This window comes from Roseococcus sp. SYP-B2431 (assembly GCF_004336745.1).
GTDB lineage: Bacteria > Pseudomonadota > Alphaproteobacteria > Acetobacterales > Acetobacteraceae > Roseococcus.
The window spans coordinates 1-108721 of sequence record NZ_SJXD01000030.1; the positions used below are offsets into that span (position 1 = coordinate 1).

Annotated in this window: 114 protein-coding genes, 1 tRNA gene and 1 pseudogene (1 of these 116 cut by a window edge); 58 read left to right on the top strand and 58 right to left on the bottom strand. The window is 71.1% G+C overall.

From position 1 onward, the window contains the following. The 3 genes from EJV46_RS21190 to EJV46_RS21200 form a co-directional block, all read right to left on the bottom strand. On the bottom strand, window positions 1–485 hold a 485-nt coding region (locus EJV46_RS21190; RefSeq protein WP_131550728.1), incomplete at its 3' end, for a response regulator. Then, window positions 482–1915, bottom strand: coding sequence for a chemotaxis protein CheW (locus EJV46_RS21195; RefSeq protein WP_131550729.1), 1434 nt, complete (start codon window positions 1913–1915; stop codon window positions 482–484). The genes EJV46_RS21190 and EJV46_RS21195, both read right to left, overlap by 4 nt. A gap of 4 nt (window positions 1916–1919) precedes the next feature. Further along, entirely contained in the window at window positions 1920–3848 is a 1929-nt protein-coding gene (locus EJV46_RS21200; RefSeq protein WP_131550730.1) for a methyl-accepting chemotaxis protein, read from the bottom strand. A gap of 263 nt (window positions 3849–4111) precedes the next feature. Here EJV46_RS21200 and EJV46_RS22965 point away from each other — a divergent pair, with 263 nt between their 5' ends. Beyond that, window positions 4112–4489, top strand: a complete 378-nt coding sequence (locus tag EJV46_RS22965; RefSeq protein ID WP_165585659.1) for a response regulator — start codon at window positions 4112–4114, stop codon at window positions 4487–4489. An 89-nt stretch (window positions 4490–4578) separates the two neighbouring features. Here the strand turns inward: EJV46_RS22965 and gdhA are convergent, their stop codons facing one another. The 12 genes from gdhA to EJV46_RS21260 form a co-directional block, all read right to left on the bottom strand. After that, window positions 4579–5946, bottom strand: a complete 1368-nt coding sequence (gene gdhA / locus EJV46_RS21210) for an NADP-specific glutamate dehydrogenase (protein ID WP_131550732.1) — start codon at window positions 5944–5946, stop codon at window positions 4579–4581. Window positions 5947–6117: 171 nt separating this feature from the next. Continuing rightward, entirely contained in the window at window positions 6118–6264 is a 147-nt protein-coding gene (locus EJV46_RS22970; RefSeq protein ID WP_165585660.1) for a hypothetical protein, read from the bottom strand. A 119-nt stretch (window positions 6265–6383) separates the two neighbouring features. Continuing rightward, complete coding sequence (locus tag EJV46_RS21215; RefSeq protein ID WP_131550733.1) at window positions 6384–6626, bottom strand: DUF2171 domain-containing protein; 243 nt, start codon at window positions 6624–6626, stop codon at window positions 6384–6386. Between the two features lie 132 nt (window positions 6627–6758). Continuing rightward, window positions 6759–7967, bottom strand: a complete 1209-nt coding sequence (locus EJV46_RS21220; RefSeq protein WP_131550734.1) for an alanine--glyoxylate aminotransferase family protein — start codon at window positions 7965–7967, stop codon at window positions 6759–6761. 72 nt (window positions 7968–8039) lie between these two features. Further along, window positions 8040–9029 carry a tripartite tricarboxylate transporter substrate binding protein gene (locus EJV46_RS21225; RefSeq protein ID WP_131550735.1) on the bottom strand — a complete coding sequence of 330 codons (990 nt, stop codon included), beginning with the start codon at window positions 9027–9029 and terminating at the stop codon, window positions 8040–8042. A 129-nt stretch (window positions 9030–9158) separates the two neighbouring features. Continuing rightward, on the bottom strand, window positions 9159–9836 hold the full coding sequence (locus EJV46_RS21230; RefSeq protein WP_131550736.1) for a hypothetical protein: 678 nt from the start codon (window positions 9834–9836) through the stop codon (window positions 9159–9161). 10 nt (window positions 9837–9846) lie between these two features. Further along, window positions 9847–10932 carry a malate/lactate/ureidoglycolate dehydrogenase gene (locus tag EJV46_RS21235; RefSeq protein ID WP_131550737.1) on the bottom strand — a complete coding sequence of 362 codons (1086 nt, stop codon included), beginning with the start codon at window positions 10930–10932 and terminating at the stop codon, window positions 9847–9849. Window positions 10933–10997: 65 nt separating this feature from the next. Then, the gene (locus tag EJV46_RS21240; RefSeq protein ID WP_131550738.1) at window positions 10998–11390 is read right to left on the bottom strand and encodes a hypothetical protein; all 393 of its coding nucleotides are present in this window, start codon (window positions 11388–11390) and stop codon (window positions 10998–11000) included. 176 nt (window positions 11391–11566) lie between these two features. Beyond that, entirely contained in the window at window positions 11567–12655 is a 1089-nt protein-coding gene (locus EJV46_RS21245; RefSeq protein WP_131550739.1) for an ABC transporter ATP-binding protein, read from the bottom strand. Window positions 12656–12725: 70 nt separating this feature from the next. Further along, the gene (locus tag EJV46_RS21250; protein WP_131550740.1) at window positions 12726–13631 is read right to left on the bottom strand and encodes a carbohydrate ABC transporter permease; all 906 of its coding nucleotides are present in this window, start codon (window positions 13629–13631) and stop codon (window positions 12726–12728) included. Next, the gene (locus EJV46_RS21255; protein WP_131550741.1) at window positions 13631–14569 is read right to left on the bottom strand and encodes a carbohydrate ABC transporter permease; all 939 of its coding nucleotides are present in this window, start codon (window positions 14567–14569) and stop codon (window positions 13631–13633) included. Before EJV46_RS21255 ends, EJV46_RS21250 begins: the two co-directional genes overlap by 1 nt. Before the next feature lie 64 nt (window positions 14570–14633). Next, window positions 14634–15926, bottom strand: a complete 1293-nt coding sequence (locus EJV46_RS21260) for an ABC transporter substrate-binding protein (RefSeq protein WP_240782689.1) — start codon at window positions 15924–15926, stop codon at window positions 14634–14636. Between the two features lie 183 nt (window positions 15927–16109). On the opposite strand from EJV46_RS21260, the gene EJV46_RS21265 reads away from it, so the two are divergent. The 3 genes from EJV46_RS21265 to EJV46_RS21275 are packed head-to-tail and all read left to right on the top strand — an operon-like array spanning window position 16110 to window position 17963. After that, a complete protein-coding gene (locus EJV46_RS21265; protein WP_131550743.1) occupies window positions 16110–17216 on the top strand; it encodes an FAD-binding oxidoreductase in 1107 nt (368 codons plus the stop codon). Then, window positions 17213–17500, top strand: coding sequence for a pyridoxal-phosphate dependent enzyme (locus EJV46_RS21270; RefSeq protein WP_240782690.1), 288 nt, complete (start codon window positions 17213–17215; stop codon window positions 17498–17500). Before EJV46_RS21265 ends, EJV46_RS21270 begins: the two co-directional genes overlap by 4 nt. Further along, window positions 17427–17963 (top strand): DUF1345 domain-containing protein, encoded by a 537-nt coding sequence (locus EJV46_RS21275; protein WP_165585661.1) that lies wholly within the window; start codon window positions 17427–17429, stop codon window positions 17961–17963. The genes EJV46_RS21270 and EJV46_RS21275 overlap by 74 nt, the downstream gene beginning before the upstream one ends. Window positions 17964–18020: 57 nt before the next feature. On the opposite strand, the gene EJV46_RS21280 is transcribed toward EJV46_RS21275, so the two are convergent. Beyond that, window positions 18021–18581 (bottom strand): YSC84-related protein, encoded by a 561-nt coding sequence (locus tag EJV46_RS21280; RefSeq protein ID WP_131550745.1) that lies wholly within the window; start codon window positions 18579–18581, stop codon window positions 18021–18023. Between the two features lie 120 nt (window positions 18582–18701). On the opposite strand from EJV46_RS21280, the gene EJV46_RS21285 reads away from it, so the two are divergent. Then, window positions 18702–19340, top strand: a complete 639-nt coding sequence (locus tag EJV46_RS21285) for a glutathione S-transferase family protein (RefSeq protein ID WP_131550746.1) — start codon at window positions 18702–18704, stop codon at window positions 19338–19340. 10 nt (window positions 19341–19350) lie between these two features. Here EJV46_RS21285 and EJV46_RS21290 read toward each other — a convergent pair whose 3' ends face one another. From EJV46_RS21290 to EJV46_RS21300, 3 genes are all read right to left on the bottom strand, one after another. Beyond that, window positions 19351–20385 carry a glycosyltransferase family 4 protein gene (locus tag EJV46_RS21290; RefSeq protein ID WP_131550747.1) on the bottom strand — a complete coding sequence of 345 codons (1035 nt, stop codon included), beginning with the start codon at window positions 20383–20385 and terminating at the stop codon, window positions 19351–19353. Between the two features lie 85 nt (window positions 20386–20470). Next, window positions 20471–21568, bottom strand: a complete 1098-nt coding sequence (locus tag EJV46_RS21295) for a toxic anion resistance protein (protein WP_131550748.1) — start codon at window positions 21566–21568, stop codon at window positions 20471–20473. After that, a complete protein-coding gene (locus EJV46_RS21300) occupies window positions 21565–22443 on the bottom strand; it encodes a hypothetical protein (protein WP_131550749.1) in 879 nt (292 codons plus the stop codon). The genes EJV46_RS21295 and EJV46_RS21300 overlap by 4 nt, the downstream gene beginning before the upstream one ends. Window positions 22444–22664: 221 nt before the next feature. Here EJV46_RS21300 and EJV46_RS21305 point away from each other — a divergent pair, with 221 nt between their 5' ends. Beyond that, window positions 22665–23522: a metallophosphoesterase gene (locus EJV46_RS21305; RefSeq protein WP_131550750.1), complete on the top strand. Its 858-nt coding sequence runs from the start codon at window positions 22665–22667 to the stop codon at window positions 23520–23522. A 15-nt stretch (window positions 23523–23537) separates the two neighbouring features. On the opposite strand, the gene EJV46_RS21310 is transcribed toward EJV46_RS21305, so the two are convergent. The 4 genes from EJV46_RS21310 to EJV46_RS21325 all read right to left on the bottom strand — a co-directional run bounded on the left by EJV46_RS21310 (window position 23538) and on the right by EJV46_RS21325 (window position 26634). Then, window positions 23538–23942, bottom strand: a complete 405-nt coding sequence (locus EJV46_RS21310; RefSeq protein ID WP_131550751.1) for an MAPEG family protein — start codon at window positions 23940–23942, stop codon at window positions 23538–23540. Next, window positions 23939–24691 carry an alpha/beta fold hydrolase gene (locus tag EJV46_RS21315; protein WP_131550752.1) on the bottom strand — a complete coding sequence of 251 codons (753 nt, stop codon included), beginning with the start codon at window positions 24689–24691 and terminating at the stop codon, window positions 23939–23941. Before EJV46_RS21315 ends, EJV46_RS21310 begins: the two co-directional genes overlap by 4 nt. Before the next feature lie 4 nt (window positions 24692–24695). Continuing rightward, window positions 24696–25571, bottom strand: coding sequence for a DMT family transporter (locus EJV46_RS21320; protein WP_131550753.1), 876 nt, complete (start codon window positions 25569–25571; stop codon window positions 24696–24698). 67 nt (window positions 25572–25638) lie between these two features. Then, complete coding sequence (locus EJV46_RS21325) at window positions 25639–26634, bottom strand: NAD(P)H-quinone oxidoreductase (protein WP_131550865.1); 996 nt, start codon at window positions 26632–26634, stop codon at window positions 25639–25641. 145 nt (window positions 26635–26779) lie between these two features. On the opposite strand from EJV46_RS21325, the gene EJV46_RS21330 reads away from it, so the two are divergent. Further along, entirely contained in the window at window positions 26780–27949 is a 1170-nt protein-coding gene (locus EJV46_RS21330; RefSeq protein ID WP_165585662.1) for an ABC transporter substrate-binding protein, read from the top strand. A gap of 45 nt (window positions 27950–27994) precedes the next feature. Here EJV46_RS21330 and denD read toward each other — a convergent pair whose 3' ends face one another. Continuing rightward, window positions 27995–28966, bottom strand: coding sequence for a D-erythronate dehydrogenase (gene denD / locus EJV46_RS21335; RefSeq protein ID WP_131550755.1), 972 nt, complete (start codon window positions 28964–28966; stop codon window positions 27995–27997). Window positions 28967–29012: 46 nt separating this feature from the next. Here denD and EJV46_RS21340 point away from each other — a divergent pair, with 46 nt between their 5' ends. The 6 genes from EJV46_RS21340 to EJV46_RS21365 all read left to right on the top strand — a co-directional run bounded on the left by EJV46_RS21340 (window position 29013) and on the right by EJV46_RS21365 (window position 35549). Beyond that, window positions 29013–30179, top strand: a complete 1167-nt coding sequence (locus tag EJV46_RS21340) for a diaminopropionate ammonia-lyase (RefSeq protein WP_131550756.1) — start codon at window positions 29013–29015, stop codon at window positions 30177–30179. Between the two features lie 74 nt (window positions 30180–30253). Next, window positions 30254–31597 (top strand): sn-glycerol-3-phosphate ABC transporter substrate-binding protein UgpB, encoded by a 1344-nt coding sequence (ugpB, locus tag EJV46_RS21345; RefSeq protein WP_131550757.1) that lies wholly within the window; start codon window positions 30254–30256, stop codon window positions 31595–31597. 85 nt (window positions 31598–31682) lie between these two features. Further along, the gene (ugpA, locus tag EJV46_RS21350; RefSeq protein ID WP_131550758.1) at window positions 31683–32564 is read left to right on the top strand and encodes a sn-glycerol-3-phosphate ABC transporter permease UgpA; all 882 of its coding nucleotides are present in this window, start codon (window positions 31683–31685) and stop codon (window positions 32562–32564) included. Beyond that, window positions 32564–33451: a sn-glycerol-3-phosphate ABC transporter permease UgpE gene (ugpE, locus tag EJV46_RS21355; protein WP_131550759.1), complete on the top strand. Its 888-nt coding sequence runs from the start codon at window positions 32564–32566 to the stop codon at window positions 33449–33451. Before ugpA ends, ugpE begins: the two co-directional genes overlap by 1 nt. After that, window positions 33451–34524: a sn-glycerol-3-phosphate ABC transporter ATP-binding protein UgpC gene (gene ugpC / locus EJV46_RS21360; RefSeq protein ID WP_131550760.1), complete on the top strand. Its 1074-nt coding sequence runs from the start codon at window positions 33451–33453 to the stop codon at window positions 34522–34524. Before ugpE ends, ugpC begins: the two co-directional genes overlap by 1 nt. Window positions 34525–34565: 41 nt before the next feature. Next, a complete protein-coding gene (locus EJV46_RS21365; RefSeq protein WP_131550761.1) occupies window positions 34566–35549 on the top strand; it encodes a tripartite tricarboxylate transporter substrate binding protein in 984 nt (327 codons plus the stop codon). A gap of 33 nt (window positions 35550–35582) precedes the next feature. On the opposite strand, the gene EJV46_RS21370 is transcribed toward EJV46_RS21365, so the two are convergent. From EJV46_RS21370 to EJV46_RS21380, 3 genes are all read right to left on the bottom strand, one after another. Continuing rightward, window positions 35583–36401 (bottom strand): GNAT family N-acetyltransferase, encoded by an 819-nt coding sequence (locus EJV46_RS21370; protein WP_131550762.1) that lies wholly within the window; start codon window positions 36399–36401, stop codon window positions 35583–35585. Then, complete coding sequence (locus EJV46_RS21375) at window positions 36398–36829, bottom strand: Fur family transcriptional regulator (protein WP_131550763.1); 432 nt, start codon at window positions 36827–36829, stop codon at window positions 36398–36400. Before EJV46_RS21375 ends, EJV46_RS21370 begins: the two co-directional genes overlap by 4 nt. Before the next feature lie 77 nt (window positions 36830–36906). Continuing rightward, window positions 36907–37338 carry a MucR family transcriptional regulator gene (locus EJV46_RS21380; protein WP_131550764.1) on the bottom strand — a complete coding sequence of 144 codons (432 nt, stop codon included), beginning with the start codon at window positions 37336–37338 and terminating at the stop codon, window positions 36907–36909. A gap of 121 nt (window positions 37339–37459) precedes the next feature. Between EJV46_RS21380 and EJV46_RS21385 the strand changes: the two genes are divergently transcribed. Beyond that, window positions 37460–37693, top strand: coding sequence for a sulfurtransferase TusA family protein (locus tag EJV46_RS21385; RefSeq protein ID WP_131550765.1), 234 nt, complete (start codon window positions 37460–37462; stop codon window positions 37691–37693). Between the two features lie 27 nt (window positions 37694–37720). Here EJV46_RS21385 and EJV46_RS21390 read toward each other — a convergent pair whose 3' ends face one another. The 5 genes from EJV46_RS21390 to EJV46_RS21410 all read right to left on the bottom strand — a co-directional run bounded on the left by EJV46_RS21390 (window position 37721) and on the right by EJV46_RS21410 (window position 41707). After that, window positions 37721–38152 carry a GNAT family N-acetyltransferase gene (locus EJV46_RS21390; protein ID WP_131550766.1) on the bottom strand — a complete coding sequence of 144 codons (432 nt, stop codon included), beginning with the start codon at window positions 38150–38152 and terminating at the stop codon, window positions 37721–37723. Continuing rightward, window positions 38149–38778: a tRNA (adenosine(37)-N6)-threonylcarbamoyltransferase complex dimerization subunit type 1 TsaB gene (tsaB, locus tag EJV46_RS21395; protein WP_131550767.1), complete on the bottom strand. Its 630-nt coding sequence runs from the start codon at window positions 38776–38778 to the stop codon at window positions 38149–38151. Before tsaB ends, EJV46_RS21390 begins: the two co-directional genes overlap by 4 nt. A gap of 54 nt (window positions 38779–38832) precedes the next feature. Continuing rightward, entirely contained in the window at window positions 38833–39999 is a 1167-nt protein-coding gene (locus EJV46_RS21400) for a hypothetical protein (protein ID WP_131550768.1), read from the bottom strand. 189 nt (window positions 40000–40188) lie between these two features. Beyond that, the gene (locus tag EJV46_RS21405; RefSeq protein ID WP_131550769.1) at window positions 40189–41049 is read right to left on the bottom strand and encodes an ABC transporter permease; all 861 of its coding nucleotides are present in this window, start codon (window positions 41047–41049) and stop codon (window positions 40189–40191) included. Then, window positions 41042–41707 carry a cell division ATP-binding protein FtsE gene (locus EJV46_RS21410; protein ID WP_131550770.1) on the bottom strand — a complete coding sequence of 222 codons (666 nt, stop codon included), beginning with the start codon at window positions 41705–41707 and terminating at the stop codon, window positions 41042–41044. The genes EJV46_RS21405 and EJV46_RS21410 overlap by 8 nt, the downstream gene beginning before the upstream one ends. Window positions 41708–41789: 82 nt before the next feature. On the opposite strand from EJV46_RS21410, the pseudogene EJV46_RS23555 reads away from it, so the two are divergent. The 8 genes and pseudogenes from EJV46_RS23555 to EJV46_RS21445 form a co-directional block, all read left to right on the top strand. Next, window positions 41790–41882 (top strand): annotated as a pseudogene (locus EJV46_RS23555) (zinc-ribbon domain-containing protein); the annotation flags it as partial. 309 nt (window positions 41883–42191) lie between these two features. Continuing rightward, a complete protein-coding gene (locus EJV46_RS23365) occupies window positions 42192–42416 on the top strand; it encodes a hypothetical protein (protein ID WP_240782692.1) in 225 nt (74 codons plus the stop codon). Window positions 42417–42650: 234 nt separating this feature from the next. After that, the gene (locus EJV46_RS21420) at window positions 42651–42893 is read left to right on the top strand and encodes an acyl carrier protein (protein ID WP_131550772.1); all 243 of its coding nucleotides are present in this window, start codon (window positions 42651–42653) and stop codon (window positions 42891–42893) included. A 27-nt stretch (window positions 42894–42920) separates the two neighbouring features. Beyond that, complete coding sequence (fabF, locus tag EJV46_RS21425) at window positions 42921–44201, top strand: beta-ketoacyl-ACP synthase II (protein ID WP_255466129.1); 1281 nt, start codon at window positions 42921–42923, stop codon at window positions 44199–44201. Window positions 44202–44261: 60 nt separating this feature from the next. Next, on the top strand, window positions 44262–45254 hold the full coding sequence (gene mltG, locus EJV46_RS21430) for an endolytic transglycosylase MltG (protein WP_131550773.1): 993 nt from the start codon (window positions 44262–44264) through the stop codon (window positions 45252–45254). Continuing rightward, entirely contained in the window at window positions 45251–45643 is a 393-nt protein-coding gene (locus EJV46_RS21435) for an MAPEG family protein (protein ID WP_131550774.1), read from the top strand. Before mltG ends, EJV46_RS21435 begins: the two co-directional genes overlap by 4 nt. Before the next feature lie 152 nt (window positions 45644–45795). Then, window positions 45796–47169, top strand: coding sequence for an LLM class flavin-dependent oxidoreductase (locus tag EJV46_RS21440; RefSeq protein ID WP_131550775.1), 1374 nt, complete (start codon window positions 45796–45798; stop codon window positions 47167–47169). A gap of 8 nt (window positions 47170–47177) precedes the next feature. Continuing rightward, complete coding sequence (locus tag EJV46_RS21445) at window positions 47178–48161, top strand: tripartite tricarboxylate transporter substrate binding protein (RefSeq protein ID WP_131550776.1); 984 nt, start codon at window positions 47178–47180, stop codon at window positions 48159–48161. A 21-nt stretch (window positions 48162–48182) separates the two neighbouring features. Here the strand turns inward: EJV46_RS21445 and mdoH are convergent, their stop codons facing one another. From mdoH to EJV46_RS21460, 4 genes are all read right to left on the bottom strand, one after another. After that, window positions 48183–50093: a glucans biosynthesis glucosyltransferase MdoH gene (mdoH, locus tag EJV46_RS21450; protein ID WP_131550777.1), complete on the bottom strand. Its 1911-nt coding sequence runs from the start codon at window positions 50091–50093 to the stop codon at window positions 48183–48185. Beyond that, on the bottom strand, window positions 50081–51607 hold the full coding sequence (locus EJV46_RS21455; protein WP_131550778.1) for a glucan biosynthesis protein: 1527 nt from the start codon (window positions 51605–51607) through the stop codon (window positions 50081–50083). The genes mdoH and EJV46_RS21455 overlap by 13 nt, the downstream gene beginning before the upstream one ends. Window positions 51608–51838: 231 nt before the next feature. After that, window positions 51839–52006 (bottom strand): hypothetical protein, encoded by a 168-nt coding sequence (locus EJV46_RS22975; protein ID WP_165585663.1) that lies wholly within the window; start codon window positions 52004–52006, stop codon window positions 51839–51841. Window positions 52007–52037: 31 nt separating this feature from the next. Next, window positions 52038–53081: a sensor histidine kinase gene (locus EJV46_RS21460; RefSeq protein ID WP_165585664.1), complete on the bottom strand. Its 1044-nt coding sequence runs from the start codon at window positions 53079–53081 to the stop codon at window positions 52038–52040. Between the two features lie 119 nt (window positions 53082–53200). Here EJV46_RS21460 and EJV46_RS21465 point away from each other — a divergent pair, with 119 nt between their 5' ends. Beyond that, complete coding sequence (locus EJV46_RS21465) at window positions 53201–53869, top strand: Crp/Fnr family transcriptional regulator (RefSeq protein WP_206020896.1); 669 nt, start codon at window positions 53201–53203, stop codon at window positions 53867–53869. Window positions 53870–53905: 36 nt separating this feature from the next. Here the strand turns inward: EJV46_RS21465 and EJV46_RS21470 are convergent, their stop codons facing one another. Continuing rightward, window positions 53906–55612 carry an AI-2E family transporter gene (locus tag EJV46_RS21470; RefSeq protein ID WP_131550781.1) on the bottom strand — a complete coding sequence of 569 codons (1707 nt, stop codon included), beginning with the start codon at window positions 55610–55612 and terminating at the stop codon, window positions 53906–53908. Window positions 55613–55813: 201 nt separating this feature from the next. Here EJV46_RS21470 and EJV46_RS21475 point away from each other — a divergent pair, with 201 nt between their 5' ends. From EJV46_RS21475 to EJV46_RS21490, 4 genes are all read left to right on the top strand, one after another. Beyond that, window positions 55814–56095 (top strand): hypothetical protein, encoded by a 282-nt coding sequence (locus EJV46_RS21475; protein ID WP_165585665.1) that lies wholly within the window; start codon window positions 55814–55816, stop codon window positions 56093–56095. Then, window positions 56095–56511, top strand: a complete 417-nt coding sequence (locus tag EJV46_RS21480) for a phage holin family protein (protein ID WP_131550783.1) — start codon at window positions 56095–56097, stop codon at window positions 56509–56511. Before EJV46_RS21475 ends, EJV46_RS21480 begins: the two co-directional genes overlap by 1 nt. 90 nt (window positions 56512–56601) lie before the next feature. Continuing rightward, entirely contained in the window at window positions 56602–57174 is a 573-nt protein-coding gene (locus tag EJV46_RS21485; protein ID WP_131550784.1) for a PRC-barrel domain-containing protein, read from the top strand. After that, window positions 57171–58121, top strand: coding sequence for a YihY/virulence factor BrkB family protein (locus tag EJV46_RS21490; protein ID WP_165585666.1), 951 nt, complete (start codon window positions 57171–57173; stop codon window positions 58119–58121). Before EJV46_RS21485 ends, EJV46_RS21490 begins: the two co-directional genes overlap by 4 nt. 32 nt (window positions 58122–58153) lie before the next feature. On the opposite strand, the gene EJV46_RS21495 is transcribed toward EJV46_RS21490, so the two are convergent. Beyond that, the gene (locus EJV46_RS21495) at window positions 58154–58378 is read right to left on the bottom strand and encodes a hypothetical protein (RefSeq protein WP_131550786.1); all 225 of its coding nucleotides are present in this window, start codon (window positions 58376–58378) and stop codon (window positions 58154–58156) included. On the opposite strand from EJV46_RS21495, the gene EJV46_RS21500 reads away from it, so the two are divergent. The 3 genes from EJV46_RS21500 (at window position 58377) to EJV46_RS21510 (ending at window position 60424) form a co-directional block, all read left to right on the top strand. After that, the gene (locus tag EJV46_RS21500; protein ID WP_131550787.1) at window positions 58377–58703 is read left to right on the top strand and encodes a hypothetical protein; all 327 of its coding nucleotides are present in this window, start codon (window positions 58377–58379) and stop codon (window positions 58701–58703) included. The two genes, EJV46_RS21495 and EJV46_RS21500, sit on opposite strands and share 2 nt — an antisense overlap. Window positions 58704–58805: 102 nt before the next feature. Further along, entirely contained in the window at window positions 58806–59657 is an 852-nt protein-coding gene (locus EJV46_RS21505) for a diacylglycerol kinase family protein (protein ID WP_165585667.1), read from the top strand. Beyond that, on the top strand, window positions 59657–60424 hold the full coding sequence (locus tag EJV46_RS21510; protein ID WP_131550789.1) for a metallophosphoesterase: 768 nt from the start codon (window positions 59657–59659) through the stop codon (window positions 60422–60424). The genes EJV46_RS21505 and EJV46_RS21510 overlap by 1 nt, the downstream gene beginning before the upstream one ends. Window positions 60425–60427: 3 nt before the next feature. Here EJV46_RS21510 and EJV46_RS21515 read toward each other — a convergent pair whose 3' ends face one another. The 5 genes from EJV46_RS21515 to EJV46_RS21535 form a co-directional block, all read right to left on the bottom strand. Further along, window positions 60428–62296 (bottom strand): ABC transporter ATP-binding protein/permease, encoded by a 1869-nt coding sequence (locus EJV46_RS21515; RefSeq protein WP_131550790.1) that lies wholly within the window; start codon window positions 62294–62296, stop codon window positions 60428–60430. Next, complete coding sequence (locus tag EJV46_RS21520) at window positions 62293–62943, bottom strand: hypothetical protein (protein WP_131550791.1); 651 nt, start codon at window positions 62941–62943, stop codon at window positions 62293–62295. The genes EJV46_RS21515 and EJV46_RS21520 overlap by 4 nt, the downstream gene beginning before the upstream one ends. Window position 62944: 1 nt before the next feature. Further along, on the bottom strand, window positions 62945–63109 hold the full coding sequence (locus EJV46_RS21525; protein WP_131550792.1) for a DUF1328 domain-containing protein: 165 nt from the start codon (window positions 63107–63109) through the stop codon (window positions 62945–62947). Between the two features lie 98 nt (window positions 63110–63207). Next, a complete protein-coding gene (locus EJV46_RS21530; protein WP_131550793.1) occupies window positions 63208–63405 on the bottom strand; it encodes a CsbD family protein in 198 nt (65 codons plus the stop codon). A gap of 76 nt (window positions 63406–63481) precedes the next feature. Then, window positions 63482–64195: a response regulator gene (locus EJV46_RS21535; protein ID WP_131550794.1), complete on the bottom strand. Its 714-nt coding sequence runs from the start codon at window positions 64193–64195 to the stop codon at window positions 63482–63484. Window positions 64196–64641: 446 nt separating this feature from the next. Between EJV46_RS21535 and EJV46_RS21540 the strand changes: the two genes are divergently transcribed. The 3 genes from EJV46_RS21540 to EJV46_RS21550 all read left to right on the top strand — a co-directional run bounded on the left by EJV46_RS21540 (window position 64642) and on the right by EJV46_RS21550 (window position 66786). After that, entirely contained in the window at window positions 64642–65277 is a 636-nt protein-coding gene (locus EJV46_RS21540; RefSeq protein WP_131550867.1) for a sigma-70 family RNA polymerase sigma factor, read from the top strand. Window positions 65278–65285: 8 nt separating this feature from the next. Further along, window positions 65286–65504, top strand: coding sequence for a hypothetical protein (locus tag EJV46_RS21545; protein ID WP_131550795.1), 219 nt, complete (start codon window positions 65286–65288; stop codon window positions 65502–65504). 235 nt (window positions 65505–65739) lie between these two features. Continuing rightward, window positions 65740–66786: a glycosyltransferase gene (locus EJV46_RS21550; RefSeq protein WP_165585668.1), complete on the top strand. Its 1047-nt coding sequence runs from the start codon at window positions 65740–65742 to the stop codon at window positions 66784–66786. 4 nt (window positions 66787–66790) lie between these two features. Here EJV46_RS21550 and EJV46_RS21555 read toward each other — a convergent pair whose 3' ends face one another. The 5 genes from EJV46_RS21555 to gloB are packed head-to-tail and all read right to left on the bottom strand — an operon-like array spanning window position 66791 to window position 69391. After that, on the bottom strand, window positions 66791–66970 hold the full coding sequence (locus EJV46_RS21555) for a hypothetical protein (RefSeq protein ID WP_131550797.1): 180 nt from the start codon (window positions 66968–66970) through the stop codon (window positions 66791–66793). A 23-nt stretch (window positions 66971–66993) separates the two neighbouring features. Continuing rightward, a complete protein-coding gene (locus tag EJV46_RS21560) occupies window positions 66994–67599 on the bottom strand; it encodes a bifunctional 2-polyprenyl-6-hydroxyphenol methylase/3-demethylubiquinol 3-O-methyltransferase UbiG (protein ID WP_131550798.1) in 606 nt (201 codons plus the stop codon). Further along, a complete protein-coding gene (locus EJV46_RS21565; RefSeq protein WP_131550799.1) occupies window positions 67596–68039 on the bottom strand; it encodes a cupin domain-containing protein in 444 nt (147 codons plus the stop codon). Before EJV46_RS21565 ends, EJV46_RS21560 begins: the two co-directional genes overlap by 4 nt. Beyond that, window positions 68036–68626 (bottom strand): glutathione S-transferase N-terminal domain-containing protein, encoded by a 591-nt coding sequence (locus EJV46_RS21570; RefSeq protein WP_131550800.1) that lies wholly within the window; start codon window positions 68624–68626, stop codon window positions 68036–68038. The genes EJV46_RS21565 and EJV46_RS21570 overlap by 4 nt, the downstream gene beginning before the upstream one ends. 36 nt (window positions 68627–68662) lie before the next feature. Next, window positions 68663–69391, bottom strand: coding sequence for a hydroxyacylglutathione hydrolase (gene gloB / locus EJV46_RS21575; RefSeq protein ID WP_131550801.1), 729 nt, complete (start codon window positions 69389–69391; stop codon window positions 68663–68665). A 47-nt stretch (window positions 69392–69438) separates the two neighbouring features. Here gloB and EJV46_RS21580 point away from each other — a divergent pair, with 47 nt between their 5' ends. Continuing rightward, window positions 69439–70203, top strand: coding sequence for a methyltransferase domain-containing protein (locus tag EJV46_RS21580; protein WP_131550802.1), 765 nt, complete (start codon window positions 69439–69441; stop codon window positions 70201–70203). Here EJV46_RS21580 and rsmI read toward each other — a convergent pair. Then, window positions 70167–71075 (bottom strand): 16S rRNA (cytidine(1402)-2'-O)-methyltransferase, encoded by a 909-nt coding sequence (gene rsmI, locus EJV46_RS21585; RefSeq protein ID WP_131550803.1) that lies wholly within the window; start codon window positions 71073–71075, stop codon window positions 70167–70169. The two genes, EJV46_RS21580 and rsmI, sit on opposite strands and share 37 nt — an antisense overlap. Between rsmI and EJV46_RS21590 the strand changes: the two genes are divergently transcribed. The 9 genes from EJV46_RS21590 (at window position 71057) to EJV46_RS21630 (ending at window position 82001) form a co-directional block, all read left to right on the top strand. After that, the gene (locus EJV46_RS21590; RefSeq protein WP_131550804.1) at window positions 71057–72196 is read left to right on the top strand and encodes a penicillin-binding protein activator; all 1140 of its coding nucleotides are present in this window, start codon (window positions 71057–71059) and stop codon (window positions 72194–72196) included. The two genes, rsmI and EJV46_RS21590, sit on opposite strands and share 19 nt — an antisense overlap. 121 nt (window positions 72197–72317) lie before the next feature. Continuing rightward, complete coding sequence (locus tag EJV46_RS21595) at window positions 72318–73676, top strand: ATP-binding protein (protein ID WP_165585669.1); 1359 nt, start codon at window positions 72318–72320, stop codon at window positions 73674–73676. Between the two features lie 197 nt (window positions 73677–73873). Next, window positions 73874–74833 carry a tripartite tricarboxylate transporter substrate binding protein gene (locus EJV46_RS21600; RefSeq protein WP_131550805.1) on the top strand — a complete coding sequence of 320 codons (960 nt, stop codon included), beginning with the start codon at window positions 73874–73876 and terminating at the stop codon, window positions 74831–74833. Window positions 74834–74900: 67 nt separating this feature from the next. After that, complete coding sequence (locus tag EJV46_RS21605; RefSeq protein ID WP_165585670.1) at window positions 74901–76343, top strand: amidohydrolase family protein; 1443 nt, start codon at window positions 74901–74903, stop codon at window positions 76341–76343. A 233-nt stretch (window positions 76344–76576) separates the two neighbouring features. Further along, window positions 76577–76939 (top strand): hypothetical protein, encoded by a 363-nt coding sequence (locus EJV46_RS21610; protein WP_131550807.1) that lies wholly within the window; start codon window positions 76577–76579, stop codon window positions 76937–76939. 184 nt (window positions 76940–77123) lie between these two features. Further along, complete coding sequence (gene acs, locus EJV46_RS21615; protein ID WP_131550808.1) at window positions 77124–79064, top strand: acetate--CoA ligase; 1941 nt, start codon at window positions 77124–77126, stop codon at window positions 79062–79064. Window positions 79065–79163: 99 nt separating this feature from the next. Continuing rightward, window positions 79164–80138 (top strand): DUF808 domain-containing protein, encoded by a 975-nt coding sequence (locus tag EJV46_RS21620; RefSeq protein WP_131550809.1) that lies wholly within the window; start codon window positions 79164–79166, stop codon window positions 80136–80138. A 151-nt stretch (window positions 80139–80289) separates the two neighbouring features. Next, the gene (locus tag EJV46_RS21625; protein WP_165585671.1) at window positions 80290–80919 is read left to right on the top strand and encodes a glutathione S-transferase family protein; all 630 of its coding nucleotides are present in this window, start codon (window positions 80290–80292) and stop codon (window positions 80917–80919) included. Window positions 80920–81053: 134 nt separating this feature from the next. Continuing rightward, window positions 81054–82001, top strand: a complete 948-nt coding sequence (locus EJV46_RS21630) for a cation diffusion facilitator family transporter (RefSeq protein ID WP_165585672.1) — start codon at window positions 81054–81056, stop codon at window positions 81999–82001. Here EJV46_RS21630 and EJV46_RS21635 read toward each other — a convergent pair. The 5 genes from EJV46_RS21635 to EJV46_RS21655 form a co-directional block, all read right to left on the bottom strand. Beyond that, entirely contained in the window at window positions 81991–83019 is a 1029-nt protein-coding gene (locus EJV46_RS21635) for an amidohydrolase (protein ID WP_131550812.1), read from the bottom strand. The genes EJV46_RS21630 and EJV46_RS21635 overlap by 11 nt on opposite strands. Before the next feature lie 5 nt (window positions 83020–83024). Beyond that, the gene (locus tag EJV46_RS21640) at window positions 83025–84008 is read right to left on the bottom strand and encodes a tripartite tricarboxylate transporter substrate binding protein (RefSeq protein WP_131550813.1); all 984 of its coding nucleotides are present in this window, start codon (window positions 84006–84008) and stop codon (window positions 83025–83027) included. A 110-nt stretch (window positions 84009–84118) separates the two neighbouring features. After that, on the bottom strand, window positions 84119–85450 hold the full coding sequence (locus EJV46_RS21645) for an aspartate aminotransferase family protein (protein ID WP_131550814.1): 1332 nt from the start codon (window positions 85448–85450) through the stop codon (window positions 84119–84121). A gap of 14 nt (window positions 85451–85464) precedes the next feature. Continuing rightward, window positions 85465–86487, bottom strand: a complete 1023-nt coding sequence (locus EJV46_RS21650; RefSeq protein WP_131550815.1) for an amino acid ABC transporter substrate-binding protein — start codon at window positions 86485–86487, stop codon at window positions 85465–85467. Window positions 86488–86737: 250 nt separating this feature from the next. Beyond that, window positions 86738–86813: transfer RNA gene (locus EJV46_RS21655), tRNA-Ala, on the bottom strand. 125 nt (window positions 86814–86938) lie between these two features. Here EJV46_RS21655 and EJV46_RS21660 point away from each other — a divergent pair. The 14 genes from EJV46_RS21660 (at window position 86939) to EJV46_RS21725 (ending at window position 102029) form a co-directional block, all read left to right on the top strand. Next, window positions 86939–87649, top strand: coding sequence for a CoA transferase subunit A (locus EJV46_RS21660; RefSeq protein ID WP_131550816.1), 711 nt, complete (start codon window positions 86939–86941; stop codon window positions 87647–87649). A 143-nt stretch (window positions 87650–87792) separates the two neighbouring features. Then, a complete protein-coding gene (locus EJV46_RS21665; RefSeq protein WP_131550817.1) occupies window positions 87793–88437 on the top strand; it encodes a CoA transferase subunit B in 645 nt (214 codons plus the stop codon). Window positions 88438–88499: 62 nt separating this feature from the next. Then, window positions 88500–89690: a DUF697 domain-containing protein gene (locus EJV46_RS21670; protein WP_131550818.1), complete on the top strand. Its 1191-nt coding sequence runs from the start codon at window positions 88500–88502 to the stop codon at window positions 89688–89690. Between the two features lie 10 nt (window positions 89691–89700). Then, window positions 89701–91209, top strand: a complete 1509-nt coding sequence (locus tag EJV46_RS21675; RefSeq protein ID WP_131550819.1) for a GTPase family protein — start codon at window positions 89701–89703, stop codon at window positions 91207–91209. A 95-nt stretch (window positions 91210–91304) separates the two neighbouring features. Continuing rightward, window positions 91305–91895 (top strand): ATP synthase F1 subunit delta, encoded by a 591-nt coding sequence (gene atpH, locus EJV46_RS21680; protein ID WP_165585673.1) that lies wholly within the window; start codon window positions 91305–91307, stop codon window positions 91893–91895. Window position 91896: 1 nt separating this feature from the next. Further along, the gene (gene atpA / locus EJV46_RS21685) at window positions 91897–93429 is read left to right on the top strand and encodes a F0F1 ATP synthase subunit alpha (RefSeq protein ID WP_131550821.1); all 1533 of its coding nucleotides are present in this window, start codon (window positions 91897–91899) and stop codon (window positions 93427–93429) included. A gap of 33 nt (window positions 93430–93462) precedes the next feature. Continuing rightward, on the top strand, window positions 93463–94350 hold the full coding sequence (locus EJV46_RS21690) for a F0F1 ATP synthase subunit gamma (RefSeq protein ID WP_131550822.1): 888 nt from the start codon (window positions 93463–93465) through the stop codon (window positions 94348–94350). A gap of 27 nt (window positions 94351–94377) precedes the next feature. After that, window positions 94378–95805 (top strand): F0F1 ATP synthase subunit beta, encoded by a 1428-nt coding sequence (atpD, locus tag EJV46_RS21695; protein ID WP_131550823.1) that lies wholly within the window; start codon window positions 94378–94380, stop codon window positions 95803–95805. Window positions 95806–95989: 184 nt separating this feature from the next. Further along, window positions 95990–96400 (top strand): F0F1 ATP synthase subunit epsilon, encoded by a 411-nt coding sequence (locus tag EJV46_RS21700; protein ID WP_131550824.1) that lies wholly within the window; start codon window positions 95990–95992, stop codon window positions 96398–96400. A 105-nt stretch (window positions 96401–96505) separates the two neighbouring features. Then, window positions 96506–97354: an acyl-ACP desaturase gene (locus EJV46_RS21705; RefSeq protein WP_131550825.1), complete on the top strand. Its 849-nt coding sequence runs from the start codon at window positions 96506–96508 to the stop codon at window positions 97352–97354. A 59-nt stretch (window positions 97355–97413) separates the two neighbouring features. Next, entirely contained in the window at window positions 97414–98460 is a 1047-nt protein-coding gene (locus EJV46_RS21710) for an endo-1,4-beta-xylanase (RefSeq protein WP_165585674.1), read from the top strand. Between the two features lie 10 nt (window positions 98461–98470). Then, a complete protein-coding gene (locus EJV46_RS21715; protein ID WP_131550827.1) occupies window positions 98471–99919 on the top strand; it encodes an amidohydrolase family protein in 1449 nt (482 codons plus the stop codon). An 80-nt stretch (window positions 99920–99999) separates the two neighbouring features. Then, the gene (locus tag EJV46_RS21720; RefSeq protein WP_131550828.1) at window positions 100000–100986 is read left to right on the top strand and encodes a tripartite tricarboxylate transporter substrate binding protein; all 987 of its coding nucleotides are present in this window, start codon (window positions 100000–100002) and stop codon (window positions 100984–100986) included. Between the two features lie 56 nt (window positions 100987–101042). After that, window positions 101043–102029, top strand: coding sequence for a tripartite tricarboxylate transporter substrate binding protein (locus EJV46_RS21725; RefSeq protein ID WP_131550829.1), 987 nt, complete (start codon window positions 101043–101045; stop codon window positions 102027–102029). Between the two features lie 33 nt (window positions 102030–102062). Here EJV46_RS21725 and EJV46_RS21730 read toward each other — a convergent pair whose 3' ends face one another. The 4 genes from EJV46_RS21730 to EJV46_RS21745 are packed head-to-tail and all read right to left on the bottom strand — an operon-like array spanning window position 102063 to window position 105626. Then, on the bottom strand, window positions 102063–102782 hold the full coding sequence (locus tag EJV46_RS21730) for an enoyl-CoA hydratase/isomerase family protein (RefSeq protein WP_131550830.1): 720 nt from the start codon (window positions 102780–102782) through the stop codon (window positions 102063–102065). A 2-nt stretch (window positions 102783–102784) separates the two neighbouring features. Continuing rightward, a complete protein-coding gene (locus EJV46_RS21735) occupies window positions 102785–103951 on the bottom strand; it encodes a hypothetical protein (RefSeq protein ID WP_131550831.1) in 1167 nt (388 codons plus the stop codon). Window positions 103952–103971: 20 nt separating this feature from the next. Then, window positions 103972–104385, bottom strand: coding sequence for an OmpA family protein (locus EJV46_RS21740; protein ID WP_165585675.1), 414 nt, complete (start codon window positions 104383–104385; stop codon window positions 103972–103974). A gap of 11 nt (window positions 104386–104396) precedes the next feature. Then, window positions 104397–105626, bottom strand: coding sequence for a cupin domain-containing protein (locus EJV46_RS21745; RefSeq protein WP_131550833.1), 1230 nt, complete (start codon window positions 105624–105626; stop codon window positions 104397–104399). A gap of 97 nt (window positions 105627–105723) precedes the next feature. On the opposite strand from EJV46_RS21745, the gene EJV46_RS21750 reads away from it, so the two are divergent. Then, a protein-coding gene (locus EJV46_RS21750) for an NAD-glutamate dehydrogenase domain-containing protein (RefSeq protein WP_131550834.1) crosses the window boundary here: on the top strand, window positions 105724–108721 show its 5' portion. Its footprint extends 1685 nt past the window's final position; only the first 2998 of its 4683 coding nucleotides appear in the window; its start codon is at window positions 105724–105726; its stop codon lies off the right edge, out of view.

Consider the following 108721-nt stretch of genomic DNA (forward strand, 5'->3'; position numbering starts at 1 on the left):
GGGGGGGGGGGGCGGGGCGCGGCCGGCCGCGCGGCCGGCGCGGCCGCCTGGCGCGCGCGCAGCCGCTCGGCCAGCCGGTGCGAGCGCCGGACGCGGGAGACGGCGGCCGCGCGGACCTTCTCGATCAGGACCGGGGCGATCTCGTCGATGGTCAGCGAGATCGCGCCATCGGGCTTGGGCACCACGTCGAAGGCGCCGAGCTCCAGCGCCTCCAGCGTGGCCTCCGCGCCTTCCGCCGTGAGCGAGGAGACCATCAGGACCGGGCAGGGCCGCTCGACCATGATCCGGTCGAGGCAGGCGAGGCCGCCCATGCGCGGCATCTGCACGTCGAGCGTGACCACGTCCGGGCGGAAGGCGTGAAGCTGGGTCAGCGCCTCCACCCCGTCGCGCGCGAAGGCGAGCTCGAAGCCGCCCGCTTCCTGGAACACGCCGCCGAGCACGCGGCGCATGAGGGCGGAATCGTCGACGATGAGAAGCTTGATCACGAGGCGCGCGAATGCGCCGTGAGATCGCGCAGCAGGTCGGCCTCGGCGCGGTTCAGCAGGGCGGCCGGATCGATCAGCAGGACCACCTCGCCGCTGCGGGCGACCCGCGCCGCACGGTCGAAGATCCGGCCGCCGCCATCGGACATGTCGGGCGCGGGGAGCAGGTCGGCGGCCTCCACCTCCAGGATCTCCGCGGCTCCATCCACCGCGAAGCCGGCCTGCAGCGGGCCAAGCGTGACGATGACCACGCGCCCTCCCGCGGCCTCCTCGCCGGCGACGGCGAAGCGCTGCCGCTGGTCGATGACCGGGATCACCCGGCCGCGCAGGCTCATGACGCCGCGCACATAGGCGGGGGCCTTCGGCAGCCGCGCCAGGGCTTCGGGAAGGCGCACCACCTCGTCCACGGCCACGATGGGCAGGCCGTAGGATTCGCCGCCGAGGCGGATCACCAGGAAACGCTCGCGGCCGGCGGCGGGCGAGAGGCTGGCCATGGTCTCGTCCTTGTCCTGGTCCGTGTCGGCGAGCAAACGCGCGACGCGATCATCCGCCAGCACGCGCTCCGGCGATAAAATCGAGACGAGGCCCCGCCCGTCGGCCAGGCGCAGCACGGCGTCGATCCGCGCCTCGCCCGCCCCCCGGTTGAACAGGTCGGGCGCCGGCCCCACCCGGTCGCGCGGGGCGCGCAGGATGACGTCGACCCGATCCACCACGAGCGCCAGGCGGTGCCGGCCGATCCGCGCGACGACGACGCGCTCGGTGCCGGCCAGCGCCCGGCCCGGCAGGCCGAGCAGCGCGCGCAGCGAAAGGGCCGGCAGCACGGCGCCGCGCAGGGGGAAGACCCCCAGCAGCACCTCTTCCGTCCGTGGCAGCGTGGTCAGGACGGCGGGAAGGTTCACGACCTCGGCAACCGCGCCCAGCGGCAGGGCATAGTCCTGGCCGGCCAGGGTGAAGGCCAGGAAGGCCAGCTCCTTGGCCACCGCGGCGGCCCCGGCCTCGGGACGGGACGGCATGGCGCGGGCCGGGGCGCGGAGGCCGCCGAATCGCTCTCGCAGGGCGGCGTCGAGGTCCAGCCAGCGGGCGCCGTCCTCCTGGTCGAGCAGCAGCCGGCCGTCGCCGGGCCCGGCCCCGTCGTGCCCGACCGCCCGCAGGGCCTCCACGGCATCCACCGCCAGACCGACGGGCGGATCGCGGCGGAGGACCACGACGCGCTCCGCGCCCGCCGGCACGTCCTGCGCGCCCAGCAGGCCGCGCAGCGAGACCACCGGCAGCACCGTGCCGCGCAGATGCATCACCCCGAGCAGCCCGGCCGGGCCGTTCGGGACGCGACTGATCCGAGGGCTCCGGATCACCTCGGCCACGTTGCCCGCCGCGATGGCGACCCGCGTGTCGCCCGCCCGCACGGTCAGCCGATGGGCGCTGGCGGCCGGCACCGCCTCAGCCTTCGGCCGAGCGGTTCAGCTCGTTGGCCAGAAGGGCGATCTCCTCGATGGCGGCGGCGAGGCCCTCGGCGCTCTGCGACTGCTGCCGCGCGGCCGCCGCCGCCTCGGCCGCGGCGCGGCTGGCCTCGTCCGCCACGGCGGCGATCTGGCCGACGCCGGAGAGCACCTGCGAGCTGGCGGCCAGGATGTCCTCGCTGCCGCGCGCGATATCGTCGGCGCCGGCGCGCAGGGAGGCGGTATCGGCCGCCATCAGCTCCATCCGCTCGTCGATGGCGCGGTTCTTCTCCACCTCGGCCCCGGTCAGGGCCGAGAGCTGGTCCACCTCGCGGCGCACCTTGCCGATCTGCGCGGCGATGGTCGTCACCAGCTCCTTGGCGGCCTCGGCGTTCTGCGCGGCGTCGCGCGCCAGGGCACGGATGTCGCCCGAGACGACGGCGAAGCCCCGGCCGGCCTCGCCGGCACGGGCGGCCTCCACCGCGCCGCTGGTGGCCAGCATCGTCGTCTGGACGGCGATCAACGCCAGCCCGTCCACGATCTTGCCGATGGAGCCGGCCTCCCCATCCAGACGCTCGATGATGTCCTGCACGGCCGCGTTCCGTTCCATGGCGGCGCCGACGCCGGCGATGAGCGCGCCCACGGCGTTGCGGCTTTCGGTGATGCGCTCGGCGACCGTGGAGGCCCTGGCGGCGCTGGCCTTGGCGGTGGCGGAGGAGGCGCGCGCGGCCTTCTCGATCTGCGCCATGGCCGAGCCGGCCTGCTGGGTCGCCGCGGCCTGGATCTGGGCGCCGCGGCTGATCTGGTCGACCGCGACGAGGATCTCGCCGGCCGAGCCGGAGAGCTCCTGCACGGTGGCGGAGAGTTCCTCGGCGGCGGCGGACACTTCCTGCACCGCCTGGGCCCCGCCGTCGCCCTTCACCAGGAGCTCCGTCATCTCGGCCAGGGCGGCGGAGGCGGTCTGGCTCTGCTCCAGGGCTTGGCCCTGCTGCTGGACGGCACGCTGCGCCTCCGCGGCGGCGGCGGCCTGCTCCTCCGCCGCGCTGGACACGCTTTCCGCGCCCCGCCGAGTCTCGCCGGCGGCGGTGTCCGCCTCCATGGCGCCGATCAGGATCGCCTGGCTTTCGCCGGCCAGCGCCGTCACCTCGCGCCGGACGGTGCCGAGCGTCTCGTTGACCTGGGCGGCGGCCTTCGCCCCGGCCTCCGCCTCCGTCGCGGCCAGGCGCAGGCGGCCCGCCGCGTCGCGCACCGTGGCGGAGATCCCGCCGGCCAGGGCCTGGATCTCGAGCGAGCGCTTCTCGGCCGTCTGGGCCAGCGCCCGGACCTCGTCCGCGACCACGGCGAAGCCCCGGCCGTCGTCGCCGGCCCGGGCGGCCTCGATGGCCGCGTTCAGGGCGAGGAGATTGGTCTGGTCGGCGATGTCGGCGACGCCCCGGGTGATCTCGCCGATTCGCGCGGCATGAGCTTCCAGCGCGGCGACGACCTCGACGCAGCCCATCTGGCGATGGGCATTGGCGCTCACCGCGCGGACCGAGGCGTCGATCGCCGAGCCCACCTGGCCCAGCAGGGTCTGCATCGCCTCGGTGCGCTGGCGCGAGGCCTCGGCGCGTTCCCGCGCCTGGCCGAAGGAGGCCGTCATCGCCACGACGGCGGCCAGGGATTCATGGGCGGCGCCGGCCGCCTCCTCCGCGCCGCTCGCGATCTGCCCCAGGGCGCGGCGCAGCTGCTCGACGGCGGCCGCCGCCTGGGCGATGCCGCCGGCCAGTTCGAGGCTGGCCGCGGCCATGCGCTCGCCGGCATTCTCCCGGCGCGAGACGGGCCTGCGCACGGCTGCGCGCTTCGCGGGGGCGCTGGCCTGGGGCGGCTCGGGCGTCGCGGACGGGCGCTGTCTCGGTCGGCTCGCGAGCGTCGTCGTCTTCACCAGCGCCATGTCGCTTCCGTCTCTCCGTCTTCCAGTCGCCGGACATCCAAGCATGTTTGGCGGCACGCGCCCATTGGTTGCACCGGGACCGCCGGCGCAAGCCTATGTGTCTGATCAACTCTCCCGATCTGGGAGGGATGGCGCGGCGGCTTGATCGGGCCCGGCCGGTCCGGGATAGACTGCGGCGGGGCCTGAATGCATGGACGCATCGCCATGCGCCGACAGCCTCGTCCGGAGGGTGCCCGGACAACACGCCGCGCTTTGGAGACAGAATGCCAGCCGCCGACCCCACCGCTCCGCGGACGATCCTCTTCGTCGAGGACGAGATCCTCATCGCCATGGTCGCGGGCGAGATGATCGCGGACCTCGGCTACAAGGTGCTGGAGGCGGGTTCCGGTGCCCAGGCGCTGAAGATCCTGGAGAGCGACGCGACCGTCGACCTGCTCATCACGGATTATTCCATGCCGAGGATGACGGGGGCCGAGCTGGTGAAGGCCGCCCGCGGGCTGCGGCCCGGTCTGCCCGTGCTGATCGCGACCGGCTATTCCGAGCTGCCTGAAGGCGGCGGTGCCGGCGTGCCGCGGCTGAACAAGCCGTACCAGCAGGCGCAGCTGAGGGCGGCCATCGAGAAGCTTCTCGGCGCGCCGTAGCGGCCGCGGCCGGCCGGACGCCATGTCGGCGGCGGAGCAGATGAGGCTCCGGCTGCGGCATGACCCCCGGCCAGCAGGATTTGCGGTCGTCAGATGACGCCGTGGGAGCGCATGGCATCCGCCACACGGCTGAAGCCCACGATGTTGGCGCCCAGCACGTAGTTGTCGGCCGCCCCATACTCCTTGGCGGTTTCCGCGCAGGCCCGGTGGATGTCGCGCATGATGTCCGCCAGGCGCTTTTCCGTCGCCTCGAAGGTCCAGGAATCGCGCGAGGCGTTCTGCTGCATCTCCAGGGCGCTGGTGGCGACGCCGCCGGCATTCGCGGCCTTTCCGGGACCGAAGAGCACGCCCCCCTCCTGGAAGACGCGGACCGCTTCCGGCGTCGAGGGCATGTTGGCCCCTTCGGCGACGGCGATCACGCCGTTGCGCAGCAGCAGCTCCGCGTCGCGGCCCGTCAGCTCGTTCTGCGTGGCCGAGGGCATCGCGATGTCGCAGGGGACGGACCAGATCGAGCCCTCGGTGTAGTGATGGGCCGAGCCGCGCTCCTTCACATATTGCGAGATGCGCTCGCGGCGGTTTTCCTTGATGTCCTTGACGAGGGCGAGGTCGATGCCCTCCTCGTCGACGACGTAGCCGCCCGAATCGGACATGGCGATCACCTTGCCGCCGAGCTCATGGATCTTCTCGACCGTGTAGATCGCGACGTTGCCCGAACCGGACACCACCACGCGCTTGCCCTCGATGGCCTCGCGGCGGGTCCGGAGCATCTCCTGCACGAAGTAGCTGGCGCCGTAGCCTGTCGCCTCGGTGCGCACCAGCGATCCGCCCCAGCCCACGCCCTTGCCGGTGAGCACGCCTGCCTCATACCGGTTGGTGATGCGCTTGTACTGGCCGAACATGTAGCCGAGCTCCCGGCCGCCCACGCCCATGTCGCCGGCCGGCACGTCCGTGTACTCGCCGAGGTGGCGGTACAGCTCGGTCATGAAGGACTGGCAGAACCGCATCACCTCGGCCCCGGAACGGCCCTTGGGATCGAAATCCGAACCGCCCTTGCCGCCGCCGATCGGCATGCCGGTGAGCGCGTTCTTGAACATCTGCTCGAAGCCCAGGAACTTGATGATCCCGAGATTCACCGAGGGATGGAATCGAAGGCCGCCCTTATAGGGCCCGAGTGCCGAGTTGTACTGGACCCGGAAGCCTCGGTTTACGTGCGTGCGGCCGGCGTCGTCGGTCCAGGGCACCCGGAAGATGATCTGCCGCTCCGGCTCGCAGATTCGTTCGAGGAGGGCATCGCTGAGGTAGGATGGCTTCTTGGCGACGACGCGGCCGAGGCTCTCGAAGACCTCTTTCGTCGCTTGGTGAAACTCCGCTTCGCCGGGATTCCGACGAAGGATGTCGGCAAATATCGGCTCAAGCTTCTCGTCCAACTTAGTCAAATCACTGGCTCCAGCAATCATTATGCAGTCGAGAGTATCGGCAAGCGCGTAACGCATGGGCGGCCAGGCGATTCCTTGTGGCCTGCCCGGATTCTCGTCGATCGGCGCGAATTTCCGCCGTTTCGGGTCTGACCGCAATACGTCCTCACCCGGGCGGTGCCGGCAGCGCGGGCAGCGCCAGTTCGACGGCAGTCAGCCGAGCGCCATGGCCAGCGCGAAGGCGCCCAGCATCACGATGATGACCGCGATCGGAAGGCCGAGGCGCGGCTTCATGGCCTGTTCACGTGCCGGGGCAGCCGCCGGGATGACCATGCCTGCCGGGCGCGCGAGCAATGGCACGCCCGGCTGCCGCCGGAGCGCGAGCGAGCGCAGCCCGTCAGCTGCGGCAGATCCTGGAGGCGCGATACGGCCCTGCACCACGGCCTCTCAACTCAGCCCCGGAGGGACAACGACGATCCTCAGGCGGCCGGCTGCGCCTGCAGCGACTTCTTCGCCTCGCCCGAATTCACCGTCAGCACGACCTTGCCGTTCTCGACGCCCTTCACCTGGCTGAGCGGCAGGAAATGGTGGTGGCCCTTGCCATGCGGGTCGCTGTCCTTGGTGAGCTTGATCCGGTCGCCCTGCACATGGTCGACCGTGCCGACCGGGTTCCCGCAGGAACCCACGATCTGCATGTGCTCCTTGATGTCCGTGGCGTTCATATCGGTACTCCTTGCAACACCGGCGTCGGAGTGGCGCCGTCGCGAAAGGAACGCCTCGCGGACAGGGAGGTTGCCCCGGCAGGCTTACGGCGGGGTCATGCCACGGGTCACTTCCGTCGTGGGAACAGGAGCTTACGGCCGGGTGAGGCTCTCCATGGCCGCCTGCACGCCGCCCTTGGCGTGCGGCACGCCGGCGAGCCCCAGCGCCATCTCGAGCGAGGCCAGCGTGCCGAGGATCATCGGCTCGTTGAGGTCGCCCAGATGGCCGATGCGGAAGACCTTGCCCGACAGCTTGGCGAGCCCGCCGCCGGTGGAGACGTTGAACTTCTCCAGCGCGATCTTCCGCACGTCCTCGGCATTGATGCCCTCGGGCATCAGCACGGCGGTGACGCTGTCGGAATAGCGCTCGGGATTCTGGCAGAAGAGCTGCGGGCCGCTATTGCCCGACCAGTGCTGCACGCAGGCACGGACCGCCTTGGCGAGCCGGGCATGACGCTTGAAGACGTTCTCGAGCCCTTCCTCCTCGAGCAGCAGGCGCAGCGCCTCCTGCAGCCCGTAGAACAGCGTCACCGGCACGGTGCCGACGAAGCTCTTCTGCTTGCGGGCCAGCATCTCCGTCCAGTCGAAATAGTGGCGCGGATGCGTGCTCGCGCGATGCGCCGCCATGGCCTTCTCGGAGGCGCCGGTGAAGCTGAAGCCGGTCGGCAGCATGAGCCCCTTCTGGCTGCCGCCGACGCAGACATCGACGCCCCAATCGTCCATGCGGAAGTCGTAGCAGCCGAGCGAGCTGATCGTGTCCGCCATCAGCAGCGCCGGGTGCTTCAGCTCGTTCAGGATGGCGCGCACCTGGTCCAGCGGCAGGCGCATGCCGGCGGCCGTCTCGTTGTGGACGCAGCAGACGGCCTTGATCTCGTGGCCCGTGTCGGCGGCCAGCGCCTCGCGGATCGCGGACATCTCCACGCCGCGGCGCCAGTCGCAGGGGAGATGCTTCGTCCTGAAGCCCAGCGTGCCGCACATCTTCATCCAGGAATCGGAGAAGTGGCCGGTCTCGGGGATCAGCACGAGGTCGCCGGGCGACAGCGTGTTGACCAGCGAGGCCTCCCAGGCGCCGTGGCCCGAGGCCGTGTACATGAACAGGTGCTGCTCGGTCTTGATGACCTTCTTCAGCCCGGCGAAGCAGGCGTCGTAGACGGCGACGAAGGCGGGATCGTTGAAGTCGATGCTGGCGCGCGCGGTGGCGAGCAGCACGGAATCGGGAATGTTCGTCGGGCCCGGATTGGCGAAGAAGAGGCGGCCGCGCGCCATGGGGCGCGCGGGAGCCGGGGCTGTATGGCCGTCCATTGTTTCGTGACTTTCCTAGCGACGTTCCGCCCCAGTATCGGGCGGAACGCCGCTCTCTTCAACGCTCCGCTGTCAGCGCTGCAGCCGGACTCCGGTGCGGGCCACCACGTCGCGGTACTTCGCGACCTCCGCGGCCAGGAAGTCCCGCGCACCCTCGGGCGTATTGGCGCCGCTCCAGGCGGAAACGCCGGCGGTGAGCAGGCGTTCGCGGATCGGCGCCTCGGCGACGGTGGCGGCCAGCGCGCGGTTGAGCTGAGCGAGGACGGCCGGCGGGAGGCCGGGCGGGCCGATGATCATGTTCCAGGTGGTCATCTCGAAGCCTGGGATGGCGGCCTCGCCCAGGGTGGGGATGTCGGGGAAGGAGGGGAAGCGCTCGCGGCTCGTGACCGCCAGGCCGCGCACGAGCCCGTCGCGCACCTGGCCGGCCGCGCTCGCGAGCACGGCGATGCCGAACTGGCCTTCGCCCTGGTGGATCGCCGTCAGCATCAGGCCGCCGCTGCGATAGGGCACGTGGGTGAACCTCGCGCCGCCCAGCGCCAGGGCCATCACCTCGACGGCGAGATGCGGGATGGAGCCGACGCCGGAGGTGGCATAGGCGAATTCCTCGGGGCGCGAGGCGCGCAGGCGCTGCGCCACCTCGGTCGCCGTGCGGGCGGGGAAGTTCGGGTTGCTGACGAGGATGAGCGGCGCGGTGCCGACCATGCCGATATGCGTGAAGTCGGCGATCGGGTCGTAGGCCGTGCCGCCCTCGAGCGCCGCCGGCACGATGGCATGCGAGGAGACCTCGATCAGCATGATGGTATGGCCGTCGGGCGCCTGGCGCCGCAGCCAGTCGGAGGCCACGACGCCGGAGGCGCCGGCCCGGTTCTCCACCACCATGCGCCCGTTGGGCGAGAGGTTCTGGGCGAAGCGCTCGGAGATCAGGCGCGACGCGATGTCGGTGCTGCCGCCCGGCGCGAAGCCGGTGACGAGGGTGATGGCGCGTTCCGGATAGGTCTGCGCCGCCGACGGCGAGGCCAGCAGGGCCAGGGACAGCGCGGCGAGCGCCAGGTTGCGAAGCATGGACGATCCTCAACTCTTCTTGTCGCCGAACTAAGCCTCAGCGGAGGGAGGCATGCAAGCCGTTACGGCCGGCAAGCGGAAGCCGGCGCGCGGGGCGGGCCTCCTCGGCGATCTTCGCGGATGCCGGGCCTATTCCGGCACGCGGCCGAAGAGTCCATGATCCAGCGACGCACGATACACCCGCGCCGGGAACTCCGAGGCGCTCGCGGCGCCGCGCAGGGCGGCCACGTCGTCGTCCATCAGCGGCGTGATGGCCGGCAGGTATCGCGGGACCGGCAAGGGCGTCACGGGACGGCCGAGCAGCGTCTCGATCACCTCGTCGGTGATGGGGGCCAGGGCGCCACAGGTCATCTCGAAGCCGCCGAGGCGCATGAGCCGGCCGGCGAAGGCGGTCCCCTCCATGCCCTCGCGCGAGAGCATCCCATCCTCGATGCGCAGCTTCGTGCCGCGCAAGAGGTCCTGGGCCTCGACGCCGCCCTCGCTATGCCCGCCCACCACGCGGAAGAGCGTGAAATGCGCGCGGGAGAGGGCGGCCAGCACGGCGGCCTCCTCGCTGCCCTCCTCGTAGCCGCCGGCCTTGGCCTCGCGGTCGAGCGCGCGCGAATGCCCGCCCATCGGCCCGAAGACGCCGAGGTCGAGCACGAGCTGGAACTGCGCCTCGTTGGCGACCTGCACCTCGTCGTCCTTCCAGCCGAAGCCGAGCGCGCGCGCCTGCGAGGCCGCCGAGACGCGGGGGATGCGCCGCGCGGCGGCGCTCAGGATTCGCTCCCGGATGGCGCGATAGGCTTCGTAGCTGGACGTGCTCACGCGCCCGCGCTCATGGGCCGTTGATGCCGAGCGACGCCGCGGTGTCGAGAATGCCCTGCCAGGCGTCGCGCGCGAGCGGCACGCCCGAGACGGTGCGCGCGGCGCGGCGGTGGTTCTCGGGCTCGCCGGGGACCAGCACCGGCGCGTCGGCCGCGGCCGGCGCGCAGGACTTCACCCAGGCCAGGTAGTCGGCGGCGGCCGCGTGGAAGGCGTCCTCGTCGCCGAAATGCTGGGGCGAGAGGTAGATGGACAGCATGCCGTTGGCGATGCGGCCGCGCTCGGTGATCGGGCCGGAGGTGCCGCCGCCCGTCAGCGCGCCCGCCAGCAGCTCGCACATCAAGGCGAGGCCGGAGCCCTTGTGGTCGCCGAAGGCGCGGATCGCGCCCGTGCCGCCGGCCGCGTTGCGCGGGCCGACCTGATCGTAATCGCCGTAGAGCGTGTGCGGATCGCCCGACATCTCGCCGTCGGCGGTGATGAGCGCATTGCCCGGCAGGGCCTTGCCGCCGTTGGAGGCGACCAGCACCTTGCCCTCGGCCACGAAGGAGGTCGCGAAGTCGAGGATGACCGGGCCGCCCGGCAGCGGCACGCCGATGCTCATCGGCGCCGTCGAGAAGCGCCGCTCCTTGCCGCCGAAGGGCGCCACCAGCACCGAGCCCGCCACGTTCACGAAATGGATGGAGATGAGGCCCTGGGCCGTCGCCATCTCGGCATAGTCGCCGGTGCGGCCGATATGGCCGGCATTGCGCAGGCCGACGATGCAGGAGCCCTTCTCCAGGGCACGCGCGATGCCGAACTCGGTGGCCTGCTGCGCGACGGTCTGGCCGAAGCCGAAATTGCCGTCGAGCAGGGCGAAGGCGCCGCCGTCGCTGATGACGCTGATCTTCTGGCCGGCGACCACGTAGCCCGACTTCTGCCACTGGACGTAGCGCGGCACGCGGTCCACGCCGTGGCTGTCATGGCCGGCGAGATTGGCGCCGACCAGATGGTTGGAGATGCGCGCCGCTTCCACGGCGCTGCAGCCCGAGGCGCTGAAGATCCTGGTGACGAAGCTCTCCAGCTCGTTCACGGGAATGTAGACGTAGTCGGGCTCGGCCATGCGCTTTTCCTCTTCTCGGGAGGAAATTGCCCCTGGCCGGCGGGCGCGTCCAGACCTGCGCCGGCTCAGCTCGTCGGGGTGCAGGCCGTGATGGCGACGCGGAGCGTCGTGCCGGCCAGCGATCCGCCGAAGGGGTAGAGGGTCTGCTGGTCCCTGGTGGAGCTGCCGGCGATCCGGAAGGGCCCCTCGGAGCCGGACTTGCGCTGGCTGTTGCCCTGCAGCTCGATATTTGCCGTGACCGACACGGGCTGCGAGCCGCGGTTGCGGAACACCACATGAATGGAGGCCATCGGGCCGCTGCCGGCGAGGTAGGCGCGGTCCAGGGCCAGCCGGCAGGTCGAGCCCGAGAGGGGCGTGAAGACGAGGTTCTGCCCGCTCCAGCCGGTGGACTGCGCGGCGGCGGGCGGCGCGGCGCCCATGGCGGTGGCCAGCAGCGTGGCGGCGATGAGGTGACGCATGAGATCCTGTCCTGACCTTCTCGTTCCGCCGCGATCCGGCGCGTCGTCAGGATGGCCGGCCGGATGGCATGCATCCATCCGGCTCCGGCGATGGCGGCGATAGGCGGCGCCTTTCGTGCGGCTCATCGCGCGGCCGATGCACCGCTCCGTCGATTCCGCCTCCGCGGATTGGCGCCCTACAGCACCCGGCCCGTCCGCGCGTCGAGCAGGTGCATGTTGTTCATGTCCGCCGTCAGGATCAGCGGGACATTGGGCTCGGCCGCCACGGTGGGCTCCAGCCGGGCGCAGCAGTCCCGGGCCTCGCCCAGGTGGAAATGCGCGAGCGTCTCCATGCCCATCGGCTCGATGACCTCGGGCGTGATGGTGATCTCGGCGCGGTTGGGCAGGCCGGGACGATGGTCGGTCAGGTGCTCGGGCCGGATGCCGAAGAGCAGGTCCAGCCCCGGCGCGCCGGCATAGCGCGCGCGGCGCGCCTCGGGGATGGGCAGCACGGCGCCGCCCGGCAGGTGCACGGCCCCATTCTCGACGCGCGCGGGGAGAAAGTTCATCGCGGGGCTGCCGATGAAGCCGGCCACGAAGCGCGTCGCGGGGCTGTGATAGAGCTCCTGCGGCGGGCCGACCTGCTCGATCACGCCGTGGTTCATCACGACGACGCGATCGGCCAGCGTCATGGCCTCCACCTGGTCGTGCGTCACATAGACGGTGGTGGTGCGGACCGTCTGATGGACCTTCTTGATCTCGGTGCGCATCTGCACGCGCAGCTTCGCGTCGAGGTTCGACAGCGGCTCGTCGAAGAGGAAGACCTTGGGATTGCGCACGATGGCGCGGCCCATCGCCACGCGCTGCCGCTGCCCGCCGGAGAGCGCCTTGGGCTTGCGGTCGAGCAGCGGCGTGATGTCGAGGATGCGCGCGGCCTCGTCCACGCGGCGCTTGATCTCGGCCTTCGGGAACTTCCGCAGGGTCAGGCCGAAGGCCATGTTGTCGAAGACCGACATGTGCGGATAGAGCGCGTAGTTCTGGAAGACCATCGCGATGTCGCGGTCGCGCGGGGGGATGTCGTTCACCACCGTGCCGCCGATCGCGATGTCGCCCGAGGTGATCTCCTCGAGGCCCGCGATCATGCGCAAGGTCGTGGACTTGCCGCAGCCGGAGGGGCCGACGAGCACGACGAACTCATGGTCCGCGATCTCCAGGTCGATGCCCTTCACGGCCTGGACATCGCCCTCGTACATCTTGACGATCTTGCGAAGCGAGACTTGCGCCATAGAGGATTCCCTTGTTGGCCCGGCCGGTTCACGCCATGGCGCCTGCGGCGCCCAGGCGCTCGGACGGGCTTCAGCCCTTGGTGGCGCCGGCGGTGAGGCCGGCGATGTAGTAGTCCATGAGGAAGGCGTAGATGACGACGGGCGGCAGCGCCGCGAGCAGCGCGCCGGCCATGATCTGCCCCCAGGCGAAGGTGTCCGCGCGCACCAGCTGCGAGACGACGCCGATGGTCAGCGGCATCTGGTCCGGCGTGGTGACGAAGGCCGTCGGATAGACGAAGGCCGCCCAGGACACGGTGAAGGCGAAGATGGTCGCCGCGATGATCCCGGGCATGGCGACCGGGATGAAGATCTTCAGCAGCATCTGCGGCCAGGTGGCGCCGTCGATCAGCGCCGCCTCGTCCAGCTCCTTCGGGATGGAGGCGAAGTAGCCGATCATGATCCAGGTGCAGAAGGGCACGGTCAGGGTCGGATAGACCAGCACGAGGCCCCAGATGGAGTTCAGCAGCCCGAGCCCGCCGACGATCTGGTAGAGCGGGATGAAGAGCAGCGTGTCCGGCACCAGATAGGTGAGGAACACGCCCGTCGCGAGGAACTGGCTGCCGAAGAAGCGCATCCGCGCCAGGGCGAAGGCCGCGAGGATCGAGATCACCATGGTGACCAGGACGACCAGGCCCGTGATGACGACGCTGTTCACGAAGAAGCGGAGGAACATCGAGTTGCTGAGCAGCGCGCCGTAATTCTCCAGCGTCGGCTCGCGCACCAGCCAGGGATTGCCCCGCATGTTCGCGATCTCGGCGCTGCCCTTCAGGCTCGTGATGAACATATAGACCGGCGGCGCGAGAAAGATGATCGCGGCCACGGTGAGCGAGGCATAGGCCATCCACAGAGCCCAGCGCCGCTCGCGCGAGAGGCTCCCGGCCTTGCTGTAGATGCCGCTGCCCTTCGCGACGTCGTTGGAGGCGGAGACAGCGGACATCACATCTGTTCCTTGTTCCGACGGGTCACGCCGCGCAGCACGAAGAAGGCGCAGATCGCGAGGATCGGCAGCATGAAGAGGGACACGGCCGCGCCGCGCGGGATGTTCCCGCTCAGGATGCCGACCTGGAAGGCGTAGCTCGCGAAGACATGGGTGAGGTCGCGTGGCCCGCCATTCGTGAGCACGCGCACGATGTCGTAATTCGCGAAGGTCACGATCAGGCTGAACAGCACGGTGATCGAGATGATGTTCGCCATCATCGGCACCGTGACGTAGCGCAGGCGCTGGAAGCTGGAGGCGCCGTCGATCGCCGCGGCCTCGTAGAGCTGCTCCGGGACGCTCTTCAGTGCGGCGAGATACATGATCATGAAGAAGGGCGCGCCGACCCAGACGTTCACGATGATGATCGCGGCCCGCGCCCAGAGCGGCTCGCCGAGCCAGGGCACGGGCGGCGCGCCGACGAGCGAGATCAGGTAGTTGATGGAGCTGTAGGAGGGATCGTACATCCACCACCAGCCCAGCGTGGAGAGCGCCGGCGGGATGACCCAGGGCACCAGCAGCATGCCGCGCCACTTGCGCTGACCCTTGGTCGGGATGTGGTGCAGCATATGCGCCAGCCAGAAACCGATCAGCGCCTTCGCGATGACCGCCGTGATGGCGAAGATGCAGGACTGCCAGACGACGTTCCAGAAGGTGTCGGTGTCGAAGAGGATCTCGAAGTTGCCGAAGCCGATGCTGCGCTCCATCGTGCGGTTCAGCGTCGAGAGATAGATGCCGTAGCTCGCCGGATAGGCGACGAGGCAGACGATCACCAGCAGCAGCGGCAGGGTCATCAGGAAGGCAATGGTCGATCGCCGTCGCGCGAAGCGCTTCAGGCTGCCCGTGCCGGCGGGCACGGAAGCCGGACGCGAATCGGCCGTGAGGGTATCGGCGGACATGGGAAGATCTCCTGCCGTGAAACGAGGATCGGGCGGGGGATCGCTCCCCCGCCCGGATTCCGGCCTAGCCGCGCGCGAAGTTGCGCAGCTCGCGCTCGGCCCAGGTGAGGGCCTGGTCGACCGTCTGGCCGCCCTGCGCGACGCGGGCGATCATCTTGGTGTTGATCGCCTGGCTGTAGGCCTGCACCGCGATCTCCGCCGGGGCCGGCGCGAAGGCGATGTTCTGCTGCGCATTGTGATGCGGCTTCAGCGGGTAGTTGTAGACCACGCCCGTGGGCGGGCCTTCCGTCTCCCAGATCTTGAAGTCGGACATCGTGCCGAAGGGCGGGATGTCGTAGCCGGAGCTGGTCGTGGTCTGCGCCTCGGCCTGCTCGCGCTCGGAGAGGAATTCCAGCAGCCCCTTGGCCGCCGGCTTCGCCCGGCTGAAGCTCCAGATGCCCCAGAAATACGGCAGATAGGGCGTGAAGCGTCCCGCCGGGCCGGCCGGCATGGGGAAGGTCCAGCACTTCTCGGCCACCTGCGGCGCGTCGCGCTTCGCCACCGCCCAGGTCGAGGGCGGGTTGAAGATCAGCGCCGAGCGGCCCGAGATCAGCGCGCGGTTGTTGGACGCATCGTCCCAGGCATAGATGTCGTTGGGCATGAAGCGGCACAGCCGCACGGCATATTCGAGCGCCTGCCGCACCGCCGGATTGCTGCGCACGGTGACGGTGCCGCGCTCGTCGACCATGTTGGCGCCATAGCTGCGGAACAGCGCGCCGACCCAGTCCACCGCATCGGTGAAGCTGCCCATCGGCAGGCCGAAGGGCACCTGCGCCTGGGCGCATTTCTCCGCCGCGATCAGGAAGTTGTCCCAGTTCCACTGATCGACGCCGGGGCCGAGCTGGTTGGCCGCCGGGTACATCGCCTGCACGTCGATGCCGGCATGCTGCTTCAGCAGGTCGAACCGCCCGAGCGACGGCTTGTGCTGGCTGCCGGACACCGCGGGGATCGCGCGCCAGGCGCCCTCGCGCTTGGCGAGGTACTCGCCGATCGGGTTGATCGCCCCGTATTTGGCGACGAGGCGGCCCACCACGTCGTCCACCGGCTCCAGCAGCCGCGCATGGGCCGAGGGCTCCCAGGTCGGGAAGCTCAGGATGTCGTGGCCCGAACGGCTCTGCGCCTGCGCCGCGATGGTCAGCAGGTTCTGGTTGCCGACCGAGGTGATGAAGTCGACCTGGACCTCGACCCGGTTGCGCTGGCCCCATTCGGCGCAGAGGCGCCGGATCACGTCGTTGCCCACGGGCACCCAATGGTCCCAGAAGCCGCAGCGCAAGGAGCCGCCGGTGCCCTGCGCGTGAACCATCGGGGCGGACAGCACGCCTGCTGCGATCACCCCGGCCCCCGAGCGCAACGTATTGCGCCGGGATATCCTGTTCCCTGCCATCTCGAACAACTCCCTGTGTTTTTCAGTGACGGTCTTTGCCGCTGGCCGAGGTTACCCACGGCCCGCAGCCGAGCGCAACCGCTTGCTGCGACGGGTTACCCGCACGAAGATGATCCCATGGACACTCGATTCTTCGACGCGCTGGTGATCGGCGCGGGAATCGCCGGCGCAACCGCCGGCGCGCACCTCTCCCCGACTCACAAGGTCGCCCTGCTGGAGGCCGAGGAGAGCGCCGGCTACCACACCACCGGCCGCTCCGCCGCCATCTGGATCCTCAGCTACGGCAGCGAGGACGCGCAGATTCTGACCGGCGCCTCGCGCCGCTTCCTGGAGAACCCGCCGCCCGGCTTCACCGAGGTGCCGATCGCCCATCCGCGGGCGGTGCTTAATCTTGCGAAGGCGGAGGACCTGGGCGACCTGCAGGACGCCCTGCTGCATGGCCGCACCACCCTGACCCTCGCGCAGGCGCAGGCGCTCGTGCCGGCGCTGAAGATCGGTTCCGTGGCCGGCGCCGCCATCGAATACGACGCCTTCGACATCGACATCGCCGCGCTGCACCAGGGCTTCCTGAAGCAGATCCGCGCGAATGGCGGCGTGCTGGCGCTGCGGAACCGCGTCGGCCGCATCTGGCGGGAGAAGGGCGCCTGGCACGCGGAAGGCGCGGGCGGCGAGGTCTACGCCGCGCCGGTGATCGTGAACGCCGCCGGTGCCTGGGGCGACGTGGTCGCCACGATCGCGGGCGTGACGGCCATCGGCCTGCAGCCCAAGCGCCGCACCGCCCTCATCATCGATCCGGGCGAGTACGACACGGCGGACTGGCCGATGGTCGTGGACGTGAACCACTCCTGGTACGTGCGGCCCGAGGCCCGGCGCAAGCTGATGGTCAGCCCGGCCGACGAGACCGACAGCGCGCCCATGGACGCGCAGCCGGACGAGCTCGACGTCGCCATCGCCATCGACCGCATGCAGCAATGCCTCGACATCCCGGTGACGCGCGTGGAGCACCGCTGGGCCGGGCTGCGCACCTTCACGCCGGATCGCGGGCTGGCGATCGGCGCCTCGGAGCAGGCGGGCTTCTTCTGGTTCTGCGGCCAGGGCGGCTATGGCATCCAGACCGCGCCGGCGGCGGGGCGGCTCCTGGCGCAGCTCATCCGCGGCGAGACGCCCGACGCCGACGTGCTGCCGGCCATCGCGCCCACCGATCCGACGAGGTTCCACACGTGACGCTGCCCGATTTCGGCGATGTCCTGGCCGCGGCCGAGAGGCTCAAGGGCCGCATCCGCCGCACGCCCATGCTGCGCCACCGCGCGCTCGACGCGGCGGCCGGCGGCGTGGTGCTGGTGAAGCCGGAGCCCTTGCAGATCACCGGCAGTTTCAAGCTGCGCGGCGCGACCAACGCCGCGCTGCTGCTCGACGATGCGGCGCGCCGGGGCCATGCCCTGGCGCGAGGCGGCGATGCTGGGCTGGTGCAGCCATGTCGCCGTCTACGCCACGTTGCTCTTCCATGACCTCGGCGATGCCGATCCCGACACCATGCGCGAGCGCGCCCGCCTCCTGGCCGAGGGCCGCGCCGTGGTGCTCACCCTCTCGCTGCTGACGGCGACGGCCTCGCTGCTGGTCGTCGCCATGCTGCTGGCCGGTGGAAAGCAGGAGGTGACCGAACAGGTCATCTCCGTCGCCACGCTCATCTCCGCCTGGTTCTACGTGCATCTGCTCTTCGCGCAGGACTACGCGCACGAGTTCTGGATGAACGGCAACGGCCTCGATTTCCCTGGAGGCGGCGACGAGCCGCCTTTCGGCGAGTTCGTCTACTTCGCCTTCGTGGTCGGCTGCACCTTCCAGGTCAGCGATGCCACCACCAACACGCCCCGCATGCGGCGGATCGTGATGCTGCACGGGCTGGTGGCCTTCTGGTTCAACACGGTGGTCCTGGCCTCGGCGGTGAGCACGATCGCCAGCCTGGGGGGCTGAACGGCGGCGCGCCAACGCCGGGCGGGCGGATGGCTCGCCCGGCGCCGGGGGAGATCCCTAGCTCGGATTGATCCGCGTGATCTTCGTGCCGTTGAGCGCGACGGCCGCCATCAGGCCCTGCTGGCCGAAGGTGATCGCATAGACGGGCTCGCTCAGCGTCGTGGAGGTCGCATTGGCCTGCAGGCCGCGGTCGAGCGCCACGACGGTCGGGCCCGTGCCGATCTCCCAGCCATCGGCGTTCATCAGCGCGCGCAGGGCGTCGTCCGTCATGAAGAACATCGCGAGGCCCGCGGCCTGCGCGCCGGCCAGAAGGCCGAAGGACAGGCCGGCGATGTTGAAATAGCCGGTCGTCGCCTCGCCGCGGATCAGCGCGCCCTCGCCGAACTGGCCGCCCACGATGAAGCCGCCGCTGACGATGCGCGGGAAGACCAGGACCGCCCTGGCACGGCGGAACAGCGGGGCCGCATTTTCCATGCCCCGTAGCCGGACCAGGGCGGCCGAGACCTCGGAGTTGATTTCGGCGCGCGTGGCGGCCTGGGCGCGCCTTGGCGCCAGTACCGGCGCGGCGGCCAGGAACGGAAGCGCGGCCGCGGCGCGCGCAAGCTGACGACGTTGCATGGGAAGGCTCCTGTTGCCCCGGGTGACGATGCCGGGAAAACGCTGCCCATGAGGGATGGTTGCAAGCCCCCTCCGACCGGGGCAAGGCTGTCGCGTCATCTTCACGGGAGCGACAACGACGTGATCCGCATTCTCGGCCGCGCCAACAGCACCAATGTCTGGAAGCCCCTCTGGGTGCTCGAGGAGCTCGGCCTGCCCTATGAGCGCAGCGACGCCGGCATGGAGCACGGCGTGGTGGACACGCCCGAATACCGCGCCCTGAACCCGAACGGGCGCATCCCCTCCCTGCGCCACGGCGAGGTGGAGCTGTGGGAGAGCAACTCCATCTGCCGCTACCTCTGCCTGCTCGCGGGCGACGACGCCAGGGGGCTCTATCCGGCGGAGCCGGGGAAGCGCGCCAGCGTGGACCGCTGGATGGACTGGCAGCTCTCCACCCTCTCCCCCGCCGAGCGCGACCTGTTCTGGACCATGGTCCGCACGCCGGCGGAGAAGCGCGACATGACGGTCGTGCGCAACGCGGTCACGAACAGCGCGAAGTGCTGGGCCATCCTGGAGAGCCGCCTGCGGGATGGGCGCCCCTATATCGACGGCGACACCCTGACGCTCGCCGACATCATCCTCGGCTGCTTCGCGCGGCGCTGGTTCGGCCCCGAAGTCCGCGTGCCCGACATGCCTGAATTCCCCAGCCTCGAAGCCTGGTTCGCGCGGATCGGGGAAAGGCCCGGCTTCCGGAAGTTCGTCGCGCCGAAGCTGTTCTGAACCGCGCCGGCTACCAGGCTTCCCCGAGGCGGCGCATGCGGCGGATCACATAACCCGCCCAGACCAGCTGCACCGCCAGCGCCGGCAGCACGACCAGCGGCTTGTCCGCCGGATCGAGCCCCAGGAAGACGAAGGCCAGCGCCGCGTGGAACAGCGCGAAGCCCCAATGCGCCCCCGCCACCGCGCGCACGGGAACGCCCGTGCGCTGCGCCATCTGGTAGAGGTGCGAGCGGTGCGGCGCGCTCACGCGCTCGCCGGCCAGCGCGCGCCGCGCCAGCGTGAAGCTCGCATCGAAGAGCAGCCCGAAGAGCAGCAGCGGCACGATGAGGAAGCTGACCTGGCTCGCCTCGAAGCCGGCCGCCGCCACGCCCAGCACCGCCAGCATGAAGCCCGCGAACTGGCTGCCCACGTCGCCCATGAAGATCCGCGCCGGATGCCAGTTGAAGGGCAGGAATCCCGCGAATCCGGCCAGCAGGAACATCGCCGCCGCATGCGCGAACCAGCTCTCGTTGAGCGCCGCGATCACCGCTAGCGTGGCGCTCGCGATGACCACGACGCCGGTGACCAGCCCGTCCAGCCCGTCCATGAAGTTCACGGCATTGGTGCAGCCGACGATCCAGAACAGCGTGATCGCGAGCCCGAGGATTCCGAGCTCCACCTCGCCGAGGACCGGCAGCGCCAGGGTCCGCAGCGCGAGCCCGGTGGCCATGGCCACCGCCGCCGCCGCCGCCTGGGCGCCGAGCTTCACGAGGAAGCTGAAATCCTTCAGGTCGTCCGCCAGCGCGATCCCCGCGATCGCGACCGCCGCCAGCACGACCGCGGTGAAGCGCGTCTCGGCGAGGCTGGTGAAGTGATAGAGCACCAGCATGCCGACGATGAAGGCCAGCACCGGCCCGACGCCGCCGCCCTTGGGCGTCGGCCGCGTGTGCGACTTGCGCGCGTCCGGATGGTCGAGGATCGGCCAGGCGATCATCGCCCGCACCGCCGCCGCCGAGACGAGGGCGAGCGGCGCGGCCATCAGCAGGGTGAGCAGATAGGGGGGCATCGGCCCGGCCTATGCAACGGGCCGGCCCGCGCCGCAATCGGCGGCCGCTCCGTTCCGGACTTGTTCTGGATAACGCGGGCCGGGCCTAGCTCCGGCCGGTCGCCGGCACGCTGCCGGACGCGCTCCCCTGCGCCTTCGCCGCCACGAGCGAGCGGCGGATATCCTGCTCGCAGGCGATCAGCTGCGCCTCGGCCGCCCGGCGCTGGGTCTTCGCCTCGTCGGCGATGCGCAGGCTGTCCTCGATGGTGCCCACCAGCGCCGCATTGGCCTGCTTGATCGCCTCGATGTCGAAGCTGCCGCGCTCCAGCTCCTTGCGGGCCTCGGCATTGCCGGTGCGCAGCGTCTCGGCATTGGCGACGAGCAGCTTGTTGGTCAGGTCCGTCGCCTGCTTCACCGCCGCCCCCGCCTCGCGCATGCGGTGGATCGCCAGCGCCTGGGCGAGCTGCTGGCTCCACAACGGCACCGTATTGGCCAGCACCGACTGGATCTTCGAGGAGAGCGCCTTGTCGTTCTCCTGGATCAGCCGGATGGCCGGCAGCGTCTGCATCGCCACCTGCCGGGTGAGGCGCAGGTCGTGCACGCGCCGTTCCAGCTCGTCCCGGGCGGCGCGCGTGTCGCGCAGGGTCTGCGGCGAGAGCGCGTCGCCGCCCTCCTTCGCCGCCGCGGCCTCGAGCGCGGGGATCACCTCCGCATCCGTCTGCTTCAGCACGCGCTCGCCGGCGGCGATGTGGTCGGCCAGGGCGTGGAACCAGTCGAGGGTCGCGACATAGAGCCGCTCCAGCCGCTCCACATCCTCCAGCAGCCTGGTGCGGTGCGTGTCGAGCTTGGCGCCGATGAGGCCGACCTGCTCGCGCACGCCCTCGTAGCGCTGCACGATGGCGGTCGTCTCCGCGCCCGCCTTGGTGAAGATGCGCTGGAAGAAGCCCGGCTTCTCGCCGAGCGTCCCCACGTCGAACCCGCGCAGCGCGGAGAGCATGGCCGAGAGCGTCTGCCCGGCCTCGCCCGTCTCGCGGTTCTGCGCGCCTTCCAGCATGGCGTCGGCCGCGGCCTGCGCGCGGGATTGGGCCGCCGCGCCGAAGCGCAGGATGGTGCCGGGATCCTTGAGCTCGATCGCGGAGGCGAGACGCGCGATCTCCTCCTCGCGGACGGCGGGAGAGGTGGGCTGGACGGGGTTTTCGCTCATGTTCCTTCCTGGCGCAGCCGTTCGGCCAGCACCTTCACCTGGATGTCGAGGGCCTCGCTCTCGGCCGAGCGCAGCTCGCTGCGGAGCTTGCGCGCGGAATCGGCGAGGTCGGTCAGCAGGGCGGGCAGCGTCTCCGGCGGCTCGGCGCCCGCCTCCAGCCGGTCGACGATGCGCGAGAGCCCGTCGAGATGCACGCTGAGGAAGCGTCGCGCGTCATGCAGCCGGGCCGGGCGGGCCTCCAGATCCTCGACGACGCCCTGCATGGCGCCGGCGGCCTCCAGCAGCTGCATGCCGAGCGGCAAATGCGGCGCGGCGCCGGCGATGCGGGCGAGTTGGCCGCGCGGGCCCTCGAGCAGGTCGGGCTTGGCGGGCTCCGCCACCGGCTCGGGGACCGGCTCCGCCACCACCTCGATCTCGGTCTCGGCGAGGTCCTGGGTGAGCAGCCGCGTACCGAACCAGGCACCGAAGCCGAGCGCCGCCGCGATGGGCGGATGCAGCCCAGCGGACATGAAGGCGACGATGCCGGCGGCCACGCCCATCAGCACGGCGCCGCGGCGCGTGTCGCCCTCGGTGCCGCGGGCCATGCGGTTCGCGGCCATCCAGGCCAGGGCCAGGCCGAGGATCGAGCCCGCCAGCCGGTGAGGGCGCCCCAGCACGATCTCGGCGGGAATGTCGAGCATCAGCGGCCAGAGGAAGGCCGGCAGCATCCAGACGCGCCAGCCGAAGACGCGGCGCGGCTGGTCGCCCTCGCGGTTCCAGGGCGACCAGCCGGGCGGCCGGATGCCGCGGCCCTCGCGAAGGCGCTGGCGGAACTCGTCCTTCCGCTGGCGCCATTCCCGCTTCATCGCGCGCTTCTGCTCCCGCCAGACGCCCATCAGCGGAAGAGCGCGATCACGGCGGGCAGCCAGAGGCTGAGGCCGAGCAGCCCGAGGCCGATGGTCCAGCGCAGGGGCGCGGGCCAATGGGGAAGGAGGGGTGTCTTGCCGAACATTCTGGCGAGACATGTTGCCCGGGGAGGGTCACGGTGCAAGGCCCAGGATGCAGGCAACCTCCGCGCCATCACGCGGACATGTTTGGCGTGATATTGCGCTGCGACATGTGGATGCGCCGAAGCCTGATCGCCGCCGGGATCCTGGGCGCCTCCTCGGGGGCCTACGGCTTCGGCTACTCGCCCACCAGCGGGCCCGCCGTCGCGCGCTATGCGCTGACGCCCGCGGGCTGGCCACCGGGGCTGCGCGTGCGGATCGCGGTGCTGGCCGACCTGCATGCCGGGGCGCCGCTGATGACCGCGGAACGGGTGGCGGGGATCGTTGACGCCACCAATGCCCTGACGCCCGACATGGTGCTGCTGCTCGGCGACTACGGGCCGGTGAGCCTGCTGGTGCGGGCGCCCTACCGCCCCGCCGAGATCGCCCCCATCCTCGGACGGCTGCGCGCGCCGCTCGGGCGCTTCTGCGTCTCGGGCAACCATGACTGGTGGGAGGATCCGGAGGTCATGGCCCGTCGCAGCCGGGAGCCGGAATGGCTGCGCCAGCTGCGGATCGCGGGCATCCGGCCGCTCCAGAATGCGGCGACTCGGCTGCCGCAGGGCTTCTGGATCGCCGGGATCGACAGCCAGATCGCCTATCAGTGGAACCGCGGCGCGGACGACCTGCCCGGCGCGCTCGCCGCGATCACCGACGACGCGCCGGTGATCCTGATGGCGCATGAGCCGGACATCTTCGCGACGATGCCCGACCGCGTGGCGCTCACCCTCTGCGGCCATACGCATGGCGGCCAGGTGCGGATCCTCGGCTATTCGCCGCGCGTGCCCTCGCGCTACGGCAATCGCTACGCCTATGGGCTGGTGGAGGAGGGTCGGCGTCGGCTGATCGTCTCGGGCGGGCTCGGCACCTCGAAGATCCCGGTGCGCTTCGGCGTGCCGCCGGAGATCGTGGAGGTTACCCTGGGGTAGGGGCGGCCCGGGCCGTCAGGATCCGGTCGGGGCCCAGAGGCCGAACAGCAGCAGCCCCGCGCCGGCGCCCAGCGCGCCGAAGGTCAGCACCATGCCGAGCTGGCGGAGGATGAGCTTCTCCGGCTCCGGCGAGAGACCCAGCGCGTGCAGCAGGCGCCCGCCCAGCGTCGCCCCGCCCAGGATGTGCAGCAGCCCGGGCGCCAGGTCCCGCGCCTCCAGCAGCAGGAGCAGCAGCAACGCCATCGGCGCGTATTCGACGAAGTTGGCCTGGGCGCGGATGGCGCGCAGCAGCCGCCGGTCCTCGCCAGGGCCGAGATGCGTGCCCGTGGCCCGGCGCCGCAGGCTCACCCGCGCCGAGAGCAGCATCAGCAGCAGCGCCAGCAGGCCGGCATAGAGCGAGGTGACGGGAAAGGCGGTCATGCCAGGAACGGCTCCACCTCGGCCAGGAAGCCGTGCGGATTGTCGGCGTGCAGCCAGTGGCCGGCCTTCTCCACCACGGCGAAGCGCGCCTGCGGGAAGAGCCGGCGGAAGAGCTCGTGGTTGTCGGGCCGGATGTAGCGGCTCTCCGCGCCGGAAAGGATGAGCGCCGGGCCCTCGTAGCGGCCGGATTCGGCAAAGTCCTCGATGGCGGTCATGGAGCCCGCGAGTTCCGCCAGACCGAGCTTCCAGCCCGGCGGCTGCGCGGAAAAGTCCAGCGATTGCAGCAGGAAGGCGCGGATGCCGGCCTCGGGCACGGAGGGCTCCAGCGCCGCGTCGGCCTGCTTGCGGGTCAGCCCTTCCGTCAGGGGAATGGCGCGGATGGCCGCGAGATAGCCGCGCATGGCCGGCGGGTACTTCACCGGCGCGATGTCGGCCACGATCAGCCGCCCGACCATCCCGCCATGCCGCAGGGCCAGCGCCATGGCGACCTTGCCGCCCATGGAGTGGCCGAGCACCGCCGGCGCCCGCAGCCCGCGCGCGGCGATGAGCTCGCAGAGATCGGCCGCCATCTCGGCATAGCCGCCGGGCGCGCGCGGGCTCTCGCCGTGGTTGCGCAGGTCCGGCGCCAGGACATGGTGCCGCTGGGCCAGCCGCTTCTGGATGCCGCCCCAGTTCCGGGCGGCGCCGAAGAGGCCGTGCAGGAGGAGGACCGGGCTGCCCTCGCCCATCTCGATGACGTTCAGCTTCATGGGACTATCCTCTAGCAGCCAGGACGACGCTCAGCAGCACCAGGCTGCCGCCGAGGATGAGATCCCAGCCCAGCGGCTCGCCCAGCCAGACCACGGCCAGGGCGACGCCGAAGACCGGCACCAGCAGGAAGCCGACGGAGGCGAGCACGGCGTTGAGGTGCCGCGCCGCCTCCACATTGGCCCAGGTGCCGATCGGCGCCGCGACCAACCCGATGAAGGCGACGGCCCACAGCGCCGGCCCGCCGACGCCCCCGCCAGCCGAGAAGGGCTCGCGCCAGAGGGCGAGCGGCAGGAGGACGACCAGCGCAGCCACGGCGAAGACCCAGGGCAGCAGCTCGAGGATGGGCCGCGTCGGCGGCCGGAGCCGCGTCACGACGATGGCGATGCTCCAGAACAGGGCCGAGGCCAGCAGCATGCCATGGCCGAGCAGCATGCCCGGCGCCGACCAGTCGATCGCCCAGGGCCCCATCATGACGAGGATGCCGAGCAGGCCGATGCCGGCCGCGGCCCAGCGCAGCGGCGAGACCTTCTCCTTCAGAATCCAGACGGAGAGCGGGACGAGCCAATAGGTCGTGACGTTGCAGAGGATGGCCGTGCGCCCCGCCGGCACCATCGCCAGCGCCATGTGCGAGAGGGCGAAGAAGCCGCCGATCTGCAGCAGCCCGAGGGTCGCGATCACGGGCCAGTCGTGCCGCGGCGGCAGGTGGAGGCGGCCCAGCGCGGCCATCACGGCGCCCGTGGCCACCGCGGCGAGTCCCGCCCGGCCGAAGCCGAACCAGAGCGGCGTGGCGAACTGATAGGCGTGCTTGGTGAGCGGCCAGATCCCGCCGAAGAACACGACCACCAGCAGCAGGAGCTGGAGCGCCCTGCCCTGGCTCATGGCCCGGGGATCCGGGGCCGGGATAAGGCCCGTGGGACAGCGCCGCCGGGCCGGTGGTCCATGCGGGCTAAACCGTCAGCACGATCTTCCCGATGTGCTGGCTGCTCTCCATGAGCTCGTGCGCCCTGACGGCCTCGGCCAGCGGGAAGGTGGCGTGGATGTGCGGGCCGGCCTTGCCCTGCTCCAGCAGCGGCCAGACCTTGGCCCGCAGCGCGTCGGCGATCTCCGCCTTCTGCGCCGTGGTGCGCGGCCGCATGGTGCTGCCGGTCACGTTCAGGCGCTTCACCATGATCGGGCGGAGGTCCGCCTCCGGGACCATGGGGCCGCTCAGGAAGGCGATGATGGAAAGCCGGCCGTCCAGCTTCAGGCAGCGGAGGTTCCGGTTGAAATAGGGCCCGCCCACCATGTCCAGCACCACGTCGACCAGCTTGCCGTCGGTGACGCGCTTCACCTCCTCGAAGAAGTCGTGGCTGCGGTAGTTGATGGCGTGGTCGGCGCCGAACTTGCGCACCGCCTCGCACTTCTCCTCCGAGCCCACGGTGGTAAGGACCTGGCAGCCGAAGGCCTTGGCGAGCTGGATGGCCGTCAGGCCGATGCCCGAGCTGCCGCCGTGGATCAGCACGGTCTCGCCCGGCTTGAGGCTCGCCCCGGCCGCGTGCGGCGTGCCGAAGAGGTTCGCCCAGACAGTGAAGTAGGTCTCCGGGACCGCGGCGGCGCGGATGGCGTCGTAGCCCTTGGGCCAGGGCAGGGTCTGGCTTTGCGGCGCCGTGCAATACTCGGCATAGGCCCCGCCGTTCGTCAGTGCGCAGACCTTGTCGCCGACCTTGAAGCCCGTGACCGAGCCGCCGAGCGCGACCACCTCGCCCGCGCATTCCAGCCCCAGGATGGGGGAGGCGCCGGGCGGCGGCGGATAGCTGCCGGAGCGCTGGGCCACATCGGGCCGGTTCACGCCCGTCGCCTCGACCTTGATGAGCACCTCGTCCGCCGCCGGCGTCGGCACCGGCCCGCTCGCGACGGTCATCACCTCGGGGCCGCCGCCTGCGCCATGGGCGATGTAGGTCATGTTCATGGGCGGTCCCTCCAGATGCGGGCGCAGGTTTCCGCCCGCGCCGGGGGACCGTCAAGAGAGGGGAACGCCGGCCCGCCGCGCATCCGCGACGCCTTTCGGTCATTGCGCGGCGCGCAATTGCGGCGGAAACTGGGCAGAGATGCGCCGCCGCCTCGCCCTTGCCCTGCCGTTCCTGGCTGCCCCTGCGCTTGCGCAGCAGCAGGCGGCCGAGTGGCGCGTCGGCGCGCTCTTCCCGCTGTCGGGCGCCGCCGCCCTGGTCGGCGACGAGGCCGCGCGCGGGCTCGAACTCGCCGTCGAGGAGCGCAACGCGGCCGGCGGCCGCGCCATCCGCCTCATCCGCGCCGATGTCACCGAGCCGGCCCAGGCCCTCGCCGAGGCCCGCCGCCTGATCCAGCAGGAGCGCGCGGGGCTGCTTTTCGGCAGCGTCTCGGCCCCGATCGGCCTGGCCGCCATCCAGGCCGCCGAGTCGCTCGAGACCCCCTTCGTCGAGCTGGCCGCCGCCGCGGACAACCTGACCGAGCGGGGCGCCCGGCACCTGGTGCGGACGGCGCCGCGCGCCGCGGATTACGGCATCCTCGGCGCCGAGGCCCTGACGCGCTTCCTGCCGGGCCATCTCGGCCGGCCGGCCGAGGCGCTGCGGGTCGCGCTGCTGCACGAGAACGGCGGCACCTCCGAGAGCATTGCCCTGGCCCTCGATGCCCGGCTGCGCGAGGCGGGCGTGATGGTGGCCGAACGGCTGCCGCATGGCGCCCGCACCAGCGAGATGGCGGCCATGGTCCACCGCCTGCGCGCCGCGAGCGTCAACGTGCTGATCCACGCGGCCAATGAGGGCGACGCCATCTCGCTCTTCCGGGCGCTGGCGGAGGCGAACTGGCGGCCGGCCGCGGTGATCGGCGCCGGGCTGGCCTGGGGCCTGGCGGACCTGGCGCGCGCCGTCGGGCCCGCGCTGGATTCCGCCTTCGCGCTGGACGTTCCGCCCATCGAGACGGCCGACCGCGTGGCGCATGGGGCGCGCCCCTTCGCGGAGGTCTATCAGCGGCGCTGGGGCACGCCGCCGCGCTCGGGCCTTTCGCTGGCCGCCTATGCCGGGGCGCAGCTCGTGCTGTCCCAGCCGAACCTGGAGCGCGGGCCGCTGCGCGCGGGGCTCGTCGCCATGGATCTTGCCGAGGGAAGCCTGCCGAACGGCTGGGGCTTCCGGATCGACGAGCGGGGCCAGAACACGCGGGCACGGCCGGTGCTGCTGCAATGGCAGGCGGGGAAGCCGGTGGCGGTGTTCCCGGCCGAGATGGCGGCCGCCGCGCCGGTCTAGGTGGCGCCCGGTCGTCCCGCCCGCGCGGATCGTCGCAGGCCTGCCTCACATCCCCCGATCGGCCCGGGTGGCGGCCAGATCGTCCTCGCGGAAAGCGGCCAGGATCGCGGGCACGCCCTCCTGCGGCGCGAAGCCCAGCCGCTTCGCGCGCGTCGCGGCGAATTCGGCGGGCCAGCCGCCCACGATGGCGGCGATCGCCTCGTCCGGCTCGCGCTTCACCAGGGCGCGCTCGGCGGGCGTCAGCGCGGCCAGCATCTCGCCCACGCTCACGGCGAGGCCGGGCGGATTGACGCCGCGATCGATGCCGAGCGGCGCCGCGTCCATGGTCGCGGCATGCATCAGCCAGTCCACGGCCCGGCGGGGCGAGCAGACCCAGACGCGGAACTCGTCGCCCACGGGCAGCGGCGTCTCCAGCCCGAGCAGCGGCTCGCGCAGGATCGCCGAGAAGAAGGAGGAGGCCGCCTTGTTCGGCCGGCCCGGCCGCACGATCACGGTGGGGAGGCGGATGGAGACGAGGTCGAGCATGCCGCGGCGCGAGGCATCGGCCAGCAGCAGCTCGGCCGCCGCCTTCTGGGCACCGTAGGAATTGCCGGGAACCTGGCGGGCGTCGTCGGGCAGCAGGGCGGACTGGCCGCCGCCGAAGCTCGCCACGCTGGAGGTGAAGAGGAGGCGGGGTGGGGCGGAGAGCTTCCGGCAGGCCTCGATGACGGCGAGCGTGCCCTGCAGGTTCACCCGCATGCCGAGGTCGAAATCCGCCTCGGCCGCGGCGCTCACCACGGCGGCGAGGTGCACGACGAGATCGGTCCCGTCCGGGATGGCGCGGGAGACATCGGCGACGCTGGCGACGTCGCCGGCCAGGCAGGTCACCTGGAAAGGCGCTTCCAGCGGCGCCGGCTCGGCGAGGTCGAAGAGCGTCAGCGCCGCGATGGGCCTGCCGCCGAGGCGGCCCTGCTGCGCCAGGCGTTGCGCCAGCTTGCGGCCGAGGAACCCGCCGCCGCCGAGGATCGTGATCTTCATGCCGGCAGATTGCTCCCCGCCGCGTCCGACGCCAAGTTCCCGGCCCATGACCGCATTCCGCCTCGTCCTGAACCGCAACCCCGGCACGCCGGGGATCGTCATCCTGCCGGAGGGCGGCTATCGCCGGGCCCGCGCCGAGATCATGTCCTGGCCGGGATATGCGCCCACCGCACTGCGCCGGCTGGATTTTCCGGGGCCGGCCAGTGTCCGCTACAAGGATGAGGGCACGCGCTTCGGGCTGGGCAGCTTCAAGGCGCTCGGCGGTGCCTATGCGGTGCTGAAGCTGGTCGCGGCCGAGCTGGCGAAGCGCGGTGTGGCGAACAACGCGACCGGCGCGGCGCTGGAAGGGGGGGAGCACCGCGAGGCCGCGCAGCAGATCACCGTCACCTGCGCCACCGACGGCAATCACGGCCGCTCCGTCGCCTGGGGTGCCCAGCGCTTCGGCGCGCGCTGCGTCATCTTCGTGCATCACAACGTCAGCCAGGGCCGGCGCGACGCCATCGCCCGCTACGGCGCCGAGATCCGCGAGGTCACCGGCAATTACGACGACAGCGTCCGCGCCGCGCAGGAGACCGCCCAGGCCGAGGGCTGGTTCGTCATCAGCGACACCTCCTATCCCGGCTACACCGAGCCGCCGCGCGACGTGATGCAGGGCTACCGGCTGATGGCCGAGGAGGCGATCGGCGCCATGCCCGAACCGCCCACCCATGTCTTCGTCCCCGGCGGGGTCGGCGGCGTCGCGGCGGCGGTGGCGGTGCAGCTCCGGGCCATGTGCGGCGCCCAGGGAGGACAAGCCTCCCCGCGCCTGATCATCGCCGAGCCGGAGCGCGCCGCCTGCCTTACCGACAGCCTGGAGGCCGGGGCCTTCACCACCGTCGGCGGCGATCTCGACACCGTCATGGCCGGGCTGGCCTGCGGCGAGCCCTCGCTGCTGGCCTGGCAGGAGCTGGAGCGCAGCGCCTTCGCCTCGATGGCGCTGCCCGACGCGGCGGTTCCCGGGGCCATGCAGGCGCTCGCGGCGCAGGGGATCGAAGCGGGGGAAAGCGCCGTGGCGGGCGTCATCGCCCTGGAGGCCGCATGGAACGATCCGCAAGCGCGCCAGGCCCTCGGCCTGGGCACGGAAAGCCGGATCCTGATCTTCGGCACCGAGGGCGCCACGGACCCCGAGCTCTACGCGCGCATGCTGCGGGCCAATTCCCCTTCACGGAACTGACCTTTTTATGTCACATGGCGGCAATGACGGGGGCTTAGTCGCCGCGCGTCCATAAACTTCCGGGAGTGCCTTTCATGCTGCGTCGTTCCCTCGGCCAGGCCGCCCTCGCTGCTGCCGCCCTTCCTCTCGCCACACCCGCTCTGGCCCAGAGCGGGCCCATCGAGCTTCAGTTCTGGCACGGCCTGCCGCAGCCGCTCGGCGGCCTGCTCGAGAAGCTGGTCGGGGACTTCAATGCCAGCCAGACGGGCGTGAAGATCGCCCCGTCCTTCCGCGGCTCCTATCCGGAGACGATGGTCGCCGCGATCGCCGCCTTCCGCGCCTCTCAGGCGCCGCACATCGTGCAGATGTTCGAGGTCGGCACCGGCACCATGATGGCCGCCGGACGCGCCGTGAAGCCGGTCCATGAGCTGCTGGCCGAGACGGGCGTGCAGATCGACTTCAACGACTTCCTCCCCGGCGTGCGCGGCTACTACGCCGCCGCCGACGGGAAGCAGATGTCGATGCCCTTCAACAGCAGCACCTCGGTCGTCTTCTACAACAAGGACATGTTCCGCCGGGCGAACCTCAACCCCGACCAGTTCCCGGCCACCTGGGAAGGCGTGGAGCAGGCGATGCGCGCGCTGAAGGCCGCCGGCGTCGAGGCGCCGCTGACGACCTCCTGGCCGACCTGGCTGAACCTCGAGCAGTTCAGCGCCATCCACGACATTCCCTTCGCCTCCCTGGCCAACGGCTTCGGTGGCCTCGGCACCGAGCTGCGGATCAGCAACCCGCTGGTCGTGAAGCACATGACCAACCTGCAGGCCTGGGCGCGCGACGGTCTCTACCGCTACGGCGGCCGCGACAACGCGGCGGATGCGCTGTTCCCCTCGGGCCAGGTCGCGATCGCCATGGCCTCCTCCGGCCTGCGCGCGCGCATCACCAACGAGGCGCGGTTCCAGTGGGGCGTGGGTATGCTGCCCTATTATCAGGGCACGGCGAATGCGCCGGGCAACTCGATCATCGGCGGCGCGAGCTTCTGGACGATGAACAAGGGCCCCCGCGACACCCGCTCCGCCGCCGAGTACCGGGGCGTGGCCGAATTCTACAAGTATATCAGCGACACCGAGGTCGGCGCGAAGTGGCACAGGGACACCGGCTACCTGCCGCTGACCCGCGCCATGTTCGAGGCGACGAAGAAGACGGACTTCTACCAGCGCAATCCGGGCGCCGACGTGCCGATCGAGCAGATGCTGCGCGGCACGACGAGCGACAACACGCGCGGCCTGCGCCTCGGCGGGCTGATCGAGATCCGCAACATCATCCAGGAAGAGATGGAGAAGATGCTGCAAGGCCAGCAGACGCCGGAACAGGCCATGGCCGCCGGCACGACGCGCGGCAATGTGGTGCTCCGCAACTTCGAGCGGACGAACCGGGGCTGATCCGGCTGCCGGGCGACCCGAAACTGTTGTCCAACAAGGGCCTCGCATGGCACTGCCATGCGAGGCCGGGCCGCTCGGAGGACCAATGCAGAAGAAGGTGATCTTCAAGGGCGCCGTGCTGCCCTATCTGCTGCTCGCGCCGCAGCTGCTCATCACGGGCATCTTCTTCTTCTGGCCCGCCGGCCAGGCCATCTACCAGTCCTTCCTGCGCGAGGACGCCTTCGGGCTCTCCGTCGAATTCGTGGGCTTCGAGAACTTCCTCGACGTGGTGCGGGACCAGACCTGGCTCGACTCGGCCGGGCGGACGCTCCTCTTCTCCGGTTCCGTGGCCGTGCTGGCGCTGGGCTCGGCGCTGTTCCTCGCGGTCCAGGCCGACAAGCACATCCGCGGCGCTGACGTGTACAAGACGCTGCTGATCTGGCCCTACGCCGTGGCGCCGGCCATCGCGGCGGTGCTGTGGCTCTTCATGTTCCATCCGAATATCGGCCTCTTCGGCCGCATGCTGAACGGCCTCGGCATCCCCTGGGACTACCGGCTGAATGGGAACCAGGCGATGCTCATGGTCATCATGGCCAGCGCCTGGAAGCAGGTGAGCTACAACTTCATCTTCTTCCTCGCCGGGCTGCAGAGCATTCCCAGGGCCGTCCTGGAGGCCGCCGCGATCGATGGCGCCAAGCCCGCGCGGCGCTTCTGGACCATCATCTTCCCGCTGCTCTCGCCGACGGCCTTCTTCCTGTTGGTGGTGAACCTCGTCTACGCTTTCTTCGACACCTTCGGCGTGATCCACAGCCTGACGCATGGCGGCCCCGGCAAGGCGACGGAGACGCTGATCTACCGCGTCTATACCGACGGCGTGATCAACCTGAACCTCGGCTCCAGCTCGGCGCAGAGCGTGATCCTGATGCTGCTGGTCGTGGCGCTGACGGTGATCCAGTTCCGCTACGTCGAGCGGAAGGTGCATTACTGATGTCGGTCACGACCGACGCGACGGCGCTTGCCGAGCGCACCCGCCGCCGGCAATTCCGGGAAAAAATCGTCACCCATGTCTGCCTGCTCGCCGGCATCCTGATCTTCGTCTTCCCGATCTACCTGACGCTGATCGGCTCGACGCATGACGTGAACACCATCGGCCGCGGCGACGTGCCGCTGCTGCCGGGCGCCGAGGCCGTGGCCAACTACACCCAGGCCTGGGGCGCCGGCGGCGGCCGCTACATGGGCACGCCCGCCGGGACGATGCTGGCCAACAGCCTGATCATGGCGCTGTGCATCGCCGTGGGGAAGATCGCGATCTCGCTGACCTCCGCCTATGCCGTGGTCTTCTTCCGCTTTCCCCTGCGGATGGTCTTCTTCTGGCTGATCTTCATCACGCTGATGCTGCCGGTGGAGGTGCGCATCATCCCCACCTTCCAGGTGATGGTGGACCTCGGCCTGACCAACACCATGGCCGGCCTGGTGATCCCGCTGATCGCCAGCGCCACGGCGACGCTGCTGTTCCGGCAGTTCTTCCTCACCATCCCGGACGAATATGTCGAGGCGGCGAAGATCGACGGCGCGGGGCCCATCCGCTTCTTCATCGACGTGGTGCTGCCGCTTTCGCGCACCAACATCGCGGCGCTCTTCGTCATCCTCTTCATCTATGGCTGGAACCAGTATCTCTGGCCGCTGCTGATCGTGAACGACCGCAGCCTGGAGACGGTCGTCGTCGGCCTCACCAAGATGATCGGCACGGGGGACCAGCAGAACGAGTGGAACGTCATCATGGCGACGGCCGTCTTCGCGCTGCTGCCGCCGGTGGCCGTGGTCGTGTTCATGCAGCGATGGTTCGTGAAGGGCCTGACGGAGACCGAGAAGTAATGGCCACGCTGACCCTTCGCGACATCAAGAAGTCCTTCGGCGCCACCCACGTCCTGCACGGCGTCGATCTCGACGTCACCGACGGCGAGATGATCGTCATCGTCGGCGCGTCCGGCTGCGGCAAGTCCACCCTGCTGCGCATCGTCGCGGGGCTGGAGACCGAGACCTCCGGCGAGGTTCTCATCGCCGGCCAGAGCATGAAGGGGCTGGAGCCGGCCGACCGCGACGTCGCCATGGTCTTCCAGAACTACGCGCTCTACCCGCACATGTCGGTCTTCCAGAACATGGCCTACGGGCTGAAGATCCGCGGCCTGCCGAAGGACCAGATCCAGCACCGGGTGGACGAGGCGGCCGGGCTGCTCGGCATCGGCCACCTGCTGCAGCGCAAGCCGCGCGAGCTCTCGGGCGGCCAGCGCCAGCGTGTCGCCATGGGCCGCGCCATCGTGCGCGAGCCCAAGCTCTTCCTCTTCGACGAGCCGCTCTCCAACCTCGACGCCAAGCTGCGCGTGGAGCTGCGGGCGGAGATCCGGCGCCTGCAACGGCGCCTGGGGGTCACCTCCCTCTTCGTCACGCACGACCAGGTGGAGGCGATGACGCTGGGCGACCGGCTCGTGGTGATGAATGCCGGCCGCGCGGCGCAGATCGCGACGCCCATGGAAATCTGGGAGCGGCCGGCCGACACCTATGTCGCGGGCTTCATCGGCAGCCCCTCCATGAACCTGCTTCACGCCACGCTCGAGGCCGGCGGCGCCGCCGCGATCCTCGATGCCGGCGGATTGCGGCTGCCCTTCGCGGATGGCCCCCGCGCGGGCGCCGCCGGGCGAAAGCTCATCATCGGCATCCGGCCGGAGCATCTGCGCCCGGGGCAGGGCGGGCTCGACGTGATGGTCGAGCTCGTCGAGCCGCTCGGCGGCGAGAGCGTGCTGCACGGCAAGCTCGCCGACGGCACGCCCCTCACCGCGCGCCTGCCCGGCGCCCGCTACGAGGACGGCGCGACGCAGCTCGCCCTGCCGACCGAATCGCTCCATGTCTTCGATGGCGAGACCGGCAAGAGGATTGAAGCGGGAGGCTGATCGGGGCACGCTGCCGCCCAACAATCCGGGAGCTACGATCCATGCAACGCCGCCAGGCCCTGGCGCTCGGCGCCCTCGCGCCCTTCGCCGCCGCGCGTTCCCCTCTGGCCCAGACGGCCGCCGACTGGCCCTCGCAGCCCGTCCGCCTCATCGTCCCCTTCGCCGCCGGCGGGCCGACCGACATCCCGGCGCGCCTCGTCGCCGACGAGATGTCGCGCCAGCTTCCCAACCGGATCGTCGTGGAGAACCGCACGGGCTCGGGCATCATCATCGGCACGGACATCGTGGCGAAGGCGCCCAAGGACGGGCTGACGGTGCTCTACAGCACCATCGGCCATGCCGTGGTGCGCGCGCTCTTCCCGCGTGTGACCTTCGACCCGGTGGCGGATTTCGCGCCGGTGGCGCTCGTCGGCAAGGTGCCGATGATCATGATGGTCAACAAGGATTTCCCGGCCCGCACGCTGCCGGAGTTCATCGCCCTGATCCGCGCCAATCCCGGCAAGTACGACTATGCCAGCAGCGGCAATGGCGGCGCCGTGCACCTGGCGACCGAGCTCTTCCTGCACATGGCGGGCGGGCTTCGGATGAACCACATCGCCTTCCGCGGCAGCGCGCCCGCCATGCCCGACCTGCTCGCCGGCCGCATCCCGATGCTGATCGACGTCGCCGCCGGCGCCATCCCGATCATCCAGCGCGGCGACCTGCGGCCACTGGCCATCTCCACGCGCGAGCGCAGCTCCCTGGTGCCCGACGTGCCCACCTTCATCGAGGGCGGCGTGGCGGACTACGAGGCCTATACCTGGCACATGCTCCTGGTGCCCTCGGGCACGCCCGTGCCGGTCATCAACGCGATCAACGCGGCGGCGAACCGCGCGCTGGAGGTGGAGGCGGTGCGCAACCGGCTCACCGAGATGACGGTCGAGGTCGTGCGCGGCAGCACGCCGGCCAGCGCCGCGGCCTTCCTGGCGGCCGAGATCGCGAAGTGGGAGCCGGTGATCGCGGCGGCGGGCATCAAGGTGGATTGAGGGACGGCCTCTCCTGGGAGGCGCCGCGCAGGATCAGGCCTGCGCGCCCGCCGCTTCCCAGCCGGCCTTGCGCTCGTAGTGCTTGTAGTACTTGTCCGTCACCTGATCGGTCATCACGACGATGGCGACGTCGGTGGTGTTGAACTGCGCGTCCAGCACGGCACCGTCGCCCACGAAGCCGCCGAGCCGCAGATAGCCCTTGATGAGGGGCGGCAGCGCCAGCAGCGCCGCCTTCGCGTCGTAGCTGCCGCGGGGCAGCCGGTCCATCGCGATGTAGCGCGATTCCAGCGCGCGGGGGCAAAGGTGCGGCGGCGCCTGGTGGTGGTGGGCGAGATAGGACAGCGCCTCCGCATTGGCATCGGGGTCGATGCCCTGCAGGCTGGCGCAGCCGAACATCAGCGCGATCTTGTGGTTGAACACATAGGCGGCGATGCCCTGCCACAGCAGCTGCAGCGTGCCCCGCGTGCGATAGGCGATGTCGGTGCAGGAGCGGCCGAGCTCCAGGATCCCGCCGGGATAGTTCAGGATATTGGTGATGTCGTATTCGTCGGCCGAGTAGAACTGGCCGATCTGCTCGGCGGCCTGGCGGCGGATGAGCCGGTAGGTGCCGACGACGCTTTCCGGCCCCTCGCCCCGGTCGTGGTCGACCACGAGCAGATGGTCGGCGACCACGTCATAGGCGTCGACGTCGAGCTTGCTGGCGAGCGTCTCGGCATCCGGATGGGCGCCCATTTCCTCGTAGAAGACCCGGTAGCGCAGGGCCTGGGCGGCGGTGACCTCCCAGTCCTGGTCCGCGACGCGGACGCCGAGATTTCCGGAGCGAAGCTCCGCGAAAGGCTGCGGCCCGCTCATTTGCGCCGGGGCGCCCGCGTGCCGGCCGGTTCCGCCGTCGAGGGGGTCGCCTTGCGCCCGAAGATCTCGAGGCGCAGCTGCACGAGGTCGAAGCCCAGCCGCGCGGCGATCTTCTGGGCGAGCGCATCGTGCTCGGAGTCCTGGAATTCGATCACGCTGCCGGTGTCCACGTCGATCAGGTGGTGATGGATGCCGCGATCGGCAGGGTCGAAGCGCGCCCGGCCGCCGCCAAAGTCGCGGCGCTCCAGGATGCCCTTCTCCTCGAGGAGGCGGACGGTGCGGTAGACCGTCGCCACCGAGACCCGGCTGTCGAGAGCCACGGCCCGGCGGTAGAGCTCCTCCACGTCGGGGTGGTCCTCGCTCTCGGAGAGGACGCGCGCGATGAGCCTGCGCTGGCCTGTCATCTTCAGGCCGCGCTCGATGCACATGCGCTCGATGCGGGACGCCGCTTCGAGAATGGTCCGGCTCCCCTTGCCTGCCGCTTCGTCACATTGCCGTGACGCCCTTAGCTCTTAGCAGGCTGATCGCTCTTGCGCGACTGGGTACCGAGACCGATCTGCTTGGCCAGCGACGAGCGGTGCTTGGCGTAGTTCGGCGCGACCATCGGGTAGTCGGGCGGCAGGCCCCACTTGTCGCGGTACTGGTCCGGCGTCATCCCATAGGAAGTCTGCAAATGCCGCTTGAGCATCTTGAGCTTCTTGCCGTCCTCCAGGCAGATCAGGTAGTCCGGCGTGATCGACTTCTTGACCGGCACGGCGGGCGCCTTCTTCTCGGCCTCGATGCGGGCCGGGACGGAGCCAAGCGAGGAAAGCGTGCGGTGGACTTCCACGATCAGACCGGAAAGATCGTTCACGGAGACCGGATTGTTCGACACATGAGCCGAGACGATTTCCGCGGTCAGCCCCAACAGATCGCCGACGGAAGAACTGTCTGACATAGCTTTTGTTCCTATCCACTAGAAGAGCGCCAGGGTCTACAGGGTTTGACCGCGGTTCCGCAAGACGGATCGGCGTGCAGGATCCGAGCATTGGGCCGATCCGTAACCGGAAGTGGGAATTATGACGGTGTTGCAACTGGTCGATGTTTCTACGGACACTTGCCCCATGACCTTCGTCCGGGCGCGGCTTCGGCTGGACCGGATGCTGGCGGGCGAAATCCTGGAAATCCGCTTCAAGGGCGACGAGCCGCGCCAGAACCTGCATCGAAGCCTGGCCGAGCAGGGACATGCCATCCTGCTCATGGAGTTCGAGGAGGATAAGACCGGAAGGCTGCTGGTCAGGAAAGGCGGCTGAATTCGCCGCTTCTTCCCGGTACTTGGCTCAGCCCGACAGGCAGCGCCGCATCGCCAGGGCATGGGAACCGGGCGCGTAGTAGTCCCGCCGCAGACCGATCCTGGCAAAGCCCGCGGCGGCGTAGAGACCGATGGCCGCCGCGTTCGCCTCGGCCACTTCGAGGAACATCGCCTTCGCCCCGGCGGCGGCCACCCTTGCGAGCGCGGCCCTCACCAGCGCCGCGCCGAGGCCGCCGCGCCGCGCCGCCGGCGCCACCGCGAGCGTCAGGATCTCCGCCTCGTCGAGCGTCTGGCGTGCGAGAATGAAGCCCGCCTCGCCGGCGCGCAGCGCGAAGGTGCCGTCCAGCGCCAGCAGGGCCGCAAGGGTTTCCGCATCCCAGGCCGAGCCGGGCGGAAAGCAGGTGGCATGGAGGGCCGCGAGCAGGGCGGCATCCTCCGGTCCGGCGCCGACCAGCTTCATGTCGTCGCGGGCGGCTCGACATAGGCGGGCTCGACCGCGCGCGGCGGCAGGCCGCCGGACAGACGGCGCCGGGCCACGGCGGCCAGGGCGAGCGCCCCGATCTGCCGCGCGTCGCCGAGCGCCACGGGCCAGCCCCGCGCGGCCATGCGCGCCGCCGCGCGGGGCGCGCCGTCGCCGACGAGCCGGATGAGCGCGTCAGGCCGCGGGAGATCTGCTTCGGCCACGGCCTCCGGCCCTCCCCGCGCCGCGCCTTCGGTGCCGAAGCGCTCCAGGAAGAGCTGGCCGCGGCGATTCTCCGTCACGGCCCAGGCCGGGACGCCAGGCCCGGGGCCACCCGGCTCGGCCGCCAGGGCTTCGCCCGTCGTCACCGCCACGAGAGGGATGCCGCGCGCCGCGGCGATGCCCTGGGCCAGGGCGATGGCGCTGCGCAGGCCGGTGAAGCTGCCGGGGCCTACGCCCACGGCGACGGCGTCCAGCGGGCCTTCCAGCACCGCCTCGGCCAGGGGCGGCAGGGCGGAAGCCTGCCCATGCGCCCCCTCCGCGACGCGCTCGGCGCGGAGCGTGCCGTCCTCCACCAGGGCGGCCAGACAGCGGGAAAGGGCGGCATCGAGGACGAGCAGGCGCATCCTTCCGCTTCGCACCGAACGCGGAGTCCCGGCAAGGGCGAGGAGCCGGCACCGCTAAGGGGCGAAGTCGTGGCCTCGCGCCCGCAGGAACCGCACCATCTCTAGGTTCGCGTCCCATCCGCCCGTGGAGGGGAAGGGCTTGGGTTGGTCGGGGGCCTCCTCGAGGGTGGCCATGTATCGGACGATGCTGCCCGTATAGGCGTGATAGCCGGGCCCGTGCGCGGTGAACCCATCCCACCAGCCGAGGACCTGCAGCGATGCGATGGCGATGGAGCCGGCCCGCAGGGCGGACCGCACCCCGCCGGCCGACAGCGCCGGAGCCCAGGGCAGGGCCAGCGAGGCCAGGACGGCCGGCATCGCATAGATCAGGTGCCAGTTTCCCAGATAGGAGCGCGACATCGCGACCGCCAGGACGGCCATCACGCTCGTGGCGAAGACGGCGATCGGGAAGGCGACGGACCGCAGGCCGCCGCCGGCATGGGCGCGCCACAGGGAGGCGACGAACAGGAGTCCCATCGCCGCGCCCAGGATCGAGCGGAGCTCGACGGTGAAGTCGGTCATCCCGATAGGCGAGCCCAGGACGACGGCGCCGAGCGCGGTGAACACATAGGCGATGTTGCGGGACAGCTGAAGGATGGCCGGGGGCCCGCCGCTGGCCCAGAGGGCCGCCGCGGCGAATTGCACGAGCAGGACCGCGGCGAGGGCCAGCTTCGTGCCCAGCGCCCGATCCGAGAGCCAGACGACGATCCCGGCGCCCGCAAAGGCGAAGGCGGCTCCGGCCGAGCTGAGACAGCCGAGCCAGATCAGGCCGAAGGCAAGTGCCAGGGACCAAGGCTCCGCCAGCCGTTTGGGCGTTCGGGACAGGACGGCGAGGCCGGCGACCGAGAAAGCCACCGATAGGGCCAGGGTGAATTGGAAGCCCCAAAGCAGCTGCATGTACTGCGCCGGTGCGACCGCGATCGCGGCAAAGAGCGCCGCCGCCCAACTCCGCGGGCCGGACGACCGCCAAAGATCGCCACAGATCAGGATCGCGATGAAAGCGCTGACGACGAGAGTCAAAGAGACGAAAATTCGGCTGTCATATCCCGAGATAAGGGCGAGCGGGTAATGTATCAGAATTGGCAGGACGATGGCATGATTGTAAATGCTCCAGCGAAAATAGCCGCTTGGTACACCATCGATTTTCATGGCATTGAAGATCAGCAGCCATTCGTCCGTCAATGGTTCTGGCCGAGCATAGAGAACGACGAAAATCATCGAGGCCGTGATCGCGGCAGCAAAGATGAAATAACATATTTTATTCAATGAAGTGACCTGTATTCGGTAGAATCCCGAGAAAAATCTTCGGATCGCATTCTGTCAATCCCAAAGGGCATGAATCGGTTCGAGCCGCCCTGGGCCACAGCTCCGTCAGGGCAATCTCCGCAGCCAGGCCCGCAGCGTTACCAGCGCGGTCGCCCAGCCGATGCCCGCCGCCACGAGCGGCAGGGCCGCAAGCGCTACCCAGGGCAGGTCCGCCGCCGTCGCCTGGCGCGCCAGCACCACCGGGATCGCCTGGTCGGCCAAGGCCCAGAGCGCCGGAACCGCCAGCGCCCCGCCGCCCGCCGCGCCCAGCGCGCAAAGCCGGGCCAGCCGCCGCGCGAAACGGCCGGCGATGTCGCTGTCCCGCGCGCCGAGTTCGTGCAGGATCAGGATGGTCTCGCGCCGCGCCGCGATGCCCGCGCGCGTCGCCACCGCCACCAGGGCCGCGCCGACGAGGGCGATCACCCCCAGCATCGCCACCGAGAGGGCCTGGAGCCCCTCGGCCAGGCGGAGGGCCTGCCGCACCGCGGCGCCCTGTGTCTCCAGCTGGGCCCCGGGAATGGCCTGCACGACATCCAGGAAAGCGCTCTGGTCGGCATCGGGCCGCAGCGTGAGGGCCACCATGCGCGGCAGCGGCAGGCCGGGAACTTCGCCGAGCCAGGGCGCGATGAGCTGGCGCAGACGCTCCTCGGGCACGAGCGTGGCCTCGAGCGTGCCCGGCAGGGCCGCGAGGCGCTCCACGAGCGGCCCCGCCTCCGTCTCGGGCGGGAGCTGCAGGAGGAGCTGGCCCGCCGCGCCCGCCTGCCACCGCTCGGCGAGCCGCCCGGCGCCCTGCGCGCCCGCAAGGCCGAGGGCCGCCAGCAAGGCCATGGCCCCGACCAGCGCCGGGAGCAGTCGGTCGGCGAGGGCCCGGCGCAGGCCGAGCGGATCCCGGCCCCTGAGATGGCGCAGCCGCGGGATCTCAGCCATGGTCGACCAGCCTCCCGGCTTCCAGCCGCAGTGCGGGGGCCGGGTACTCCACCGGCAGAGCCTCGCTGTGGGTCGCGACGATCACGGTGGTGCCGAGGCGGTGCATCTCACGCAGCAAGGTGATGACGCGGCGCGCCTGCGCCTCGTCGAGGTTGCCCGTGGGCTCGTCGGCCACCAGCAGGGCCGGGCGGGACACCACGGCGCGCGCCAGGGCCAGCCGCTGCTGCTCGCCCCCCGAGAGGGCCGCGGGCGCCGCATCCGCGCGGTCCAGCAGGCCCACCCAGCGCAGGATCTCGCGCACATCGGCGGTGAGGCGCGCTTCGGCGACACCCTGGATGCGCAGCGGCAGCGCGGCGTTCTCGAAGGCGGAAAGGTGCGGCAGCAGACGGTAGTCCTGGAAGACGACGCCGATTCGCCGGCGCAGGCCCGGAAAGCCGCGGCGCGGCAGGCGCGCGACATCGGCGCCGAGCACCTGGACCTCGCCCTCGGTGGCGCGCAGCGAGAGATGCATCAGCCGCAGCAGGCTGGACTTGCCGGCGCCCGAGGGGCCGAGCAGCCAGGTGAAGCTTCCAGGCTCCAGCATGAAATCCAGTCCGCTGAGGGCCCAGGCGCCGCGACCTTCCGGATAACGCAGCCCGACTCGGGAAAAACGCACCATGGCGGAAGTTTCGCCGCGGCGTTCATCATAAAGCAAACAGGTGGTTGCAGGATAGGCGCCGCCTTGGCACATCGAAGCCGGAATGGACATCGCCTGCCCCAACTGCGCCGCGACGTATCGGGTGCCGGACGCGCTGATCGACGGCGCGAACGCGCTCCGTTGCGTGGCCTGCGAGCGTGTCTGGGTGCCGGATCCGCCCCGGCCGGGCCAGGGGGGGATCGCCGGGGGTATTGCCGGGGAAACCCCCAGGGGAGCGTCCGAAGAGGCCACCGTCCCCAATGCCGGCGACGTCCCGCAGTCGCCGGCCGAACCGCCGCCGCTGCCCCAACCACCACTGCCCGAACCGCCGCCTCCTGTTCCCGTCGCCGCGCCGCGCGCCCCCACACCGCCGACCGGAACGACCCCCGCCGGTGCTGCGACGATGGGAACGGCCGGGGGGGTGCCGCCCGCCGGGGCGCCCGAGCCTCCTGCCCAGCCTCCCGGCATGCGTTCGGACGTCACGCTGTCCCTGACCGCCACCCGGGCCGGCCCGCCCGACCTGGCGCCGCGGCGCCTGCCGGAAGGATCGCGCCGCCGGCTGGCCCGGCCGGGACTCTCCCTGGCCTGGGCCCTCAGCCTGGCCATCGTCGCGGTCTTCGTGATGGCCCTGGTGATCTACCATGCCCAGATCTCGGCCGTCTGGCCGCCCTTTGCCCGGATCGCCGGGTGAGGACGGCGTCCCGAAACCCCTGGTCTTCAAAGCCCGGGAGCCCTTAATCTGACCCGTAATCTGCGGAAGCGTGATGTGAAGGGCGGTCTGCGCCCGGGCGCGTCGCAGAATCCATCGCTCCGGGCTTGCCACACGCCCCGCGCCGGCCTAGGTGCGCCCGGACGATATATGCCAATCAGCCCCGGCGGAATGCCGTGGCACCGAGCCGGCCCACCGGCAGCAGGAGACAGGTAAATGAGCGAGACCGCCGACAAGGTTAAGAAGATCGTGGTGGAGCATCTCGGCGTGGAAGAGTCCAAGGTGACGCCCGAGGCCTCGTTCATCGACGACCTCGGCGCGGACAGCCTCGACACCGTCGAACTGGTGATGGCCTTCGAGGAAGCCTTCGGCGTGGAGATCCCCGACGACGCGGCCGAGAAGATCCAGACCGTCAAGGACGCCATCGAGTTCATCGAGAAGCAGCAGGCCGCGGCCTGATCTCTCGTCTGGGATAGGGAACGTCACGTGTTCGCGCAGGGCTTCGCGCCGCGCCGCGTCGTGGTCACCGGCATGGGGATCGCGAGCCCGCTCGGGCTCGGGGTCGAGAATGTCTGGAACCGGCTCACGAACGGCGAAAGCGGCATCTCGGCCATCCAGGCCTTCGACACCAAGGATCTTCCGGCGCGCATCGCCGGCCAGGTGCCCGCAGGCGTGAAGGCCGACGGCAAGCTCGACCTGGCCGAGTGGATCCCCGTCAAGGACCAGAAGAAGATGGACCGCTTCATCCAGCTCGCGCTGGTGGCGGCCATCGAGGCGGTCGAGGATTCCGGCTGGATGCCGGAGGGCGAGGAGGACCGCTGCGCGACCGGCGTGATGATCGGCTCGGGCATCGGCGGGCTCCAGACCATCCAGGAGACCTCGGTGCTGGTCGCCGAGGGCCGCACGCGGCGCATCTCGCCCTTCTTCATCCCGGCCTCGCTGATCAACCTGGCCTCCGGCCATGTCTCGATCCGCTACGGCTTCAAGGGCCCGAACCACTCGGCCGTGACCGCCTGCGCCACGGGCGTGCACGCCATCGGTGACGCCTCGCGGCTCATCGCGCTCGGCGATGCCGACGTGATGGTGGCCGGCGGCGCCGAGGCCGCGGTCTGCGAGCTCGGCATCGGCGGCTTCTGCGCCTCCCGCGCCCTCTCCACCGGCTTCAACGACACGCCGGCCCAGGCCTCGCGGCCCTGGAGCAAGGACCGCGATGGCTTCGTCATGGGCGAGGGCGCCGGCGTCCTGGTCCTCGAGGAGCTGGAGCACGCCCGCGCCCGCGGCGCGAAGATCTACGGCGAGGTGATCGGCTACGGCATGTCCGGCGACGCCTATCACATCACCGCCCCGCCGGATGACGGCGACGGCGCCTTCCGCGCCATGAAGGCCGCCCTGCGCGACGCCGGCGTCACGCCGGACGAGGTGCAATACGTGAACGCCCACGGCACCTCGACCTTCGCGGACGACGTGGAGCTCGGCTCCGTGGAGCGGATCTTCGGCGATGCGGCCAAGGGCCTCGCCATGTCCTCCACGAAGTCGGCGATCGGGCACCTGCTCGGCGCGGCGGGCGCGGTGGAGGCGATCTTCTCCATCCTCGCGATCCGCGACAACGTCGCCCCGCCCACGCTGAACCTGGACGAGCCTTCGCGCGAAAGCCCGATCGACCGCGTGGCCAAGGTCGCGCAGGAGCGGAAGATCGACGTGGCGCTGTCCAACAGCTTCGGCTTCGGGGGCACCAATGCCTCCGTGGTGTTCCGGGGCGCGCCATAGCCCTGCCCATGGATGCGCCGGCCTCCGCAACCCTTCGGGCCGGCGCGGCTTTGATCTGACATGCTGAGAGTGCTGGCTACCCTCGGCGCCCTTCTCCTCCTGCTGGCGGCTGGCGCCGGCATCTGGGGATGGGGCGCCTATTCGCGGCCGGGTCCGCTCGCGTCTTCCGTCCAGGTGGTGATCCCGCGCGGAGGGACAGAGGCGATCGCCTCCACCCTGCGCGAGCGGGGCGTCATCGCCGATCCGAGGGTCTTCGCCGCCGCCGCCTGGCTCACGCGGGACGAGGGCCCGCTCCGCGCCGGCGAATTCGCCTTCGAGCCGCGTGTCGCCATGAGCGAAGTCCTGGCCATCCTGCGCGAGGGCCGGATGGTTCAGCACCGCGTCACCATCCCCGAGGGGCTGACGGCCCGGCAGATCACGGCCCTGCTCGAGCGCGCGGAAACCCTGACCGGGGAGGTGCCGGCCCTCCAGGAGGGCGCCCTCCTGCCCGAGACCTACACCCATACGCGCGGCGACACGCGCGGCTCCATCGTCCGTCGCGCCGCGGCCGCCATGGACCAGGCGCTGGCCGAGGCCTGGGCCGGCCGCGCGGCCGACCTGCCGCTGGCGAGCCCGCGCGAGGCGCTCGTGCTGGCCTCCATCGTCGAGGAGGAGACCGGCGTCGCGGCCGAGCGGCCGTTGGTGGCGGGCGTCTTCGTGAACCGCCTGCGGCGCGGGATGATGCTGCAATCCGACCCGACCGTGGCCTATGGCGTCTCGCAGGGCGTGCCGCTGGACCGGGCCCTGACGCGGGCCGACCTCGACACGATGCATCCGTACAACACCTATCGCATCCGCGGCCTGCCCCCGGGGCCGATCGCCTCGCCGGGCCGCGATGCGCTGCGCGCCGCGACGCGGCCCGAGGCGACGGACAACCTGTACTTCGTGGCGGATGGGTCGGGCGGTCACGCCTTCGCGCGCACGCTCGACGAGCACAACCGCAACGTGGCCCGCTGGCGCGAGATGGGGCGGCCGACGCCGCCGCCCTCCTCGCAGGGACGCGCCGCGCCATGACCACGGAGCTCGCCGTGCTGGCCTGGGGCTGTGTCCTGGCGCTGGCGCATGTCTTCGCGGCGGTGATCGCGAAGACCATGCAGTACGGGCCGAAATGGAACATGGGCGCGCGCGACGAGGCCCTGGCCCCGCCGACCCCGCTGGTCGGGCGCCTGGCCAGGGCGCAGGCGAACTTCTTCGAGACCTTCCCCGTGATGGCCGCCGCCATCCTGGTCGTCCATGCCGCGGGGCTCGCCAATACCTGGACGGGCTGGGGCGCGGTCCTCTGGCTCGGCGCCCGCGCGGCCTATCTGCCCATCTATGCCCTGGGCATCGCCGGGCTGCGCACCCTCGTCTTCCTGGTCAGCCTCGCCGGCCTGCTCCTGGTGCTCTCGCCCGCCCTGTTCTGAGCCTTCGACCCGGCAATTTGTACGGCAGACGTGACAATGCCGGCGCGTCATGCTGCCCTCTGCCCAATCCGTGGTCAGGCATGGCGCCGCGCCTCCTGATTCCGGCCCGCCGGGCGGTTGCCGGCCCACCGAAAACACGCAGGAATCCCACCATGTCCCGCAAGCAGATCGCGCCCCGGAAAATGGCCCTGGCCACCCTGGTCCAGCCCAATGGCAACCACCTCGCCGCCTGGCTCGCCCCCGAGGCGCAGCCGGATGCCGGCACGGACATCGCCTGGTGGCAGCGCATGGCGCAGATCGCCGAGGCCGGGAAGTTCGACCTCTTCTTCATCGCGGACACGCCGACCGTCCGCACCGACAATATGAGGATCTGGAGCCACGCGCCCACCTTCATGAACCAGCTGGAGCCGCTGACCATGCTCTCCGCCGTCGCGGGCGCGACGCGCCGGATCGGCCTGGGCGCGACGGCCTCCACCAGCTTCAACGAGCCCTACAACGTCGCGCGCTACTTCGCGTCCCTCGACCATATCTCGGGGGGGCGCGCGGCCTGGAACGTCGTGACCTCGGCCAACGACTATGCCGCGAAGAACTACGGCCATGCGAAGCTCGCGCCGCATGCCCAGCGCTACGAGCGCGCGCACGAGTTCGTCGAGGTGGTGAAGAAGCTCTGGGACTGCTGGGAGCCGGACGCCTTCATCTACGACCGCGAGCAGAAGCTCACCTTCGATCCCGCGAAGTTCCATCTCGTCGCGCATGAGGGGAAGCACTTCCGCGTGGAGGGCGGCCTCAACATCGCGCCCGCGCCGCAGGGCCATCCGGTCATCATCCAGGCCGGCGCCTCGGACACCGGCCGCGAGCTGGCCGCCGAGACGGCGGAGGTCGTCTTCGGCACCTCGGCCACGATCGGCGGCGCCGTGGAGTTCTACAAGGATCTGAAAGGCCGCATGGCGAAGTACGGCCGCCATCCGGACGAGCTGAAGATCCTGGGCGGTATCACCGTCGTCGTCGGCGACACGCAGGAGGAGGCCGAGGCCCGCAACCGCGAATACATGGAGCTGCTGCATCCCGCGGTGGGCGTGATGCGCGTCTGCCAGGACCTGGAGACGGACCTCTCCGACCTGCCCCTGGACGAGCCCGTGCCCGAGGACCGCATCCCGGCCACCAGCAACCACCACCAGGCCTATTTCAACGAGATCGTGGGCCTGATCCGCGAGGGGCTGACGCTGCGGCAGGTCGCCATGCGCTACAACCGCAGCAAGGCCACCTTCTGCGGCTCGCCGGCCCAGGTCGCGGACGTGATGCAGGAATGGATGGAGGCCGGCGCCTGCGACGGCTTCATGGTGACCTTCCCGGTCATGCCGACCTGCCTCCAGGACTTCGTGGACAAGGTGGTGCCCGAGCTGCAGCGGCGCGGGATGTTCCGCGAGGACTATTCCGGCCCGACGCTGCGCGACCACCTCGGCCTGTCCCGCCCCGTCAACCAGCACCTCGCCGCGCGCCCGGCGAAAGCCCAAGCCGCCGAATAGGAATCCGCATGACGCTTCTCACCCGCCGGGCCGCCCTTGCCGCCTCGGCCCTCGCGCTGCCCTCGGCCGCCCGCGCCCAAGGGGGCAACTGGCCGAACCGGCCCGTGCGCATCGTCATCGCCTTCGCGGCCGGCGGCTCGATGGACGCGATCGGCCGCTCGATGGCCCGGCATATGGAGCGGGAGTTCGGTCAGCCCTTCGTCGTCGACAACCGCAGCGGCGCGGGCGGGCGGATCGGCACGACCTCGGTCGCCCGTTCGCCGGGCGACGGCTACACCCTCCTGCTCACCAGCAGCGCCGCGCATGGCGTGGCGCCGGGCCTCTATTCCGACCTGCAGTACCACCCGATGAACGACTTCACCCATATCGGGCTCGTCTGCACCGGGCCGATGTTCCTGCTCGCCAATGTCGACGCGCCCTATCGTGACCTGGCGGGGCTGGTGGCAACGGTGAAGGCGCGCGGCACGCCGGCGAATTTCGGGTCGGGCGGCATCGGCAGCCTGGGTCATCTGAGCGGCGAGATGGCCGGCCGCATCCTCGGCATCCCGATGCAGCACATTTCCTATCGCGGCTCGGCTCCGGCGCAGACCGATCTCATCGCCGGCCAGCTCGAGCTGATCTCCGACAACATGTCCTCGCACGGCGCGCAGGTGAATTCGGGCCGGATGCGCGCGCTCGCCGTCGCGTCGCGCGCGCGCATGCCGGAATTCCCCGGCGTGCCGACCTGGGCGGAGCAGGGCTATCCGCAGATGGTGGCCAATGCCTGGTATGCCCTCACCGGCAGCGCCGGCATCCCGGCCGGGATCGCGGCGAAGCTCAACGCCAGCCTCGCCGGCTGGCTGGCCACGACCGAGGCGAAGGACCTGCTCCGCGGCATGGCGATGAACCCGGAGGGGCGGATGTCGCCGGCCGAGTTCACGGCCTTCGTCGACAGCGAGGTGAAGCGCTGGGCCGAGGTCGCGCGCAGCGCCAATATCCGCGTGGAGTCGTAAACCGGCGACCACGCCCCGAGCTCAACTCGCCGAGGCGAGCTCCATCCCGCGCGGCTCGGGCGCCGCCTGCATGGCCCGCGCCGCGCGGTGCTCGCGGGCGGCGCGCAGCAGGACGTCGGAGGGCGCCTCCTCGGTCGGCACGGTCAGCAGGCCACGCGCCCGCAGCCAGGCGGCGAGCCGGGTGCTGGCCGTCCAGGCGATCAGCCATGGGGCCGCCAGCAGCCCGACCAGCACGGGCGCCATCCAGGCGGCGAGCAGCGGGTTGATCGCCACGGCCAGGGCCGTCAGCACCACGCCCAGCGCCAGATGCGCGCGCGCCAGCCGCAGCGCCGCGCGGAAGGTGATGGCCTCGCCCTCCCGGCGCTGCGCGCTCCAGCCGCCGTCGCGGCCGAGCAGGATGCCCGCCACCTGCTGCGCCTGGGTCAGCATGGTCACCGGCGAGAGCAGCGAGGAGACGAGGATCTCCAGCACGCCGCTGGCCAGGACGCGGATCCCGCCCCTGCCGCGCCGCGCGACGACAAGGGCGATCAGGGCCATGAACTTCGGCGCGAGCAGCAGCAGGAAGGTTCCCGCGAAGACCCAGAGGGCGCGCTCGGGATCGACCACCGGCCATTGCGGAAACAGCGCATGCGACTTCGGGAAGTATTCGGGCCGGATGAAGCGCGCCTGGAGCGAGACCGCGAGGCCGAGGACGAGGAAGCCCAGCCAGAACGGCGCGCTGAGATAGGCGGCGATGCCCGTCGCCATGTGCAGCCGGCTGAGCGGATGCAGCCCCGCCGTGCCGATCACCGCCGCGTGCTGGAGATTGCCCTGGCACCAGCGCCGGTCGCGCACGGCGAGGTCGGGCAGCGTGGGCGGCCCCTGCTCGTAGCTGCCGCCGGTGAGCGGGGCGAGGTGGATGGCCCAGCCGGCGCGCCGCATGAGCGCCGCCTCGACGAAGTCGTGGCTCAGGATATCGCCGCCGAAGGGCTTGCGGCCCGGCAGCCGCGGCAGGCCCGCCGCGCTCGCGAAGGCGCGCGTGCGGATCATGGCGTTGTGGCCCCAGTAGTTGCTGTCGGCGCCGGACCACCAGGCGAGGCCCTGCGCGATCAGCGGCCCATAGACCTGGCCGGCGAATTGCTGGAGCCGGGCGAAGAGAGTCTCGCCGCCATGCAGCAGCGGCAGCGTCTGGATGAGGCCGACATCGTCATGGCGCTCCATGGCCGCCGAGAGCGTGACGATCGTGCCGGCCTCCATCAGGCTGTCGGCGTCGAGGATGAGGAACTGCTCGTAGGCACCGCCGAAGCGCCGCACCCATTCCTCGATATTGCCCGCCTTGCGGCCCTTGTTATCCGTCCGGTGCCGGTAGAAGACCGCGGGGCCCGCCGCCTGGCCGAAGGCCATGGCCGCCTCGGCCTCCGCGTCGCGGATGGCGGGGTCGGTGGTGTCGCTCAGCACGAAGATGTCGAAATGCCCGGATGCGCCCGCAGCCTCGAAGGAGGCGCGCATGGCGGCGAGCGTGGCGCGCCAATGCGCTACGCTCTCGTTGTAGACGGGCATGAGCAGCGCGGTGCGCGAGCGCAGCCGCGGCACCGGCGCCCGCAGGCCGAGCGGATCGGAGGCGAGGGCCATCGAGACCAGCCCCGCCAGCGCGCTGGTGAAGGCCAGGGCGATCCAGACGAAGAGCATCGCGAAGATGGCCGTCATCACCACGCCCATCACGCTCCAGCGCGACAGGCCGAGCACCAGCGACATCTCCGCCGTCGCGATTCCGGTGAGGGCGAGCGCGCTGCCGACGACCAGCAGCCGTCGCAGCCACATCAGGGGCGGCGCCGAAGGGCGCCGGGTCACCCCTGGCCGGGGCGCGCGGGAAAGATCCTGCGCCGGCATCGCCATGGGCCATTCCGGCGGCAGGAGCTCGAAGCCGGGCAGCGCCCGGCTCAGCCCGTCCATCGGAAGGCCCAGCTCTCGGAAACGGCCGCCTGGTTCCGCGTGAGGCGCGCGCGCAGCTCGACGACGCGCGCGCTGCCGGGGTTGAGCTCGAAGGCGAGGCGCAGGCCGCCGGTCTCGCGATTGGGCTGCAGCACCACGTTCTGCACCGTGCCCGCGCTGTTCTCCACGGCGACTTCGGGCATGGCGTCGCCTGGTCCCGCGAGGAGAGGGTCCGTGTCGAGCACGAAGAGCTTCGCGCGGCTGTCGCCCACGGCGCCAATGCGCGTCGCGGTGAAGCGCGCGAGCCGGCGGTCCGCCGGCTCCTCCGCGGACCAGTGCAGCCGGTAGCGCAGCTCGATGGGCGTGTTCGCCTTGAGCGCCGCCGAGGGCGCCCAGAGGGCGGCGATGTTGTCGTGGATCTCGCTCTGCGTCGGGATCTCCACCAGCCGCACCTCGCCGGCGCCCCAATCCTGCAGGGGCTCGGTCCAGAGGCTCGGCCGGCGGTGATACTCGGCGCCGAGATCCTGGTAGTCGGCGAAGGCGCGGGCGCGCTGCACGAGGCCGAAGCCGCGCGGCGTGGCATCCTGGAAGCCGCTGACCTGGAGGTCGCGCGGATTGGCGAGCGGCCGCCAGATCTGCTCGCCGCGGCCGTTGCGGATCATCAACCCGTCGGAATCATGCACCGCGGGGCGATAGTCGCTCACGCCGTCCCGGTCCTGCGGGCCGAAGAAGAACATGCTGGTCGCCGGCGCCACGCCGATCCCCGCCACGTCCTGCCGCGGGAAGAGCGTGGCTTGCACCTCGGTCGTGGTGGTGTCGCCGGGCGTCACCGTGATGCGATAGGCGCCGGCCAGGCTCGGGCTTTCCAGCAGGGCGTGGATCACGGCCGCCGTGTCGCCGGGCTTGGGCTTCTCCAGCCAGAAGGCGGTGAAGGCGGGGAACTCCTCGCCCTGCGGATCGGCGGTGCGGATGGACAGAGCGCGTGCGGAGAGCCCGTAGACGTTGCCTCGCCCCAGCGCGCGGAAGTAGCTGGCGCCCAGGAAGGAGCAGAGCTCGTCGAAATGGTCGGGCCGGTTCAGCGGCGACAGGAGCCGGAAGCCCGCGAAGCCGATATCCTCGTCCTCGCCCAGCGCCTGCACGTCCTCGTAGCGGAACTGCGCGGCGCGGAAGCGGATGGGCGTGGCCTGGCCCTCGGTGACCTCGAAGAGGTCCACACGGTCCTTGAACAGGAAGCCGCGATGATGCGGCTGCATGCGGAAAGGCGAGGCCGGGTCGGACCACCAGGCCTGCGCCGCGTCGAAGCGGATCTTCCGGTAGCCGTCATAGTCCAGCCGGTCCAGCTGGCGCGGCAGCGCGGCCTGGCGCCGGCGATAAGGCTGCGATGCGATGGTCCTCGCCAGTTCCGGCACGGTATTGGCGTCGAAGGCCACCGGCCCGCGCTGCTCGGCGGGAAGGCTCTGCGTGGTGCCGCCCGTGTTTCCGAACAGGGCGGGAGCTCCCGCCACGGCGCCGATGAGAAGGCCGCGTCGCTGCATGGGCGATCCCTTCAGGCTCGGTGGATCGTGGAGGATGCCGACTCGGCGAATTTCGCCACGGGGCGGGGACGCTGCAGGATCGACTCCGTGTTCGCGACGGTGGACATGGGAAGGTTCCTGAAACGCAGCCGGCCGGGACCACGCGAGCCCTTGGGTTCGACGCGATACCCGGCCGTGCCGGTGAATGATGATCCCGCCGCGATCAACGCGGCGGGCGGAAGGCGGTTGCCGTCAGGCCGGCATCTGGCTGCGGTCCACCATGGTGGTGAACCAGCTGCCGTCCTCGCCGCGGTACATGACCCACCAGGGCTCGCCCCTGCGCTTCGGCACCATGGCGTATTGCGCGAAGATCGTGCCGTTCGGCGTGTGGAGCTTCATCGGCCTTGCGAAAGCGAGCATCTTCGAACTCCCCGGATGGTCTCTCGGCGAGTCAACGCGGCCCGTCCATGCGGGTTGCCGATGATGGGAAGTTCACGATCACGCAGGCCCCCCCGTCCGGAACGTTCTCCAGCCGGAATGAGCCCCCGAGCCGCTGCGCGAAGCCGTCCATGATGGTCGTGCCCAGCCGCGGCCGATCCTGGGTCGCGCCGCTGAGGCCATGCCCGTCGTCGCGTACCGTCAGGCACAGCTCCCCGCCCAGATGCCGCAGCGCGATGGCGAGCCTTCCGGCCGGCCGGCCCGCGAAGCCATGCTTCACGCTGTTCATCACCGCCTCGGCGACGATCATGGCGACCAGCGTGGCCGGGTTGTGGCCCAGGGGCGGCGCCTGGACCAAGACCTGGACGGCGATGTCGTCGCGGCCCACCGAGCGCAGCAGGTCGAGCGTCAGCGCGTCCAGCGCCTCCGCGAGCTGCTCCCCGCCAAGCTCGGGATCGTGCAGGCGCCGATGCACCGTAGCGACGCCGTGCAGCCGCTGCACCGCCTCGGCCAGCGCGGCCTCGGCATCCGCCATATCCGTGATCCGTGCCGACTGGATGGAGAGGATCGAGGCGAGCGACTGGATGCTGTTGGCCACGCGGTGCTGCAGCTCGTGATAGAGATGCCGCTCATGGGCGAGCAGCTTCTCGATATCCTGCCGCGCCGTCACGAGCTGCGCGGCGGCGGCGTGCAGGATCTCGATCAGGCCGATCTGGCCGCCGGCGACCAGGACGAAGAGCCCGAGCGCGATTGCGCCCTGCGGCCAGGCGAGCTCGAAGGAGTGGTAGGGCGGCAGGAAGAAGTACCAGGCCGCGACCGCCGAGGCCGCCAGTACCGCCGCCGCCGGCCGCCAGCCGGCGAAGACCGCGGTCACGAAGATCGCCAGGAAGAAGGTGGCGAAGGGCACACCCTCGATGCCCAGGAGCCAGCGCAGGCCGAAGGCCGCCCCGAAGGCCGCGGCGCCGAGCGCCAGGCCTCCCGCCAGCCCTCGGCGAGGGCCGGCCAGTTTCGTGATGAGGGGCATGGAGGCGGCGGTGGTCCCGGCTTGGCGGCTCACGCAAGCTGCCCCATGCTGGCAACGCCATCCATAACACAGGATAGGGCCCCTCCCTGGAACCCAAACTGCCCTGCAAGGCATGCCCGCTCAGGCCGCTGCCGGACTTCAAGCCTATCTCGGTGGAGCAGCTTCGATGGGTGGAGGGCCGCAAGCTCGGCCAGCTCCGGGTCGAGCCGGGACAGCCCATCGTCGCGGAGGGCCTTCAGGACGACCGTCTTTATACGGTCCTCGAAGGCTGGGCGATCCGCTCCAAGTCCCTGCCGGACGGGCGCCGCCAGATTCTCAACGTCCTCCTGCCGGGCGACCTCCTCGGCCTGCAGGGCGAGCTGATGGGGGCCGCCCAACACGGTGTGGAGGCGGTGACCCGCGTGAACCTCTGCGCCTTTCGCCGCGATACGTTCCTGGCCCTCGCACAGGCCGACCCCTCGCTGGGGCTCGACATCGCCTGGCTCTCGGCTTTGAGCGAGCGCTTCTCGGACGACATCCTGCTCAGCGTGGGCCGCCGCACGGCGATGGAACGGGTGGCCATGCTGCTGGTGCACCTGCACCGCCGCGCCGCATCGGCCGGGCTCGCGGAGAACGGCACGATCGCCTTCCCCCTGACCCAACCCCATATCGCCGACGCGCTCGGCCTCTCGACGGTGCACATCAACCGCGTGCTGCAGGCGCTGCGGCGACAGGGCCTGATCCGGCTGGCGGAGGGACGGCTCGCCATCGGCGACCTGCGGGCGCTGCGGCGCGTCGCGGCGTATTGGGAGCAGCCGGCGCCGCAGCGCCCGCTGCTCTGAGCCTCGAAGCCGCCAGGCCCGGCGCCGCCGCGGGGTTCAGGCCTGCGGCTGAAGCGCGGGGACGGGGTCGCCCACGCCGCCGGTCATCGCCGCCTCCACCTCGGCGAGCAGCCCGGGCAAGGTCGGGAGCGGGGTGATCCCGGGACGCCGATGGAGCCCGCCGGCCGCCTCGTCCGTCGGCGCGAAGATCAGCACCTGGTCCGAGAGCTGCCGCGCCGATGCGAGGGCGCGGTCGAGCCGCCGGGGTGGCGCGTCCGTCGCGGCCACCAGCACGACCAGCGTGGGATCGGAGGCCTCGGCGGGCGTGAGGGTCGCAAGCTGCCCCACCTCCTGGAGCGCCACCACCACGGCCGCCGCGGCGGCACGGTCCAGCGCGCCCGCGACCGGCAGGACCAGGATGTCCGCCGGTCCGTCGATCCCGTGGGACACCGCTTCCATCACCCGGGTCAGCGCGCGCGAGGCGCGGATGGCCAGCGCCGGGCCGAAGGCCTCGTTCGGGCGGTCGGTGGAGATCTGCGCGATGGCGGGCATCACCATCTGGTCCAACGCCGATTCCACGCCGATCCGCCCGGCCTCGGTGCCGAGCAGCGCGGCCGCGTTCAGCGCATCGTCCGCCAGCAGGCGCTGGTAGAATCGGGCCGGCGCGGGCAGGGGCGGCGTATCGCCGAGCAGCACGTCGAGGAAGGCGAGCGTCCGCACGTGCCGGCCGAGGATCACCAGGCAGGCCGTGATCGCCGGCGCCAGGATCAGCCCGAGCGGCCCCCACATCACCGCCCAGAAGGCCGAGGCGAGCAGCAGCGCCAGCGGCGTGATGCCCATGCTGCTGCCGTAGAGCCAGGGCTCCAGCACATAGGTCACCGTCACGTCCACGAACGCGAAAAGCGCGATCACCAGCAGCACGGTGGCCCAGCCCTCGGTGGTGGCGAAGGCGACGATGAGCGGGAAGAGCATGGAGAGCGGCGCGCCGAGGAAAGGCACGAAGCGCAGCGCGAAGCCGAGCGCGCCCCAGAGCGGCGCATTTGGCACGCCGAGCAGCCACAGGCCGATGCCCATCGACAGCCCGAAGATGCCGTTGACCATGGCCTGCATCAGCAGGAAGCGACCGACGCGCGCGGTGGCATCGGCCATGGCGCCCGTGGTGCGATGCATCTCATGCAGGCCGGCGAGGCGCAGCACCCGGTCGCGCACGTCCTCGCGCTGGATGAGGATGAAGGCCATCAGCAGCAGCGTGATGGCGAAGGTCGCGACCGGCGCGATGATGACCACCGCGAGGCCGAAGAGCGTGGAAAGCGGCCCCTGGTCCGAAGCCGCGACCGCCACGGTCTGGGTCGGAGTCGCCTGCGCCGGCGCCAGCACCTCGCCCAGGCGCTTCGCGAGCCGCATCACGCCATCGATCGGGCCGGAGCCGTCCTGGCTGATGGATTGCAGCTTCTCGCGCAGCACGTTTTCGTAGTTGGGAAGCTCGGCCGCCAGCGCCATGGCCTGGGTCAGCACGACGTAGACGAGCCCCCCGACGATGGCCAGGAAGAGCGCCATGACCAGCAGCACGGCCGCGACGCGGGGAAAGCTGCGGCGCTCGAGCCAGCTCACGGCCGGCATCGCCGCGATGGTCAGCAGCAAGGCCAGCGCGAGCGGCGCGAAGACCTCCCGGCCCAGGTAGAGCGCGGCGATCACGGCGGCGAAGATGAGCAGGCGCGACGGCCAGTCACGTGAGACGGGCGCTGGCGGGCGGAAAGGGGCCATGGGAAGATCCTGTTGCGGAGATGCAACGCGAAGTGCCCCTCCGCGTTGCCGGACCGATCGAGACAGGAGTCCGCGTCGCGCATCCTCCGTCCGTCCGCCGGCGCAGACCTCGCGCCCGGCAGCGGGAAACGGATTGTCCCTGCCGCGACTCGGGATACCTTCGCGCAGTCGCGCCACTTCCAACGTCGAAAGGACAGGACCATGGCCTACCCCGAGACCCCTTCCGAGGTTCCCCCCCACATGGCGGACACCCACGCCGAGATCGCCGCGCTCCGCGCCAAGATCGAGACGCTGATGAACGATCGCGTGACGCCTGCCGTCGCCCGCGCCGCCGACAGGGCCGAGGCCGTCGCACACCAGGCCACCGACACCATCCGCGACCAGACCGAGCGGCTGAGCGGCGCCATCCGCGAGAAGCCGCTCACCGCCGTCGGCCTCGCCGCGCTGGCGGGCTACGTCTTCGCCGTCATGTGCCGCCGCTGATGCGCAGCCTTCGCCTGCTCGGCGTCGCCGCGGAGGCGGAGGCGCTGCGCCTGAAGCGCGAGGCCGGGGCCTTCGCGCGCTCCACGATCCTGCAGGTCGCGGCCGGCCTGTTCGGGCTCGTGGCGCTGGGCCTGCTGCATGCCGCCGCCTGGATCTGGCTGGAACAGGGCCAGGGGCCGCTCTGGGCCACGCTATGGCTGGCGCTCGCCGACCTCGTGGTCATGGGGGCGCTGCTGCTGCTGTCCCGCCGCCGCTACGACCCGGTGGCCCATGAGGCGCTGATGCTGCGGCGCCAGTCGCTGGCGCAGCTTCGCGCGGTCTCGCCGATGGACGAGGCGCTGAGCCTGGTCCGCTGGCGCTGGGCCGCGGAGATGGGCGGGCTGGTGATGGAGCAGTTCCTGAAGCGGCGCCGCTGAGCCTTCAGGAGGAGAGCGGCGAGCCTCGCAACCCGGGCCGGAACCGCGGGTTCTACCGGCAACCTTCACCCCCCGAGAAGGAACGCCGAGATGGACCGCCACCACGAACCGCACAAGCCGCTGCTGTGGATGATCCTGGTCGCCGGCCTCATGGCCGCGCCGGTCTTCGCGCTCGCGCAAAGCCCCTCGCCTCCCGGCACCGTGCCGAGCCCCAGCGCCTCGCCTGCGATTCCGGATACCGCGCCCGCCCGCAGCCCGACCGGCGTGCCGGCCGCCATCGCCCCGCAGGTGGGAGCACCCTCAAACCCCCCGGCATCGGCGGCGCCCGGCGCGATGCTGACGCGGGGCGCGGCGCTGCTCAGCCAGCCCCGTATCAGCAGGCTCCTCGGGAGCCGGATCTACAACGACCGCAACCAGGCGATCGGTGAGGTGGAGGAGGTTCTGCTCGCGCCGCCCGTCACGCCGGCGGCGCCCTCGTCCCTCGGCCCCGTCGCCATCGTCCAGCTCGGCGGCTTCCTGGGCATGGGCGGGCGGCTCGTCTCCGTGCCGCTGGGCGACCTGCGCTGGAGCGCCGAGCGTGGGCGCATCACCATGCCGGGCGCCACGCAACAGGCGTTGCGCGCCCGCCCGGCCTTCGACTACGGAATGTTGCTCGACCCGTGAACGCGACGCCGCTGACCCTGAATTCCCTGCACGACGCTCCCCCCGCCAAGCGTCAGGCCGCCGCCAAGGCGCTGGATGCGGTGAAGGAGGCCGAGGTCGCGGCCGCGCCGCAGGGGAACTATTGGGCGCAGGCATGGTCGGTCGCCACGTCGGACCAGATCTCGCTGGTCGCGGCGGGCTGCGCCTTCTATGCCATGCTCGCTTTGTTTCCGGCGATCTCGCTGTGCATCGCCTTCTACGGCGTCTGGTTCAACCTCGACACGATCGAGCCGCAGCTCGCGGTGCTCTACCGGCTGTTGCCGGAGGACAGCTACGAGCTCATCGCCCAGCGCGTGCACCAGCTCGTCTCCGGGCCGAAGCAGGCGCTGGGATGGGGCGTGGTCATCAGCAGCCTGATCGCGCTGTGGTCGGCCTCCTCGGGTGTCCGGTCGCTCCTGGGCGCGCTCAACCTCGCGCATGGGCAGCACGAGCAGCGGCATTGGGCCGCCTTCTATGCGACGGCCATCGTCATCACGCTCTGCGCCATCCTGGCGGTCACGATCGGGCTGGCCTTCCTGGTCGCGCTGCCGACCATCCTCACCATCCTGAAGTTTCCTTTCCGCGATGCGCTGCTGCTGCGCGCGGCCTCCATGGGCGTGCTGGTCTGCGCGGTCTTCCTGGCCATCGCCACGCTCTATCGCTTCGGCCCGGCGCGGCGGCCGAAATACTACCGGGTCTTCTCGGTGGGAGCGCTGACGGCCACCCTGCTCTGGCTGGTCGCCTCGCTGGCCTTCTCGCTCTACGTCAGCCACTTCGCGAGCTATGACGCGACCTATGGGCCGCTCGGCGCCGCCATCGCGCTGCTCACCTGGCTCTATGTGAGCGTCTATCTGATCCTGCTGGGCGCGGAGCTGGATGCCGCCATCGCGCGGATCCGGGACGGCGAGGGGCGCCCTGCGAAGAGTTGAAGAAGAACCGGCGGACGCGCGCGGCCTCTCCCTCAGATCACGTTCGACACATAGAGCAGGATGATGATCGGGACGGGAATTCCCAGGAACCAGAACAGCACGGCGCGCACGGGGATTCTCCGACTGCATTGTTCGCCGCCGTCAGAACCCGCACCGTTTCGATCGGTTGCGAAGCTGCAACCCTGCGGCAGTCCGAACGTTGGGGATTCGCCGCCGAGATGACGGCGCAACCTGATCCTTTCGGAAGGAAATTTCATGCATATCGCCCGTCTCCTGCCCGCCGGCCTGCTGCTCCTCGGCGTCGCCGCCTGCACGGACCCGAATGACGGCCGCCGCGGCAACCCGCCCGGCACCGCCGCGGAGCGCGCCCTCGACCGCAGTGCGGGCACGAACACCTCGGGCGCCTATCCGCGCCAGTCGGACGGCACGCCCGGGAACCCGCCCGGCACCGCGGCCGAGCGCGCCCTGGACCGCGCCGCCGGCACCAACACCTCCGGCGCCTATCCCTCGCAGTCGGACGGCACGCGCAACAACCCCCGCGGCACGGCGGCGGGCCGCGCGCTCGGCACCACGACGCGATGATCCCCAGGGGCGCGTGACGCCGCGTCCCATCCTGATGGGCGCGGCCGCTTCCCCGGAAGCGGCCGCGCCCTTTGCATGTTCGGAGGGCCGCGTGGCCGGATCATGAAGGCTGCTCTCGTCGTCAACGACCGTGCCGGCTCGCTCTCCGGACTCGTGGCGCCGCGCGCATCGCTGGAGGCCGCGCTGCGCGACGCCGGCTTCGATCTCGTCGCGATGGCGACCGACGCGACGCTGCAGGACCAATGGGCGGCCGTCGCGGCCAGCCCCGCCGAGATCGTCTTCGTGGCCGGCGGCGACGGCACGCTGCGCGACGGCGCCGAACGCCTGATCGGCACGGAGCGCATCTTCGCGCCGCTGCCGGGCGGCACCATGAACCGGGTCTGCGCGCGGCTCGGCCTTTCCGACGATCCGGTGCGCGCGGCGCGCGACTACCGCCCCGGCCCCTCGGTCGCCCTCGATGTCGCGACGGCCAATGGCCAGGTCTTCCTCTACCAAAGCGTGGTGGGCGCACCGACGCGGCTCATGCGCTTCCGCGAGATGCAGCGGGGCGGCGGCACGCGCGGCTGGCTGCCGCTGGCCCGCGCCCTGCTGCGCGAATTGTTCCGGCCGAGCTCGCGCGGCCTCTCGATCAGGCTCGGCGCCGGCCGCCGCGCGCGCGGCCACGCGGCCGTCGTCACCATGCCGGAGCCGGGCCGCCCGGCCGGCCTCGCGCTTGCGCTGGCCCGCCCGCGCGGGCCGCGCGGACGCATCCGCCAGGCCTGGCGCTGGTTCCGCGGCCGGCTGTCCGAGGATCCCGACGTGGCCGCGCGCGAGGGCGACCGCCTCGCCGTGCATGGCAGCGCGCCCTGGCTGCGCCTCAGCCTCGACGGGGAGACGCGCATCTCGCCCTCGCCGGTGCGGTTCCGCCTGCACCGCGGCGCGCTGCGCGTGCTCGCACCGCCGCGTGCCGCCTGATGCCGCGCATCGCCCATCTCTCGGACCTACATTTCGGCGAGGCGTCGCAGGCGCTCGTGGAAAGCCTCGCGGCGGATGTCATCATGGCGCAGCCGGATGCGGTGGCCGTCAGCGGCGACCTCACCCGCCGCGCCTCGCGCGACGAATTCGCCCGGGCCTACGCCTTCCTCGAGATGCTGGGGGCGCCGCTGCTGGTGCTGCCGGGCAATCACGACATCCCGCACGGCAACCTCGTCGGACGCTTCATGCATCCCAAGCGCCGCTGGCAGCGCGCGCGTCCGGAGGATTCGGCCGACCAGCTGTCACTGGACGGCACGCGGCTGATCGGCCTCGACACGGTGAGCCGCGCGCAATGGCATCTCGACTGGTCCGCCGGCGGCATCACGCTGGAGCGCCGCGTCCGGCTGGCGGCGGAGCTGGAGGCGGCGCGCGGCCTGGACGTGATCGTGGTGTGCCATCATCCCCTGCGCCACGGCGCCTGGGCCACCGCCCGCCGTGCGCCGCGCGAGGCCGGGGCGACGATCGAGCTGCTGCGCGCCCAGGGCGTGAAGGCGGTGCTCTGCGGCCACCTGCACCAGGCGGAGATGGCGCGGCTGAATCCCGAGGGGCCGCTGCAGGTCATCGCGCCCAGCGCCTTCTCGCCGCGCGGCCTGAACGCACCGAACGGGTGGAACCTGGTCGCCGTCGAGAAGGGGGAGCTGCGCGTGGAGACCCGCGAGTTCCTCTCCGGCGGCTGGCGCGGCCGGGAGCTGCTCCCGGCCGGCTGACGGTCAATGCGCGGGCTGCGTCCGCTTGAGCGCGCGCCGCTCGGCCCGGGCCTCCTTCGCCGCCCGCGCCATGGCGCGCGGCCATTGCCGCTTCGTCGCGCGCCGCTGCGGCCGCGCCAGCCGCGCCCCGCCTTCGGCCCGCAGCAGGTCCAGCGTGCGCGTGTGGAAGGCGGCGAGGCCGGGGCGATGGCCGATGGAGATCAGCCCCGCCTCCGGCAGCTCGTCCAGCACCAGCTGCATCATCGCGTCCTGATTCGCCTCGTCGAGCGCGGCCGTCGCCTCGTCCATGAAGATCCAGCGCGGCTTCTGCAGCAGCAGCCGCGCGAAGGCGAGGCGCTGCTGCTCCCCGAGGCTGAGGACGCGGTCCCAGCGATCCTCGTCGTTGAGTTGGTCGACCAGCCGCTCCAGCCCGACCTTCCGCAGGGCTTCCGCGATGGCCTCGTCCTCGAAGGCGTCCGGCCCGGCCGGGTAGGAGATGGCCGTGCGCAAGGTGCCGAGCGGGAGATAAGGCCGCTGCGGCATGAACATCATGCCCTTGCGCGGCGGCGTGCGGATCTCGCCCGCGCCCCAGGGCCAGAGCCCGCCGATCGCGCGGAACAGCGTGGATTTTCCCGTGCCCGATTCGCCCTTGATGAGCACGCGCTCGCCGGCCTGGATCTCGGCCGAGGCATTGGCGATCACGGTGGTGCCGTTGGAGAAGGCGACCTCCAGGTTGTTCAGCACCAGCTTGTCCTCCTCGGTCTCCTGCACCTCGATGGTGGGCTGGTCCGGATCGTCGATGAGCGTGTCCAGCTCCTCGATCACGTCGCGGAAGGTGATCACGCGCTGCACGGCGCTGCGCCACTGGGCGATGAGGCCGAAATTGTCCACGAACCAGTTGAGCGCGCCCTGCACCTGGCCGAAGGCGGCGCCGATCTGCATCAGCCCGCCCAGCGTGATGGCGCCGGCGAAATAGGCCGGCGAAGCCACGATGGTCGGGAAGATCATGGCCAGCGTGCCATAGGCGCTGGTCAGCCACATGAGGTTGCGCTGGCTGCGCATCAGCCCGCGCCAGGAGCCCTTCACCTGCTCGAAGAGCGAGGTGAGGCCGCGCCGCTCGTCCGCCTCGCCGCGGATCAGGGCGATGCCCTCGCCGCTCTCGCGGGCGCGGTTGAGGCCGAAGCGGAAATCCGCCTCCGCGGTCGTGCGCTCCACGTTCAGCCGCACCATGGGCCGGCCGACGAACCAGGTCAGGAAGGTGCCGACCAGCGCGTAGAGCAGCGCGGCCCAGACCATGTAGCCGGGAATCTCCACCTCGCGCCCGGCGAGGGCGAGGTGCAGCGGGCCGGAGACGGTCCAGAGAATGCCGATGAAGGCCGTCAGCATCATCAGCGAGTTGATGATGCCCACGCCGAAATCGAGCGCGAGGTCGGTCGAGATCCGCACGTCCTCGGAGATGCGCTGGTCGGGATTGTCCGTGCTGCCCGCCATCTCGAGCTGATAGTGGCGCCCGTCGCGCAGCCAGGCCTCGGTGAGGTGGCGCGTGAGCCATTCGCGCCAGCGGAGCTGCGCCAGCTGCTTCACGTAGAGCTGGTAGACGGCGACGCCCATCGAGAGCGCGGCGAAGCCCAGGAAGACCAGGATCTGCGTGCGGAAGGCCGCGCCGTCGCGGCTCTCCAGCGCATTGAAGAAGTCGCGGTTCCAGAGGTTCAGCCGGATCTGGATCGCCACCTGCGCCACGGTGAGCGCCAGCAGGAAGAAGAGCAGCCAGCGCGCATTGCCCCGATCCGGCGCGCGCAGCCAGACACGGGTGAGCTGGCCGAAGGCGCGGATGGAATGCTCCGCCTGTTGTTCGTGGAGGAGGCGGGCGTCGTCATCCGTCGTATTGCTCATCGGCGTAGCTCGGGCAGTCCTTCCAGGGAATTCTGATCCTTGCCCAGGCGTTGGGCATCGATGGCGGCGAGGTTGCCGCGCCGCGTGCCGAGGCCCTCCGCCGCGACCGTCCCGCCCACGGCGAGCCGGTCGCCGAGCGCCTTGTGGTGTTCGACGCCGAGTCGGATGCTGCCGCCCTCGGCGAGGATCACGCCCATGCTCTCGCCCTGCGGCGTCAGCAACGGCGCCTGCACCCGGCCGGAGAGGGTGATCCGTTCCGTGCCGGTGGCCGTGCTGGCGAACCAGGCGGGGCGCTCGACGAAGCTCGCCGGATCGGAATCGACCTTGGCCCAGGCCAGAAGGGTGACCACCGGGGCGGTGCGGGCGCGAATGCCCCAGACGGCGATGGAGCCGCCGCGCTCGATGGCGCCCATCAGCGCCTCGGCCTCGGAGGGCGGGAAGACGAACTGCGTCCCCTCGCGGAACAGACCACGGTCCACCTCGCCGGCGGGGTTGGAGATCCAGCGCTCCAGCCGTCCGGAATAGGAGGGGAGCTGCGTCGGGTCGAACCACAATCCGCGGGGGTCGCGGGCCCGGACGGGCGAGGCCCCGAAGGGCATCGCCAGCGCGGCGGCGCCGCCCGTCAGCAGGATGCGCCGGCCGATCATGTCAGAAACCAAAGCCGCGGCCGGTCAGCAGCGAGACGGCGAAGAGCACCAGGAAGATGAAGAACAACACACGGGCGATGCCCGTGGCCGTGGAGGCGATGCCGCCGAATCCGAACAGGCCGGCAATCAGGGCGACCACAAGGAAGATGATGGTCCAGGTGAGCATGGCCCCTTCCTTTCGCTATCGAAACGCATTGGAGGCGACGACGCCGCCGGCCCTGCTGGAACCGGCGGCGCCCGAAGCCGTCACGAAGCGGTACGAGCCTAGTAGCGGCTCTCCCAATCCTTCACCTGCGCCTCGGCCTCGTCCTTGGCGATGCCGTAGCGCTCCTGGATCTGGCCGATGAGCTGCTCGCGGCGGCCCTCGATGACGGTCATGTCGTCATCGGTGAGCTTGCCCCACTGCTCCTTGACGGAGCCGGTCATCTGCTTCCAGTTGCCCTTGATCGTGTCCCAGTTCATTTGCGTTCTCCTTTAGATCCACCTGTTGGCGGTGTGCGGGATTAACGCATGATGGAGGCCGGGAGTTGCAGGCGCCTCAATGCAGGGGAACGCGGCCCGCGGTGATCGCCTGATAGGTGAAGATGGCGAGCGTCACCGGATCGAAGGGCTTGCGCATGACGAAGGCGGGCTCGACGCCCTCGGCGGTCAGCAGCTGCTCCGGATAGGCGGTGACGAAGATCACCGGCGCGCTCACCGTTTCCAGGATGCGGCGCACAGCCTGGATGCCGTTGCCGCCGCGGCCGAGGTTGATATCGGCCAGGATCAGACCCGCGCCCTTCTCCGTGGCGAGGCGCACCGCCTCCGCCTCGGTGGCCGCGATGCCGACGACGCGGTGGCCGCAGCCCTGCACCAGCATGCGCAGGTCCATGGCGATGACCGGCTCGTCCTCGATGATCAGCACGTCGGTCGCGGAAGCGGCCTTCACGGCGGCACGCGCCTCGGCAACGCGTTCGGCCGCCTCGGCCTCGTCCAGCCCGGCGATGCGGGCGGCGTCGGCGAGCGTGATCTCCTCGAGCGTGGTCAGGAGCAGGAGATGCCGGCCGAGGGGGCGGCCATGGCCGAGGACCTCCATGTCCTCGGTCAGCCGCGTGATGCGGGCATAAAGGGCCAGCTTGGGCGGCAGATCGGCGGGAAGTTCCGGAATCGCCCTGGCCACCAGCGCGTCGCCCTCGGCCTGGCTGCCGGTGAGGGCGCGGGCGTAGCGGCGCGCATAGGGAAGAACGGCGATCAGCTCAGCGGCGGAGGTCATGCGAAGGCTCCTGGACGGAAAGTCTATCTGGGCCGGGCGGCAGGCCGAAGATACCGTTCGATCCACCTCCCCCGGCAAGCATACCCAGGGTTGCAAGGCTCGGGGTAGCTTTCGCCGACGTTGCATGCCGGCGCCCGCAAGGATTAGGATGAAGGTTGCTGTGCGCAATGCGAGGACGCGATCGCCATGGGCGACGACCGCCGGATCTGGAAAGAGGCGAGCTCTGGACGCACGCGCAGCCGCGCGGCACGTCTCCCCGGAGGCGTGCGGCATCGGCTTGCGGCAAGGTCGGCTCATGGCCAGACAGGATCATTGTGATGGTAACGCGTTGTTTTGACGACGGTTGCAGCTGGAACGGCGAGATTCGTGAAAACTTTCGCGTCGGCCATGCAACCCTTTCCGGCCCGGGGCGTTTCAGGGTCATGAGAAGTCACGAGGAGTACCCGATGCGCCCGAATGTCGCCGAGTTCGACGATACTTCCGCCGCGCCCACGCCTTCCTTCCATGATCTGCTCATGGCCGCCCTTCCCTCCCTCCGCCAGCAGGCACTCGCCCTCACCCGGCATCGGGCCGATGCCGAGGATCTCGTCCAGTCTGCCGTCACGAACGCCCTGGCGGCGCAGCATTCCTTCGAGCCGGGCACCAATTTCCGTGCCTGGATGACGCGCATCATGCGCAATCGTTTCTTCTCGAACTTCCGTCGCCGTCGCGAGACGGTGGACCTGGACGATGCGCCGTCCTCCCTGATGGGCCGCAGCGGCGGTCAGGAGGAGAGCATCGCCTTCAAGGAACTGCGCGCGAATCTCGCCCGCCTTCCCGCCGACCAGCGGCTGGTTCTCATGATGATCTCGGTGCAGGGCCTCTCCTACGAGGAGGCCTCGGAGCAGCTCGGCGTCGCCGTGGGCACGCTGAAGTGCCGCGTCTTCCGTGCCCGCAAGCAACTCAAGGCTTGGATGCTGGGCGAGGATGAGGCGCCGGTCGCAGCGCCCTCCGCCACGAAGCGGGCCACCCGGCAGGCCTCGCCCCGTGCGTCCCGTCGCCTCTCGAGCAGTCTTCCGGAGGACGGTCTCCGTCTGTCGTAGGAGCCTTTGTGTCCGACAGTTCCGAGGGTCCGTCCAAGGGGAATGCATCGCCGCAGACCTCTAGGAGCATCGGGCGGGGCCGAAAGGCCGCGCCCGACGTCGCATTCGAGCTCTGGCTCGAGCGCGGGTTGCACAAGATGTATGACGACATCGCCAGCGAGCCCATTCCGCCCGAGCTGCTGGAACTGATCGAGCGCGACCGAAAGAAGAATTCGGGCAGCCAATAATTCTCCAGGAATAAGAACCACTTGCCGCGCGCCTGGAAATCTAGGCTCGGCGTGAAACCCTTCGCGTGTCCGCGCGTTATCGCATGCGGGCCAAAGGGGCCTGCGCGATCGGGATGCGACTGGGACGGCCATGGACGGAACGAGTTACGCGGGCCCTGTCGCGAGGCCGTCTCTTGCGCCGATCCTCTGCTTTTCCCCGATCCCCTGGCGCGATGCGAGCCGCCTGCGGCCGCTGATGTCGCGCTTCGCGCGGCGCCGGCAGGTCTTCTTCCTCGAAGAGCCGGCCCATTCCGACGCCGAGAGCCTGCGTATCCGCCCCTGCGCGGTCACGGGCGTGCAGGTCGTCACGCCGATGATGCGCACCGATTCCCCCGAAGGCCGCCGTGCGGTCCTCGACCTGTTGCTGGCCCGCTCCGGCTCCTCCGTCGCCTGGTACGCGGCACCGGAGGCGCATGCCTTTTCCGGCCATGTGCCCTGGCTGGCCACGGTCTATGACTGCGCCGGGGAGCCCTCGGCCGAGGGGCGGCACTTCGAGGCGGGGCTGATGCAGACGGCGGATCTCGTGTTCACGGGCGGGCTCGGCCTCCATGACGAGCGCCGTCACCCCAACATCCACTTCTTTCCCGACGGGATCGATGTCGAGCACCTGGAAACGGCGCGCGCGGGCCTGCCCGAGCCGGAGGACCAGATCGGCCTCGGCCGCCCGCTGATCGGCCGCTTCGGCGCCGTGGACGACCGGCTCGATCTGGACCTGCTGGCCGGTATCGCCGCCCTCCGTCCGAACTGGCATTTTTCCATGATCGGCCCGATCGCGACGAGCCGCGATCTGCCGCGCGCGGCCAATATCCACTGGCTGGGCGCACGGGACGAGGCGGAGCTGCCGGCCTATCTGTCGCATTGGGACGTGGCGATCATGCCGCTCGCGCGCGGCGCGCTGCCGGAGGCGGCGGAGGTGCCCCGCTACCTGGCCGCCGGCCTGCGCGTCGTCACCACGCCGCAGCGCGAGATCTCGCGGCGCTTCAGGCTGGAGGCGGTGATGACCGCCGGGACGGCCGGAGAGATCGTGGCGGCCGCCGAGCAGGCCATGCTCCGCGCCGATGTCTCGGATTTCGTGGCCGCTGACGACCTGCTGGCCACCCTCTCCTGGGACTCGATCCAGGAGCACATGGCCGCCCTCCTCACGATGGCCGAGCGCAACGCGGCCTTCCGGCCGGCCTCCATGTCGCGCTTCGGCGCGATGGCGAGGTCCACGGGAGCGGGCGAGGCCGTCCTCGCCGGCTGAAGAGCTACCGGTCGTGCTGCGACTGGTCAGGCACCGGGCGGGTGTCGCTCTTGTCCTGGGGGCCGCGCTTCTGGTTCGCCGGCAGGCCCTTCTCCATCTGGTCCTCGGTGCGCTCCCGGCTGCTGTCGGGACGGCCCTTGGATTCCCCTTCGGAGACGGGCGGGTTCTTGGGTGTCTGTTGCATTTCCGCAAAACGGGCGGATGGCGTCAGGGTTTCCGCAGCACGGCGCGGACCACCTCGGCCAGGCCCTGGTGGCGCGGGCCCTCGTCCAGCCGGACGGCGCCCTCGGTCAGTTCGAGCACCTCGAGCTCGGGAAACTCCCGCTCGACGATCTCGCGGGTCCATAGCAGCTCGGGCAGCTTCGGCCCGCCGCTGCGCCGGCCCTGCTGGGCGGGGCTGAATGCTTCGAGCACCAGCAGGCCGCCCGGCCGCAGCGCCTTGCGGCATCCGGCGACGGCGAGGCTCCGGTCGGCCGGGGGCAGGTGCAGGTAGATCCAGGCGATCAGGTCGAAGCGCGCTTCCGGCCAGTCCCAGGTCGCGGCGTCGGCGACCACCGTTTCCAGCGGGGCTCCCTGGGCCGCCGCGAGCTCCCGGGCCTTGGCCAGGCCGACGGCCGACCAGTCGAGCGAGGTCACCTCCAGCCCTTGCCGGCCCAGCCAGACGCCGTTGCGGCCCTCCCCATCGCCGACCGCCAGGGCCGTCATGCCCCGCCGGAAGCGGCGGGACTGGGCGACGAGGTATTCGTTCGGCGCGTCGCCGAACTGGAAGCCGCCGCCGCCATAGCGTTCGTCCCAGGCGAGGGACGTGCTCATCGCATGGGCTCCCAGCCCGCCGGCGCCATCTCGAACCCGGAGAAATCGAAGGCGGGCGCGACGGTGCAGCCGCAGAGCACCCAGCCTTCCAGCGGAGCGGCCGCCTGCCACCAGCCCTTCGGCACCAGGGCGAAGGGCTGCTCCCCGGCGGCGAGGTCGGGGCCGAGGCGGTGCTCCGCCGCGCTGCGCCCCTCGGCCGAGAGCCGCAGCGCGAGCGGACCGCCGGCATACCAGTGCCAGGCCTCGGCGGCGTCGACGCGGTGCCAGTGGCTGCGCTCGCCCGGGGCCAGGAGGTAGTAGATCGCCGTGCCCGCGCCACGGCCGCCGCCCTCCGGCGTGTCGCGCCAGATCTCGCGGTAGTGGCCGCCCTCGGGGTGGGGCCGGAGAGCCAGCGTCGCGATCACGCCGGCAGGGTCCAGGGTCGGGTCGCGAAGGTTCACCCTTGCGGCACCGTCCGGGCGAAGATCGGGTTTTCCGACTGGGCGGCGAAATAGGCGGCCAGGCCGGGGCGCTTCGCCCGCCAGTCATCCGCCGAAAAGCGGAAGTCGAGATAGCCGAGGGCGCAGACCAGGCCGACGACGCCGATGTTCAGGGCGGCGGGCAGCGGCTCCTGTTCCAGCTGGTCGAGCGTGCGGGCCACGGCGGCCTTCTGGCGTTCCATCATGCCGGCGCGCGCCTCCTCGGCGGGCTGGAGCGACAGGCCGCGGCGCAGCACCGAGGCGGTGAGCATCCCCTCGGCCAGGGCGGCGAGGCGCAGCGCCTCCCAGCGCGGCGGCCCGGCGGCGGGGAAGAGCTTCGCGGCGGTGCCGATGCTGTCGAGATACTCGCAGATCAGCGGGCTGTCGGGCAGCACCATGCCGTTGTCGAGCACCAGCGTCGGAACCTTGGAGAGCGGGTTGTCCACGAGCAGGTGCGGCGGGCTGGCATGCGGGTTCGTGTCGACGCGGTCCAGCGCGATGCCGTGATGCAGCGCGACGGCGCTGACCTTCCGCACGAAGGGGCTGGCGGCGGAATAATGGAGCTTCATGGCTCCCTCCCTGGTCTTTGAAGGCGGGTCTCGTCCTTAGCGGAAACTGTCCTTGCCGGAGCGCAGCTCCGCGAAATGCGCCACGTCCCGCGCATGCAGAAAGGGATTGATCGCATGCTCGGTGCCCAGCGTCGTCGGCAGGGTGGGCTTCCCCTCCGCGCGCAGCGACCGCGCCAGCTCGGCGAAGGCCTTCAGCGCCTCGTTTTCGGGCTCGACGCTCAGCGCGTAGCGGATGTTGGACAGGGTGTATTCGTGCCCGCAGCAGATCCGGGTGGCCGCCGGCAGCACCGTGAGCTTCTGCAGGGAGGCGAACATCTCGGCCGCATTGCCTTCCAGCAGCCGCCCGCAGCCCGCCGCGAAGAGCGTGTCGCCGCAGAGCAGCGCCTCGCCGGAGGGGAAGTGCCAGGAGATATGCCCGCGCGTGTGGCCGGGCGTGTCGATGACATGCGCCTCGGACTTGCCCAAAGAGAAGAGGTCGCCCGGCTTCACCGCGACATCCAGCTTCGGCAGGCGATGCGCGTCGTTGGCATTGCCCGCGACCTTCGCGCCCGTCCGCGCCGCGACTTCGGGAATGCCGGCGATGTGGTCGCCGTGATGGTGGGTGATCAGCAGCCAGTCGAGCCGCCCACCCTCGGCCTGCACGAAGTCCAGGATCGGCTCGACCACCGCCGCGTCCATCACGGCCGTGGTGCCGGTGGCCTCGTCGCGCAGGAACCAGGCGTAGTTGTCCTCGAGGATGGCGATGGGCTTGACGGTCAGGGTCATGTGGCTGGGCCTCGCTGAGGGCTGCGGTTGCGCCTAATATCCCGCGCATGAGCGCAGAGGTCCACGGCCTGACCGAATTCTACGCGGGCCCCCTCGGCCGGGCGGCGGAGCGGATGATCGGCGCGCGCATCGCCTATCTCTGGCCCGATGCCGGGCGGCGCGACCTGCTCGGCCTGGGCTGGGCCGCGCCCTACATGAATCTCTGGAGCGGACATGGCCGGCGGATCCTGGTCACGCCGCAAAGCGCCGCGCTGAACGGGGCGGCGGCGGGCACGGCGCTGGCCGAGGATGCGCGCCTGCCGCTGCCCGACACCTGCCTCGACCGCATCCTGCTCGTCCACGCCCTGGAGACGAGCGACGCCGCCTCCGGCCTGCTGCGCGAATGCTGGCGCGTGCTGCGCCATGACGGGCGGCTGCTGGTGGTCGTGCCCAACCGGCTGGGCGTGTGGGCGCATTTCGACCACACGCCCTTCGGCCAGGGGCGCCCCTATTCGCGCGGCCAGGTGTCGCGGCTGCTGGAGCAGCGCCTGTTCCGGGTCGCGCGGCGCGAGGCCGCGCTCTTCGTGCCGCCCTTCCCCTGGCGGGTGCTGCTCGGCGGCGCCGGGCTCTGGGACCGCATGGGGCGCCGGCTCGTCCGGCGGCTCGCGGGGGTGATGCTGATCGAGGCCGAGAAGGACCTGCTGGCGGCCGTGCCGGTCAGCGGGGCGCCGGCGCGCCGGCGGGTGACGGCGCCGCTGCCCTCGAACTACGCGGTGAGCGTCTTCGGGCCCGGCTCTCAGCGCCCGGCGGCGAGTTCCAGGGCGCGGGCATAGACGCGCTTGCGCGGCAGGCCGGTGGCTTCGGCGACCGTGGCGGCCGCATCGCGGACGGAAAGCGTCGCCATGGCCGCGCGCAGCGACTCGTCCAGCGACTCGGCCGTCGATTCGGCCGCGGGGGGTGCCGGGCCGACGCAGAGCACCACCTCGCCCCGCGCCTCCTGCGATGCGTAATGGGCGGCTAGCTCCGCCAGGCTGCCGCGGCGGACCTCCTCGAACCGCTTGGTCAGCTCGCGCGCCACGCAGGCGGGGCGGTCGGCGCCGAGCCCTTCCGCCAGCGCCGCCAGGGCCTCGCCGGTGCGGTGCGGCGCCTCGTAGAAGACGAGGGAGGCGGAGAGGCCGGCCGCTTCCATGGCCGCGATCCGCGCGATCGCGCCGGCCCGGGCGGCGGCCTTGGGGGGCAGGAAGCCATGGAACAGGAAGGGATGCGGCGGCAGGCCGGAGAGGGTCAGCGCCATCACCACTGCGCTCGGCCCTGGGACGGCGGTGACGGCCACCCCCGCCGCGATCGCCGCCCGGACCAGCCGATAGCCCGGATCCGAGACCAGGGGCGTGCCGGCATCGCTCACCAGGGCGAAGCGCTCGCCGGCCAGCATGCGGGAAACCAGCCGGGGGGCCTCGCTTTCCTCGTTGTGGTCGTGCAAAGCGAGCATCTTCGCGGAAATACTGTGCCGCGCGAGCAGTCTGGACGTTACTCTCGTGTCCTCGCACAGCACCGCATCGGCCCCGGCCAGCGCGGCGGCGGCGCGGGCGGAGAGGTCGCCCAGATTGCCGATAGGGGTGGCAACGAGGGTCAGTCCCGGGGCGGATTGGCCCGGGATCGCCTGGCCCGGTGCCGAAGGGAGTGAATATGCGTCGTCTGGTTCCATCGGGGGTCGCCCTCGCGTCCCTTCTCCTTCTGCTGATCGGCTGCGCCCCGCAACCCCCGGGCATCGCGCGCGGGCCCTCGGCCGGCATCGCGCCGTGGAATGCCGGGCCCGCCGCCGTCGAGGGGCCGCGCCTGCGCGTCGGCCTCCTGCTGCCGCTGACCGGCGGCAATGGGCCCCTCGGCCAGGCCATGCTCAATGCCGCGCAGCTCGCGCTCTTCGCCCAGGGGGATCGGCGCGTCGAGGTGCTGCCGCGTGACACCCGGGGCACGCCCTCCGGCGCCGCCGAGGCCGCCCGCGGCGCGCTGGGCGACGGCGCCCTGGCCCTGGCCGGGCCGCTGACGCTCACCGAGACCGCCGCCGTGGTGAACGTCGCGCGCGGCTCGCAGGCGCCGGTCTTCGCCTTCACCTCGGACGAGGCGCAGGCCGCGGCCCGGGTCTGGGTGCTCGGCCTGACGCCGGGCCAGCAGGTCCGCCGGATCGTGGCCGCCGCCTCCGAGGCCGGGGCGCAGCGCTTCGCGCTGATGGCGCCGGACGATGCCTTCGGCCAGCGCCTCGCGGCCGCGCTGCGGGCCAGCCTGCAGCAGATCGGCGCGCCGCCGCCGAATGTGGTGCTGACGCCGGCCCGCGCGGACCTTGCCGCGGCGGCCCAGCGGATCGCGGCCGGCCAGCCCGAGGCGGTGCTGATCGGCCATGGCGGCGCGGGGGCACGGGCCGCGGGCTCGGCGCTCGCCGCGGCCTTCCCGGGCGGGCTGCCGCGCCTCCTCGGCACGAGCCTCTGGGCCGCCGACACGACGATCGGCAACGAGCCGGCGCTGGCGAACGCCTGGTTCCCCGCGCCGGATCCCGAGGCGCGCGGCCGCTTCGACGCGGAGTACAGCGCGGCCTTCGGCGACCGGCCCTCGCGGCTGGCCGGCGTGGCCTACGACGCCCTGGCGCTGGCGGCGCGCACCGCCCGCGACGGCGGGCCGCCGATCGGCGTCGCCTTCCTGGGCGCGGATGGGCCGGTGCGGCTGCTGGAAGGCGGCGTGCTGGCGCGCGGCCTGGCGATCTTTGCGGTCAGGCCCGGCGGCGAGGCACAGCTCGTCCAGCCGGCGCCGGTGCCGGGCGCGGCGGGGAGCTGACCGCCCGCCGCGCCCACTTCCCAGGTTTCTTCAACCTGACGCGTGAACCGCGGGCCGGGGGCCTCTATCAAGGCGGTTCCGCCGGCGCGAATCGGGCCGGCGAAGGGAGAAGACGACACCCATGGGCGGCCTCCTCGCCACCGCGGCGCTGATCGGAGGCGCACCAACCCTCACGCTCCTCGCGCTGGCGGCGATGGGCGAGCTGCGGGCCGGCCCCGCCGCCCTGGCCATCCTGCTCTGCCTCGCCTCCGCCCTCGGCCTGGCCTGGTTCTGGCTCTCCGCCGTCTCGCGGCTGGCGGCCGTGCTGCACCGCGCCGCCGACGAGGAGGGCCCCTTCAGCGCCCCGCTGCCCATCCCGCGCCTGCCGGCCATCGGCCGGGTGGAGGAGGGGCTAGGCCGGCTGGCCCGCTCGCTAGAGGCGCGGGCCGCGCTCGTGACCCGCCTGCGCGCCTCGGACGAGGCGATCGTCGAGGCCCTGCCCGACCCCCTGCTCATCCTTGGCGCCGACCGGAGACTCCTGCGCGCCAACGCCGCGGCCCGGCGCGTCTTCGGCCTGCAGCGCGAAGGAGCGGCGCGCGGCGACATGGGCGCCCTGCTGCGCCATCCGCTGATGGCCGCCGCGCTCGACCGCGCCCTGGTCGACGACGGGCCGCAATCGACGGAGCTGGCGCTGCCCGGCAGCCTGACGCGGGAGCTCTCGGCGCAGGTCCTCGCGCTGAACCCGCCGCTGGCCGATGGCGGCAAGCTGCTCGTCGTGCTGACCGACCGCACGGCCGCGCGCGCCGTGGAACGCATGCGCGTGGACTTCGTCGCCAATGCCAGCCACGAACTGCGCACCCCGCTGGCCAGCATCATCGGCTTCATCGAGACCCTGCGCGGCCCGGCCAAGGACGATCCCGTCGCGCAGGACCGCTTCCTGGGCATCATGGCCGAGCAGTCGGAGCGCATGCGCCGGCTGATCGACGACCTGCTCGGCCTCTCGCGGGTCGAGATCACCGAGCATCAGGCGCCCGAGGGGAAGGCCGACCTGCTGGCCCTGCTCCAGGCCGAGGCGGCCGCGCTGGAGCCGCTCTTCGCGGGCAGGGGCGTGCATCTGACCCTCGCCCTGCCCGAGGGGCCGCTCACCGCCGCGCCGGCCAATGCCGACCAGCTCGCCCAGGTCGCGCGCAACCTGCTGGACAATGCCCTCCGCCACGCCACGCGCGAGGTGCGGCTGGAGGCCGGGCACGGCCGCCAGGGCGCGCGCGAGGGCGTGACCTTCACGGTGCGCGACGACGGCCCGGGCATCGCGCGCGAGCACATCCCGCGCCTGACCGAGCGCTTCTACCGCGTGGACAAGGCGCGGGCGCGCGGGGTGGGCAATACGGGGCTCGGCCTCGCCATCGTGAAGCACATCCTGGCGCGGCACCGTGGCCAGCTGACGATCGAGAGCGAGATGGGGCTGGGCTCGACCTTCAAGGTCTGGGTGCCGGGAGAGTAAGGCGCCCGGGGGGAAAGCGGGACATCTCCGGCCGCTGCCAGGGCCGGCGGGATCCTGGCGTGCCGCGAGGCAGCCGCGTGGCCGATCGCCTGTGCCTTGGGCACATTGTCTGGCCAGCCGTGCATTTTGCCGCCACCCTACCCCTGCCTCGGTCCCGCGAAGCCGGATACCGATCGCCAAGCCTGGGAGGTTTCCGCATGAACGTCATCCGCCGCGCCCTGCTGCTCGCCCCGCTCGCCACGCCGGCGCTGGCGCAGGGACAGTTTCCGGAGCGGCCCATCCGCCTGGTCATCGGCTATCCGCCGGGCGGCGGCGTGGACACCGTGGGGCGGCCGATCATGCAGCGGCTGTCCGAGCGTCTCGGCCAGCCGGTGGTCGTCGAGAACCGCGCGGGCGCGAACGGCAACATCGCCATGGAATACATGGCCCGCGCCGAGGCCGACGGCTACACGCTCTTCATGGGCGACAACGGCAATCTCGGCATCACCCACGCGCTCTATCCGAACCTGCCCTTCGACACGCAGCGCGATTTCACCGGGGTCGCCCGGCTCACCGCCGGGCCTTTTGTGCTGGTCGTCCCAGCAAACCTGCCGGCGCGGACGCAGGCCGAGTTCGTGGCGATGCTGAAGGCCCGCCCGGGGGCGCTGAACTTCGGCTCGGCCGGCATCGGGAGCGGCCCGCATCTCGCGTATGAATCCTGGCGACGCGCGGCGGGCGTCGAGATGACGCACGTGCCCTATCGCGGCACCGGCCCGGCCCTGCAGGGCCTGCTCGCCGGCGACGTGCAGCTGATGATCGGCAATTACGGCGTCTTCCGCGGCGCGGTGGAGGGCGGACGCGCGCGCGTCCTCGCCATCTCCTCGCCGACGCGCCAGCCGAGCATCCCCGACGTGCCCACCGCGAAGGAGGCCGGCGTGGAATGGGGGTTGATGGGCTTCAACGGCGTGCTCGCCCCCGCGCGCATCCCGCCCGCGCGGCGGCAGCTCCTGGAGGACGCCTTCCGCGCCGTCATGACGCAGCCCGGGACGGTGGCGCAGATGCTCACCTTGGGCTCCATCGCCGATTTCGGCACGGGCGCCGAGCTGGACGACCGCATGCGCCGCGAGCGCGCCGACTGGACGCGCCTGGTCCGCGAGGCGAACATCCAGGCCGAATAGGGAGTTCGGGCCGGGCGGCCTCGCCCGGTCTTCGAGAATGCGTCAAGCAATGTTGGGGAACGCGCCAATGGTCCTGCTGATCACCAATGCCACCATCGTGACCGGCGATGCCGCCGGCACGATCCATCACGGCGGCGCGATCGCCGTCGAGGGCAAGCGCATCGCCGCGATCGGCCCGACCGCGGAGATCGCGGCGAAATATCCCAAGGCCGAGGTGATCGACGGCACCGGCCGCGCCGTCTTCCCGGGCTTCGCCAATATCCACACGCATTTCGTCATGACGCTGGCCCGCGGCGTCTTCGAGGACCTCTCCCCGCCGCACGAGCCGCCCTTCTGCGGCGGCCTCTCGCCCATCCCGCTGCCCGCCCTCTCGCCGGCCGAGCAGGCGGTGATGTGCCAGCTCGGCGCGCTGGAGGCCATCCGCTCCGGCACCACCGCCGTGCTGGAGGACGCCGCGCAGATCGAGAACTACGCGCAGGAGATGCTGGACACCGGCCTGCGCATGGTGCTTGCCGAGCGCAGCTGGGACCGCATCGGCACCTCCATCGGAGACCCCTCGGAGTTCGTGCGCGACGAGAAGGTCGGCAAGGCGGGCGTGGACCGCATCAAGCGCCTCCACGCCAAGTGGGACGGTGCGGGTGAGGGGCGCATCCGCGTGGGCGTCTCGGCCTGGGCGCCGGACATGTGCTCGACGGAATTGCTGCAGGAGCTGCGCGCCCTGCAGCAGTCGCTCGACACGGTCTGCACCATCCACCTCAACCAGATCTGGGGTGAGGTCGCGGCCGTGCAGGCGCATCACAACATGCTGCCCAGCGAGTATCTGGAGAGCATCGGCTTCCTGCACGACCGGATGGTCGCGGCCCATTGCCGCTGCATGGCGCCGATCGAGGAGAAGATCCTGGGCCGGCACAAGGTGAACGTGGCCTTCAACTCGGCCATCGCGGCGCGGCGGGGATTGTCGCCGCGGGTCTGCGAGATGGAGCAGGCCGGCTGCAACGTCGGCATGGGCACCGACAACATGGCCGAGGACATGGTGGAGGTGATGCGCACCGGCTTGTTCATGGAGCGCATCCGCCGGCAGGACGGCCGCAGCCCCTCGCCCGAGGAGGCGCTGCGCTGGGCCACCCGCAACGGCTATCAGGCGATGGGCGTGAGGGACGGCGGCTGGCTGGCGGAGGGGAACCTCGCCGACCTGATCATGTTCCGGACGGACCGCGCGCATCTGGTGCCCTTCCTGCGCGCCGTGTCGGTCTTCGTGCACCAGGGCCAGGCGCGCGACGTGGAGGACGTGATGGTCGACGGCAAGTGGGTGATGCGCGAGGGGAAGATCCTCACCATGGACGAGGCGAAGATCCTCCGCGAGGCGGACGAGGTGTCGAACCGGGCCTGGGCGCGGCTCTTCGCGGAGAAGCCGGAGATCGAGGTGCCGGAAGGATTCAGGCCGCTGCCCACCGCCGTCGCCGACGGCAGGACGCGCGTGGACCTGGCGCCCGTGGGGCCCAGGTCCTAAGCCGCCCAGGGTGGCGGTAGGTCAGGCCCGGCCATTGAGGGCGGCGCAAGTTCGGCCGGACGCCGCGCCGACCTTCTGAAGATGGCAGCCTGCCGCAACCGCCCCGAAATCGCCCCACCCGCCTTCAAACCACCTTGCCGCCGCCCAAGACCCTTCACGAGCGGCCGGCAACCTTCCTCCCACGCGCCGCTCCACCCCGGACCGGCGCGGTTCCCCAAGGAGGAACACACGCTATGACGAAGAACATCCGCCCCGCCTTTTTCGCCACCGCCCTGCTCGTCGGCTTCGGCGCCCCGGCCTTCGCGGCCGATCCCGTCGCCGGCACCGCCCAGGCCCCGGCCGTGCGCGCCCAGGCGGCGGCGCCCTCGCTCCCCGGCAGTTCGGCGACCGCGCCCCGCGTGACCGGCTCGGTCCAGGCGCCCGCGGTCCAGGCCCCGTCCCGCCAGGCCGCGACGCCCGCCACCCCGGCCCATCCGGCCGGCCAGGTGACGGCGCCACGCCCCGCGAATGGCCAGGCCGCGGCCCCCCTGCGCCCCGCCACGCCCTCGGGCACCGCATCGACCACGCCGGCCCCGAACACGCCGCGTGCAAACTAATTGCCAGGTCATGCGTTAGACAGTCTCTCCCAACCCAACCGGCCCTGACTGGCGGCCGGCACCTCGGACCCCTCCGGCGCTTTCCGGAGGGGTTTTTTCTCGTCCGCTTCGCCCCATGATTGACGCGGGCCGACCGGGCATGGCCTTGTCCCAGTGGAAAAATCGCGTCCAGGGAGGACCGCCCATGACCGATGACACGCTCATCGCCATCAAGCCGGAGATCGCCGGCACCGCCCGCATCACGGCCGAGATCCGTGCCGCCATGGTCGCGGAGGCCGCGAGCGACCCGGCCGGGTTCTGGCGCAAGGAAATGTCGCGGATCGCCTGGATGAAGGCGCCGACGAAGATCAAGAACACCGACTTCACGGGCGACGTCTCGATCAAGTGGTTCGAGGATGGTGAGCTGAATGCCAGCGTCTCCTGCCTGGATCGCCACATCGAGGCGGGACGCGGCGACCAGGTGGCCATCCTCTGGGAGGGCGACGACCCCTCGGCGGATTCCAGGACCACCTATTCGGAGCTGCACGCCCAGGTCTGCCGCATCGGCAATGCCCTGCGTGCGCTGGGGGTGAAGAAGGGCGACCGGGTCTGCATCTACCTGCCCATGATCGTCGAGGCGGCGGTGGCCATGCTGGCCTGCGCGCGCATCGGAGCGGTGCATTCCATCGTCTTCGGCGGATTTTCCCCGGACAGCCTTGCCTCGCGCATCCAGGATTCCGAATGCTCGGTGCTGCTGACGGCCGATGAGGGCCGCCGTGGTGGCCGCAAGGTGCCGCTGAAGGCCAATGCCGACGAGGCGCTGAAGACCTGCCCCTCGATCAAGAATGTCCTGGTGGTCCGCAACACGGGCACGCCGGTCGCCATGCAGGAGGGCCGGGACATCTGGTGGCACGAGGCCGCCGGCGCCCAGCCCGCCACCTGCGAGCCCGAGCGCATGAATGCCGAGGACCCGCTCTTCATCCTCTACACCTCGGGCTCGACCGGGAAGCCCAAGGGCGTGCTGCACACGACGGGCGGTTACATGGTCTGGGCCAGCTTCACGCATGAGCTGGTCTTCGACTACCGCCCGGGCGAGATCTACTGGTGCACGGCGGATGTGGGCTGGGTCACCGGCCACACCTACATCGTCTATGGCCCCCTCGCGAACGGCGCGACCACGCTGATGTTCGAGGGCGTGCCCAACCACCCCGATTTCGGCCGCATGTGGCAGGTCGTGGACAAGCACCAGGTGAACATCTTCTACACCGCGCCCACCGCCATCCGCGCTTTGATGCGCGAGGGCGAGGCGCCGGTGAAGAAGCATTCGCGCCAATCGCTGCGCGTGCTGGGCTCGGTCGGCGAGCCCATCAATCCCGAGGCCTGGCTCTGGTACTACCGCGTCGTCGGCGACGAGCGCTGCCCGATCGTGGACACCTGGTGGCAGACGGAGACGGGCGGCATCCTCATCTCGCCGCTGCCGGCCGCCGTGGCGCAGAAGCCGGGCTCCGCGACGCTGCCCCTGCCGGGCGTATTCCCCGCCCTGGTGGATGGGGATGGAAAAATCCTGGAGGGCGCGACGGAAGGCAACCTCGTCATCACGGACAGCTGGCCCGGCCAGATGCGCACCGTCTATGGCGACCATCCGCGCTTCATCCAGACCTATTTCTCCACCTTCCCCGGGAAGTATTTCACCGGCGACGGCGCCCGCCGCGACGCCGACGGCTACTGGTGGATCACCGGCCGGGTGGACGACGTGATCAACGTCGCCGGCCATCGCATGGGCACGGCCGAGGTGGAGAGCGCCCTGGTCGCCCATCCCAAGGTGGCGGAGGCGGCCGTGGTCGGCATGCCGCATGACCTCAAGGGCCAGGGCATCTACTGCTACGTCACGCTGAACGCCGGCGAGGAGCCGACCGACGCGCTGAAGAAGGAGCTGGTCGCCTGGGTCCGCAAGGAGATCGGCCCCATCGCGACGCCGGACGCCATTCAATGGGCGCCGGGCCTGCCCAAGACGCGCTCGGGCAAGATCATGCGCCGGATCCTGCGCAAGATCGCCGCCAACGAGACCGATAGCCTGGGCGACACCTCCACCCTCGCCGATCCTGCCGTGGTGACGGAGCTGGTGGAGAACCGCGTGGCGGGCTGAAGCCGGCCGGTGCGCGCCGTCACGAATGCGCGCGACGCCTGCAACGGAAGCCGCGCGGCGGGCTTACCCTCCGGACATGTTTTTCGTGGAGGGTAGGCCTTGGCCACCGGCCTGATCGCCTTGCTGGACGATGTGGCGAGCCTCGCCAAGGTCGCCGCCGCCACGCTCGACGACGTGGCCGGCCAGGCCGCGAAGGCTGGCGCCAAGGCGGCGGGCGTGGTGATCGACGATGCGGCCGTGACGCCGCGCTACGTCACCGGCTTCGCCGCCGAACGCGAACTGCCGATCGTCCGCAGGATCGCGGTCGGCTCGCTGAAGAACAAGCTGGTCTTCCTGCTGCCGGCGGCGCTGGCGCTGAGCGCGCTGGCGCCCTGGGCCGTCACGCCCCTGCTCATGATCGGTGGCGCGTTCCTCTGCTACGAGGGCGCCGAGAAGGTCTACGAGGCGCTCTGGCCGCACGCCGCGCAGGCGCACGAGACCGCCGTCGGCGAGGCGGCGAAGGACGCGCTGGCGCTGGAAGACGTCAAGGTCAGCGGCGCCATCAAGACCGACTTCATCCTCTCGGCCGAGATCATGGCCATCGCGCTCGCGACCATCCCCGAAAGCTCCTTGTGGACGCAGGCGCTGATCCTGGCCGTCGTCGGCATCGGCATCACGGCCGGGGTCTATGGCGCCGTCGCGCTGATCGTGAAGGCGGACGATGCCGGCGTGGCGCTGGCGAGCGGGCGCCATGGCGGCGGCGCGGCCGTCCGCGCCATCGGACGGGGCCTCGTGGTCGGGATGCCGCCGTTCCTGAAGCTGCTCGGCGTGGTGGGCACGGCGGCGATGCTCTGGGTCGGCGGCGGGATCCTGCTGCACGGCTTCGAAGGCTACGGCTATGGCGGCCTTCCGCATTTCCTTCACGGGCTGACCGCAGGCTGGGGCTGGGGCTGGGGCTGGGGCGGGGTGCTGGGCTGGATAGTCACGGCTGCCGTCTCCGGGCTCGTCGGGCTGGCGGTGGGCGCGGCGATCATCCCGCTGGTGGAGCATGTGCTGGCGCCGCTGGCGATGCGGCTGCGGCGCGCGCCGGGCTGAGCGCTCCGTCCGGGGAGCGGCGCCCCTGACGGCCCGGCACCCCGCCTTCGATGGAATGGAGCCGTCCCCCGACGCGGGCGTGGCCCTGCCGAAGCTTTACACCACTGCCGCCTCGCACGACCTTCTCGCGATCGGCCGGGGAAGGGACGTCATGCTCAAGCTTCTGGGGCGCAGGAACGCCTACAATGTCCGCAAGGTGCTCTGGCTCCTGGACGAGCTCGGCCTCGCCTTCGCGCAGGAGGATTGGGGCCGCGACTTCCGGCCGACGAACGTGCCGGAATTCCTGGCGCTGAACCCCTTCGGCACCGTGCCCGTGCTGCTGGACGGCGAGGCCGCGCTCCGCGAATCCCACGTCATCCTGCGCTACCTGGCCGCGCGCGAGCATGCCTGGTCGCTCTACCCGCGCGAGCTGATCCAGCGGGCGCATGTGGAGGCCTGGATGGACTGGGTCGCCTACGACATGACGGTCGCCATGCGCGGCGCCTATCTCGGCGGCGAATTGGGGCTGGAGCCCTGGTGCCAGCCGCAGTTCCTCGAAGTCGGCCGCGCGGAATACGCCAGGCGCATGGGCCAGCTCGATGCCGCGCTCGCCGCCGGCGGCCCCTTCCTGGCCGGGCATGAGTTCACCCTGGCCGACATCCCGGCCGGCTTCGTGGTGCACCGTTGGTTCGCCATGTCGAAGCTGCCGCAAAAGCCGGAGATGCCGGCCCTGGGCGCCTATTATGAGCGCCTCTCGGAGCGGCCGGCCTTCCGGCGCCACATCCGCAACGGGCTGCCATGACCAGGGAGGCGGACGGGGCGCGCCGCGCCCGCCGGGCGGCCCCTTCCGAGATCCGCCGATCACCGTTGTGAAAATGCGCCGCGCAGGCTTGGATGGCGTCCGAAAAAGGCGGCCGGGCCGGCGTCGCGGGGGATATGGACACAAGGATCGGCGAGGCGGCCATCGACGAGCGGGAGGCGGCACGGGCGCGCGAGCGCGCCATGCTGACCGGCTCCGTGCTCGACGTCTCCATCAACCTCGCCAAGCTCGTCGCCGCGATCTGGGCGAACTCGCTCACACTGCTGGGCGACTGGCTGCGCGGCGCGCTGCTGACGGTGCTGGACATCTTCCTGTTCGTCCTGCTGCGGAAGATCCATCGCGGCCGGATCGGCGGCTACGACTACGGCACCCGCAAGCTCGAGCAGTTCCTGAACCTGGTCGTCGGCGCGGCCATGATCCTGGCCGCGCTCTGGCTCGCCGTCGCGACCTACCTGCGCAGCGGCTCGAATCCGGAGCAGAGCGAGACCGGGCTGCTCTTCGCGCTCGCCGCGTCGGGGGCGAACCTCGCCATCAACGGCTACGTGCTCCGGCGATTGTGGCGGGTCACGCGCGACGGCACCTCGGTCATCCTGGGCGGCCAGCTGGCCTCGCGGCTCATGAAGACGCTGGCCTCGATCGGCGTGGCGCTCGCCGTCGGCGTGAACGCTGCCTTCCACGACATGCCGACGGGCGCCTGGGCGGACACGCTGGGCTCCCTCCTGGTGCTGGTGACCATGGTAGGCTTCGGGGTGAAGATCGTCGGTGACGCGCTGCCGCATCTGCTCGACCGCGCGCTGGGCGAGTCGCGGCAGGCCATCATCAACAACGCGCTGGCCAGCCAGTTCGAGGATTACGACGAGCTTTGCGCCGTCCGCACCCGCACGGAAGGGCGCGACGCCTGGATCGAGATCGAGGTGGGCTTCGCGCCCAGCCGCAGCCTCGGCGAGGTGGAGGCCGTGGCGGAACGGCTGGCGGACCATGTCCGCCGGCGCATGCCGCAGGCGCAGGTCCTGGTGATCCCGCGCGTGGCCCACAGCTTCAAACCCGGGCGCTTCAGACGCTGAGCCGGTAGGCCCTCGCCGCCGTGCCGGAGAAGAGCGCCGTCTTCTCGTCGGCGCTGGCGCCGGCCGAGAGCCGCTTGAAGGCGTTCCACAGCGCGGCATAGCCGCACATGCCCTTGTCCACGGGAAAATTGCTCTCGTACATGCAGCGGCCGGTGCCGAAGAGCTCGATGCAGGTCTCGATCTGAGGGCGCCAGTCCTCCGCCAGCTCCTCGGAGGTCGGCGGCGTCGGGCGCGTGTGCCACTGCTTGCCGCTGACCTCCATCGCCAGCCCGCCGAGCTTCACCAGGACATTGGGCAGCGCGGCGAGGGCGGCCATCGATCTGCGCCAGTCGGCGAAGACCTCGGCCGCCTTGCCCTCGTAGGGTCCGACGCCGAGCTGGCCGCCGCAATGGTCGATGACGACCGTGGTGCCCGGTGCGGCGCGCGCCACATCGAGCACGAGCGGAAGCTGCGCGTGATAGGCCCAGACGTCGAGCGTCAGGCCTAGCTCGCCGAGCCGCCTCGCGCCCTCCTGGAAGGCCGGATCGTTCAGCGGCCCGGGCGGCGGCACCTCCAGATTGGTGCGCACGCGCGGCGAAGGATCCCAGGCGGTGCGGTTGCGCACGCCCTTGAAGCGGCCGCCCGAGACGGCGACGTGCTCCTCCAGCAACGGCGTCACGCGCTCGCCGAGCGTCAGGTCCACCAGGCCGACGATCCCGGCGCAGGCGCGCGTCCTCCCGGCCTCGGCGGCCTTCGCCACCTCCGTCATGAAGCGCGTCTCGCCGAGCGGCTGCCGCGCCGGCTCGGCCGTCTCGTCGTACATCGAGGCGCATTGGATGAAGACGGTCGCGCGGATGTCGTGGCCGGTGGCGGTGTCGCGCAGCAGGTCCGGCAACAGGTAGGTCTCGCCGTGGCGGTCCCAGATATGATGGTGCGGGTCGATGATCGGCAGGCCGGGCTCGAGGATCGGCTCCCGGTTCTTCGCCAGCCAGGCCTCGTCGATGGGGACATGGCCGCCGGCCGTCAGGTGGACGCTCATCGGTGCTACTCCAGCCGGATATTCGCCTCGGGAATGAACTTCCCCCATTTCTCGGTCTGGGAGCGGAAGAAGGCGGCGAACTGCTCCGGCGTGTTGGGGCCGGCCGTCAGATCGCCGTTGCGCAGCGTCTGCTGAATGGCGGGCTCCACGACGATCTCGTTCAGCAGGGCGCTGAGCCGCGCGACGATCTCGGGCGGCGTCCCGACCCGGACGAAGATGCCGTTCCACTCCGCCGTCTCGAAGCCCGGGATCGTCTCCGACAGCGCCGGCAGGTCCGGGAAGGCGTTGATCCGTGGCGTGCCGGCCGTGTGGCAGAGCGCCCGCAGGCTGCCGCTGCGCACATGCGGGACCGCGCTGTTGACGTTGCCGAAATACATGGGGATCGAGCCGGCCAGCAGGTCTGCCAGGGCCGGTCCGCCGCCGCGATAGGGGACGTGCGTGGCGCGGAGCCCGGCACCCCGCACGAAGAGCTCCATCACGAGGTGCTGCATCGAGCCATTGCCGGAGGAGCCGATGGGAAAGTTGCCGTTCGCGGCACGGATGAGCGCGATCGCCTCCGCCACCGAGCGGGCGGGGACGCTGGGATGCAGGAGCATGAGCTGCGGCACGCTCATGGTCTGGAAGACGGGCAGGAACTCTCGCATCGGCGAGAAGGGCAGGTCCCGCATGAGCGCAGGCGTGATCGAGATCGGCGTGGACTCGTTCATGATCGTGTAGCCGTCCGCCGGGGCCTGGATCACGGCCTGCTCGCCGATCACGCCCGTGGCGCCGCCGCGATTCTCCACCACAAAGGGCTGGCCGGTCTTCTGCGAGAGGGCATTGGCGTAGATGCGGCCCGTGAGGTCGGCCGCGCCGCCAGCGGGCCAGGGGACGACCATGCGGACCGGGCGGTTGGGCCACGGGGCCTGGGCGAGCGCGGGCGCCGCCAGGGCGGCGGCGCCGCCGGCGAGAATCGCGCGGCGCGGAACGCGGAGAAGCGGCTTCGGCATGCGGGCACTCCCTCATGGCCGCCCCTTCCCCGGGGTGGCCTTGCGGGCAGCATGTCAGGTGATCGCGCGCCCGGCCAGAGCCACGGCCGGCGCGGCGTCCCTACAAGGTGTCAGGCCTCGCCCAGCAGCGGCTTCCGCGCCGCGCAGAAGGCGTCCACCGCGGCGACGTAGCGCGCGCACTCGGCGTCGCCCACCGGCAGGCTCATCGCCACCATGCCGCGCCGCGCGATGTAGATGCCGGCCGCCATGAGGTCGAGGAAGAAGAGCTCGCGCAGCCCGTCCTCCGTCGCGCTGGAGGCGTAGGGGCGCAGCACCTCCTCCCTGCGGAAGTGCGGCTGGATCATGCTGCCGATGCCGGTGAACTGCATCGGCACCCTGTGCTTCGCGCAGACGGCGTTGAGCGCGTCCCGCAGCGCATCGCCGCGCGCGCGCAGCGCCTCCGAGGTTTCCTCGGTGAAGATCTCGCCCATCGCGACCACGCCGGCCGACATGGAGAGCACGTTGTTGTTGAAGGTGCCGCCATGGGGCAGCGCCTTCGGGTTCGCGGGGTCGTACATCCCCATGATGTCCGCCCGCCCGCCGAAGGCGCCGAAGGACATGCCGCCGGCAATGTACTTCCCGAGGGTCGTGAGGTCCGGCGTGATGCCGTGAATCTTCTGCAGCCCGCCGGCGCTGTGCCGGCTGGTCATCACCTCGTCGAAGGTGAGCACGATGCCGTGCGCGGTGGCCTCCTCGCGCAGCATCTGCAGGAACTCGCGCGAGGCGGGGATGCAGCCGCCGCTGCCCATCATGGGCTCGAGCAGGATGGCCGCCAGCTCGTCCTTGTGCTCGCGGATGAGGGCGCGGGTCGCCTCGATGTCGTTGTAGGGCGCGAGGGTCACGGGGAAGGGCGCGTTCACCGCGCTGCCGCCGCCCACGAAGGTCATCATGCCGCCGTGATAGCCGCCGTTCATGGCGAGCAGCCGCGTCCGGCCGGTGAAGGCGCGGGCGGCGGAGAAGGCGAAGAGGTTCGCCTCCGTGCCGCTGTTGGTGAAGCGCACCAGCTCGATCGAGGGGAAGCGCGCGCAGATGATGCCGGCGAAGACCGATTCGCGCTCGCCGGCGGCGGCGAGGTTCAGCCCGCGGCCGATCGCGCCCTCGATGGCCTTGAGGATGCGCGCCTCGGAATGGCCGAAGATGCCGGCCGTGTACTCGCCGCAGAGGTCAAGATAGTCGTGCCCGTCGATGTCCTTGAGATAGCAGCCCTGGCCGCTCTCCATCGCCGTGGGGAAGGGCGAATAGTACAGCGTCGAGCGCGTGTTGCCGCCCGGCATGACCTGCTTCGCGCGCTCATAGGCGGCGGCGCTCTTGGGGCGGGCGGCGGTGTAGCTTTCGCGCGCCTCGGCGAGGGCCGTGTCGAGGTCGGTGTTGCGCGGGGCGGCGAGGGTGTCGAGCGGCGACATGAAGGCGTTCCTTGTCATTGCCAGAGCCAGGAGATGAGCAGCCCACCCTGCGTCCAGATGCGGTTGGGCCCGCGCTCCATGCCGAGGCCGCCGGCGCCGGCGGTCCGCTCATAGAGCTCGCCGTAATTGCCGATCGCGCGGACCACGTCATAGGCGAAGTTGGCGGAGACGCCGAAGCCGGTGCCGACATTCTCGACGAGGCCGAGGAAGCGGCGGATGGCGGGGTCGGTCGCCGTGCGGCGGATCTCCTCGGCATTGGCGCGGGTGATGCCGAACTCCTCGGCCTGGATGAGCGCGAAGACCGTCCAGCGCGTGAGCGTGGCCCATTCGGCATCGCCGTTGCGCACCAGGATGCCGTGCATCTCCTTCTGGATCAGATCGGGCAGCAGGACGAGCGAATTCGGATCGGGCGCGGCCAGGCGGTTGGCCGAGAGGTTGATCATGTCGTTGCTGATCGCGTCGCAGCGATCGGCCAGGAAGGCTTCCAGCACGGCGGGCTGGGTCTCGAAGGAGATGGTGCGGAAGCGGATGTTGTGGGTCCGCGCGAAGTCCTCGAGGTTGCGCTCGACGATGCTGCCCGTGGTGCCGCAGATGGTGGCGCCGTCGAGGTCGGTGGCCTTCGTCGCGCCGGTGCGGCGGTGCACGAGGATGCCCTGGCCGGTGAAGAAGTGGGCCACCGTCTGCGTCAGGCCCATCGTGCTGTCGCGCGAGATGGAGAGCGCGGTCGTGCGCGTCAGCATGTCCACCTCGCCCGATTGCAGGGCGGTGAAGCGGGTCTGCGCCGTGGTGGGCACGAAGCGGACCTTCTCCGGGTCGCCGAAGACGGCGGCGGCCATGGCGCGGCAGATCTCGGCGTCGAAGCCTTGCCAGCGGCCCGTGCTGTCGGCCAGCGACATATGCGCGATGCCGGTGGAGACGCCGCAGCGCACATGGCCATTGCGGCGGATGCTGTCGAGCGTGGCCCCGGCGAAGGCGGGCGCGGCGGCCAGCAACAGCGCGGCAGCCGCGGCGAGCGGGCGGAGTAGGGCGTGACGCAAGGGCGCGCCTCCTTTTTCCAGGCGATGGTTTCCAGGCGGCAGTGACAGGACGTGGGATCACGATGCGGAGGGAAGCGTAAGCACAGCATGAATGCACCGCAACGGCGAACCGAGCCGGATTCGGGCGCCTTTCCCCGGGCGAGAGGCTCGCGATCCGGCGGATCGCCGCGGCCGAGGAACAGCGAGTGCAGGCCGGTTGCCGCCCCCAGGCGGATTCGGTGTGCGTAAAACGATCAGCTGGAACCCCGGGTGGTGGAGCCAGGCGGAATCGAACCGCCGACCTCTTGAATGCCATTCAAGCGCTCTACCAACTGAGCTATGGCCCCCCGGGGAGGCGGCCGTATAGCCGCGCTCCACGGACCCCGCAATCCCCCACCTCCGGACTTTCGCCCGGACTTTCGCGAAGGCTGCGGCGCGGGTAGCTTCCCGGCACCGAGCGAGGGGACGATATATGCCGAAGAAGGTCTATCCGGATGCCACGGCCGCGCTGGCCGGGCTGCTGAAGGACGGGATGGTGATTCATGCCGGCGGCTTCGGCCTGTGCGGCATCCCCGCCGTCCTCATCGAGGCGGTCAAGGAATCCGGCGTGAAGGACCTCACGGTCGTCTCCAACAATGCCGGCATCGACGATGTGGGCCTCGGCAAGCTGCTGCGGACCCGCCAGATCCGGAAGATGATCGCCAGCTATGTGGGCGAGAACGCGGAATTCGCCCGCCAGTTCCTGGCCGGCGAGCTCGAGATCGAGTTCAACCCGCAGGGCACGCTGGCCGAGCGCATCCGCGCCGGCGGGGCGGGCATTCCGGCCTTCTACACCAAGACCGGCGTCGGCACGGCCGTGGCCGAAGGCAAGCCCACCGAGGTCTTCGACGGCGAGACCTATGTGATGGAGCGCGGCATCGTGGCCGACGTGGCGCTGGTCCATGCCTGGAAGGGCGACACCGAGGGCAACCTCGTCTACCGGCGCACGGCGCGGAACTTCAATCCGATGATGGCGACGGCCGCGAAGGTGACCGTCGCGCAGGTCGAGCACCTGGTGCCGGCCGGCGAGATCGACCCCGACCACATCATCACCCCGGGCGTCTTCGTGAAGCGCATCGTCGCGCTGCCCGCGGATTACGAGAAGCTGATCGAGAACCGCACGGTGCGGCCGAAGGCTGCATGATGCCCTGCCCTCAAACGCCGGGCGGCCGCTCCGCGGCCTTGGCTTCGCGCCCTGACAGGGATCGCCCGGCGCGGCGGTCGGTCGCGGCGCGCCGCCCGCTGTGCGGCCGGATCTTCCAAACTTCTCCGCAAGGAACCTGACCCATGCCCTGGAACCGCGACCAGATGGCCGCCCGCGCCGCCCGCGAGCTGGAGGACGGCTTCTACGTCAATCTCGGCATCGGCATCCCGACGCTGGTGGCCAACCACATCCCCGAAGGCATCTCCGTCCAGCTGCAGAGCGAGAACGGCATGCTCGGCATCGGCCCCTTCCCGGTGGAGGGCACCGAGGACCCGGACGTCATCAATGCCGGAAAGCAGACCGTCTCCATGCTGCCGACGACCAGCATCTTCAGCAGCGCCGACAGCTTCGCCATGATCCGCGGCGGGCATATCGACCTGTCGATCCTCGGTGCGCTCCAGGTCGCCCAGAACGGCGACCTCGCGAACTGGATGATTCCGGGCAAGATGGTGAAGGGCATGGGCGGCGCCATGGACCTCGTGGCCGGCGTGAAGCGCGTGGTGGTGCTGATGGAGCACACGGCCAAGGGCGACGTCCCCAAGCTGCTCAAGCGGTGCGAGCTGCCGCTGACCGGCTCGCGCGTCGTGGACATGGTGATCACGGAACTCGCCGTCTTCCGCATCGACCGCCGGGGCGACGAGGGCATGCGCCTGGTCGAGCTGGCGCCGGAGGTCACGCTGGACGAGCTGAGGTCCAAGACCGCGGCGGAATTCCACGTCGCGCTGTAGCGCGCGACGGGAGGCGGCCGGAGGGGTTGCAGTGACTGAAATGCCACGGAAACCCATCTAGCATGTTCGCTCCCTCCGGCCTTCGACGGCTGGGCCAGCTCTGGTCCGAGGTGAAGGCCGCGCTCTTCGCCACGGACCTCGATGCCTCCCAGAAGGAGCTCCGGGCCCAGGCCCGCTCGGCCGCGCCGGTCATCTGGCTGATCGGCAAGACCGGCGCGGGCAAGACGGCCATCGTCTCGGCCCTGACCGGCGACCCGCGCGCCGAGATCGGCGAGGGCTACCAGCCCTGCACGCGCAAGGCCGCCTTCTATGACGTGCCGGAGGAGGCGCCCTTCCTGCGCTTCCTCGACACGCGCGGGCTGGAGGAGGCGGGCTACGACCCCGCCGAGGACATCGCCTGGTGCGAGGCGCAGGCGCATCTCCTCCTGGTCGTCATGCAGGTGGACGACCCGGCGCAGGAGCCGGTGATGAAGGTGCTGCGCCAGGCCCGCCGCCGCCATCCCGACTGGCCCCTGGTGGTCGCCCAGACCGGCCTGCACCGCCGCTATCCGCCCGGCACCGGCCATCCCGCGAGCTTCGACGAGGCGCAGCTGCCCGAGTCGCTGGCCGATGCGCTGGCCTATCAGCGCGGCCTCTTCCGGGGCCTGCCCGGGGAGACCCCCCCGGTCTTCGTCCCGGTCGACTTCACCCAGGCCGGCGACGGCTTCGAGCCCCAGGCCTACCGGCTCGCGGCGCTGGACGCCGCCCTGGAAGCCGCGCTGCCTGATGCGCTCGACGCCCTGCACGCCGCCCGGGCCGACGAGGGCAACGACCGCCGCCAGCGCGCCGCGCGGCGCACGGTCTACGCCTATGTCGCCCTGGCCGCCGCCGCGGGAGCTGTGCCCATTCCGCTGGCCGGCATGGCGGGCCTCGCCGCCATGCAGGGCGCCATGCTGAACCGCCTCGCCCGGCGCTACGAGGTGGAATGGACGCCGAGCCTCTTCGGCGCCTTCGCCGGCAGCCTGGGCGTGGGCACGATCGGCTGGTTCGGCGCGCGCTATCTCGTGGCCGAGGCGGTGAAGCTCGTCCCGGTCCTGGGCACGGCGGCCGGCATGGCGCTCAACGCCGGCACCGCCGCCGCCTTCACCGCCGGGACCGGCGAGGCGGCGCTGGTCTTCCTGCGCGGAGCCCGGGCCGGGCAATCCGCGCCGCCCGAGGAGGTCCGGCAGGCCTATCGCGAGGCCTTCCGCGCCTGGCGCGCCAAAAGGGCATGAGGGGGCGGACATGATCTGGGCCCGGCGCCACTGGCTGGAGCTGATCCTGGCCGTGCTGCTGGCCCTGCCCTGGCTTTCGCTCTTCGGGCTGGGCCTGCTCTGGCTCTGGGAGAATCATCGCGTCCTGGAATGGGCGGTGGCGGCCGCCGCGCTGGGCCTGGTCGGCTGGCCGATCCGCGTGCTGCTGCGCCGCCGGGCCCGCGCCAGGGCCGCCGCGCTGGCGGCCGGCGAGGACCGTCCCGAATCGGGCTGGAACGCGGAGGAGGCCGAGGCCTGGGCCAAGGTCGTCCGCTTCGCCGAGGAGGCCAGTCCGCTCGACTTCGACGCGCTGGAGCGCGCCGAGGAGCTGTCCCGCCAGACGATCGATCTGGTCGCGACCCATTTCCATCCGGGCCTCGCGGATCCGATGGCCCGCGTCACCCTGCCCGAGGCCCTGCTGGTGACGGAGCAGGTGGCGCACCGGCTGCGGCAATGGGTGATCCAGCTGCCGGGCTCGTCGCGCATCCGCATCAGCGACGCGCTCTGGCTGCAACGGCTGGTGGACCGCTACGGCGCCGCGGCGCAAATGGCCTACGACGTGGGCGAGACCATCTACCGTGTGGCCCGCGCCGCGACGAACCCGATCCAGGCGGTGGCGCAGGAGGGACAGCGCCTGGCCTTCGGCGCCACGGGCGGCTTCCTCGGCAACAACCTGCGCCGGGCGGCCACAGCCAGGCTGATCCACGAGACCGGCCGCGCCGCCATCGACCTCTATTCCGGCCGGCTGCGGCTCTCCTCGATCGAGCTGGCCGAGCTCGCCCGCGCCGATGCCGAGGCGGCCGAGCCCGAAGCGCCGCCGCGACTGCTCCTGGTGGGCCAGGCCAAGGCGGGGAAGTCTTCGCTGCTCAACGCGCTGGCCGGCGCCGCCCGGGCCCATGTCGGCCCGCTGCCCAGCGAAGGGCCCGTGCGCGAGCATCTGGTGACGGTGGACGGGCGGCCGGCGCTGAACATCGCCGACATGCCGCCGCTCACCGATGCCGGGCGCTTCCTGCGCGAGGCGGAGCGGGCGGACATGATCCTCTGGGTCGCCTCCGCGACCCAGCCCGGGCGTGGCTCGGACGTGGCGGCGCTGGAGGCCCTTCGCGGCTGGGCCGGCGGGCAGCGCAGCCGCCGGCCGCCGCCGATCCTGGCCGCCATGACCCATGCCGACCTGCTGCGCCCCGCCTCCGAATGGGCGCCGCCCTACGACGTCGACGCCCCCGCAGGCGCCAAGGCGCGCAGCATCCGGGCCGCGCGCGATGCCGTGGCGGCGACGCTCCTGCTGCCGCAGGAGGCCGTCATCCCCGTGGCGCTGCCTGAAGGCGCGCCGGCCTGGAACGTCGATCTCCTCTGGGAGCGCCTCGTCGCCGAGCTGGATTCCGCGCGCCGCGCCCGCAACGAACGGCTGCTCGACGAGGGCGCGGTGCCCTCCGCTCTGGTCGAGGCAAACCGGGCCTTGCGCGGCGGCTGGAGACTTCTGAAATCGGCGGTGAAACAGTAGGCTCCGCTTGGTTGCCGTGGCGTCATGCGTGTGATAGAGCCGCCTCGCTTTGCCAGGGAAAGCCCTGGCTGAAACCTTTGAACCGGGACAGCAAGGTGGCCGTCGAGACCATTTCCCCGAACGCGCCCCAGGCTGGCGGCGTCGACGAGCGCTACGCGCTGGCCCTGCTCGGCCTGGCTGACGACGCACGTCAGTCCGATCCCGGCGCGCTCGACCGTATCGCCGCCGATCTCGAGAAGCTTCAGGGCCTCTATTCGGCCGATGCCGGGTTCCGCGCCTTCCTGGCCGATCCGCGCCGGGGCGCGGCCGATCAGCAGAAGGCGATGGCGGCGATCCTCCAGTCGCAGGGCATCGGCGTGGAGGTCGGCAAGCTGGTCGGCGTCCTCGTGAACAACCGCCGGCTGAGCCGCCTGCCCGCCGTCGCGACGGCCTTCGGCGCCAAGCTCGCCGAGCGCCGCGGCCAGCAGGTCGCGCATGTGACCACCGCCTTCCCGCTCACCGATGTCCAGCGCACGCAGATCGTCGCGCGGCTGACGGAGAGCGGCATCTCCGGCGTCAAGCTGGCCGAGACGCTGGACCCCGCCATCCTCGGCGGGCTCATCGTGCGGATCGGCTCGCGCCTCTTCGACAACAGCCTCAAGTCCAAACTGCAGCGCATGCAATTCGCCATGAAGGGAGCCGCCTGAGATGGAAATCCGTCCGGCCGAGATTTCTGAGATCCTCAAGCAGCAGATCGCGGGCTTCGACGCCGAAGCCAATGTGGCCGAGGTCGGCACCGTGCTGACGGTCGGCGACGGCATCGCCCGCGTCTACGGCCTGCAGAACGTGATGGCCGGCGAGCTGGTGGACTTCCCCGCCTCCGGCGTGAAGGGCATGGCCCTCAACCTCGAGACCGACAATGTCGGCGTCGTGATCTTCGGCTCCGACCTGAACGTCCGCGAGGGCGACACGGTGAGCCGCACGGGCGCCATCGTGGACGTGCCGGTCGGCAAGGGCCTGCTCGGCCGCGTGGTCGACGGCCTCGGCAACCCGATCGACGGCAAGGGCCCGCTCACCGACGTGACGCGCCAGCGCGCCGAGGTGAAGGCGCCCGGCATCATCCCGCGCAAGTCCGTGCACGAGCCGATGCAGACGGGCATCAAGGCCATCGACGCCCTGATCCCGATCGGCCGCGGCCAGCGCGAGCTCATCATCGGCGACCGCCAGACCGGCAAGACGGCCGTGATCGTGGACACCATCCTCAACCAGAAGACGGTCAACGCCGGCGGCGACGAGAGCAAGAAGCTCTACTGCATCTACGTCGCGGTCGGCCAGAAGCGCTCCACCGTCGCCCAGCTGGTGAAGACGCTGGAGGAGAACGGCGCGCTCGAATACTCGATCGTCGTCGCCGCCACGGCCTCCGACCCGGCGCCCATGCAGTTCCTCGCGCCCTACACCGGCGCGGCGATGGGCGAGTTCTTCCGCGACAACGCGATGCACGCGGTCATCTTCTACGACGACCTCTCCAAGCAGGCCGTCGCCTACCGCCAGATGTCGCTGCTGCTGCGCCGCCCGCCGGGCCGCGAGGCGTATCCGGGCGACGTGTTCTATCTTCACTCGCGCCTGCTCGAGCGCGCGGCGAAGATGAACGACGATTTCGGTGCGGGCTCGCTGACGGCGCTGCCGGTCATCGAGACGCAGGCCGGCGACGTGTCGGCCTATATCCCGACGAACGTGATCTCGATCACCGATGGCCAGATCTTCCTGGAGACGGAGCTCTTCTTCAAGGGCATCCGCCCCGCCGTGAACGTCGGCCTCTCGGTCTCGCGCGTCGGCTCCGCCGCGCAGATCAAGGCGATGAAGCAGGTGGCCGGCAAGATCAAGCTGGAGCTGGCGCAGTATCGCGAGATGGCGGCCTTCGCGCAGTTCTCCTCGGATCTGGACGCCTCCACCCAGGCGCTGCTCAACCGCGGCGCCCGCCTGACGGAGCTGCTGAAGCAGCCGCAGTTCAAGCCCGTCGCGGTCGAGGACCAGGTGATCGCCATCTTCGCCGGCACGCGCGGCTATCTCGACAAGCTGCCCCTGAACAAGGTCGGCACCTTCGAGTCGCGCCTGCTGAGCGAGCTGAAGGCGAGCGCGCCGGACATCGTCGCGGCCATCCGGAACGATCGCGAGATCAAGAAGGAGACCGAGACCAAGCTCGTCGCCTTCCTCGACGGCTTCGCCAAGTCCTTCGCCTGAACACCACGCTAGACCCGGCGGAGACGCATTGAGATGGCGACCCTGAAGAGCCTGCGCCTGCGGATCAACAGCGTGAAGTCCACGCGGAAGATCACGCAGGCCATGAAGATGGTGGCCGCCGCCAAGCTCCGCCGTGCGCAGTCCCAGGCGGAGGCCGCGCGCCCCTATGCCGAGCGGATGGAGCGCATGCTCGCCTCGCTCGGCGCTTCGGTCGTCGGCAGCCCCGACGCGCCGAAGATGCTGGTCGGCACCGGCTCCGAGCAGGTTCATCTGCTCGTGGTCGTCGCCGCGGATCGCGGCCTGGCGGGTGCCTTCAACACCAATGTGGGCCGCTTCGCCCGGAACCGCGTCCGCGCCCTCGAGGCCGAGGGCAAGACCGTCAAGCTGCTGACGGTCGGCCGCAAGGCGTCGAGCTACCTGAAGCGGGAACTGGCGAGCCGCGTGATCGGCGAGGCCAGCCTCGCCGGCAAGAAGGTCGTGAGCTTCGAGGATGCCGCCGAGATCGCCCGGCAGGTCACCGAGATGCTGGAGGGGGGTGGTTTCGACGTCTGTTCCCTCGTCTACAACCGCTTCAAGAACGTGATCAGCCAGACGCCGGTCGAGCAGCAGCTCATCCCGGCGCCGATGCCCGAGCTGGTCCAGGCGTCGCCGGCCGACGGGGCTCCGGCCCTTTATGAGTTCGAGCCGACGGAAGAGGAAATCCTCGCGAAGCTGCTGCCGCAGAACCTGGCCATCCAGGTCTATCGCGCGCTGCTGGAATCGGCCGCCGGCTTCTACGGTAGCCAGATGACCGCCATGGACAACGCCACGCGCAACGCGGGCGAGATGATCAACAAGCTGACGCTGAACTACAACCGTACGCGCCAGGCCAATATCACCCGCGAGCTGATCGAGATCATCTCGGGTGCAGAAGCCCTTTAAGCGCCGCATGACGAAGGAATCCGGGCGATGAAGAACAATGTCGGTCAGGTGACGCAGGTGCTCGGCGCCGTGGTGGACGTGCAGTTCCCCGCCGAGCTCCCCGCGATCATGAATGCGCTGGAGCTGCACATCGGCGAGCAGCGCCTCGTCCTCGAGGTCGCCCAGCATCTCGGCGAGCGCACGGTGCGTTGCATCGCCATGGACACGACGGACGGCCTCGTCCGCGGCACGGAAGTGACCGACACGGGCAAGGGCATCTCGGTCCCCGTGGGCCCCGGCACGCTGGGCCGCATCCTGAACGTCATCGGTGAGCCGATCGACGAGCGCGGCCCGGTTCCGGCCACCATGTATTACCCGATTCACCGCGAGGCGCCCGCCTTCGACGAGCAGGCGACGAGCGCGGAGATCCTGGTCACCGGCATCAAGGTCATCGACCTGCTGGCCCCCTACCTGAAGGGCGGCAAGATCGGCCTCTTCGGCGGCGCCGGCGTGGGCAAGACCGTGACCATCCAGGAGCTGATCAACAACATCGCCAAGGGCCATGGCGGCGTGTCCGTCTTCGCCGGCGTCGGCGAGCGCACGCGCGAGGGCAACGACCTCTACCACGAGATGGTGGATGCCGGCGTCATCAAGCTCGGCGAGGGCACGACCGAGGGTTCCAAGGTGGCGCTGGTCTATGGCCAGATGAACGAGCCGCCGGGCGCCCGCGCCCGCGTCGCCCTCTCGGGCCTCTCGATGGCGGAGTACTTCCGCGACGAGCAGGGCCAGGACGTGCTCTTCTTCATCGACAACATCTTCCGCTTCACGCAGGCGGGCGCCGAGGTGTCGGCGCTGCTGGGCCGCATCCCCTCGGCCGTGGGCTATCAGCCCACGCTGTCGACGGACATGGGCGCCCTCCAGGAGCGCATCACCTCCACGAAGAAGGGCTCGATCACCTCGGTGCAGGCCATCTACGTGCCCGCGGACGACCTCACCGACCCGGCCCCCGCGACCTCCTTCGCTCACCTTGATGCCACGACCGTGCTGAACCGCTCGATCGCCGAGCTGGGCATCTTCCCGGCCGTGGATCCGCTCGACTCCACCTCGCGCGCGATGGACCCCCGCGTCGTCGGCAACGAGCATTACGAGACGGCCCGCGAGGTCCAGAAGATCCTGCAGACCTACAAGTCGCTGCAGGACATCATCGCCATCCTGGGCATGGACGAGCTCTCGGAAGAGGACAAGCTGATCGTGGCGCGCGCGCGCAAGATCCAGCGCTTCCTGAGCCAGCCCTTCCACGTGGCCGAGGTCTTCACCGGCACGCCGGGCGTCTTCGTGAAGCTCGAGGACACGATCCGCAGCTTCGCCGCCATCTGCAACGGCGAGTACGACCACCTGCCGGAGGCCGCCTTCTACATGGTCGGCACCATTGAAGAGGCCGCCAAGAAGGCGGAAACCTTGAAGCAGGCCGCGTAAGCGGCCTGGATATTTGCGCCCTCAGGCGCCGGGCGCTCGCTCCGCTCGCTTGGCTTCGCCGCGCCACTGGCGCGCCGGGCCGGAAGGTGGAGTGGGCGGCGCCGGCCGCATTCGCGGCCGGATGGATGTGAAGTCGGCGATTGGCGGGAATGTCCTGCTGGTCGCAGGGTGACGGGGAATTCGCATGGCCACCTTCCAGCTCGAACTGGTCTCGCCGGAAAAGCTGCTCCTCTCCCGTCAGGTGGAGATGGTCGTCATCCCCGCCGCCGAGGGCGAGATGGGCGTGCTGCCCGGCCATGCGCCGATGATCGTGGCCCTGCGCGGCGGCGTCATCCGCGTGATCGAGGGCGGCAGGGATGTCGAGCGCCTCTTCGTCGCCGGCGGCTTCGCCGAGGTCACCCCGGAGCGCGTCACCGTCCTGGCCGACGAGGCCACGCCGGTCGCCGAGCTGTCCAAGGCCGAGGCGGAGCGCCGCATCGCCGAGGCGGACGCGGCCTACAACGCCGCCACGACGGAGACGCCCGAGCGTCGCGACGCGGCCATGGCGAAGCTGCTCGCCATGCGGGCCATGCTCGATTCCGCCGAAGCCGCTTGAAATTCCAATCTTCTTCCCGCATCTCTGCCAGGCGGGGCAAGGGGTCGTGACCGCCGGGGGCCGAATCGGCCCGCGGCCTGAATCCCGCTCCCCCGAGTTGGTGGCATGAAGCACTGGACGCTAGAGCAGGTGGCCTGGGACCGCTTCGACCCCTCCAAGGTTGATCCCGAGGTCGTGCCCCTCGTCAAGGCCGCCGCCATGGTCGAGCGCAACGGCGACGACTATGCCCTCTACCTCAAGAGCGTCTTCCGGGACGATCCCGACTTCGCCCGCGCGGCCGACAACTGGGCCGTCGAGGAGGTCCAGCACGGCGATGCGCTGGGCCGCTGGGCGAGTCTGGCCGATCCCGAATTCGACTACATGGCGTCCTTCGAGAAGTACCGGGCGGGCTACACCATCGACGTGAAGGCGGATGCGTCGCTGCGCGGCTCCCTCACGGGCGAGCTCATCGCCCGCTGCATGGTCGAGACCGGCACCTCCAGCTACTACACCGCGCTCGGCGAGGCCTCGGACGAGCCGGTCCTGAAGGAGATCTGCCGCCTCATCGCCGCCGACGAGTACCGGCACTTCAAGCTCTTCTACGACCATATGAAGCGCTACCTGGCGCGCGAGAAGCTTTCCGTCGCCAAGCGCCTGCGCGTCGCCCTCGGGCGGATCGGCGAGAGCGAGGACGACGAGCTCGCCTTCGCCTTCCATTGCAGCAATGACGGCCCGGGTGTCGCCTACGAGCACAACCGCTGTTCCGCCGGCTATATGGGCCGTGCGATGAACTACTACCGCTTCCGCCACATCGAGCGGAGCACGAGCATGATCTTCAAGTCGGTGGGCCTCAATCCGCATGGCCGGATCGCCTATCTTTCCGCCCGACTCGGCTGGCGGCTGCTCTGCTGGAAGCGGGACAAGTTCTTCAGAATGCTGTCCAGCCAGGGCAACCCGATCCGGCAAGCCGCCTGAGCATGCGGCGTCGCGCGGTCCTCGGCCTCGCCGGCACGCTTCCCCTCGGATGCACGGCCGTGGCCCAAGGCCCCGCCGCCGGCCCTGGCCTTCGCGATCTGGCCCTGGCGCGCAGCCTCACCTTCGGCACCGCCGTCCGCAGCGAGAAGCTGGAGTCCGATCCCCTGCTCTCCACGCTGGTCGCGCGCGAGGCCGAGCTGCTGGTGCCGGAATGGGAGGGGAAGTGGGACGTCCTCCAGCCCGAGCGCGGCCGCTTCGAATTCGGGCCGCTGCGCGCCGTGCTGCGCTTCGCCCAGGCCAACCGCCAGCGGGTGCGCGGCCATGCGCTGCTCTGGCACGAGGCCATGCCGGCCTGGCTCGCGCCCGCCTTGCAGGAGGGCCAGGCCCAGGCGCAGCAAATCCTGGAAACCCACATCGTCACGGTGCTGGGCGAGACACGCGCGTCGATCCGCGACTGGGACGTGGTGAACGAGGTGATCTCGGCGCCGCCCGGCGGCGACAACCCCAGCCCCACGACCGGCGACCTGCGGCCCTCGCCCTGGCTGAGCGCGCTCGGCCCCGGCTATGTCGAGCGCGCGCTGCGCATCGCCCGCCAGGCCGATCCGACGCTGCGGCTGACCTTCAACGAGTTCGGCGTCTATTCCGACACGCCCTGGGCGCAGATGAAGCGTGAGCGGCTGCTGCGCGTGGTGCGCGGGCTGCTGGACCGCAACTGCCCGCTCGACGCCGTCGGCATCCAGGGCCACCTGCAGATGCGCGAGCCCTTCCGGGCCGAACCCTTCGTGGAGTTTTTGACGGCGCTGCGGGGCATGGGCCTCGCCGTGCTGATCACCGAGATGGATGTCCGCGAGCCGGACGTGCTGGCGCCCACCCTGGAGGCACGGGACGCGGCCGTGGCCGAGTATGCGGGCGCCTTCCTCCAGGCGTCGCGTGACGGGGGTGCGCGGACCTTCCTCGTCTGGGGCATGACAGACCGCGATTCCTGGCTGCTCTCCGATCCCGGCGTGGCACGGCGCGACGGCCAGGCAACCCGTGGGCATCCCTATGATTCCGAGTTGCGCCCCAAGGCGTTGCGGGCGAGGCTGGCGCAGATCTTCTCCTCCTGAGGCGCCCGCGATGACCCTGCCCCTGCTGATCCGCAACGCCGCCTGGGGCGTGCTCTGGGACGAGGCGGCGGCGTGCCACGTCTATGGCCGCGACCTCGACGTCCTGCTGCGCGACGGGCGCGTCGCCGCCATTGGGCCGCACGATCCCGAAGCGGCGCCGCCGGCGGGCGCCGAGGTGGTGGACGGGCGGCGGCTGCTCGTCATGCCCGGGCTCGTGAACATCCACACCCACCCGACGACCGAGCCCGCCTATCGCGGCGTGCGCGAGGATCACGGCGTCCCCGAGCAGGACATGACCGGGCTCTTCGAGCGCTCGCAGGGCTTTCGCCTCGACCCGCAGGGCCAGGCCGCGGCCATGCGGCTCGCCTATGCCGAGCTCATGTCGGCCGGCGTGACGAGCGTGGTGGACCTCTCGCCGCCCTTTCCGGAATGGCTCGGCATCATGGCCGAGAGCGGCCTGCGCTGCTGGGCCGGCCCGGGCTATGCCGCCGCGCGCTGGGGCATGTCCGCGCCGCAGACCGTCACCTGGATGTGGAACCGGGAGAACGCCCGCACCCAGTTCGACGCCGCCCGCAGGCTCATGGCCGAGGCGGAGGCGGACAATTCCGGCCGCCTCTCCGGCATCGTCTTCCCCGCGCAGATCGACACGGTGGAGGAGGAGATGCTGCGCGAGAGCATCGCCCTCGCCGAGGAGACCGGCCGCCCCTTCACCACGCATATCGCCCAGGCCGTGGTGGAGGTGCGCGAGATGATCCGCCGCCACGGCATCACGCCCATCCAATGGGCCGCCGAGATCGGGCTGCTGACGCCCCGCAGCATCCTGGGCCACGCGATCTTCGTGGACGAGCACGCCTCGATCGGCTGGCATACGGCGATCGACGTGCCGCTGATGGCTGAGCGCGGCGCCACCGTCGCGCATTGCCCCTCGCCCTTCGCGCGCTACGGCGAGCATCTGAAGAACTTTGGCCGCTACCGCGCCCGGGGAATCAACATCGGCCTCGGCACGGATTGCGCGCCGCACAACCTCATCGAGGAGATGCGGCTGGCGATCATCCTCGCCCGCAACGCCGCGCGCGACCTGGCGGCCGGCAGCACGGCCAGCGTCTATCACGCGGCGACGGTGGGCGGCGCCAAGGCGTTGGGGCGGAGCGACCTCGGGCGGCTCGCCGTGGGCGCCACGGCCGACCTGGCGCTGGTGGACCTCGCGCATCCCCTGATGTCGCCGCCGCGCGACCCGTTGCGCTCGCTGGTCTTCCACGCGGCGGACCGCGCGGTGAAGCGCGTGCTGGTCGGGGGCGAGACCATCTGGGCGGATGGCCGCCCGACAAGGCTCGACACCGCCGAGGCCGCCGGGATCCTCGCCGAATCCCAGGCGCGGATGCTGCGCGATTCCGTGGGGCGGGACTATCGCGGGCGGGACGGGGACGCGATCTCGCCGCTCAGCCTCGCGCTGGGCTGAGCCGGCCGCGCCCGGCCCTTTCCGGGCCGCGGTTTCCCGCTATCCTGGGCCCAACGCTGGAAAAGCACAGGAGTCCAGGAATGACCAAGTTCACACGCCGCGCCGCGCTCGCGCTGCCGCTCGCGGCCCCCGCCATCACCTCTGCCCGGGCGGCCGACTGGCGCCCGACCCAGCAGGTCCGCATCATCTGCCCGGCGGCGGCCGGCGGGACGGCCGACATGATGGCGCGGCTGCTGGGCCAGCACCTCACCTCCGCCTGGGGCCAGACGGCAGTGGTCGAGAATCGCGGTGGCGCGGGCGGTATCATCGGCACGCAGGAATTCCTGCGCGCGCCGGCCGATGGCCACACCATCCTCTCGGGCAACATCGGGCCGCAGGGCATCGGCTATTCGCTCTATCGCAACTATCCCTTCCGGCCGGACATGGTGATCCCCGTGGCCGGCAGCGTGCGAGGGCCCAATGTGCTGGTGGTCAATCCCTCGATCCCGGCCAACAACGTGGCCGAGCTGGTGGCGCATCTGAAGGCCAATCCGGGCAAGCTGTCCTACGGCTCGCCCGGCATCGGGCAGAGCGGGCACCTCACCTCGGTCTGGTTCAGCCAGCTCACCGGCACCCAGGGCATCCATGTGCCCTTCCGCGGCGCGGGCCCGGCCGCGATCGAGCTGGTGGCGGGTAATATCCAGTACATGTTCGACAACCTCTCGAGCGGCATCGAGCAGATCCGCGGCGGGCGGGTGCGGGCGCTGGCCGTCACCTCCGCCGAGCGCAACCCGCAGCTGCCGGACGTGCCGGCCCTGCGCGAGACCATGCCGCAGCTGGGCGAGTTCGAGGTGAACACCTGGTTCGGCAAGTTCTACAAGGCGGGGACGCCGCCGGCCGCGGTGCAGGCGCTGAACGAGCAGATGCGCATCCTGGCCGAGTCCGATGGCTTCAAGGCGCGCGTCGCGCAGATCGGCAGCGTCTCGCTCTGGGGCACGCCCGACCAGTTCGCGACCTTCGTGAACAACGAGATCGCGAAGTGGCGCGGCGTGATCCAGCGCGAGGGCCTGCAGATGGATGTGTCCTGAGCGGCGAAAAGCCGCCATCCTCCCGGGAACCATAAGAACCGGGAGGACGAGACTTCATGCCGAACCTGTCCCGCAGGGCCGCCCTGGCCCTGCCGCTCTCCGCCACACCGCTCCTGACCGCCGGGGCGCAGGAGTGGAAGCCGACCCAGCAGGTCCGCCTGCTGGTGGCGGCCGCGCCCGGCGGCACCACCGACATCATGGCGCGCCTCCTCTCGCCGCGGCTCCAGGCGCGCTGGGGCGTCTCGGTGGTGGCGGAAAACCGCGCCGGCGCCGGCGGCACCATCTGCACGCTGGAGATGGTGCGCTCGCGGCCCGACGGCACCACGATCATGTCGGGCAATATCGGCCCGCAGGCCATCGCCTATTCGCTGGTCCGCAACCTGCAATACCGGCCCGAGCAGGTGCTGCCCATCGCCGGCACGATCACCGGCCCCAACGTGCTGGTCGTGAACAACGGCGTTCCCGCGCGCAACGTGGCGGAGCTCGCGGCGCTGATCCGCGCGCAGCCGGGCCGGATCAGCTACGCTTCGACGGGGGTGGGACAATCCACCCACCTCTCGCCCGTGCTCATGCTGCAGATGCTGAACGCTGAGGCCATCCACGTGCCCTTCCGCGGCTCGGGTCCGGCCCAGGTGGACCTGCTGGCCGGCAACGTGAACTTCCTCATCGACAACCTGACCGGCGTCATCGAGCACATCCGGGCCGGCCGCGTGCGCGCGCTCGCGGTCACCAGCCAGGGGCGCAGCACGCAGCTGCCTGAGGTGCCGGCCATGCGGGAGACCCTGCCGGAGCTGGCGAATTATGAAGTGAACACCTGGTTCGGCATCTTCGGCCCGGCCGGGATGACGAATGCCATGGTTCAGGCGATCAATGCCGAGGTGAATGCCTGGCTCGACCTGCCCGACACCCAGCGCCGCTTCGCGGAGCTGGGCGGCGTGCCGCTGAAGCTCAGCCCCGAGGCCTTTGCCGATTTCGTCGCGGCGGAGGCCCGGAAATGGGCCGACGTGGTGCAGCGCGAGGGGCTCCAGGTCGAGGCCGGGTGAGCCCGGCCGCCGCCGCTGGCCCGCCGGCGCAGCTCAGCGGGCCGCCAGCATCCTCGCGCGATAGTCCTTCACCCGCTGCACCAGGCCCGGCCGTGCCAGGGACCGTGCCAGCGCCGCGAGGTCGCCGTCGTCATCCGCGCGTCGCGTGCGTCCATGCAGCATCGCGACCGTCGCCGGCTCCAGCCGTTCCGCATCGCGCGCCGCGGCGGCGACCGCCTCGTCCGGGGAGCCGATCGCCGTCGCGAGGCCCAGCGCCAGGGCTGCCGGCGCATCCACCGGCTCCCCACTGAGCAGCAGCGCCCGCGTCTTCGAATCCCCGACCAGCGCGGCGAGCCGCGCCGTGCCGAGCACGAGGCCGAAGGCCGGGCCCGGGAAGCTGAACCGCGCCTCCTCCAGCGCCACGCGATGGTCGCAGGCGGCGAAGAGGTCCGCGCCCGCTCCGAAGATGCGGCCATTGCCGATGGCCATCGTCGTGACCGGCGCGCCATGCACCTTCTGCAGCAGCAGCTCGATCCGCAGGATGCGCAGCGCGAGGTCGCCGTCGCTGATGGCGTCCAGGTCGCCGAGGTCGAGCCCCGTGCAGAAGTGCTTCCCGGAGCCGCGCAGCACGATCAGCCGCACGCCGGCCTCCATCGCCGCGTCGAAGGCGAGCGACAAGGCGTCCACGATCCCGGCGCCCAGGGCGTTGCCGCGCTCCGGCCGGTCCAGCCACAAGGTCGCGACGGCGCCGTCGCGCTCGGCCTTTATGGACATGGCTATTCCGCCACCCAGCCAGGCTTGAGCTCGATCTCCGTCCGCGCGCAGATGTCGATGTTGCGCGCCTCCTCGGCATTGCCGTTGTCGAAGACGATGCGCAGGTCGGCCCGGCAGCCTCCATCCGTGCCGATCTCGCGGCGCTGGCCGTTCGGCAGCGGCGCGGCCAGCAGATTGGCGCCCCAGTCGCTGTCGGCGATGTCGGAGAGATAGGCCTCCCGCACGGGCCGCGCGTGGTTCTGCACCAGCGTCACGCGCCGCGCCGTCGAGAAGGTGACGGGCTGTCCGCCGCAGAGGTCCACGTCGGTCTGCTCGAGCGCGCGGTTGTCGGCGAAGACGGCGCGCAGCCTGACGCGGCACTCCTGGCTCCGCGTGCGCAGCAGGATGCTCTGGCCGGGGGCGAGCACGGCGGAGCCGAGGCGGTCGGGGCCCCAGGCGCCCGTGCCCGCCGCCGCATAGAGCTCGCGCATCACGCGGCGGCTGCGGTTCGCGACGGTGATCTCGCGCAGCGGCACCGCAGGGTCGCCGAAGGCGATGCTGGGCGTGGTGCAGAGGTTCACCGGCTGGCGGACGGCCTCGCGGCTTCCTCGGAAGACGGCGCGCGCCTCGAACTCGCAGCCGGTCTCGCCGCGCAGGCGGATGCGGAAGCTGTCATTGGCGGGCACGGTGGCGGAGCCGAGCCGGTCCGGCCCGGCGGCGTCGGGCCGGGCGAGGTAGAGCTGCATCAGCTCGGCATCGGTGTTGTTGGTGATGTCGACGGGGCGGGTGTTGCTGTCGTCCAGCACCAGCTCGCGCGTCTGGCAGACATCGACCGGCCGCGCCTCGGCGCTGCCGTCCTCGAAGACGGCGCGGAGCCGCATCTGGCAGCCCACCCGGCCGAGGTTGAGCCGGTAGGTCCGGCCAGCGGCCACCATGTCGGCGCCCAGCCGGTCGGGGCCCTGGCTGCGCGCGCTTGCAGCGCCCTCCCAGAGATAGACCTCGCGCAGCGCGCTCTGCGAGTTGTTGCGCAGGAGGATCTCCCGGTTCGCCTGGCCGGGTCGCCCCGGGCCCGGGGTGGGCGCGGAAGGGCCGGACTTGCCGGAGGGCGCGGGCGGCGCGGGGGCCGGGCCGGCCTTCTGGGCGAGAGCCGGCCCGGCCAGGAGGGTCAGGGCGAGAAGCAGACGCAGCATGGGCATCCTCAGGACGGTCTCTAGGGAAGCGGCAGCAGCACGATCCGCGCGCCGGGCCGGCGGTCCACCCCCGCGCTGGCCGTGGCGAAGCCGCGGGTGCGCGCCTCGGCGCGGATGCGGTCGCGCTCCACGCCCATCTTCGAGAGCTCCAGCCCCACGGCCCGGGCGCGGCGGGCGGCGAGGCGTGCGGCCGTCTGCGCGCCACCCTCGCCGGCGGAGGCGTAGCCGAGCACGCAGAAGTTCCGCTCCTGCGTGGCACGGGCCAGCTCGGCGAGCGGCTGCAGCACGCCGGCGGCCTCGCGTCCTACGCGGTCGGCATTGCGCGCGAAGGTGACGGTGGCGACGTCCTCGGACAGCCGCTCGACGCCCACGCAGGAGAATTCCCGCACCTGCGCCTCGGCGGGCAGCGCCGCCAGGACCAGCGGGAGGGCCAAGGCCAGGCGCCTCACGTGGCCACCAGCAGGGCGGCGTCGCGAAGCTTGGCCAGCAGGGCCGGAGCGTCCGCCTGCGGATGGGCCGTCAGCAGCTCGGCCTCCGTCACGTCCGGCCGGGCCAGCACCCATTGCGCGGCCTCGGCCTCGCCGGGGGTGAGCGCGATGGCGCCCGTCGCGGTCTTCAGCACCCAGTCGGCCCCCCGCCGGACAGGCTTCGCGCCCCCGGCCACGACCCGGAAGGCGCTGGTCTCGCCCGGATCCCCGGCCCCCCCGGCCGCGGGGGGCGCCATGCCCCGCCAGGCCAGCAGGTCGTTGCCGCCCCGCTGGAAGCGGTAGTCGGCCACGAAGCGCTCGAGCACTTCCATCACCTTGGGATCCTTGCACAATTCTGCCAGGCGCGCGCCGAGCTGGCCCGCGCGCTGCGTCAACGCGAAGCGGGCGGCCGCGGTTCCATCCTGCCGCGGCAGAGGCTGGCGGAAGGCGGCATCGTAGAGCACGCGCTCGCCCAGGATGGTCATGAGGTCGATCCCGACGGGCGCATGCGCGCCATAGGCCACATGGACGCTCGCCGGCGCCTCGGCCAGGGCATCGTGGTACCAGCCGCGCGGCAGGTAGAGCAGGTCGCCCGCCTTGAGCAGGATCTTGGCGCGGAGCTTGCCCTTGGCCTGCTCGTGATGCTCCTGGGCCTGCGAGCGGAAGACGGGGTGGCTGATCGGCCACTCGGCCCGGCCCTCCCAGATGTTCCAGCTCTTCTCGCCCTCGACCTGGACGGCCCAGACGTCGTGCGTGTCGTAATGGGCGTGGAAGGCCTTGTGGCTCTGCCAGGAGATGTAGACGTTCGCCTGCGCCTTCCCGAGCCCGGCGTCCTCGATGGCCGAGGAGACGGAGGCGAGGCCCGGCGTCAGGCTGTCCACGTCGTTCAGGACCAGGCTGGCGCCCTTGGCGATCCATTCGCGGACCCGGTCGGTCACCGGCTGCATGAGCTGGGCATTGGTGTCGCGCCCCGGGGCGCGGGCGCAGTACTGCTCCGCCGGGACGGGCTTGCCGTCCAGCACGACCATCATGGACTGGCTGGTCCAGGCATGGGTCATGTCCATCAGGCGGTTGATCTGCCGCCAGGACAGCACGGAGGCGAACTTCGCCGCATCGCCCTTCAGGTGAAGGGGCTGCTTGTCGTGGTACTCGGCGAAGAACTGCTCCACGCTCATGGGAGCCAGGAGCTGGGCGAGCGTCATCGTCATCGAAGCATGCTAGCGCAGGACCTTGGCCCACGCCACGCTTGCACCAACTACCTCGGGGGGCGGAGAGTGCCGCTCAAGGACTAAGGAGAGGACGCCGATGCCCGAAGCTCCGCTGCCCACCGACCCGGTGCGGGAGGAGGTGCTCCGCGCCGCCTCGGCCGGCCTCCAGGCCCTTCCCGCCGCCCTGCTGCCCCGGCTCTTCGCGGGGCTCCCCGTGGCCGAGCTGGCCGGCCGCTCCCCGGAATCCCTGGGCGAGGCCGCCGCCTCCCTCGCCGCGCTGGCGGCCCGGCGGGCGCCTGGCGAGGTGAAGCTGCGCCTGCTGCCGCCCGCCTCCGGCCGCGGCGCCAACGGGATCGCCGAGATCGTCACCGACGACATGCCCTTCCTGGTGGACAGCGTGCTCGGCGCCCTGACCCGGCAGGGCCGGGTGGTGAAGGAGTATCTGCACCCCATCCTGGCCATGACGCGCGACGGCGCCGGCGCGCTGACCGCGCTGGGCGAGGGCCCGCTGCGCGAGAGCCTGATGCGCGTCACCATCGGCGCCAGCGCGGGCAACCTGCTGCCCGGCATGCACCCCGGCAGCTGGCCCGACGTCGAGGCCGCGCTGCGCCGCGCGCTGGGCGACGTGCGCGCCGCCACCGGCGATTTCGACGCGATGATCGCGCTGCTCGACAAGGCCGAAACGGAGATCGCCGACGACGGCGAATCCCGCGAGTTCCTGGCCTGGATGCGGGGCGAGAACTTCGTCCTGCTCGGCCATCGCCGCTTCGAGCTGGAAGGCGAGGGCGCGCGCATCGTCACCGAGGAGAATCTCGGCCTGCTGCGCGACCCCAAGGTCCCGGTCTTCGACGCGCTGGCGAACCTGCCCGCGCTCAATCCGCGCATCCGCGCCGCCCTGATCGACCACGCGCCGATCACCGTGGCCAAGGCCAATATGCGCAGCACCGTGCACCGGCCGCAGCATGCCGACGTGATCGCGACCCGGATCATGGAGGGCGGCCGCGTGACGGGGGTGCGGCTCTTCCTCGGCCTCTTCGCGGCCGGCGCCTACAACCGCAACCCGCGCTCCATCCCGCTGCTGCGCGGCAAGGTGGAGCGGATTCTGGAGGCGGCCGGCGTCGCCCCGGACAGCCATGACGGGCGCGCGCTGCGCAACATCATGGACACCTGGCCGCGCGACGAGCTCTTCCAGGCCAGCGAGGCCGAGATCCTGGACGGCGCCCGCATGGCGCTGGACCTGTCGATCCGCCCGCGGCCGGCGCTCTACATCCGGCCCGACCCCTTCGGCCGCTTCGTCTCGGTCCTCGCCTGGCTGCCGCGCGAGAGCTTCGATTCCCAGCTTCGCGGGCGCGTGGGCGAGCTGCTGGCGCGGGCCCATGGCGGCCGGCTCTCGGCCTTCTACATCGCGCTGGGCGACAGCCCGCTCGCGCGCATCCACTACATCATCGGCACCGATCCCGCCCGGCCCGTCACGCCGGACCGCGCCGCGCTCGACGCCGCGGTGACGCAGGCCGCGCGCGGCTTCGGCGACAGGCTGGGCGAGGTCCTGGCCGAGGAGCGCGGCGAGGCGGCGGCCGAAGCCGTGATGGCGCAATGGCGCGATGCCTTCCCCCCGAGCTATCGCGAGAGCGAGAGCGTCGCCCAGGCGGCGGGCGACCTCGCCTTGGCCGAGACGGCGCTGGCCAGCGGCCGCACCGAGGCCGCGGTGATCGTTCCGCCGGGCGAGGGCCCGCGCCGCCTCGTGCTGCGGCTCGCCGTGCCCGGCGGCGCGCTCGCGCTGGCCGATGCGCTGCCGCTCTTCGAGAGCCTGGATCTCCGCGCCATCGAGGAGGTGCCCTACAAGCTGACGCCGCATGGCGTGGCCGAGGTCTCGCTGCACGCCTTCGCCGTCGATGCCGGCTGCGAGATCCTGCCCGAGCGGGAGCCGCTGCTGCTGGATGCGCTGGAGACGCTCATCGCCGGCGAGATCGAGGCGGACGGCTTCAACCGGCTCGTGCTGCGCGCGGGCCTGGACTGGCGCGAATGCTGGCTGGTCCGGGCCATGTACCGCTGGCTGAAGCAGGTCGGCCTGCCTTTCGCGCAGGAGAGCGTGGCGGCGGCCCTGGCCGCGACGCCGGAGGCCGCGCGCCTGCTCGTGGACCTGTTCCACCGGCGCTTCGACCCGGGGCTTGCCGGGGCGGCCGATTCAGCTCTCCGGCCCTGGCCCTCCGACCATCGGGCGCCTGCGGACCGCAACGAGGCGGAACTCGACGAAGCCTGGACGGCGATGCTGGACAAGGTCGCCGATCCCGACACCGACCGCATCCTGCAGCGCATGCGCAAGATGCTCGACGCGATGCTGCGCACGAATTTCTATCAAAAGAAGAGCTACATCGCCTTCAAGCTGGACTCCGCGCTGGCGGGCGACATGCCGATGCCGCGGCCCTGGCGCGAGATCTTCGTGCACAACGCGAGCATGGAGGGCTGCCACCTGCGCGCCGGCCCGGTCGCGCGCGGCGGCATCCGCTGGTCCGATCGGCGCGAGGATTTCCGCACCGAGATCCTGGGCCTGATGAAGGCGCAGCGGCTGAAGAACGTCGTCATCGTGCCCACGGGCGCGAAGGGCGGCTTCGTGCTCAAGGGCGCCATTCCGACCGAGCGCGAGGCCTTCCAGGCCACCGGCATCGCCGCCTACCGCACGCTGGTGCGCGGCATGCTCGACCTGGCCGACAATCTGCGCGGCACGGAGGTGGTCACGGCGCCGGACATCGTCCGCCGCGACGGCGACGACCCCTATATCGTCGCGGCGGCCGACAAGGGCACGGCCACCTTCAGCGACATCGCCAACGGGCTCTCGGCCGAGTACCACTTCTGGCTGGACGACGCCTTCGCCTCGGGCGGCTCGGCCGGCTACGACCACAAGGGCATGGGCATCACCGCGCGCGGCGCCTGGGTGATGATCGAGCGGCACTTCGTGGAGACGCTGGGCCGCTCGATCCACGACGCGCCCTTCACCATGGCCGGCGTGGGCGACATGTCGGGCGACGTCTTCGGCAACGGGCTGCTGATCTCGAAGCAGACCAGGCTGCGCGCGGCGTTCGACCATCGCCACGTCT

What these genes read in the sequence shown, in the direction of transcription:
- EJV46_RS21225 (WP_131550735.1), bottom strand. Translation starts at nt 9,029, where the DNA reads ATGCTTCGCAACCTGGCGCTCGCCGCGCTGTCCCTGGCCCTGCTGGCC.
- denD (WP_131550755.1), bottom strand. Translation starts at nt 28,966, where the DNA reads ATGAAGATCACGATCCTCGGCGGCGGCGGGTTCCTCGGCCGCAAGCTG.
- ugpB (WP_131550757.1), top strand. Translation starts at nt 30,254, where the DNA reads ATGCTGCGTCGTTCCCTCGGCCAGGCCGCCCTCGCTGCTGCCGCCCTT.
- tsaB (WP_131550767.1), bottom strand. Translation starts at nt 38,778, where the DNA reads ATGCGCCTGCTCGTCCTCGATGCCGCCCTTTCCCGCTGTCTGGCCGCC.
- EJV46_RS21555 (WP_131550797.1), bottom strand. Translation starts at nt 66,970, where the DNA reads ATGCAACAGACACCCAAGAACCCGCCCGTCTCCGAAGGGGAATCCAAG.
- EJV46_RS21625 (WP_165585671.1), top strand. Translation starts at nt 80,290, where the DNA reads ATGCTCAAGCTTCTGGGGCGCAGGAACGCCTACAATGTCCGCAAGGTG.
- EJV46_RS21635 (WP_131550812.1), bottom strand. Translation starts at nt 83,019, where the DNA reads ATGAGCGTCCACCTGACGGCCGGCGGCCATGTCCCCATCGACGAGGCC.
- EJV46_RS23365 (WP_240782692.1), top strand. Translation starts at nt 42,192, where the DNA reads ATGCGTTCGGACGTCACGCTGTCCCTGACCGCCACCCGGGCCGGCCCG.
- EJV46_RS21265 (WP_131550743.1), top strand. Translation starts at nt 16,110, where the DNA reads ATGGACACTCGATTCTTCGACGCGCTGGTGATCGGCGCGGGAATCGCC.
- EJV46_RS21705 (WP_131550825.1), top strand. Translation starts at nt 96,506, where the DNA reads ATGAAGCACTGGACGCTAGAGCAGGTGGCCTGGGACCGCTTCGACCCC.
- EJV46_RS21330 (WP_165585662.1), top strand. Translation starts at nt 26,780, where the DNA reads ATGCGCCGCCGCCTCGCCCTTGCCCTGCCGTTCCTGGCTGCCCCTGCG.
- EJV46_RS22965 (WP_165585659.1), top strand. Translation starts at nt 4,112, where the DNA reads ATGCCAGCCGCCGACCCCACCGCTCCGCGGACGATCCTCTTCGTCGAG.
- EJV46_RS21640 (WP_131550813.1), bottom strand. Translation starts at nt 84,008, where the DNA reads ATGCCGAAGCCGCTTCTCCGCGTTCCGCGCCGCGCGATTCTCGCCGGC.
- EJV46_RS21245 (WP_131550739.1), bottom strand. Translation starts at nt 12,655, where the DNA reads ATGGCGCAAGTCTCGCTTCGCAAGATCGTCAAGATGTACGAGGGCGAT.
- acs (WP_131550808.1), top strand. Translation starts at nt 77,124, where the DNA reads ATGACCGATGACACGCTCATCGCCATCAAGCCGGAGATCGCCGGCACC.
- EJV46_RS21475 (WP_165585665.1), top strand. Translation starts at nt 55,814, where the DNA reads ATGGCCTACCCCGAGACCCCTTCCGAGGTTCCCCCCCACATGGCGGAC.
- EJV46_RS21485 (WP_131550784.1), top strand. Translation starts at nt 56,602, where the DNA reads ATGGACCGCCACCACGAACCGCACAAGCCGCTGCTGTGGATGATCCTG.
- EJV46_RS21605 (WP_165585670.1), top strand. Translation starts at nt 74,901, where the DNA reads ATGGTCCTGCTGATCACCAATGCCACCATCGTGACCGGCGATGCCGCC.
- EJV46_RS21645 (WP_131550814.1), bottom strand. Translation starts at nt 85,450, where the DNA reads ATGTCGCCGCTCGACACCCTCGCCGCCCCGCGCAACACCGACCTCGAC.
- EJV46_RS21630 (WP_165585672.1), top strand. Translation starts at nt 81,054, where the DNA reads ATGGACACAAGGATCGGCGAGGCGGCCATCGACGAGCGGGAGGCGGCA.
- gloB (WP_131550801.1), bottom strand. Translation starts at nt 69,391, where the DNA reads ATGACCCTGACCGTCAAGCCCATCGCCATCCTCGAGGACAACTACGCC.
- EJV46_RS21280 (WP_131550745.1), bottom strand. Translation starts at nt 18,581, where the DNA reads ATGCAACGTCGTCAGCTTGCGCGCGCCGCGGCCGCGCTTCCGTTCCTG.
- EJV46_RS21665 (WP_131550817.1), top strand. Translation starts at nt 87,793, where the DNA reads ATGCCCTGGAACCGCGACCAGATGGCCGCCCGCGCCGCCCGCGAGCTG.
- EJV46_RS21495 (WP_131550786.1), bottom strand. Translation starts at nt 58,378, where the DNA reads ATGAAATTTCCTTCCGAAAGGATCAGGTTGCGCCGTCATCTCGGCGGC.
- EJV46_RS21515 (WP_131550790.1), bottom strand. Translation starts at nt 62,296, where the DNA reads ATGAGCAATACGACGGATGACGACGCCCGCCTCCTCCACGAACAACAG.
- atpD (WP_131550823.1), top strand. Translation starts at nt 94,378, where the DNA reads ATGAAGAACAATGTCGGTCAGGTGACGCAGGTGCTCGGCGCCGTGGTG.
- EJV46_RS21595 (WP_165585669.1), top strand. Translation starts at nt 72,318, where the DNA reads ATGGGCGGCCTCCTCGCCACCGCGGCGCTGATCGGAGGCGCACCAACC.
- EJV46_RS21660 (WP_131550816.1), top strand. Translation starts at nt 86,939, where the DNA reads ATGCCGAAGAAGGTCTATCCGGATGCCACGGCCGCGCTGGCCGGGCTG.
- EJV46_RS21310 (WP_131550751.1), bottom strand. Translation starts at nt 23,942, where the DNA reads ATGACCGCCTTTCCCGTCACCTCGCTCTATGCCGGCCTGCTGGCGCTG.
- EJV46_RS21215 (WP_131550733.1), bottom strand. Translation starts at nt 6,626, where the DNA reads ATGAACGCCACGGACATCAAGGAGCACATGCAGATCGTGGGTTCCTGC.
- EJV46_RS21675 (WP_131550819.1), top strand. Translation starts at nt 89,701, where the DNA reads ATGATCTGGGCCCGGCGCCACTGGCTGGAGCTGATCCTGGCCGTGCTG.
- ugpA (WP_131550758.1), top strand. Translation starts at nt 31,683, where the DNA reads ATGCAGAAGAAGGTGATCTTCAAGGGCGCCGTGCTGCCCTATCTGCTG.
- EJV46_RS21375 (WP_131550763.1), bottom strand. Translation starts at nt 36,829, where the DNA reads ATGTGCATCGAGCGCGGCCTGAAGATGACAGGCCAGCGCAGGCTCATC.
- EJV46_RS21290 (WP_131550747.1), bottom strand. Translation starts at nt 20,385, where the DNA reads ATGCCCCCCTATCTGCTCACCCTGCTGATGGCCGCGCCGCTCGCCCTC.
- EJV46_RS21470 (WP_131550781.1), bottom strand. Translation starts at nt 55,612, where the DNA reads ATGGCCCCTTTCCGCCCGCCAGCGCCCGTCTCACGTGACTGGCCGTCG.
- EJV46_RS21700 (WP_131550824.1), top strand. Translation starts at nt 95,990, where the DNA reads ATGGCCACCTTCCAGCTCGAACTGGTCTCGCCGGAAAAGCTGCTCCTC.
- EJV46_RS21315 (WP_131550752.1), bottom strand. Translation starts at nt 24,691, where the DNA reads ATGAAGCTGAACGTCATCGAGATGGGCGAGGGCAGCCCGGTCCTCCTC.
- EJV46_RS21320 (WP_131550753.1), bottom strand. Translation starts at nt 25,571, where the DNA reads ATGAGCCAGGGCAGGGCGCTCCAGCTCCTGCTGCTGGTGGTCGTGTTC.
- EJV46_RS21275 (WP_165585661.1), top strand. Translation starts at nt 17,427, where the DNA reads ATGCCCTGGCGCGAGGCGGCGATGCTGGGCTGGTGCAGCCATGTCGCC.
- EJV46_RS21440 (WP_131550775.1), top strand. Translation starts at nt 45,796, where the DNA reads ATGTCCCGCAAGCAGATCGCGCCCCGGAAAATGGCCCTGGCCACCCTG.
- EJV46_RS21600 (WP_131550805.1), top strand. Translation starts at nt 73,874, where the DNA reads ATGAACGTCATCCGCCGCGCCCTGCTGCTCGCCCCGCTCGCCACGCCG.
- EJV46_RS22975 (WP_165585663.1), bottom strand. Translation starts at nt 52,006, where the DNA reads ATGCTCGCTTTCGCAAGGCCGATGAAGCTCCACACGCCGAACGGCACG.
- EJV46_RS21560 (WP_131550798.1), bottom strand. Translation starts at nt 67,599, where the DNA reads ATGAGCACGTCCCTCGCCTGGGACGAACGCTATGGCGGCGGCGGCTTC.
- EJV46_RS21340 (WP_131550756.1), top strand. Translation starts at nt 29,013, where the DNA reads ATGACCGCATTCCGCCTCGTCCTGAACCGCAACCCCGGCACGCCGGGG.
- ugpC (WP_131550760.1), top strand. Translation starts at nt 33,451, where the DNA reads ATGGCCACGCTGACCCTTCGCGACATCAAGAAGTCCTTCGGCGCCACC.
- EJV46_RS21220 (WP_131550734.1), bottom strand. Translation starts at nt 7,967, where the DNA reads ATGGACGGCCATACAGCCCCGGCTCCCGCGCGCCCCATGGCGCGCGGC.
- EJV46_RS21235 (WP_131550737.1), bottom strand. Translation starts at nt 10,932, where the DNA reads ATGGCCGAGCCCGACTACGTCTACATTCCCGTGAACGAGCTGGAGAGC.
- EJV46_RS21370 (WP_131550762.1), bottom strand. Translation starts at nt 36,401, where the DNA reads ATGAGCGGGCCGCAGCCTTTCGCGGAGCTTCGCTCCGGAAATCTCGGC.
- EJV46_RS21720 (WP_131550828.1), top strand. Translation starts at nt 100,000, where the DNA reads ATGACCAAGTTCACACGCCGCGCCGCGCTCGCGCTGCCGCTCGCGGCC.
- EJV46_RS21325 (WP_131550865.1), bottom strand. Translation starts at nt 26,634, where the DNA reads ATGACCTACATCGCCCATGGCGCAGGCGGCGGCCCCGAGGTGATGACC.
- EJV46_RS21405 (WP_131550769.1), bottom strand. Translation starts at nt 41,049, where the DNA reads ATGGCTGAGATCCCGCGGCTGCGCCATCTCAGGGGCCGGGATCCGCTC.
- rsmI (WP_131550803.1), bottom strand. Translation starts at nt 71,075, where the DNA reads ATGGAACCAGACGACGCATATTCACTCCCTTCGGCACCGGGCCAGGCG.
- EJV46_RS21715 (WP_131550827.1), top strand. Translation starts at nt 98,471, where the DNA reads ATGACCCTGCCCCTGCTGATCCGCAACGCCGCCTGGGGCGTGCTCTGG.
- EJV46_RS21745 (WP_131550833.1), bottom strand. Translation starts at nt 105,626, where the DNA reads ATGACGATGACGCTCGCCCAGCTCCTGGCTCCCATGAGCGTGGAGCAG.
- EJV46_RS21535 (WP_131550794.1), bottom strand. Translation starts at nt 64,195, where the DNA reads ATGACCTCCGCCGCTGAGCTGATCGCCGTTCTTCCCTATGCGCGCCGC.
- EJV46_RS21570 (WP_131550800.1), bottom strand. Translation starts at nt 68,626, where the DNA reads ATGAAGCTCCATTATTCCGCCGCCAGCCCCTTCGTGCGGAAGGTCAGC.
- EJV46_RS21530 (WP_131550793.1), bottom strand. Translation starts at nt 63,405, where the DNA reads ATGAACTGGGACACGATCAAGGGCAACTGGAAGCAGATGACCGGCTCC.
- EJV46_RS21525 (WP_131550792.1), bottom strand. Translation starts at nt 63,109, where the DNA reads ATGCTCACCTGGACCATCATCTTCCTTGTGGTCGCCCTGATTGCCGGC.
- EJV46_RS21365 (WP_131550761.1), top strand. Translation starts at nt 34,566, where the DNA reads ATGCAACGCCGCCAGGCCCTGGCGCTCGGCGCCCTCGCGCCCTTCGCC.
- EJV46_RS21250 (WP_131550740.1), bottom strand. Translation starts at nt 13,631, where the DNA reads ATGTCCGCTGTCTCCGCCTCCAACGACGTCGCGAAGGGCAGCGGCATC.
- EJV46_RS21610 (WP_131550807.1), top strand. Translation starts at nt 76,577, where the DNA reads ATGACGAAGAACATCCGCCCCGCCTTTTTCGCCACCGCCCTGCTCGTC.
- mdoH (WP_131550777.1), bottom strand. Translation starts at nt 50,093, where the DNA reads ATGGACGGGCTGAGCCGGGCGCTGCCCGGCTTCGAGCTCCTGCCGCCG.
- EJV46_RS21295 (WP_131550748.1), bottom strand. Translation starts at nt 21,568, where the DNA reads ATGAGCGAAAACCCCGTCCAGCCCACCTCTCCCGCCGTCCGCGAGGAG.
- EJV46_RS21380 (WP_131550764.1), bottom strand. Translation starts at nt 37,338, where the DNA reads ATGTCAGACAGTTCTTCCGTCGGCGATCTGTTGGGGCTGACCGCGGAA.
- EJV46_RS21670 (WP_131550818.1), top strand. Translation starts at nt 88,500, where the DNA reads ATGTTCGCTCCCTCCGGCCTTCGACGGCTGGGCCAGCTCTGGTCCGAG.
- EJV46_RS21505 (WP_165585667.1), top strand. Translation starts at nt 58,806, where the DNA reads ATGAAGGCTGCTCTCGTCGTCAACGACCGTGCCGGCTCGCTCTCCGGA.
- gdhA (WP_131550732.1), bottom strand. Translation starts at nt 5,946, where the DNA reads ATGATTGCTGGAGCCAGTGATTTGACTAAGTTGGACGAGAAGCTTGAG.
- EJV46_RS21455 (WP_131550778.1), bottom strand. Translation starts at nt 51,607, where the DNA reads ATGCAGCGACGCGGCCTTCTCATCGGCGCCGTGGCGGGAGCTCCCGCC.
- EJV46_RS21500 (WP_131550787.1), top strand. Translation starts at nt 58,377, where the DNA reads ATGCATATCGCCCGTCTCCTGCCCGCCGGCCTGCTGCTCCTCGGCGTC.
- EJV46_RS21730 (WP_131550830.1), bottom strand. Translation starts at nt 102,782, where the DNA reads ATGTCCATAAAGGCCGAGCGCGACGGCGCCGTCGCGACCTTGTGGCTG.
- EJV46_RS21725 (WP_131550829.1), top strand. Translation starts at nt 101,043, where the DNA reads ATGCCGAACCTGTCCCGCAGGGCCGCCCTGGCCCTGCCGCTCTCCGCC.
- EJV46_RS21255 (WP_131550741.1), bottom strand. Translation starts at nt 14,569, where the DNA reads ATGTCCGCCGATACCCTCACGGCCGATTCGCGTCCGGCTTCCGTGCCC.
- atpA (WP_131550821.1), top strand. Translation starts at nt 91,897, where the DNA reads ATGGAAATCCGTCCGGCCGAGATTTCTGAGATCCTCAAGCAGCAGATC.
- ugpE (WP_131550759.1), top strand. Translation starts at nt 32,564, where the DNA reads ATGTCGGTCACGACCGACGCGACGGCGCTTGCCGAGCGCACCCGCCGC.
- mltG (WP_131550773.1), top strand. Translation starts at nt 44,262, where the DNA reads ATGCTGAGAGTGCTGGCTACCCTCGGCGCCCTTCTCCTCCTGCTGGCG.
- EJV46_RS21200 (WP_131550730.1), bottom strand. Translation starts at nt 3,848, where the DNA reads ATGGCGCTGGTGAAGACGACGACGCTCGCGAGCCGACCGAGACAGCGC.
- EJV46_RS21300 (WP_131550749.1), bottom strand. Translation starts at nt 22,443, where the DNA reads ATGGGCGTCTGGCGGGAGCAGAAGCGCGCGATGAAGCGGGAATGGCGC.
- EJV46_RS21540 (WP_131550867.1), top strand. Translation starts at nt 64,642, where the DNA reads ATGCGCCCGAATGTCGCCGAGTTCGACGATACTTCCGCCGCGCCCACG.
- EJV46_RS21520 (WP_131550791.1), bottom strand. Translation starts at nt 62,943, where the DNA reads ATGATCGGCCGGCGCATCCTGCTGACGGGCGGCGCCGCCGCGCTGGCG.
- EJV46_RS21590 (WP_131550804.1), top strand. Translation starts at nt 71,057, where the DNA reads ATGCGTCGTCTGGTTCCATCGGGGGTCGCCCTCGCGTCCCTTCTCCTT.
- EJV46_RS21580 (WP_131550802.1), top strand. Translation starts at nt 69,439, where the DNA reads ATGAGCGCAGAGGTCCACGGCCTGACCGAATTCTACGCGGGCCCCCTC.
- EJV46_RS21435 (WP_131550774.1), top strand. Translation starts at nt 45,251, where the DNA reads ATGACCACGGAGCTCGCCGTGCTGGCCTGGGGCTGTGTCCTGGCGCTG.
- EJV46_RS21445 (WP_131550776.1), top strand. Translation starts at nt 47,178, where the DNA reads ATGACGCTTCTCACCCGCCGGGCCGCCCTTGCCGCCTCGGCCCTCGCG.
- EJV46_RS21385 (WP_131550765.1), top strand. Translation starts at nt 37,460, where the DNA reads ATGACGGTGTTGCAACTGGTCGATGTTTCTACGGACACTTGCCCCATG.
- EJV46_RS21550 (WP_165585668.1), top strand. Translation starts at nt 65,740, where the DNA reads ATGTCGCGCTTCGCGCGGCGCCGGCAGGTCTTCTTCCTCGAAGAGCCG.
- EJV46_RS21480 (WP_131550783.1), top strand. Translation starts at nt 56,095, where the DNA reads ATGCGCAGCCTTCGCCTGCTCGGCGTCGCCGCGGAGGCGGAGGCGCTG.
- EJV46_RS21690 (WP_131550822.1), top strand. Translation starts at nt 93,463, where the DNA reads ATGGCGACCCTGAAGAGCCTGCGCCTGCGGATCAACAGCGTGAAGTCC.
- EJV46_RS21305 (WP_131550750.1), top strand. Translation starts at nt 22,665, where the DNA reads ATGTGGATGCGCCGAAGCCTGATCGCCGCCGGGATCCTGGGCGCCTCC.
- EJV46_RS21735 (WP_131550831.1), bottom strand. Translation starts at nt 103,951, where the DNA reads ATGCTGCGTCTGCTTCTCGCCCTGACCCTCCTGGCCGGGCCGGCTCTC.
- EJV46_RS21510 (WP_131550789.1), top strand. Translation starts at nt 59,657, where the DNA reads ATGCCGCGCATCGCCCATCTCTCGGACCTACATTTCGGCGAGGCGTCG.
- EJV46_RS21410 (WP_131550770.1), bottom strand. Translation starts at nt 41,707, where the DNA reads ATGGTGCGTTTTTCCCGAGTCGGGCTGCGTTATCCGGAAGGTCGCGGC.
- EJV46_RS21390 (WP_131550766.1), bottom strand. Translation starts at nt 38,152, where the DNA reads ATGAAGCTGGTCGGCGCCGGACCGGAGGATGCCGCCCTGCTCGCGGCC.
- EJV46_RS21420 (WP_131550772.1), top strand. Translation starts at nt 42,651, where the DNA reads ATGAGCGAGACCGCCGACAAGGTTAAGAAGATCGTGGTGGAGCATCTC.
- EJV46_RS21240 (WP_131550738.1), bottom strand. Translation starts at nt 11,390, where the DNA reads ATGCGTCACCTCATCGCCGCCACGCTGCTGGCCACCGCCATGGGCGCC.